The sequence below is a fragment of the Streptomyces sp. NPDC058653 genome, from assembly GCF_042716895.1.
In the GTDB taxonomy this organism is placed as follows: Bacteria; Actinomycetota; Actinomycetes; order Streptomycetales; family Streptomycetaceae; genus Streptomyces.
In genome coordinates, this window is record NZ_JBHXRM010000040.1 from 1 (window position 1) to 83,814 (window position 83,814).

Sequence of the window (83,814 nt, forward strand, 5' to 3'; positions counted from 1 at the left end):
CCCCCCCCCCCCCCACACCTCTGTCGTCGTGGTGCCGTTCCGCCGTCTAGAGCGGGCCGAAGCCCACCCGTCGTGTCGTCGGCTCGCCGATCTCCACGTACGCGATCCGTTCGGCCGGTACGAGCACCTTCCGCCCCTTCTCGTCCGTGAGGCTGAGCAGCTTCGCCTTGCCGGCGAGTGCGTCGCCCACGGCGCTCTCGACGTCCTCGGCGGACTGCGAGCTCTCCAGAACGATCTCGCGGGGCGTGTGCTGCACGCCGATCTTGACCTCCACCGCTATGTCCCTCCGAACGGTCGGTGCGTTGCGCGGTCAACCGCGCGGTACGCAGCACACATTAGCCCGGGGAGAAGGTGCTCCGGACGGTGGCGGGACACGCCCGCAGCGAACACGGACCGCGCCGCGCGGCCGTCGGTCGGTGGACCGCGCCAGGGTCCGCGCCGGGCGCCGGAGGCCCGGTCAGGCGCCGGGGTGCTGCTCGCTGCCGTACAGCGGGAAGCCCGCGATACCGCGCCAGGCGAGCGAGGTGAGAAGTTCCACGGCCTTGTCGCGCGGGATGACCGACTCGCTGGAGAGCCAGTAGCGCGCCACCACCTGGGAGACGCCGCCGAGTCCGACGGCCAGCATCATGGACTCCTCCTTGGAGAGGCCCGTGTCCGACGCGATCACGTCGGAGATCGCCTCCGCGCACTGGAGCGCCACCCGGTCGACGCGCTCACGCACGGCCGGCTCGTTCGTCAGGTCGGACTCGAAGACCAGACGGAAGGCGCCGCCCTCGTCCTCGACGTAGGCGAAGTACGCGTCCATCGTCGCCGCGACCCGGAGTTTGTTGTCCGTCGTGGAGGCCAGGGCCGTCCGTACGGCCTGGAGCAGCGCCTCGCAGTGCTGGTCGAGAAGCGCCAGGTAGAGGTCCAGCTTCCCGGGGAAGTGCTGATAGAGGACGGGCTTGCTGACGCCCGCCCGCTCCGCGATGTCGTCCATCGCGGCGGCGTGGTACCCCTGTGCGACGAAGACTTCCTGAGCCGCGCCCAGAAGCTGATTGCGTCGAGCGCGGCGGGGCAGGCGCGTGCCTCGCGGGCGCGCCGCCTCGGTCTGCTCTATGGCTGTCACGCCGCCTCCCAGAATCGTTCCGTGCGCGCTGTGCGCCGCCTTGCCATCGTACTTTTGGGTAACCCGGCTGTGCGTGGTCAGGTCGCAGAATTTCACGGACCGGACACTCGGTGGTGCCGGATATCCGTCCGGCCGTGAGAACGGCGACGGAGAAAAGTATCCAATGCTGACAAAAGGCGAACCCGGTCCTGAGTACGTACTCAGCGGTAGTCGTCCTCGTCCTCGGAGACGATACGCGCCTGCTCAGCGGCGTCGGCCTCGTCGGCCTCCTCCGTACCGAGGGGGGCCGGGGGATCGTCGTCCGACGGGCGCACGTCCGTGTGCTGCTCGGCGGCGTCGGCCTCCGGCGTCTCCTCGTCGAGTTCTTCGAGTTCGCCGGAATCCGCCCCGGCCGCCCGCTCTTCCTTGTCGAAGCCGTTGTCGATGTCGTTCGGGAATGTGTCCGGGTCGTTCGGGTCCGCCGGCATGGGGCGCCCTTTCTTCTCCGGTCGTCTTCCGTCTTCCATTCGCGAAATGAGGCGAATACCCACGCGAACGCGTACTTACGAGGGTAGGAGGTCCCCACCCGCGACGCCATGCGTTCCTGTGAGGGTGAACACCAGGACCCGCGCGTGATCGTCTCGTAACATTGCCGCATGTCCTCGACCGAGCTGCCGGAAACACTCGCCGCCGCCGTTCCGCGCGTGAGTGCCGTCAGGGTCGCCGACGGCGAGCGGCTCCGTTCGGTCGCGCTGCCGGGGCTGGACCTGAACGTGCGCTCACGGCCGCCGACCCGCCCAGGGCTGCCCTACGCGCTCTACGTGCACGGTCTCGGCGGCTCCTCGCAGAACTGGTCCGACCTGATGCCGCTGCTGGCCGACGTGGTCGACGGCGAGGCGGTCGACCTGCCCGGCTTCGGGGACTCACCGCCACCGGGGGACCGCAACTACTCGATCACCGCGCACGCGCGGGCCGTTGTCCGGCTGCTCGACGCGGGCGGCCACCGGGCGGTGCATCTCTTCGGCAACTCCATGGGCGGCGCGGTCGCGACGCGGGTCGCCGCCGCCCGGCCCGACCTGGTGCGCACCCTCACCCTCGTCTCGCCGGCGCTGCCCGAGATCCGGGTGCAGCGCAACGCCGTGCCGACCGCACTGCTGGCACTGCCCGGTGTCGCCACCATGTTCGGGCGCATGACCCGTGAGTGGTCGGCCGAGCAGCGCACACGCGGGGTGATGGCCCTCTGTTACGGCGACCCGAGCCGGGTCTCCGAGGAAGGGCTGCGCAACGCGGTGGCGGAGATGGAGCGGCGGCAGCGTCTTCCGTACTTCTGGGAGGCGATGACACGTTCCGCGCGGGGCCTCGTGGACGCCTACACTCTCGGCGGACAGCAAGGGCTGTGGCGGCAGGCGGAGCGCGTGCTCGCGCCGACGCTGCTGGTCTACGGAGGGCGGGATCAACTCGTTTCGTACCGAATGGCACGAAAGGCGTCGGACGCTTTCCGGGATTCCCGCCTCCTGACGCTTCCGGACGCGGGGCATGTTGCCATGATGGAGTACCCCGAAGTGGTCGCGGAGGCCGCGCGGAGCCTGATCGAGGAGTCGGAACGGGCGACGGATGAGACGAACGGACGTCCCGCCCGTAATGACGGTGGGGAAGGCGGCGTCTTCGGCGCCGTGGGCGACAACGGCGGTCATGACGACGCTCATCACGAAGGCGACAACGACAGTGGCGGGAGCTGATCCTGGGCGTGGGACGACACAGCCGTAAAGGCCCCGCGCCCAAGGCGTCCGACAGCAAGAAGCGCGCCTCCACCGTGAGCGGCCCGCCCGCCGGTGAACGGGAGGCGCGCCCCGCGCCGCCCCTCGGCGGGCGCGAACGCCCCGCACCCGCGTACGGCACCCCCGCGCACGGCGTGCCCCAGGTACGGGGCGGCCATCCCGAGCACCGCGAGCCGGGCGGCGGCTGGGGCGGACAGCAGCGGTACGGCGACTGGCAGAACGACCCGTCCGGCCGCGGCGGGCAGCAGCGCCCCCCGTACCCGGCGGGCCCCGGAGGGCCTGCCCGGTACCCGCAGAACCCCCAGGGGCCGCGCGGGCAGACGCGTTCGGCGCCCGCCGGGCAGCGCCCGGTCCAGGTCCCGGGACCGCGCCGTGAGTTCGTCGACGCCTTCGACGCGCCGCCCTCTCCTTACGGAGGCGGCGCCGGCGCCGGTACGGGCCTCGGCACCGACTCCGCGCAGTGGCGGCCCGATCCGTACGCCTCCGTCACCGACTGGGACGACGAGAGCAGCCGCCCCCGCGCGGCCTTCGCGGCCGACTCCGGCCGCGGCTCCGACCGGGACGACCCCGACGCGGCGGACGCCGACGGTGACAGGGAACGGCCGGAGAAGGGCAGCCTGGGGCGCACCTTCACCGGAATCGCGGCGGCCGCCGTGACCACGGTGCTCGCCGTCGTGGTGGCCGGCCAGGTCACCGACGGCAGCGGCCCCCGCGCCGACGCGCTGCCCTCCGGCGGGCTCGCCCGTGAGGGTGACGGACCCGCCTCGCGCTCCGACGGCAGGACGATCCCCTCGAAGGGGCCCGCGGCCGGGGCCCCGGCGCTGCCGCTGACGTACTCCCAGCTGATGGCCAAGCAGTTCCCGCTGGCCGCCGATCTGAAGGGTCCCGGCGAGTTCGAGGCCGTGCCCGGACTGGCGAAGGCGCCCGGCGAGGGCCGCAAGGTCCGCTATCGGATCGATGTCGAGAAGGGCCTCGGGCTCGACGCGAAGCTGTTCGCCGACGCCGTGCAGAGAACGCTGAACGACGACCGGAGTTGGGCCCACGACGGCGCCATGACCTTCGAACGGGTCTCCGGAGAGTCGCCCGACTTCGTGATAACGCTGGCCAGCCCCGGGACCACGGCCGAGTGGTGCGCCAAGTCCGGGCTCGACACCACCGTCGACAACGTGTCCTGCGACTCCGCCGCGACCGATCGCGTGATGATCAACGCGTACCGCTGGGCGCGGGGGGCCAAGACGTACGGCTCCAAGGCGATGTTCACCTACCGGCAGATGCTGATCAACCATGAGGTCGGGCACCGGCTCGGACACGGCCACGTGAGCTGCCAGACACCCGGCACGCTCGCCCCGGTGATGCAGCAGCAGACCAAGACGCTCGATCTCGACGGCGTGAAGTGCAGGCCCAACCCGTGGGCGTTCCCCGGTAATTGAGACGTCGGCCCGCACCTGACGCGCCGTCACCGAATGGCTCCTTACCGCGACGGAACGCTACCGCGGTGGGAAAGTTACGTGCATTCACCCCTTCTGGTGGTGTGACGGACAACCGTCCGTCGTTCCCCCGTCATGTCCGCTTACGGTCGTCCCGCTGTGAGTCGCCGATCCAACGGCGGCTTCCCACAAGGGAGATCGGGGTGTGCTCGTGCGGATCGGACTGCTCACGGACGGTGGCTACCCGTACGCCACGGGTGAGTCCAGGCTCTGGTGCGACCGGCTCGTACGCGGGCTCGCGCAGCACGAGTTCGACATCTACGCGCTCAGCCGCAGCGCCCTCCAGGAGGGCGACGGCTGGATCCAGCTGCCGTCCTCCGTACTGAGGGTGCGCACCGCGTCCCTGTGGTCGGCGGAGGGCGACGGGAGGGCGTACGGACGGCGCGAACGACGGCGCTTCGTGAGGCACTTCCGGGATCTGCTGACCGCCGTCTGCGACCCCGACCCCGACCCCGACCCCGGCGCGGGTGAGGGCGAGGGTGAGGGCGGAACCGGCGACCGCGAGACCGCCTTCGCCGAAGGGCTGTACGGGCTCGCCGAACTGGCGCGCGACCACGGCGGGCTGCCCACCGCGCTGCGCTCGGAGGCCGCCGTACGCGTCCTGGAGTCCGTCTGCCACGCCCCTCGCGCACGCCGGAGCGTGCGCGGTGCCACCGTCCCCGACCACCTGGTCTTCGCCGACCACTTGGAGCGGGCGCTGCGCCCGCTCTCCCTCGACTGGTACGACGACGACGGCATCGGCGCCGTCGATCTGTGCCACGCGACGACGGGCGGATCCGCGGCGCTGCCCGGACTTCTGGGCAAACGCTTCTTCGGCGCGCCGCTGCTGGTCACCGAGTACGGGAGCCAGCTCCGCGCCCACTACCTGGCCGCCGGACCCGGGGGAGAGGCGCCCCTGCGCGCGCCGGTGCGCGCCCTGCTCGGGGCCTTCCAGGGCCGGCTCGCCGCCGAGGTCTACCGAGGGGCCACCGTCATCACTTCCGGGAACACCCACGCCAGACGCTGGCAGGAGCGCTGCGGCGCCGACCGCGCCAAACTGCGCACCGTCTATCCCGGCATGGAGACCGAGCGCTTCTCGGCGCTCGGCGAGGGCCTCGAACGCGGTCGCGGCAGCCAGGGCGGTGAGGGCAGTGGCGGTGGTGGCGGCGGTGATCCCCGCACCCTCGTATGGGTCGGGCGGATCGAGCCCGCCAAGGACCTCATCTCCCTGCTGCACGCCTTCGCCGACATCCGTAAGGAGGAGCCCGAGGCCCGGCTGCGGATCATCGGCGCCGCCGCGCAGGGCGCGGAGGCGACGGCGTATCTCGCCCACTGCCGGGCGCTGGCCGCCCAGTTGTTCCCCGACGAGGCGGCGGACGCGCACGCGGCGGGCGACAACCCCGTTTTGTTCGAGCAGGTCGGCGGGCCCGGCGCCCCCGAACTGGTGGACGCCTACGCGGCGGGCGCGGTGGTCGTCCTGTCCAGCATCGTCGAGGGCTTCCCGGTCAGCCTGGTCGAGGCGATGTTCTGCGGACGCGCGACGGTCTCCACCGACGTCGGAGCGGTCGTCGAAGTCATCGGTGGTACGGGGCTCGTCGTGCCCCCGCGCAATCCGCGGGCGCTCGCCGACGCCTGCCTCGCGCTGTTGCGCGACCCGGAGCGGCGCGCACGGCTCGGCGCCGCCGCCCGCGCGCGCGCCCTCGAACTCTTCACCGTCGAGCAGAACCTGGCGGCGTTCCGCTCCATCTATCTGGAGCTGATCTCGCACGACCCGGTCCGGCGCCCGGCCGAGACGGTGGACGCGCACGGCGAGCCGCTGCCGTTCGCCAACCCGGCGGAGGCGTACGTACCGGGGCACTGGACCACCGGACAGGCGAGGACCCTGCCGAGGCCAGAGCCCGTGCCCTCCGTACCGCTGACCCTGCCGCCGCTTCCCCTCTCCTTACCCGCCGCTCCTCGGGCCTCGCGTCCTACGGAGGCGGTCGGCGTGGGCGCCGGACCGGCCCTGGGGGAGAGCGATGTCTGACCCGGGCACCACACCCGAGGGGGCCACCGTCCCCCTGCTCAGCACGAGACCCGCGCGGCGTCCGGGCCCGGCCGACCCTGTCAGGACACTGCTGCACAGCCACCGCGAACTGTGCGAACGCGCCGTCGACCCGCTGGAGATCGCGGCGGGCCTGGAGGCGCACGGTGTCACCGACAGGGCCGCCGCCCGCTTCCGGCACCGGGACGTCTTCTCGCTCGCCGAGGAGCTGTACGCGCGCGTGCCGCGCGCCACGGACAGTCCCGCGGACACCTCCGGGTCGGCCACGCCACACCCCGCGCGCTCCGCCGATCCGCGCGCCCGATGGGCGCTGCGCACCCTGCTCCCGGGCGCCGTGTGCGCCGCGGCCGTCGTCGCCCTGCGGTACGCCGACGGCGCCCCCGGCGGGGTACGGCTCGCGATAGGCGTGGCGGGGGCCGTCGCCCTCGCCACCGCGCTCGCCGTCGCCCTCCGCCGCGGCCCGCTGCGCGTCGAGGACCACAAGGCACACGTCTCCTGCCTGTGGGTGTGCTGGCTGCTCGCGTACGTGCTGTACGGCGACGGACCGACCCACGCGACGGCCGGCGGCACGCCGCACGCGACGGAGCCACTGGCCCACGCGGCGGCACCGCTGCTCGCCCTGGCGCTCGCCGTGGCCCCCGCCGCCTGGTGCGCCCATCTGCTGGCCGTACGGGCCCGGCGCGGGCTCGGCGAGAGCCGGGTACTGGCCGAGTTCGCCTCCCGCACCCGGCCCGTGCTGCTCGGGCTGCTCGCCCTCTACGCCGTCGTGCTGACCGCCCTCGCGCTCCTCGCCGAACTCGTCGTCGGCGGTGGCCGGGGCGCGGGCCAGGGCCACCCCGCCGCGACGGTCGCCCTCGGCTCCCTGCTGCTCCTCGCCCGGCTGCTCACCGTCCACGGCTTCCCCAGGGCGGCGGCGGCCGGCCTCGCCACCGCCTGCGCCGCCGAGGCGCTGGCCCTCGTCCTCGCGTCGCTGGGCCGCGTGCCCGGCTTCGAGTCCCTCTCCGTCCCCGTCCGGGCCCTCGTCGAGGCGTGGGGCGCCGGAGCCGTACCGGCCGTCGCCTGCGGCGCCGCCGCGCTCGGGCTGCTGATCCCCACCACCGTCGCACTGTCCCGGGCCTCGGCCCACACCTGACCGGAGGCCACCGACCTCCGGCGCACACCCCCGTCCGGGCCGCACCTCCGGACCCACAGACCTCCCGCGGAGCCGACGCCGCGGGCGTAACCCGAAGCACACGGCAACACCTCTAAGGAGACGACAGAACATGACCCCTCAACCCCCAGCACCGGCGCGTCGGAACCAAGGGGCAGCGCGATGAGGGTCCTGCTGCTCGGTGCCAACGGTTTCCTCGGGCGCTTCGTCGCCGACCGGCTGCTCGCCGACCCGGCCGTGCATCTGACCGCGCTCGGCCGGGGCGACGACGCCGACGTACGGTTCGACCTCGCCGGCGGCAGTCCCGGAGCCCTCACCCGCTTCCTGGACGCCGTCCATCCGGGAGTCGTCATCAACTGCGCGGGCGCCACCCGGGGCGGCGCCCGCGACCTGACCCGGCACAACACCGTCGCCGTCGCGACCGTCTGCGAGGCGCTGCGGCGCAGCGGCTGCGGCGCCCGGCTCGTCCAGCTCGGCTGCTCCTCCGAGTACGGGCCCTCCCAGCCCGGCTCGTCCACCGCCGAGGACGCGGTGCCACGGCCCGGCGGCCCGTACGGCGTGAGCAAGCTGGCCGCCAGCGAGCTGGTCCTCGGCGCCGGACTCGACGCCGTCGTGCTCCGGGTCTTCTCGCCCGTCGGACCCGGCACGCCCGCAGGCTCCCCCCTCGGTCGGCTCGCCGAGGCGATGCGCCGCGCCATCCAGTCCGGCGACGGCGAGCTGAAGCTCAGCGGGCTCGGCGTGCAGCGCGACTTCGTGGACGTACGCGACGTGGCGCGGGCCGTGCACGCCGCCTCGCTCTCCGCCGCACAGGGCGTCGTCAACATCGGTACGGGGCGCGCGGTCAGGCTCAGGGACGCCGCGGCCGTCCTCGCGAGGGTCGCAGGGTACGGCGGCGCGCTCCACGAACTGGACGCGCCCCCCGGCCCGCAGCGCCCCGCGCACGGACACGCCACCCTCGGCCCGCAGCGCGGTGAGCACCCCTCCGAGCAGTTGGGCGGCGGCGGCCCGTTCCCGTACCCCGACGGCTGCGGCGGCTGGCAGCAGGCCGATGTGCGCACCGCGCGCGACCGGCTCGGCTGGCGGCCCCGGATCAATCTGGAGGAGTCCCTCGCCGACATCTGGATGGAGGCGGCGTGTCGCATCTGAGAACCGCCGGAAGCAGCCGGTCGGCCACCGGCTCCGCCAGGCTCGGCTTCGGAGTCCCCGGTTACGCGCATCCTCTGCTCGCCCCGGTCGAGTGGGCCGAACTGACCCGCCCCGGAACGCCGTTGCACTGGGCCGTGCTCAACGTCGCCGACGGGCCCGGGAGCATGCCGGACCCGCACTGTCTGGAGGCCGCGGGCCGGCTCAGGAACGCGGGCGTGCGCGTGCTCGGGCATCTCGATCTCGCGTACGGGGCGCGGAGCTTCGGCGAGATCGTCAGCGAGGCGCACGACTTCCACGACTGGTACCGCGTGGACGGTTTCTATCTGGACCGGTGTCCCGCGGACGCCTCGTACCTCTCCGACGTCGGACGCACGGCGGCGACGCTGGACACGGTCGCGCCCGGCGGGCATCTGGTCCTCGGTCACGGCACGCATCCGTACGACGGATACGCCGACATCGCCGACCAGTTGGTCACCTTCTACGGACCGTGGACCGACTATCGCTGGTCACAGGTGGCCGAGTGGACGGCGGACCATCCGCCGGAGCGTTTCGTCCACCTTGTGCACGGGGTGCCCCGGGTCCATCTGGAGGAGGCGGTGCGGATCGCCCGCTGGCAGGGCGCGGGCACGATCTTCTTCACCGACCGGAGCGATCACGACGAGCGAACAGGACAGAACAGTCCATTCGCGGCACTGCCCGGCTACTGGGACGAAATCGTCTCGCACATCGGACCGGGTGTCTCGGAATGAGAAGGTGCGTGGCAGTGTTACTGGAGGAACAAACGTACTGACCAATCGACCAATCCCCTGTTGAGGTCCCTGTGTCGCTGCCACCCCTGGTCGAGCCCGCTGCCGAGCTCACCGTCGACGAGGTCCGCAGGTACTCCCGTCATCTGATCATCCCGGACGTCGGGATGGACGGGCAGAAGCGGCTGAAGAACGCGAAGGTGCTCGTCGTGGGCGCCGGCGGGCTCGGCTCGCCCGCGCTCATGTATCTGGCCGCGGCCGGTGTCGGAACGCTCGGCATCGTGGAGTTCGACGAGGTCGACGAGTCGAATCTCCAGCGGCAGATCATCCACAGCCAGGCGGACATCGGCCGCTCGAAGGCCGCGTCCGCACGTGACTCCGTCCTCGGTATCAACCCGCTGGTGAAGGTCGTCCTTCACGAGGAGCGGCTCGAGTCCGAGAACGTCATGGAGATCTTCTCCCAGTACGACCTGATCGTGGACGGCACGGACAACTTCGCCACCCGCTATCTGGTCAACGACGCGTGTGTGCTGCTGGGCAAGCCGTACGTCTGGGGCTCGATCTACCGCTTCGACGGTCAGGCGAGCGTCTTCTGGTCCGAGCACGGTCCCTGCTACCGCTGCCTCTACCCGGAGCCGCCGCCGCCCGGCATGGTGCCGAGCTGCGCCGAGGGCGGCGTCCTCGGCGTGCTGTGCGCGTCGATCGGGTCCATCCAGGTCAACGAGGCGATCAAGCTCCTCGCGGGCATCGGCGAGCCGCTGCTCGGCCGTCTGATGATCTACGACGCGCTGGAGATGCAGTACCGCCAGGTCAAGGTCCGCAAGGACCCCGACTGCGCGGTCTGCGGCGAGAACCCGACCGTCACCGAACTCATCGACTACGAGGCCTTCTGCGGCGTCGTGTCCGAGGAGGCGCAGGTGGCGGCGGCCGGTTCGACGATCACTCCGAAGCAGCTCAAGGAGTGGATCGACGACGGCGAGAACATCGAGCTCATCGATGTGCGGGAGCCGAACGAGTTCGAGATCGTCTCCATCCCGGGCGCCAGGCTGATCCCGAAGAACGAGTTCCTGATGGGGAACGCGCTCCAGGACCTGCCGCAGGACAAGAAGATCGTCTTGAACTGCAAGACGGGTGTCCGCAGTGCGGAAGTGCTGGCGGTGCTGAAGTCGGCGGGCTTCGCCGACGCCGTGCACGTCGGCGGCGGAGTGGTGGGCTGGGTCAACCAGATCGAGCCGGAGAAGCCGATCTACTGATCCACCCGAACGAGGCGCATCCGTAGGAGGAGGCCGGTCCACGCAACCCGTGGACCGGCCTCCTACGTACGGCGCGCCCGTGCCGCCGCCTCCTCCGTATGCGGGCGGCGTACGGCCGCCTCAGCTCCGGCAGACCGTCCCGGCCTTCGGCACCTTGTTGTCCAGCAGATAGCCGTTGACGGCGTCCTGTACGCACCGGTTGCCGCTGTTGTACGCGCCGTGCCCCTGGCCCTCGAACGTCAGCTCCACGCCGACGCCCTTGCCGAGCGCCTTCGCCATCGCCTGCGCGCCCTCGAACGGTGTGGCCGGGTCACCGGTGTTGCCGATGACCAGGATCGGTGCCGAACCCGGCGCGCTGACGTCGGGCCTCTCCTGCTGGCCCGGCACCGGCCACTCGGAGCAGCCCAGCAGGCTCCAGCCCAGGAAGTCGCCGAAGACCGGCGACGCCTCGCGGAATTCGGGAAGCTTGGCCTTCGTCTGCGCGAGGGTGAAGCGCTCCTTGGAGTCCACGCAGTTGACCGCCGCGTTGGCCGCCTGGATGTTGCTGTACTGGCCCTTCTCGTTGCGGCCGTTCATCGCGTCCGACAGGACGAGCAGCAGTGCGCCGTTACCGCCGTCGGCCTCGTCCAGGCCCTGTTCGAGCAGCGGCCAGAACTCCTTCGAATAGAGCGCCTGGGCGATGCCGTTGGTGGCCTGGGTCTCGGTGAGCTTCCGCCCGCCCAGGCCGGTGATCGGCTTCTTGTCGAGCCGGTCGAGCAGCGCGACGACGAAGTCCTCGATCTCCTGCGGCGTGCTGCCCGGCAACTGGCACGCGTCGCCGCGGCTCACACAGTCCTTCGCGAAGTTGGTGAGGGCGAGCTGGAAGCCCTCGGCCTGGCCGAGCGAGCCCTGTTCGGTGGTGGCGCTCGGGTCCACGACGGCGTCGAAGACGGCGTGGCCCACGGTCTTCGGGAACAGATGGGCGTAGACGCCGCCCAGTTCGGTGCCGTACGAGATCCCGAAGTAGTTGAACTTGTCGTCGCCGAGGACCTGGCGCATCAGGTCCATGTCGCGCGCGGCGTTGACGGTGCCGACGTGCGGGAGTTCCTTGCCCGAATCCCGCTCGCAGCCGCTCGCGTACCACTTGAGGCCGTCGATGTACGCCTTCTGCTCGGCGCTGTCGTCGGGGGTCATGTCCCTCGCGTAGTACGCGTCGAGCTGCTTGTCGTTCCTGCACTCCACGGGGTCGCTGCGGCCGACCCCGCGCGGGTCGAAGCTGACCAGGTCGTAGCGGGTGCGCAGCTTCTCGTAGTCCTTGCCGAAGGACGGCAGTCCGGTCACACCGGAGCCGCCGGGGCCGCCGAAGTTGAAGACGAGGGAGCCGATGCGCTTGTCCGGGTCGCTCGTCCGGGCCCGGATCAGCGCCAGGTCGATCGTGTCGCCCTTGGGCTTCGCGTAGTCCAGCGGGGCGGCCATGGAGGCGCACTCCCACTTGGTGCCGCCGGGCAGCGGCGACGGGGCCGTACCGCCGCCCTCCGCCGCCGACGGGGCCGGGCAGGGCTTCCAGTCCAGCTTCTGGGAGGTCAGGTCCGAGGGCGGGGCGGTCTGGTCGGTCGTGTTCTGACCGTCCTGCTCGTTCTGGCTGCTCCGCTCCGTCCGGCCGCCGCTGCCGGAGTCGGAGCCGGAGTCCGAGCATCCGGCGGCCACCAGCGTGAGGAGGGTGACGGCCGTGACGGCGGTCAGTGTCCGGCGGCGGTGCCTGGCGGGTTCTGCGGAGGCGGAGAGGGAGGGCATCGGCATCCCCCCATGGTGCGTCGTGCGGGGGAGCGGCGCGCGGCCCGGGGTCCAGGCGGGTGGTGGCGCCGCTCCGAGAGCCCTCCCGGGGACGGGCCGGGCGGACGGGTCCGAGGGCCCCGGAGAGGGCGTCAGAGAGCTCCCTTGCGCGTGAGGTGGTTGAAGCAGATCCAGCCGGGCAGCACCGGCAGCCACAGCGTCATCATCCGGTACAGCAGTACGGCGGGGGCCGCGACCTCCTTGGGCACCCCCGTCGCGATCAGACCGATCGTCAGCGCGCCCTCGACGGCGCCCACACCGCCCGGCGTCGGCGCGGCCGACCCCAGCGCGTTGCCGGCCAGGAACACCACGGCGAGGCTCGCGTAACTGAGCTGCTGATTCCCGTTGTCGAAGGCCCGGATCGACGCGTCCAGGCACATCACGAACAGCCCGGTCAGCAGCAGCATCCCGCCGATGCCGGTGACGAGCTTCATCGGCCGCTGGAGCACGTCCAGCATGCGCGGCACCACACCCGCGAACAGCGAGCGCAGCCGCGTCACCACGAACTTCCTGAGGAAGGGGATCGCGGTGACGACCAGCACCAGTACGGCGACGGTCAGCAGCCCCGCGATGACCGTCCTCGACGGGGTGAGCGAGGTGGTCTTCTCCGTACCGGTGAGATAGCCGAAGGCCAGCAGCAGCAGGATGTGCGCCCCGAGCCCGAAGAGCTGCGAGGCGCCGACGCTGGCCACGGCGAGCCCCGGGCGCACACCCGCGCGTTGCAGGAAGCGGGTGTTGAGCGCCACCCCGCCGACCGCCGCCGGTGCGACGATCTTGACGAAGGACCCGGCGACCTGTGCGACGACCGTCCGTAGGAAGCTCACCCGTTCCGGTACGAAGCCGAGCAGGCTCATCGCGGCGGCGAGATAGCTGAGGCTGGAGAACAGGACGGCGGCGGCCACCCAGCCCCAGTGCGTATGGCCGAACACATTGCCGAAGTCGATCCCGGCGAGCTGGGAGAGCAGGAAGTACGCGGCGATCGCGCCCGCGATGAGGCTGACGAGCGTGCGCGGCCGGATGCGCTCCAGCCGGACCGGTTCGACCGGCGCCTGCGGTCTGATCAGCAGCACCTGGCCCCGGATCTGGGAGAGCAGATCCTCCTCGCGCACCTCGTCGAGCGCGTCGTCCATGGCCTTCTTCTCGGCCTGCTTCTCCGCGCGCAGCGACCGGCGGGCGGCCTTGCGCTCCGCGTCGGTGCTCGCCTCCGTCACATCCCCCGTACGGGCGCGTTTGGCCGCCTCCGACGCGCGCAGCACCGCGTCGCGCTCCCGCTGGGACCGCTCACGGGCGAGCCGGCGCAGTGTCGTGCGGGTGGACCGGCTGAGCGCGATCGGCTGGAGCAGCGGCAGACAGTCGGCGACGGTGTCGGGGCCGAGGACGTCCACCGCGGTGGCCACCGCGCGTTCGGCGCCGATGCGCAGCCCGACGGTGGTGAGGAGCTGCGCGATGTCCATCCGCAGCACCACGTCGCCCGCGGCGATCTCGCCGCCCCGCAGATCGGTGACGATCACCTTGCCGTCCCGGTCGACCAGCAGCGCGTCACCGGTGAGCCTGCGATGGGCGATACGGCGCGACTGGAGGGCCCTGACCTGCTCCCAGGCGCCGCGCACCAGCTCGTCGGTGATCTCGTCGTCCGCGAGCGAGTCCAGGGAACGGCCGCCCATGTGCTCGTACACCAGGATGACGGCGTCGGGGCCGAGTTCGGAGGTGGCGATCAGCTTGGGGGCGTTGGCGCCGGCGGCGATCGCGGCGTACGCGAGGAGCGCTTCCTGTTCCAGCGCCTGGCGCAGGGAGGGGATGGAGCGGCGGGTGGTGATCGAGCGCAGGGTGAGCTGGCGCCAGACCCGGTAGAAGAAGCCCTGGGCCTGCTGTTCGCGGTCGACGACCGTGACGTCCAGCGGTGGGCCCTCGTCGAGGGTCACCAGATAGCGGCGGCCCCGTTCGCCCTGTTCGGAGGTGTCGCCGCCCTCCTCCGGCTCGGCGCGCATCGCGCTGACGGGCCGGAAACCCACATGGCGAAGACCCGCCATCAGTGTCTGGCCCGTGGGCCGTACGTTGGGCGAGCCGACCGTGTAGAGCGTGCCGTACGCGACGGTCCAGCCGATCAGCACGGTGAGGATGATCGAGAACGGGGTGGTGTAGCCCGCGACCAGCATCGCGAACGCGTCGAGCAGCAGCACCACCCACAGCACGACGCGCCAGCGGGGTCTGCGGGCCATCCCGACGGCGGTCATATAGGCGATGACGGGGGCGAGATAGCCGTGGACGGGGTCGGTGAGCCCTTCACCCGGCTGTGCGCGGGTGAGCGCGTCCTGGATGGATCCGGGTGCCGCGCGGGCCACCCAGAGATCGGTGGCGAGCGTGACGCCGTGCGCGAGGACGGCGGCGAGGACGCCGTCCGCGATGCGCAGGCCGTCGCGTTTGATCAGCCGTTCGATCGCGAAGGCGACCGGGACGAGCAGCACGGCGATGCTGGAGATCAGGCCGGCGACCTTGACGAGCAGGTCGGGGGCCTGGCCGGTGCCCTTGCTGATGTCCTGTTCCAGCCCGGACGTGGTGCCGTGGGCGAACGCGGAGAGGGCGATGACGACGGCGATGGCGAGGACGCCGATGAGCAGGCGCAGCAGATCGGACGGGCGGTGCACGCGGGCGGCGAGCAGCGGTTCGTCCCCGGAGAGCGGGTCGGCGTGGCTCCCCGGGGGGACGTTCCCGCCGTCCGTCCCCTCCGTCCCCTTGCCGGCGTCGGTGCCGGTCTCGGCGTTGGCGCGGGAGCGCGGCTTCTGGGCATGGCTGCCGGGCATGGTCCGCGTACCGCCGTCGGGGGCCTCTTCCGGCTGCGGTTCCGGGCGCGGTTCGGCGTCAGGGGTGCCCGCCACCGTCGGTGGTTGCACGCCCTGCTCCTTCGTCGAATCCGTGTCTTCTTGATCTCGTATCACCAGTCACCGCCCGGATGATGGTGGCACGCCAGGGTGACAGAGGGGGGTATCAGGGTGCATTGGGGAACGCCGCGTCGGCCCTGCCACGGCCCCCGCGCATGTCGTCCGGCCGGGGCCGTCGACCGGGCCGACTGTCGGTGCCGTGGGGCAGTATGGGGCGGATGAGGAGCGACGAGCCCGACAAGCCAGACAAGTCCGACGGGACGCGCGGAGAGCCGCCCGAAGAGGGGACAGGAGCACTGCCCGAGTACGCGGAGCGGGTGCTCGACGTCGCCGACCTGATCCCGCCCGGCCGGGTGATGGCGTACGGCGATGTCGCCGAGTGGCTCGGCGAGGGCGGCCCCCGGCAGGTCGGCCGCGCGATGGCGCTGTACGGCGGGGCAGTGCCCTGGTGGCGCGTGGTCCGCTCGGACGGTGTGCTGCTGGCCGGTCATGAGCTGCGGGCACTGGCCCACTACCGCGAGGAGGGCACCCCGTTGCGGGAGGCCTCGCGCGCCTCCGAAGGCCATCTGCCGCGCCTGGACATGAAACGGGCGCGATGGGACGGCCGGCCGCCGGAAACGGACGCTGGTACGGGCGATGCTGCTCACACCTGACAGCTTCTGACATTCCGCCGCGCGGCGGGAGGTCCCGCGAGTGGGCCGAGGACCGTACGGATGACGAGACCCGCTCGGCGCGCGACCCATGGCGCCCGCGACGTCCGTCAGATCATCGGCCGGACCCGCCGCATTCACGCCGCCGCTCCACGTAGCCTCTTCAGCTCGCGGCACACACACCCCAGAAAGCCCCGTCACCACCAGCACCCCCTCCAGGACCGGCGATCCACGTGAGCTCCTCCTCTTCCACCGGGCGAATCCCGCACCGTCGGGTACCGCAGCGGACCTCCGCCGCGTACCGACTCGTGCGTACGCCGCCGGTCCCGGTGGACCCTCCTGTGCTGGACGCAGCACAGCGCCCGGTGGTTGACCACGACCGCGGACCGCTGCTCGTCCTCGCAGGTCCGGGCACGGGCAAGACGACCACGCTCGTCGAGAGTGTCGCCGCGCGGGTCGCCCGGGGCGTCGATCCGGAACGGATGCTCGTCCTCACCTTCAGCCGCAAGGCGGCGGTCGAACTGCGCGACCGTACGGCGGTCAGGCTGGGCGGTGCGCAGGGGCCGCAAGCGACCACGTTCCACTCATTCTGTTACGCCCTGATCCGCGCCCACCAGGAGGCCGACCTCTTCACCGAACCGCTACGACTGCTCTCGGGACCCGAGCAGGACGTCGCCGTACGGGAACTGCTCGCCGGCCAGCTCGACCTGGAGCGCGCGGGGCAGGCGCACATCCGCTGGCCGGACGAGCTGCGGGCCTGCCTCACCACGCGCGGGTTCGCCGACGAGGTACGCGCGGTGCTCGCCCGCAGCCGGGAGCTGGGGCTCGGTCCGGACACGCTGGACGTCTTCGCCCGGCGTGGGGGCCGGCCCGACTGGACGGCCGCCGCCTCCTTCCTCGCCGAATACCTCGACGTCCTGGACATGAGGGGCGTCCTCGACTACGCCGAACTGGTCCACCGGGCCGTCCTGCTCGCGGAACGGCCCGAGGTCGCCGGGCGGCTGGCCGACCAGTACGACGCGGTGTTCGTCGACGAGTACCAGGACACCGACCCCGCGCAGGTCAGACTGTTGAGGGCGCTCGCCGGGAACGGCCGTACGCTCGTCGCGTTCGGCGACCCGGACCAGTCGATCTACGCGTTCCGGGGCGCCGACGTGAACGGCATCCTCGACTTCCCGGACGCCTTCCCGCGCGCCGACGGCCGCCCGGCCCCGGTGCGGGTCCTGACGACCTCCCGGCGCTCGGGTGCGGGACTGCTCGCGGCGACCCGGCTGCTGACGCGCAGGATGCCGCTCAACCGGCTGCCGGCGGAGAAGGTACGGGCACACCGTGAGCCCGCGGCGGTCCGCGAGGGCGGCCGGGTGGAGACGTACACCTATCCGACCGCCTCGACCGAGCTGGAGAACGTCGCGGACATCCTGCGGCGCGCCCATCTTGAAGAGGGCGTGCCGTGGCGCGAGATGGCGGTGCTGGTACGGGCCGGAGGCCGGACCATACCGTCTGTACGGAGGGCCCTGACCTCGGCCGGCGTGCCGCTGGAGATCGACGGCGACGACATGCCGCTGCGTCATGAACCCGCGGTGGCGCCGCTGCTCACGGCGCTGCGCGCGGTCGCCACGGCGGCGGTCCGGCCGGCGCTGGGGGAGGCGGGGACGGAGGGCGGCGGGGACGACGAGCCGCTCGCGGACGCCGGCACCGGGGCCGAGGGCGAGTGGCTCGACGTCGAGACCGCGCTCGCGCTGCTCACCTCACCCCTCGGCGGCATGGACGCCGCCGATCTCCGCCGCCTCGGCCGCTCCCTGCGCGACGAGGAGCGGGCCGCCGGCACCCGCGTACCGCCCCCCTCCGACACCCTGCTGGCCCGCGCCCTCGCCGAACCGCAGCGGCTCGTCACGCACGACCCCGCACACGCGCGCGGCGCGCAGCGGCTCGGCGCGCTGCTCGCCAAGGCCCGCGACCTGCTGGCGGGCGGCGGCACCGCCGAGGAGGCGCTGTGGGAGCTGTGGGACGGCACGCCCTGGCCGGGCAGGCTCGAACGCTCGGCCCTGCGCGGCGGCGCCGGAGGCCGTAACGCCGACCGGGACCTGGACGCCGTCTGCGCCCTGTTCGACGCCGCGGCCCGGGCCGAGGAACGGACCGGCGGGCGCGGCGCCCTCAACTTCCTTGAGGAGATCGACGCGCAGGACATCGCCGCCGACACCCTCGGCGGCAGAGCCGTACGCCCCGACGCCGTCCGTCTCATGACCGCGCACCGCTCCAAGGGTCTGGAATGGCGGCTCGTCGTCGTCGCGGGAGTGCAGGAGGGGCTGTGGCCCGACCTCCGGCGGCGCGGCTCTCTTCTGGAGGCGGACAGGATCGGCCGCGACGGGCTGGCCGAGCCCCTCACTCCCGGCGCCCTCCTTACGGAGGAGCGACGCCTCTTCTACGTGGCGGCCACCCGTGCCCGCGAACGGCTCGTCGTCACCGCCGTCAAGGCGCCCGCCGACGACGGCGACCAGCCCTCCCGCTTCCTCACCGAACTGGGCGTCGAGCCCAAGGACGTCACCGGCCGGCCCCGCCGTCCGCTCGCCGTCGCCGCGCTCGTGGCCGAACTGCGCGCCACGACCGTCGACCCGCACGCGACCCCCGTGCTGCGCGACGCGGCGGCCCGCCGGCTCGCCCGGCTCGCCGCGCTCTGCGACGAGGAGGGGCAGGCGCTGGTCCCCGCCGCGCACCCGCACCGCTGGTGGGGTTTGTACGAGCCGACCCACAGCGCCGTCCCCCTGCGCGACAGGGACCAGCCCGTCGCGCTCTCCGGCAGCGCGCTGGAACAGCTCGCCAACACCTGTTCGCTCCAGTGGTTCCTGGGGCGCGAGGTCAAGGCGGACGAACTGTCCACCGCCGCACAGGGCTTCGGCAACGTCGTCCATGTCCTGGCCGACGAGGTCGCCTCCGGCCGTACCCCCGCCGACCTCGCCGTCCTCATGGAGCGTCTCGACTCCGTCTGGGACGCGCTCGCCTTCGACGCGCCCTGGAAGTCCCAGCAGGAGAAGAAGCACGCGCGCGTCGCACTGGAGCGTTTCCTGCGCTGGCATGTGATGGACCGCGCCGGGCGCACACCGGCGGCCACCGAGCACGCCTTCGACGTCACCCTTGAGGCGGGCGCGTACGAGGTACGGATCCGGGGCTCCATGGACCGCGTGGAGCGGGACGCCCAAGGGCGCGCCTACGTCGTCGACTTCAAGACCGGCAAAGCGGCTCCTACCAAGGAGGAGGTCGCGCACCACCCCCAGCTCGCCGTGTACCAGCTGGCTGTGGGGGAGGGCGCGGTGGACGACGTCTTCGACGGACGCCGCCCGGAGCCGGGCGGCGCGGAGCTCGTACAACTGCGGCAGGCGGCCACCAAGAAGGAGGGCGGTGAGGAGCTGCCCAAGATCCAGGCGCAGGAGCCGCTCGCGGGGGAGTGGGTCGGCGACCTGCTGGCCACGGCGGCCGGGCGGGTGCTGGACGAGCGCTTCACACCGAGCACCGGCCGGCAGTGCGAGCACTGCTCCTTCCGCGCGGCGTGCAGCGCGCGCCCGGAGGGGCAGCAGATCGTCGAGTGAGTGCCTCTCCCGGATGAATCCCCTCGTGCACATGCACCCTTCGCGACTCCTCGCCCGGTCGGAAGGGGAACGGCACCCGGGCACGGAGTACCAGACGTGCCAGATGTGCGAGGAGACAGCAGATGACCGCGATCAAGCGGAAGTTCATGATGCCGGCGCTGGTGAGCGCGATCACGGTGGCAGGTGTGGTGGGTTGTTCCACCGGCGGTGCCACCAAGGTGGCCGAGGGCGCGGCCGAGAAGGAGGCGGGGGGCGGCGCGAAGCAGGTGGCCGCGTCGTCGACAGGAGCCACGCCGGGCGATCCCTTCGCGGGGATGAGCCCCGAACAGATCGCCCGCAAGGCGGTGAAGGCGACCGAGGGCGCGAAGTCCCTGCGGCTGACGGCGGAGGGCACGGAGGACGGCAAACGCCTCAAGGTCGACTTCTCGCTGGACAACAAGGGCACCTGCGCGGGAGGGCTGCGCCGCGACGACAGCGAGGCGGAGTTCGCCGTGGTGGACGGCGTCACGTACCTCAAGGGCGACGACGAGTTCTGGCGGTCGGTCACCTCGCGCGGGAACGACGGGAACGACCCGAACTCCCAGAGCGCCGACCCCGGCCGGCAGGACCAACTGGTCGAGCTGCTCAGGGGCAAGTGGCTCAAGATCCCCGCGGGCGGGAACGCCCCCGCGCGGGCGCTGGGCGGCGCGTGCGACCTGGACGCCATGCTCGGCAATCTGAACACCGCCGACGCCAAGGGCGTGACCAGGGGCGACGCCGCCGAGGTCGACGGCCGAAAGGCGGTCACGCTCGTGAAGCGCGAGTCCGGCAGGGTCCAGACGACATTCGTCGCGGCCGAGGGGGCGCCGTATCTGCTGAAGGCTGTCAGTGAGGGCGGCAGAGCCCCGGGCACGGTCCTCTTCAGGGACTTCGGAGTGCCCGTCAAGGCCACGGCGCCGCCCGCCGACGAGGTGGTCGACCTCCAGGAGCTGCGGCGGTCGGGTGACCCCTCGTCCGCCTTCTGAGGCCGCGGGGACCACCGACGACCTCCCCGGCGCGCGGTCGCGACGTCCCGGTCCGTCCGATCCGTCCGCCGTACCGGTGTCAGTGGTCCCCGATAGCCTCTCTGAAGTGTCCGCACGTATCACCGACCCCGCGCAGCTCAACGAACTCCTCGGCATCCCGTTCACCCCGGAGCAGACGGCGTGCATCATCGCCCCGCCCGCACCGCAGGTGATTGTCGCGGGGGCGGGCTCGGGCAAGACGACGGTGATGGCGGCGCGCGTGGTGTGGCTCGTGGGCTCCGGCCAGGTCGCCCCCGAGCAGGTCCTCGGCCTCACCTTCACCAACAAGGCGGCGGGGGAGCTGGCCGAGCGGGTCCGCAAGGCGCTCGTACGGGCCGGGGTGACCGATCCCGATCTGCTCGACCCGGACAACCCCCCGGGCGAGCCGCGCATCTCCACGTACCACGCGTTCGCCGGACAGCTCCTGACCGACCACGGCCTGCGGATAGGGCTTGAGCCGACCGCCCGGCTGCTGGCCGACGCCACGCGCTACCAGCTCGCCGCGCGGGTCCTCAAGGAGGCCCCGGGCCCGTATCCCATGCTGACGCGATCCTTCCCCGCCCTGGTCGGCGATCTGCTGGCCCTCGACGCCGAGCTGGCGGAGCACCTCGTCCCGACCGGCGAACTCGCCGCGTACGACACCGAACTGCTGCGCACCCTCGAAGGCGTCCGGCTCACCAACGCCGACCTGCGCAAGGTGCCCGAGACCGCCTCGGCCCGCCGCGAACTGCTCGATCTGGTGGGGCGCTACCGCGCGGCCAAGGCCGCCCGCGACCTGCTCGACTTCGGCGACCAGATCGCGCTCTCGGCCGAACTGGCCCTCACCCGTCCCGAGGTCGGCCGCATCCTGCGCGAGGAGTTCCGCGTGGTGCTGCTCGACGAGTACCAGGACACATCGGTCGCCCAACGCCTCCTCCTTTCAGGGCTCTTCGGCGCCGGCACCGGGCACGCGGTGACGGCCGTCGGCGACCCCTGCCAGGCGATCTACGGCTGGCGCGGCGCCTCCGTCGCCAACCTGGACGACTTCCCCTCCCACTTCCCGGCCGCCGACGGCACCCCGGCCGCCCGCTTCTCGCTCAGCGAGAACCGACGCAGCGGCGGCCGTCTGCTCGACCTGGCCAACGGACTCGCGGCCCCCCTGCGCGCCATGCACGAGGGGGTGGAGGCCCTGCGGCCCGCACCCGGCGCCGAACGCGACGGCATCGTGCGGTGCGCCCTCCTCCCCACCCATGCCGAGGAGTTGGAGTGGCTCGCCGACTCCCTCGCCCATCTGGTGCGTACGGGCAAGGAGCCCGGCGAGATCGCGGTGCTCTGCCGCACGGCGGGCGACTTCCCCGAGATCCAGCGGGCGCTCGTCGCCCGCGATGTGCCCGTCGAGGTCGTCGGCCTCTCCGGGCTGCTCCATCTTCCGGAGGTCGCCGACCTCGTGGCGATGTGCGAGGTCCTCCAGGACCCGGGCGCCAACGCCTCCTTGGTACGGCTGCTCACCGGACCGCGCTGGCGGATCGGCCCCCGCGATCTGGCGCTCCTCGGCCGCCGCGCCCGGCTGCTCGTGCACCGCGCGAACGGCGCGGACACGGACGACGCCGACGAACGGCTCGCGGCGGCGGTCGAGGGCACCGACCCCGCCGAGGTGATATCGCTCGCCGACGCGCTCGACACCTTCCTGGAGTCGGCGGGCGGCAAGGACGACGGCCTGCCCTTCTCCGCCGCCGCGCGCGTCCGCTTCGCCCGGCTCGCGGCCGAACTGCGTGATCTGCGCCGCTCGCTGGCCGATCCGCTGATGGACGTCCTGCACCGCGTCCTCGCCACCACCGGCCTGGAGGTCGAACTCGCCGCGTCGCCGCACGCCCTGGCCGCGCGCCGGCGAGAGACCCTGAACAACTTCCTCGACACGGCGGCCTCGTTCGCCGCGCTCGACGGGGACGCCACACTCCTCGCCTTCCTCGCCTTCCTCAGGACGGCGGCGCAGTACGAGAAGGGGCTCGACAACGCGCTGCCCGGCGGCGAGAACACGGTGAAGGTCCTCACCGCCCACAAGTCCAAGGGACTTGAGTGGGACGTCGTGGCCGTCCCCGGCCTGGTCACCGGGCAGTTCCCCAACAGCAGGGCGCGCGAGGCCTGGACGTCCCAGTCGAAGGTGCTGCCGCACGCGCTGCGCGGCGACGCCGCGACTCTTCCGGACGTGGACGAGTGGGACGCCGGGGGCGTGAAGGCGTTCAAGGAGGAGATGCGCACGCACCAGCACACGGAGGAACTGCGCCTCGGATACGTGACGTTCACCCGTCCGCGCTCGCTGCTGCTGGGCTCGGGCCACTGGTGGGGGCCGGCCCAGAAGCGCGCCCGGGGTCCCTCGGACTTCCTCAACGCCCTGTACGAGCACTGTGCGGCGGGCTTCGGCGAGATCGAGGTGTGGGCCGACGAGCCGCCCGAGGACGAGGAGAACCCCGCGCTGCTCGCGGCGGACAAGGAGCAGGCGTGGCCGCTCCCGCTGGACCCCGACTCCCTCGCCCGCCGCCGCGCGGCGGCGGACACGGTCCTCGCGCACCTGGACACGCTGACGGCCACGCCCTGGGCGGGCGGGACGCTGCCCGACGAGCCGCTGCCGCACGAGGCACTGCCCGAGGAGCCGCTGTCCGACGAGGAGATGCCCTTCGAGGACGTGCCGCCGCCGGAGGACGCGTACGACGACCTGGGCGAGCCCTACGGCCCTGACGAGTGGGACCACGACGATCTCGGGGACTGGGACACCTGGGAGCCGGGACGCGACCACCCGGAGCCCTCGGCTCCCACGGCTCCCACGGCTCCTACGGAGCCCACGGAGTCCACGGAGCCCACGGAGTCCACGGAGCCCTCGGCTCCCACGGAGCCCACGGAGCCCTCGGCTCCCACAGAGTCCACAGAGTCCATGGAGTCCATGGAGCACTCGGGGCGGCCCGAGGCCCCTGAGCCCGTCGACCACCCGGACGCTCCGGAGCGTCCGGCCGACGCCGCGCGCCCGGCGCGCCTTCCCGCGCCGCGCCCCCCGACGACCGACGGACCTGCGATGCCCGGCGGCGACCGGCCCCCTGAGCGCCTCACCCCGGAGGAGATCCGCACCCTCGCCTCCTGGGACCGGGACCTCGACGCCCTCTCCGGAGAGCTGCTGCGCGCCCGCGCACGCGTCCGCGACGTCCCCGTACCGCCGTCGCTCTCCGCCTCCCAACTCCTGCGCCTCGCCGCCGACCCCGACGGCTTCGCCCAGGAGCTGGCCCGCCCCATGCCCCGTCCGCCGCACCGGGCCGCCCGCCGCGGCACCCGCTTCCACGCCTGGGTGGAGTCGCGCTTCGACGAGCTGCCGCTCCCGATGCTCGGCCCCGACGAACTGCCCGGCGGCGCCGACGACGAGCCGGAGATCGCCGACGAACGCGATCTGGCCGCCCTCAAGGACGCCTTCGACCGCACCTCGTACGCCCGGCGCACGCCGTACCGCGTGGAGGTGCCCTTCCAGCTCACCCTCGCCGGCCGCGTCGTACGGGGCCGTATCGACGCGGTGTACCGGGACGTCGACCCTCGGACGGGCACCGTCACCTACGAGATCGTCGACTGGAAGACGGGCCGGGGCCGTACGGCGGACCCGCTCCAGCTCGCGATCTACCGCCTGGCCTGGGCCGAGCAGCACCACCTCCCGCCGGAGGCGGTCGTGGCCACCTTCCTCTACGTACGGAGCGGCGAGGCGGTACGGCCCGAAGGGCTGCCCGGCCGGACCGAACTGGAACGCCTCCTCGTCGAGGGAGACGATCACCCGCCCCGAGCGCGTCTTGAACGGCGAACGCCAGACGAGACCACCCCCGGAGCCGGATAGGCTCGACGTATGAGCGAGACCCCGGACAGCGCCGTCCGTACGTACACCCGTGACTTCATCCGGTCCCACCGGGCGGCCTTCCTCGACGACCTCGCCGAGTGGCTGCGCATCCCGTCCGTCTCGGCGCAGCCGGACCACGACGCGGACGTACGGCGCAGTGCCGACTGGCTCGCGGCGAAACTGCACGGGACCGGCTTCCCGGTCGCCGAGGTCTGGGACACCCCCGGCGCCCCCGCCGTCTTCGCGGAGTGGCCCTCCGACGACCCGGGAGCGCCGGTCGTCCTGGTCTACGGCCACCACGACGTACAGCCCGCCGCCCGTGAGGACGGCTGGCGCACCGACCCCTTCGAGCCGGTGGTCCGGGACGGCCGGCTGTACGGGCGTGGCGCGGCCGACGACAAGGGGCAGGTGTTCTTCCACACACTCGGCGTCCGCGCGCATCTCGCGGCCACGGGCCGCACCGCCCCGGCCGTACATCTGAAGCTGCTCGTGGAGGGTGAGGAGGAGTCCGGTTCACCGCACTTCCGCGCGCTCGTGGAACAGCGGGCGGCGCGCCTCGCGGCCGACGTCGTGATCGTCTCCGACACCGGCATGTGGTCCGAGGACACCCCCACGGTCTGCACCGGGATGCGCGGCCTCGCCGAGTGCGAGATCGAGCTCTACGGCCCCGACCAGGACATCCACTCCGGTTCCTTCGGAGGCGCCGTACCCAACCCGGTCACCGTCGCCGCCCGCCTCGTGGCAGCGCTGCACGACGAAGACGAGCGGGTGACCGTGCCCGGCTTCTACGACGGCATCACGCCGCTCACCGACGCCGAACGCGCCCTCATCGCCGAGCTGCCCTTCGACGAGGCCGCGTGGCTGCGTACGGCCAAGTCCCACGGCACGCTCGGCGAGGCCGGCTACTCCACCCTGGAGCGCGTCTGGGCCCGCCCCACCGCAGAGGTCAACGGCATGGGCGGCGGCTACCAGGGCCCCGGCGGCAAGACGATCATCCCGTCGACCGCGCGGCTGAAGCTCTCGTTCCGGCTGGTCGCGGGCCAGGACCCCGACCGGATCGAGCGGGCCGTGACCGAGTGGATCGACGCCGGGGTCCCGGCGGGCATCCGCCACAAGACCACCTTCGGCGCGGCCACCCGCCCCTGTCTGACCCCGCTGGACCACCCCGCGCTCCGGTCGGTCGTACGGGCCATGGGCGCGGCCTTCGAACAGAAGATCCGGTTCACCCGCGAGGGCGGCTCGGGACCCGCCGCCGACCTGCGGGACGTGCTCGGCGCTCCCGTCCTCTTCCTCGGCATCTCCGTACCGTCCGACGGCTGGCACGCGCCCGACGAGAAGGTCGAGATCGACCTCCTACTGAAGGGCGTGGAGACGACCGCCTACCTCTGGAGCGATCTCGCCGACGCCCTGCGCTGAACAGACACCCATCCATCCGGGGGAGTTGGAAGTACCAGTGAGCACCACCACCAGCGGCGGAGAAACCGCCGCAGACCGGCCGATCGTCCTCGCCGCCGACAGCGGCATCGACCGCGCGGCCCACCACCGCCTCGACGAGGCGTGGCTGGCCGCCGCCTGGAGCCACCCCACCACGCGGGTCTTCGTCGTCTCCGGGGGCCAGGTGCTGATAGACGACACCCCGGACGGCCGCACCGAGCTCGTCATGACCCCCTCCTTCGAAGCGCCCCTCACCGAGACCCACCGCTACTTCCTCGGTACCGACCAGGACGGAGTCAGCTACTTCGCCCTCCAGAAGGACTCGCTGCCGGGCCGCATGGACCAGTCCGCGCGCGCGGCGGGGCTGCGCGAGGCAGGGCTCCTGCTCTCCCCGCGCGACGCGGGCCTGATGGTCCACGCGGTGGCCCTGGAGAACTGGCAGCGGCTGCACCGCTTCTGCTCACGCTGCGGCGAGCGCACGGTGATCGCGGCGGCGGGCCACATCCGCCGCTGCCCGGCGTGCGGCGCCGAGCACTACCCGCGTACCGACCCCGCCGTGATCATGCTCGTCACGGACGGACAGGACCGCGCGCTCCTCGGCCGCCAGGTGCACTGGCCGGAGGGCCGGTTCTCGACGCTCGCGGGCTTCGTCGAGCCCGGCGAGTCGATCGAACAGTCCGTGGCGCGCGAGGTGTTCGAGGAGGCGGGCGTCACGGTCGGCGAGGTCGAGTACATCGCCAGCCAGCCCTGGCCGTTCCCCTCCAGCCTGATGCTCGGCTTCATGGCCCGCGCCACCTCGTCCGAGATCACCGTGGACGGCGACGAGATCCAGGAGGCGCGCTGGTTCTCCCGCGAGGACCTGCGGGTCGCGATCGAGTCGGGTGATGTCCTGCCGCCGTCGGGCATCTCCATCGCGGCACGGCTGACGGAGCTCTGGTACGGAAAGCCGCTGCCGAGGCCGCTGAACTAGACACCACGCGCGGCACCACGCGTGGGAGCCCCCGCCGGTCGGCGGGGGCTCCCACGGTGTGCGGTCCGGTCCGGTGCCCGTGGGCTCAGACGCCGACCTTCTGCTTGACCTGCGCGAGGGACGGGTTCGTCAGCGTCGAACCGTCGTCGAAGAGCAAGGTCGGGACCGTCTGATTGCCGCCGTTCGCCTTCTCGACGAACGCCGCCGAATCCGGGTCCTGCTCGATGTTGATCTCGGTGTACGCGATGCCTTCGCGGTCCATCTGGCCCTTGAGCCGACGGCAGTATCCGCACCAAGTGGTGCTGTACATCGTCACGGTCCCCGGCATGTCTTCTCGCGCTCCTCTGGCAGGCTCGAATGTCTTCGCTGAGGGATGAACGTACGTGACCTGGTCACCATTCCCGCACTTGTACGACCAACGTGACTCCCCTGTGGACAACTGCGTCACCAGCCTCACGGGACCTGGCAGCATGGCGGGGTGACAGCAGCAACGCACTCCTCACTCTTCCCGCAGGATTCCGACGGCAGCCAGTACGTGGCCCCGCCTCGCGACGCCGACGCGGTGCTCGAAGGGCTCGACCCCGAGCAGCGCGAGGTCGCGACGGCACTGCACGGACCGGTCTGCGTGCTGGCCGGTGCCGGTACGGGCAAGACGCGCGCGATCACCCACCGGATCGCGTACGGCGTCCGGGCCGGGATCCTCCAGCCCGCCAGCGTCCTCGCCGTGACCTTCACCAACCGGGCGGCGGGGGAGATGCGGGGGAGACTGCGTCAGCTGGGCGCCGGGGGTGTCCAGGCGCGCACGTTCCACTCGGCGGCCCTGCGCCAGCTCCAGTACTTCTGGCCGAAGGTGGTCGGTGGCGAGATGCCCCGGCTGCTGGAGCGCAAGGTCCAGCTGGTCGCGGAGTCGGCGGCGCGCTGCCGGGTGCGCCTCGACCGCAACGAGTTGCGGGATGTCACCGGCGAGATCGAGTGGGCCAAGGTCACCCAGACCGTGCCCGGGGACTATCCGGCGGCCGTCGCCAAGTCGCACCGCGACGCCCCGCGCGATCCGGCCGAGATCGGCCAGATCTACGCGATGTACGAGCAGCTGAAACGAGACAGGTCGGTGATCGACTTCGAGGACGTCCTGCTGCTCACGGTCGGCATCCTCCAGGACCGGCACGACATCGCCGACCAGATCCGCGGTCAGTACCAGCACTTCGTGGTGGACGAGTACCAGGACGTCAGCCCGCTCCAGCAACGCCTCCTCGAACTGTGGATGGGCGACCGGGAGAGTCTGTGCGTCGTCGGCGACGCCAGCCAGACGATCTACTCCTTCACCGGCGCGACTCCGGACCATCTGCTGAACTTCCGCACCCGCCATCCGAACGCGACGATGGTGAAGCTGGTCCGTGACTACCGCTCCACCCCCCAGGTCGTCCACCTCGCCAACGGCCTGCTGAATCAGGCCAAGGGCCGCGCCGCCGAGCACCGGCTGGAACTGATCTCGCAGCGCGAGGCGGGCCCCGAACCTCTTTACACGGAGTACGCGGACGAGCCGGCCGAGGCCGAGGGCACCGCCCGCCGTATCCGCGACCTCATCGCCGCGGGCGTCCCGGCGGGCGAGATCGCCGTGCTCTACCGGATCAACGCCCAGTCGGAGGTCTACGAACAGGCACTCGCCGATGCCGGTGTGCCCTACCAACTCCGGGGCGCCGAGCGGTTCTTCGAACGCCAGGAGGTACGGGAGGCGGGAGCCGCGCTGCGTGGCGCGGCCCGCTTCGGGGGCAACGACTCCCTGCTGGACGACGTCGTCGATCTGCCGTCCCAGGTCCGGGCCGTGCTCTCCACCAAGGGCTGGACCACGGAACCGCCCACGGGCTCGGGCGCCGTCCGTGACCGCTGGGAGTCGCTGGCCGCCCTCGTGCGTCTCGCCGAGGACTTCGCGCGGGCCAGGCCGGAGGCGACGCTCGGCGACCTGGTCACCGAGCTGGACGAGCGCGCCGCCGCCCAGCACGCCCCGACCGTCCAGGGCGTCACCCTCGCCTCCCTCCACTCGGCCAAGGGCCTGGAGTGGGACGCGGTGTTCCTGGTCGGGCTGACCGAGGGCATGATGCCGATCACCTACGCCAAGACCGACGAACAGGTCGAGGAGGAGCGCAGGCTCCTCTATGTCGGGGTCACCCGTGCCCGTCTGCACATCTCCCTGTCGTGGGCGCTCTCCAGGGCGCCGGGCGGCAGGGCCTCCCGCCGCCCCACCCGCTTCCTGAGCGGGCTTCGGCCGGGCACGTCGGCCCCGGGGACGCGGGGCGCCGGGGCGGCGGCGGGCGCCGCGGGGGAGCGCGGCGGGCGGCGCAAGCGGCGCGGCCCGGTCCTGTGCCGGGTCTGCGGCACGACGCTCACGGACGCCGGCGAGATGAAGCTGATGCGCTGTGAGGGCTGCCCCTCCGACATGGACGAGGCGCTGTACGAGCGGCTGCGCGAGTGGCGCTCCGACCAGGCGAAGCAGCTGGGCCAGCCCGCCTACTGCGTGTTCACCGACAAGACCTTGATGGCGATCGCCGAGGCGGTGCCGGGCGACGACGGCGAGCTGGCCAGGATCTCCGGCGTCGGCGGCCGCAAGCTGGAGCGGTTCGGGGCCGATGTTCTCGCCATCTGCGCAGGTGAGGAGCTTGTTGGGGAGGACGAGGAGAGCTGATGCAAACTCGTCGAAAAAATAGTTTGCGCGCGCCCCGCGAATCACCATAGGTTCTTAACCACGGAACGGCGGGCTTCTCCGAAGCCCGGTCCCCGTGCTCTACTTGTCCGAAGTGGTATCCGGATTTCGATACGCCGAGAGGAGGCGATTCCAGTGATCAGCATCAACAGCGACTTCGTCAGCACCGCCAAAATGACCGATCTCTCGGTCGTCTCCGCATGCTCTCTCGACGTTCCGCGTCCCGGACTGCTCGCCACTGATGGATCTTCGTTCGCCGCCACCGGTCTGTCCGGCTTCGGTGCCGTCCGGACCAACCCCGTGGCGATCCCTGTCATCGGCGGCAATGAGCGACCGAACAAGGCACTGGCGGCAGAAGTAGCGGCAGCAGAGGCAGCGGCCTATGCGCTCGCGGCAGCCGGTGCCGAATCGAAGAAGCAGACGAAGCAGCACCACACGATGTGGGCCATCCGTGGGCCTGAACCCTGGAGTGATCCAGCCTGATCCAAGATCAGGCCGGCGCCTTCAGGGCCGCGGAACCCCACCCGGGATCCGCGGCCCTTCTGTTTGTCCCGAACGGGACGGGCGGAGCGAAGGGGCCTCGGGAGAAGAACCACCCGGTACCAGCCGACACCTGGCCAACAGGCCGGACCGACCAGACGAGGAAGACACCACCGTGCAACTCGAAGCGCACGCCCCGTCCGTACCGCCTTCCGAAACGATCACCCCGCCCGGCATCACGGAGGACTCCACCTTGACCCCGCTGACCGCGCTCACCGCGCTCGACGACGCCATCGAGAACCTCGGCGTACCCGTTCCCTGCCGTGCCTACGACCCCGAGGTCTTCTTCGCGGAGTCCCCGGCCGACGTCGAGTACGCCAAGTCCTTCTGCCGCACCTGCCCGCTGGTCGAGGCCTGCCTCGCCGGCGCCAAGGAGCGGCGTGAGCCGTGGGGTGTCTGGGGCGGCGAGCTCTTCATCCAGGGTGTGGTCGTTGCCCGCAAGCGGCCCCGTGGCCGCCCGCGCAAGAACCCGGTCGCGGCATGAACGCCACCGGCACCATCGACCGTCCCCTCACGCACGATCCCAAGAAGCAGGCCCCGATGACCTCTTCCCTGCGAGAGCCGTCCGGCTCCGCCACTTCAGCTGTCAGTACCACCGGCGCGAGCGACTCGCGTCAGAACAGGACCCGCGAGATGCAACTCATTCCAGAAGCCCTGGCTCGTGCGCATATGGCCGAGCGCCTGCGTGAAGCCGACGCGGAACGCCAGGCCGTGCGCCTGGTCGCCGCTCGGCGGATGCAGCGCCGCGCGGAGCGCGTATCGATGCGTGCCCGCCGTGCGCTGGCCATGGCGATCATGGACTGACCGCCACCGGCCGGGCGCGACAACGCCATCAGCCCCAAGTGCCTCTGACGCGGGGGCCGGTCCTCAGGGACCGGCCCCCGCTTTCCTTTTCCCGAAGGGGAGTTGGGCCCCACCCCGCCGACGAACGGCTCCGCTCGTAGGACAGAACTCAGGCGCTTGTGCCCGCGCCGGCCTCGGGCTCCTGCTCCTCCTCGTAGACGAACTCCTCCTCCGGGAGGAAGCCCGGCAGCCACTCCTCCAACTCCTCGCGGAGCCGGACCGTGGCGTTCAGCTGGCAGAGCACCCCGATCGTGCTGAGCGTGACGCGATGTATCAGCAGATAGGAGGGCGGCAGGTTCAACTGCTTCCCCAACTGGTGCGCCGGAGAACGCGGATCGGCGATCCGGGCCGCCTGGGTGCGCATCCAGCTCCGGGTGAAGGTGAACTGCTCCGCCTCCGCCGGCTCGATGATCGGCACCAGATACTCCAGCACCGCGTCCGGGTCGAGATCGATCGACTCCTTGACGAACCCCTCCGTGCGCAGGAGCTCGTACACCGTCTCGGCGTCGCCCTCCAGCGTCAGCCGCAGCGACTCACCTATCGTCTCGGGCAGTCCGCCGGGCAGCCGGTCCACCGTGCCGAAGTCCAGCACACCGAGCCGGTGTTCACCCCCGTCCACGGCCGGCGGCAGCAGCCGGAAGTTGCCCGGATGCGGGTCCGCGTGCAGCAGTCCCGTGCGGGCGGGGCCCGAGAAGAGGAAACGCGCCAGCAACTGGCCCGCGCGGTCGCGCTGTTCCTCGGTGCCCTCGGCGATCACCTCGGCCATCGGAGTGCCGTCCATCCACTCCGTGACCAGCACCTGGTCGCCCTGGTGCACCACATCGGGCACGACCACATCAGGATCGTCCGCGAACTCCTCCGCGTGCTCCCGCTGGGCCCCGGCCTCCAGCTCGTAGTCCAGCTCCTCCGACACCCGGTCCCGCAACTCGGTGATCAGGGGCTTGACGTCCATGCCCGGGATCAGCGGACCCAGCAGCCGTGCGAACCGGCTCAGCTGAGACAGGTCCGACAGCAGCGCCTCACCGGCCCCCGGGTACTGGACCTTGACGGCCACCTTCCGCCCGTCGTGCCAGACCGCCCGGTGCACCTGCCCGATCGAGGCCGCGGCCGCCGGCTTCTCCTCGAACTCCAGGAACAGCTCCCGCCACTCCTCACCCAGCCGCTCCGCCAGCACCTTGTGCACCGTGCTGGTCGGCATCGGAGGGGCCGCCTCCTGGAGCTTGGTGAGCGCCGCCCGGTAGGGCCCCGCCACCTCCTCGGGGAGCGCGGACTCGAAGACGGACAGGGCCTGCCCGAACTTCATGGCCCCGCCCTTGAGCTCGCCGAGCACCTTGAAGAGCTGGTCGGCCGTCCGCTGCTGGAGCTCGCGGCCCACCACCTCCGCGGACTTGCCGCCGATCCGCTTGCCCAGCCCCCAGGTGGCCCGCCCGGCGAAGCCCAGTGGCAGCGCGGCCAGCTTGGCGGTTCTGGTCACGGCCTTACGGGGAAGATCAGACATGCGCCCCTCCAAATCCCAGACGGCCGAGCCGCGTGCGGCGGTTACCGGTTACCGCACCATTGTGTCGTGCGGCGCGCCGGGCGCGGCCATGCCCTCTCCCTCCTGTTCTCCGGCGGCCCCGCAGGGGCAGCGGGGATGCGGCGCGATCCGCTCCGAACGCCAGTCGAGCAGCGGCAGGGTGATCTCCCAGCGCGCACCCGTGCTGGCCGGCAGCTCACCGTCCAGGAACGACAGCGCGTGAGCGGCGGTGAGACCGGCCACGGTGGTGGCGAGCCCCAGGTCACAGGCCGGTGTGACCGACGCCCTACGCCCCGAGCGCCACTGCGCCAGCATCAGCGGCCACCCCGGCTCCCGGGCGGTCCGCTCCTCGGTCAGACAACCCGCGCACGCCGTGCCGCCCGGCAGTACCAGCGGGCCCACCACCCCGGTGGCCTCCACAACTCCCGCGTAGAGATGCGGGGTCCCGGTGGCGATCCAGCGCTCGGCGGAGGCCGGGTCCGGGACATAGGCCGCCAGACCGTCCCGTGGGGCGACGATCACCAGCGACAGCCCCGCCCCGCCCCCGCCGACAGCAGCCGCCCGCTCGTCGGCGCGCTCCGGCCGCTCGGCCGCCCATCCGCCCGGGGCGTCGTCGGCGGCGCCCTCCTCCGCCCCGTCCGGATCGGCCGCCGTCCGCGTCCCGGACCCCGCCGCCCGGACGGATCTGCCGGGGGCCGAGCGCCGCACGAGCAGCCGGGCCGCCACGTCCCTGCGCTCACCGACCGACTCTGCGGGCAGCCCGCCCGGAGCCACGTCCCACGGCTCCGTACACCCGCTGTCCAGCACATCCACCCGGCCCACCCCCGAGGCCGAGAGAGCCGAGGCGACGGCCGCGCCGACCCGGCCGGCGCCGCGGACCTGGACCCGTGCGGTGCGCCGCGCCGCCAGCCGCTCCATCGCCGCACCCGGGTCACGGTGGGTGATGGACAGTGACGCCAGATCCGCCCGCAGGCGGTCGAGCTCGACCTTTCGATTCCGTAACGCTTCGGCGGCCCGTCCGCCCGCCGTGCTGTCGTCCAGCAGCCCGGCCGCCCAGAGACGGTCCACGAGGGCATCCGCCCTGCCGTCCGGCAGCCCCAGGCTCCGGGCCTCCTCCCGCAGCAGCGCCAGCCCCCGCGTGCCGTCGAGCAGGTCGAGAAAGCTTCCCGTGGCCGTATCGACGGGCCCCACCACCACCGCGTGCGCGGGTGTGATTCCGAACTGAACCGTCTGCCGCTCCCGCCAGGCCCGGCGCAGCGCGGGCTTCACCATTGGATGCATATTCATCTCCCCCGTGATGCCTGTCCGGCGATCGGATTCCAGAATGCAAGGAACTGGTGAGAGGTGCGAAGAGTTATCCACAGGCGTGGGGAATTAGACGATCAAATGATGGGTGCATGGAGTGGATCAAGATCGAAAGTCCCCCGCGGCGGGACGCTTCTCACTGACAGCGGGTAACGTCGAAGCGTGTCCGCCGACCCTTCCCCTCGCGTTGCGGGGGAATCCCCACCCCACAGCGCCGGAAGCGAAGAGCGCAGCGTGACCGGCCGCCCGCACCACGGAACGGCGACAAGCGCCGTCGAGGTCCGGCGCAGCGCCCGGCGCAGCAGGACCGTCTCGGCGTACCGCGAGGGCGACCGCACCATCGTGCTCATCCCGGCCCGGATGTCGGAGGCCGAGGAGCGTCGCTGGGTGACCGTGATGCTCGACAAGCTCGCGGCCCAGGAGAGCAAGCGCCTCCTCGGCGACAGCGATCTCACCCAGCGCGCCAAGCGCCTCTCCGAGCAGTATTTCGACGGCAGGGCCCGCCCCGCCTCCGTCCGCTGGGTCACGAACCAGAACACCCGCTGGGGCTCCTGCACCCCCGCCGAGGGCAGCATCCGCCTCTCGCACCGGTTGCAGGGCATGCCCGAGTACGTCGTCGACTACGTGCTCGTGCACGAGCTGGCCCATCTGCTCGTGCCCGGCCACGGCCCGCGCTTCTGGGAGTTGCTGGAGGCGTATCCGCGCACCGAACGCGCCCGTGGATATCTCGAAGGTGTCGTCGCCGCCGAGCGGCTCCCGCACCTGCCCGCCGCCCCCGGAGAGTGACGGCGGCCCCTTGCCGATCCTGTACCGAATGTGTACCGGTTGGACTCGATGTCGGACTCAACGGTTAGCCTGACGCGACGTGTTCAGCTCGGGATGGGGGACGGTCGTTACGCATGGCGAGGGAATTCCAACGCGGCCACAAGGCCAAGATCAGTGACCTCACGCCGGGGACCGATCTGTACGTAGGTGTGCAGATCGCGGCGCCCGGCCTGACGTTCGACATCAGCTGTTTCGGCCTCGACGCCAATGAGCAGCTCTCGGACGACCGGTATTTCATCTTCTTCAATCAGCCGAAGTCCCCTGAGGAATCAATCCAGTTGCTGGGCGCGCAGGCTGGCGACACCGAATCGTTCCGGGTCACGCTCGACCGCATTCCGGCGAGCGTCCAGCGACTGTCGTTCACCGCCACCGTCGACGGCGCCGGACAGATGTCCCAGGTGGGTCCCGGATACATCCGGATAGTCGCGGGCGGCGAAGAAGTCGTCCGGTACGCGTTCACCGGCTCGGAGTTCAGCACCGAACGCGCGGTGATGCTCGGAGACTTCTACCTCAAGGACGTCTGGCGGTTCGCCGCCGTCGGCCAGGGCTTCGACGGCGGTCTCGACGCGCTGCTCAAGAACTTCGGCGGCGAGGTCGCCGAGGAGGAGCCGGCCGCGCCCCAGCCTCCCGCCCAGGGAGCCGTCCCGTCGTTCGCCCCGCCGGCCGGCCCCGCGGCGCCCCCTCCGGCCTTCGGAGCCCCGCCCGCCCCGCCCGCGCCGCAGGCCCCCGCGCCCCCGCCGTCGTTCGGCGCGCCCCCTCAGGCTCCGGCTCCCGCGCCCCACCCCGTGCACGGCGCGCCGACCGTCGCCGCCCCGATGCCTCCGGCGCCCGCGCCGTCGCCCTACGCGCAGCCGCCCGGTCAGCCAGGGGCCCCGCAGCAGCCGCAGTTCGGCCAGGTCCCCGGCCAGCCCCCAGGACAGATCCCCGGCCAGGCCCAGGGCCAGTTTCCCGGTCAGGCTCCCGGCCAGTTCCCCGGCCAGGGACAGCCGCCCGGCGCCCCCTCGCCGTACGGGCAGCCGACACCGCCTCCGTACGGAGGCCAGCCCCAGGGCGCACCGCCCCCGGGCATGCCGCAGGCGGGCCAGCAGGCCGGCGCCGGTCTCCAGGAGGCCCTCCAGCCCTACCGCGAGGCGGCCACCGGGCAGCGCTGGACCCCGCAGAACCAGCAGCTGATGCGCGTCGACCTCGCCATGGGCGGCGCGCCCGTCCTGGCCCGCCAGGGCAGCATGGTCATGTACCAGGGCAAGGTCGACTTCGGCTACAAGGGCGCCGGCTTCACCGGCCGTATCGTCGGCAACGCCACCGGCCAGGAGATGCAGCTCATGCGCTGCTCCGGCCGCGGCCAGGTGTTCCTCGCCGAGGAAGCCTCACATCTGCACCCGATCGAGCTCCAGGGCGACGCCATCTGCGTCTCCGCGGAGAACGTGCTCGCCTTCGACGAGTCCCTTCAGTACGAGGTCCGCCGTATCGAGGGCCACGGCATCCCCGGTGGAGCCCTGTTCACCATGCAGTTCCAGGGCACCGGCACCCTCGTCGTGAAGACCCACGGTGTCCCGGTCGTCCTGCCGGTCACCCCCACGACCTTCGCCGACTGCAACGCGGTGGTCGCCTGGTCGGCCGCCTCCCAGGTGATCCTCTCCAGCCAGGTCCGGCTGCGCCGCAACGCGTATCCGGGACACAGCGGAGAGACCGTGAATCTCCAGTTCCGGGGAGCCCCCGGCAACTTCATCGTCGTCCAGCCGTACGAGGTCTGAGGGAGTCCGGCACATGAACCAGCAATTCGCGGGCTACGCCCCCACCCCCGTCACGGCGCGGATGGAGAACCACGGCCGCACCATGCTCAAGGTCGCCATGACCAGCGGACAGGACCTCTACGCGCGCACCGGCTCGATGGTCGCCTACGAGGGCTTCGTCCAGTACGAGCCCAACCCGCCCGCCGTGCGCCAGATCGCCGGCCAGTGGGTGACGGGCGAGGGCGCACCGATCATGAAGTGCGCCGGTGACGGCCTGCTCTATCTGGCCGACTACGGCGCCGACGTCGTCGTCATCAATCTGAACAACGACTCGCTCTCGGTCAACGGCACCAATCTGCTGGCCTTCGACGCGCACCTCCAGTGGGGCGTCGAGAAGGTCAAGGGTCTGGCGAAGTTCGCCGGACAGGGTCTGTGGAACGTGACGGTCGGCGGGACCGGCTGGGTCGCCCTGACCTCGCGCGGTACGCCGATCGTCGTGGACTGCGGCCGTGGCGAGGACGAGACCTATGTCGACCCCGACGCCCTCGTGGCCTGGTCACCCGGGCTCAAGGTGAAGGGCAAGCGCAGCTTCAAGGCCTCGTCCCTGATCGGGCGGGGCAGCGGGGAGGCCTATCAGATGGCCTTCTCGGGCCAGGGCCTCGTCGTCGTCCAACCGAGCGAGGACAGCACCGACCGCCTGCGGATCCGGGGCTGAGGGGGAGGGAGAACATCATGCAGAGCCCGCTTTTCGGACTCGCGGAAACGCAGTCCCAGGACCGCTACGTCGTACAGAACCCGCAGCTCCTGCGGGTGGCGCTCACCGGCCACGACGACGTCCTCGCCCGCAAGGGCGCGATGGTCGCCTACCAGGGACTCATCGACTTCGACGGTGAGTACCAGTCCCAGGGGCAGCGCCGCGCCAGGGCGAACACCGGCGAGGGCCTGGACCTGATGCGCTGCTCGGGCCAGGGGACGGTCTACTTCGCGAATCTCGCGCAGTACGTGCACGTGGTGGATGTCGACCAGGAGGGCATGACCGTCGACAGCGCCTATGTCCTGGCGCTCGACTCCACGCTGCACACCGAGGTCATCGCGGTGGACAGCCAGTACGGCATCTCCGGCTCCGGCAAGTACCAGCTCAACATCTCAGGCCGTGGCAAGGTCGCCCTGATGACGTCCGGGCAGCCGCTGATGATGCTCGTGACGCCCGACAAGTACGTGAACGTCGACGCCGACGCGATCGTGGCGTGGTCCTCCGCCCTGCGGGTGCAGATGCAGGCGCAGACGCACTCCTCGGGCGTACGGCGCCGGCGCGGCAACACCGGCGAGGGATGGGAGCTCAGCTTCCTCGGCCAGGGCTTCGCGCTCGTGCAGCCCAGTGAGGTCATGCCGCCGCAGAACGCGGAGATCGGGCAGGGCGCGCGTGCGCAGTTCGGCGTGGGGCAGCACGGCTCCCACGCGCAGAACCAGAACAACGTCTGGAACAACGCGCGCTGAGACCGCGGGGCGATCCGCCCCGCGGTCCCCTGGGGGGCGGTCTCCGCCGGAGGCCGCCCCTTCTCGCTCCTGTCGGCTGTTCAGCCGGGGACCTGCTCGGAGAGCGCGGCGCGGGTGCGCTCCAGCAGCCGTACGACCGACCTGTCGGCGACGCTCGCCACCTCGTCGTGGTCGAACCAGCGCAGAGCCAGTGACTCGTCGCTGATCTCCTCGACCGCGCCGGCCGGCGCCAGGGCCGCGTACTGGACATCCAGATGCCAGTGGCAGGGCGCCGGGAGCGCGTGCCGGTCGAGCCGGACGGGCCCGCCCGGCAGCAGGGTCAGCCCCTGGATCCCCGACTCCTCCGTGGCCTCGCGCAGCGCCGCCGCCGCGAGCGAGGCGTCCTCGGGCTCGCAGTGGCCGCCCATCTGGAGCCACATACCGAGCTTCTTGTGGAGGGTGAGCAGCACACGCTCCCGCGACGGGTCGATCACCAGCGCGCTCGCCGTGACATGCCCCACCTCACAGGATTTCCACATCCCGTCCGGACGGGCCGCGAGATGCTCCAGATAGGAATCGCGCAGCTCGTCCTGGCCGTCGTACGTCTCCAGTACGCGGACGGCGTCCTCGTGCAGACTCACTTGCCGCTGTCGCCCTTGTCCTCGTCGCCGCCCCTGCCCTCGTCGTCGGGCCGGTCACCGTCCTGCTCGGAAGGCGTCCCCGGGTCCTTGTCCAGCTTGTCCAGCTTCGGCCTGCCGCCCGCCGCCTCGCCCAGCATCGCGTCCAGCTCGGAGAAGTCCGCGTGCTCGTGGTGGACAAAACCGTCCGGATCGTCCAGGTCCGAGGCCGTCGGCAGCATGTCCGGGTGCTGCCAGAGCCCGTCGCGGCCGTCCACGCCCCGCGCGTCCGTGAGCGAGGCCCACAGCCGGGAGGCGTCCCGCAGCCGCCTGGGACGCAGCTGGAGGCCGATGAGGGTGGCGAAGGTCTGCTCCGCCGGTCCGCCGGAGGCGCGGCGCCTGCGCAGCGTCTCGCGCAGCGCGTCCGCCGACGACAGCCTGGTCCTGGCCGCCTCGTGCACCACCGCGTCCACCCAGCCCTCGACCAGCGCGAGCGCCGTCTCCAGACGGGCCAGGGCGGCCTTCTGCTCGACCGTGTCCTCCGGCTGGAACATGCCCTGCTGGAGCGCTTCCTGAAGCTGCTCGGGGTTCGACGGGTCGAGCTGGCTGACGGCGTCCTCCAGCTTGGAGGCGTCGACCTTGATGCCCCGGGCGTAGCCCTCGACGGCGCCGAACAGATGCCCTCGCAGCCACGGCACATGGGCGAAGAGCCGCTGATGGGCTGCCTCGCGCAGGGCCAGATAGAGCCGCACCTCGTCCTGGGGGATACCGAGGTCCTTGCCGAAGGCCTCGATGTTCAGCGGGAGCAGCGCGGCCTTCCCGGCCGGGCCCAGCGGCAGTCCGATGTCGGTGGAACCGACGACCTCGCCCGCGAGGACGCCCACCGCCTGCCCGATCTGCTGCCCGAACATGGCGCCTCCCATGGAGCGCATCATGCCGATCAGCGGCCCGGCCATGGCCTGCATCTCCTCGGGCAGCACATCGCCCATGGCGGCGCCCACGCGCTCGGCCACCGGGTCGACGAGCTGCTGCCAGGCGGGGAGGGTGGCCTCGACCCACTCGGCCCGGCTCCACGCCACGGTCGATCCCGCACCGGACGGCAGCGACGTCACGGCGTCCAGCCAGACGTCGGCCAGCCGAATCGCCTCCTCGACGGCGACGCGCTGGCCGGGGCCCACGCTGGAGTCCTTCGTGCCGTCGGGCGTGCCCTGCGAGACCGTCTGGCGGGCGATCTGCTTGGCCATGTCCCAGTTCACGGGACCGCCCTCGTAGCTGAGCATCTGGCCGAGCTGCTGGAAGGCCGCGCCCAGATCGTTGGGGTTCATCGACCCGAACATCGCCGCGAACGGGTTCTCCCCGCCCGGGCCGCCGGTGCCGCCCGGCAGGCCGAACCCCGAGAAGGGGCTGCCTCCGCGGCCTTGGCCGCCGCCACCCTGACCACCTCCGGCGGGGTCGTTCTTCTTGCCGTCGCCGTCTTCTGGCTCCTCCGGCGGAAGGCCGAATCCGAATGGGGTGTCACTCACGGGTTTCCTCGGCTCGTTGGGCCGCCGGCTTTTCCGCCGACAGCGACTGCCCGACACCACCCAGCGTAGACATCCGAGGCCGCATCCGGGCTCGGTGCTTCGCCGATGCTCGGCCTGCGGCAGGATGGACGCCACCTGGTACGTACGTGTTGTACACGTCCGTACTGAAGACAACCGCTGGAGACGCCCGGTGAGTTCCCCAGATCCGCAGGTTCGCGCAGCGCGAAACCGCTCAACCCCGACCCCGCCGCGCGGCCCCGTCGTCGCGGTCACCGGAGCCGCCTCCGGCGTCGGTGACCTGCTCACACGGCGCCTCGCCGCGTCCGACGAGATCAAGCAGGTCGTGGCGATCGACGAGCGGCGCGGCGAGGTGTCCGAGGCGCGGTGGCACATCCTCGACGTACGCGACCCGGCCATCGCCGAGAAACTGCGCGGCGCGGACGTCGTGGTGCACCTGGCGCTCGATCTGGACCTGGAGCGGGACGCGGCCGCCCGTACGGCCTACAACGTCCGCGGCACCCAGACCGTACTCACCGCCGCGGCCGCCGCCGGGGTGCACCGGGTCGTGCTGTGCACGTCGGCGATGGTCTACGGAGCGCTGCCCGACAACGACATCCCGCTGTCGGAGGACGCCGAGCTGCGCGCCACGGCGGAGGCCACGGGCGTCGGCGACCTGCTGGAGATCGAACGGCTCGGGCGCCGCGCGCCCCGCGCGCACCCCGGGCTGAACGTCACCGTCGTACGCCCCGCCGTCCTCGTCGGCGGCACGGACACCGCCCTGACCCGCTACTTCGAGTCGCCCCGGCTGCTGGTCGTCGCGGGCTCCCGCCCCACCTGGCAGTTCTGCCATGTCGAGGACCTGGTCAGCGCCCTGGAGTACGCCGCGCTGGAGAAGGTCGACGGAGAGTTCGCGGTCGGCTGCGACGGCTGGCTCGAACAGGAGGAGATCGAGGAGCTGAGCGGCATCCGCCGTATGGAGCTGCCGTCCGCCGTCGCCCTCGGCGCCGCCGCCCGGCTGCACCGGATCGGTCTCACGCCCTCCCCGGCGGGCGACCTCGCGTACACGATGCATCCCTGGGTCGTCAGCGTCAGCCGTCTCCACGACGCGGGCTGGCGTCCCCGCTGGACCAACGAGGAAGTCCTCGGCGCGCTCCTCGAAGAGGTCGAGGGCCGCCACACCGTCGCCGGCCGGCGACTCGGCCGCAAGGACGCCACGGCCGCCGGAGCCGCCGGTGCGACGGTCGCCCTGCTCGGCGCGGCAGCGGTGGTACGCCGCGCCCGCAAGGCCCGCCGGCGCCTCTGAGGCGTCCCCGGGGCGACCCCGCGCCACGAGTGCGACCATCTCGCCCGCAGCCGCCCACGCCCTTCCGACGTCCTCCGTAGGACGCCCGCACGGATGCTCCGAGGCAGGACTCTCCGGGCCGACAGGCTGACGGGCTGACGGGCTGACTGGCCTGGGGCCGTTCGAAGGCGCCATTACGCGATGCCCCTGCCGTACGGCACGATGGGCCGCATGGCAAGCAACGAGGCGCACCCGGGTGAGCAGGCGGCACAGGACCCCATCAAGCTGCTGGCGATCCGCGAGAGCCCGCTGTCCGTCGACGAGATCTTCCGGGCCGTCGGCGACGACGCGGCGGGAGGCACCGCCCTGTTCGTGGGAACTGTCCGGAACCACGACGGGGGCTCAGACGTCGACGCCCTCGGATACTCCTGTCACCCGACCGCCGAGGCCGAGCTGCGCCGGGTGGCCGAGAAGGTCGTCGCCGATCACCCCGTCCGCGCACTGGCGGCCGTCCACCGTGTGGGTGACCTCGCCGTCGGGGATCTGGCGGTCGTCGTGGCCGTCTCCTGCCCCCACCGCGCGGAGGCCTTCGAGGCCTGCCGCAAGCTGATCGACGACCTCAAGCACGAGGTGCCGATCTGGAAGCACCAGACATTCTCCGACGGCACGGAGGAATGGGTCGGGGCCTGCTGAGCCCCTTTCCCACAGCGATTTCAAGCCGCCTTTCCCACCCCGCCCGCAATGCTTCCGTACGGAGAGCGGCACCCTCTCGTCGCCCTCTGTTCCCATGTGGCCCGATTTGCGTAACCGCACCCCTGCGAGCAGCGTTGGAGCAGCAGATGGCTAATCTGCTGATCACTCGGTTCGCACACACACATGGGTAAGGAGGTCGGGATGGCCGCGCTTGCCTGGTTGCTCATTCCGCTCTTCGCCGCCATCGGCGCGGCGATATGGGGAAGCTGGGTTTCACGAGACCGAACCACCGGAGACATAGCCGAACTCGCCGGCTACGCGCGCTTCCGTGACGCGATGGCGAAGTCCCACCCCGCCACGACGGACGCCACCTGACGCGAGACTCCCGCACCCGTTGCCGGTCCGGCCGGCGTCCCTGTCCGCCCGCCCGCCCGGCGACGCGCCGGGGCCAGGCCGCCCCCGTACGGACCGGCCCCGAGGGTGCACTGAGGGACCCTTCCCGTACTGTCGTTCCATGCCACGCCGCACCGCGACGATGCTCGCCTCCACCCTCGTCCTCATCGCGCTGCTCTGCGCGGGAGTGTTCATCCCCGTTCCGTACGCGGAGATGAGTCCCGGTCCGACCGTGAACACACTCGGCGACGCGAATGGTGAGCCGGTGCTCCATATTTCCGGCCGCAAGACATATCCCACGTCGGGCCATCTCAATATGACGACGGTCAGGGTCACCGGCGCGGATTACAAGATGAATGTGGTCGAGGCGGTCTACGGCTGGCTGTCGCACGACAACATCGTCGTCCCGCACAACACGCTCTATCCGGACGGCAAGACGGAAGAGCAGTCGACGCAGGAGAACGCCGAGGAGTTCAGCCAGTCCCAGGAGAGCGCGAAGGTCGCCGCCCTGAAGGAGGAGAACATCCCCGTCACCTCGCGCGTCGTCGTCTCCGCGGTCGTCAAGGACAGCCCCTCCGACGGCACGCTGCACGCCGGTGACGTCATCAAGGAGGTGGACGGCGAGACCGTCCAGGCACCGCCGGACGTCGCCGAGATCGTCACCAAGCACCAGCCGGGCGAGGACGTGGTGTTCACCATCGTCCCGGCCAAGGTCGCCCAGGCCGCGGAGAAGGCCGGCAAGGAGCCCGAGGGTGCCGAGAAGGTGACGATCAAGACGGTGAAGTCGGACGAGGGCGACCGGGCCATCGTCGGCATCCAGGCCGGGACGGACCACACGTTCCCGTTCGAGATCGACATCAAGCTGGCCGACGTGGGCGGCCCGAGCGCCGGTCTGATGTTCGCGCTCGGGATCGTCGACAAGATCACGCCGGGCGATCTCACCGGCGGCAAGTTCGTCGCGGGCACCGGCACGATAGACGACAACGGCAAGGTCGGGCCCATCGGCGGGATCGGGATGAAGCTCGTCGGCGCGCGGGACGCGGGCGCGCGGTACTTCCTCACGCCGGACGAGAACTGTTCGGCCGCCGCATCGGACATCCCGAAGGGCCTCACGCTGGTGCGCGTGAAGAACATCAAGGACGCGACGGCGTCCCTGGAGAGGATCAAGAGCGGTGACACGGACGCTCTGCCGAGCTGCTCGACGAAGTAGCCGCACAGCGGGTCGGCCGGCGGCGGGTTCATCGGTGGGAGTCGCCGGGGCCGGGTCGGTCACAGCGGGCGCGGGCGAGCAGGGCATTCCCCGGACGGGGCCGCGTGCGCGGCCCCGTCCGGCGGTGGAGGGCGGGCTGCCGTTACGCCTCGAAGGTGGCGGCCAGGGCCTCCGCGAGGCCGGGCACCAGGCCGGCGCCGGTCAGTACCTGCGTCGGTGAGTCCTTCTCGCGCAGCCGCAGCGCCGAGTCCCGGGTCCCGTCACGCAGTACGGCGACCGTCATCCGTACCTCCTGGCGGTCCGGGTGGGCGGCGACCCAGTCCACGAGCCCGGACTCGTCGAGCCCTTCGGGCACCGACGCCTCGGCGGACGGTGGCAGCATCAGGCGCTCCACCGTGATCGCGCAGCCCGCCACGGCCCCGGGCCAGGCGATCGTGGCGAGGAACTCGTCGAGCGGGGTGCCCGCGGGGATCTCGTCCTGCTCGACGGGCGTGAGAAGGGCGGACGACGAGCCGTCGTTGAGACCGAGCTGGGTGGCCAGTTCCGGTTCGTCGGCCCGCAGCCGGGCCGTGTCGACGAGGGCGAAGAGCCTCGCCGGCTGGTCCCAGCCCAGGCCGGAGGCGTATTCGTCGATCTCCAGCACCGCGCGGGTGATGGGGGCCGAGGCGACCGGGCCCGACGCCGAAGGCGGCTCGTCGGACGAGGACGCGGAGGAAGAGTTGGAGGAAACGTTGGACATGGCGAACATCCTGCCTCCTTCCCACCCCCCTGCGGGAACTAGGTAAAGCCTCAGTAAGTTGCATGAGTGGGCCCTACGATCGCTTGGGCCCGCTTACACAGGCTGATTCAGCCGCTTCACACGACCGCGAACTTCGAGGTGCGCACGTTGGCTTTCCAGATGCCGGACCGCGGCGGAGGCCCGACCGGGCCACGGATCAGAGTGGGCCGGCCGTCCAGACGTGCCCGGACCCTGCTCATGACACTGGGCATTTTGGCCGTTCTGGCCATGATGTTCGTCATGTTCGCGGGGTTCTGGACCGACTGGCTCTGGTATCGCTCGGTGAAATACTCGTCCGTTTTCACCACCACCCTCTGGACCAAGATCGGCCTGTTCGCTGTCTTCGGTCTGCTGATGGCGGCCGCCGTCGGCGTGAACATCTGGCTGGCGCACCGGCTGCGACCGCCGCTGAGCGCGATGTCGCTGGAGCAACAGAGCCTCGACCGTTACCGGATGGGAATCGCCCCGTACAAGAAGTGGGTGCTGCTCGGGATCACCGCCCTGGTCGGGCTGATCGCGGGCGCCTCCGCCTCCGGGCAGTGGCGGACCTGGCTGATGTGGGTCAACGGTGTCTCCTTCGGTCAGAAGGACCCGCAGTTCCACATGGACGTGAAGTTCTACGCGTTCGATCTTCCCTGGTACCGCTTCATGCTCGGCTTCGGGTTCGCCGCCGTCGTACTGGCACTGATCGCCGCCGCGTTGACCCACTATCTGTACGGAGGGCTGCGCGTCACCAGCCCCGGCGCGCGGGCGACGGGCGCGGCCACCGGCCATCTCTCGGTGCTGCTCGGTGTCTTCGTCTCGCTCAAGGCCGTGGCGTACTGGCTGGACCGGTACGGGCTGGCGGTCAAGGCGAGCGACTTCAAGGCCACGGGCAACTGGACGGGCCTGCGGTACGTCGACGCCAACGCCTACCTTCCGGCGAAGACGATCCTGTTCTGCATCGCCGCGATCTGCGCCGTGCTGTTCTTCGCGACGCTCTGGCGCCGCACCTGGCAGCTGCCGGTGATCGGCTTCGGTCTGATGGTCCTGTCCGCCATCCTCATCGGCGGTCTCTACCCGGCGATCGTCCAGAAGTTCCAGGTCCAGCCGAACGAGCAGGCCAAGGAAGCCCCGTACATCGAGAAGAACATCGATGCCACACGCGCCGCGTACGGCATCGACGACGCGGACGTGACGGACTACTCCGGCAAGGGCGACCCCGCCAAGAAGTCGCAGCAGCGTGAGGCGGCGGACTCCGCCGCCAGCTACCGGCTGGTCGACCCGAACGTCGTCTCGCCCGCCTTCCAGCAGCTCCAGCAGGAACGCAAGTACTACCAGTTCCCGGACACGCTGGACGTCGACCGCTACCTCGGCCCGGACAAGAAGCCGCAGGACACGGTCATCGGTCTGCGCGAGCTGAACATCACCGGTATCCCCAAGCGCAACTGGATCAACGACCACTTCACCTACACCCATGGGTACGGAGCGATCGCGTCCAAGGGCACCGGCACGGTCACCAACGAGAACGACGGCACGATCGGCGCGCCCGACTTCACGGAGTCCGGCCTGCCGACCACCGGCCAGCTCGGCACGTACGAGCAGCGGATCTACTACGGCGAGAAGACACAGCAGTACTCGATCGTGGGCGGCCCGCAGAAGGAGCTCGACTACGAGAAGAACGGGGAGAAGACCACCAGCTATCAGGGCAAGAGCGGGGTCGATCTCTCCAACCCGGTCAACCGCGCGGCGTACGCGGTCGCGTTCAGCGAGCCCCAGATGGTCTACTCGGGCGCCATCGGCGAGGGTTCGCGGATCCTGTACAACCGCACACCGAAGGAGCGCGTCGAGGCGGTCGCTCCCTGGCTGACCATCGACGGCGACGCCTATCCCGCCGTGGTCGACGGCCGGATCAAGTGGATCGTCGACGCCTACACCACGACGAACGGCTATCCGTACGCGTCCCGTACGACGCTCGGCGACACCACGGCCGACTCGCTGACCAACAACCAGCGCGCGGTCGTCGCACAGCAGAACCAGGTCAACTACATCCGCAACTCGGTGAAGGCCACCGTCGACGCGTACGACGGTTCGGTCAACCTGTACCAGTGGGACACCGAGGACCCGGTCCTCAAGACCTGGATGAAGGCCTTCCCCAACACGGTGAAGCCGAAGTCGGACATCAACCCGGAGCTGCTGGCCCACCTGCGCTACCCGCAGGACATGTTCAAGGTCCAGCGTGAGCTGCTCACCCGCTACCACGTCACGGACGCCGCCCAGTTCTACAGCGGCTCCGACGCCTGGCAGGTGCCGGACGACCCGACGAACAAGGACAGCAGTGCGGTCCCGCCGTACTACCTGAGTCTGAAGATGCCCGGGCAGTCGGCCCAGAAGTTCTCGCTGACGACGACGTTCACACCCAACGGACGTCCCAATCTCGGGGCGTTCATGGCGGTCGACGCCGACGCCACCAGCGACGACTACGGCACCATCAGAGTCCTGAGAGTGACGTCCACGGTCCAGGGACCCCAACAGGTGCAGAGCGAGTTGAACGGCGTGCCCGAAGTCGCCGAGTTCGTACGGAACCTGAGAGGTACCGACTCGGACATCGAGTACGGCAACCTGCTCACCGTGCCGCTCAGCGGCGGCTTCCTGTACATCGAGCCGGTGTACGCCAGGGGTGGCAGCGCGAACTATCCGCTGCTGAAGAAGATCGCCGTCTCCTACGGAGGCAAACCGGTCTTCAAGGACAGCCTCTCCGAGGCGCTGAACGCGGTGTTCGGTGTCGACGGCGCCGAGCCGCCACCGGAGACGGAGCCACCGGGCGACGGCACGACGACGCCGCCCGCCACCGGTGACGCCGCGCTCAAGAAGGCCATCGCCGACGCCCAGAAGGCGTACTCGGACGGTGAGGCCGCCCTGGCGAAGCAGGACTGGGTGGCGTACGGGAAGGCCCAGGAGGCCCTCCAGGACGCCCTGGCGCGCGCCGCCGAGGCGGAGACGTCCGGCGGGACGCCGGCCAAGCCCCCGGCCGGCGGGAGCGACGACAGCAGCTGATCAGTAACCACCCCGCGTCGTGGTACGGTTGGGACACAACGACGCGGGGTGGAGCAGCTCGGTAGCTCGCTGGGCTCATAACCCAGAGGTCGCAGGTTCAAATCCTGTCCCCGCTACTGACGAGGCGAAGGCCCGGATCCGATCAGGATCCGGGCCTTCGCTCTGTGTTGTGATGCCGTCGTACCTGTTCGTGGCCGGTCCGTGACCCCCTGTGGGGTGAAGTGCGTGGCGATGGAGGGGAGTTGGCCCGAGAGGCGTTTGACTTGTCTCTCTGTGGGCATGTCGACAAAACGCTGAAGTGACCTTGCTGGCCGCGATATACCAGGTGTACGCGGGTAACAGGTGGTGCAACGATGGATTTTATGGGGGACAGGGCAACTCTGTTGGAGACAGGGCGGTTTGTACAGGGACAGGTGGACAAGTCCGCGGAGGGCGAGAACTCCCGGGGCGTGACCGGTGCCACACCCGCCGGCGGCCCCACGGAGAGCGCCGACGCCGAGACCGAGGCGCGCCACCGGCGTGCCGCCGACGGCGGCGACGTCGCGTCGATGAGCGTCCTCGGCGCCCTGCTGCTGCGCCGCGGTGACCTGGACGCCGCCGAGAACTACCTGCGCTCCGCCACCGCCGGGGGCGACCGCGCCGCCGCCAACAACCTGGGTGTCCTCCTCCACCAGCGTGGCTACACCGAAGAGGCGTCCGGCTGGTGGCGGGTCGCCGCCGTCGCCGGTTCGGCCGCGGCGGCGCACGCGCTCGGCAGGCACTACCGCGAGCAGGGCGACGAGCCCGCCGCCGAGTACTGGCTGCGGCAGTCCGCCGAGCAGGGGCACGCGCTGGGCGCCTACGCGCTCGCCGACCTGCTGGAGCACCGCAGCGACGTCGGTTCGGAGCGGTGGCTGCGGGCCGCCGCCGAGCAGGGGCACCGGGAGGCCTCGTACCGTCTCGCGCGCGCACTGGAGCGCCGGGCGCGCCAGGCCGCGCGTACGGGCAACTCCGTCCGCGCCGTCATCACCGGCAACGGCCCCCGTGACCGTACGGGCGACGGCGCGGACTCCGGTGTGCGCAGGGCGCCCGTCGGCATCGGGGGCGGCGGTCCCGGTACGGGCCCCGGCGCCGAGGCCGACGCCGGGCAGTCCCTCCTGGCCGAGGCCGCCCAGTGGTACCGGCAGTCGGCCACGCGCGGGCACCGCCGCGCCGCGCTGCACCTCGGCGCGATCCTGGAGGGCCGCGGAGAGCTGAAGGAGGCCGGCCGCTGGTATCTGACGGCCGCCGAGGACGGCGAGGCGCGGGCCGCCTGCGCCCTCGGCTTCCTGCTGCGCGACGCCGGTGACGAGGAGAGCGCCGCCGTCTGGTGGCTGCGCGCCGCGCAGGACGGCGACGGGAACGCCGCCAACGCGCTCGGCGCGCTCCACGCCGCGCGCGGCGAGCAGCAGACCGCCGAGCGCTGGTACCGCGCGGCGATGGACGCGGGCGACGTCAACGGCGCCTACAACCTCGGGCTGCTCTGCACCGCCCAGGACCGTACGGCGCAGGCCGAGCAGTGGTACCGGCGCGCCGCGTACGCGGGCCACCGCGAGGCGGCGAACGCCCTGGCCGTACTGCTTCTCCAGGCCGGTGACCCGACCGGCGCCGAGCCGTGGTTCTCCAAGGCCGCCGAGGCGGGCAGCGTCGACGCCGCGTTCAACCTGGGCATCCTCTACGCGGGCCGTGACGACGACCGTGCGGCCCTGCTCTGGTACGAGCGGGCGGCGGCGGCCGGGCACACGGAAGCGGCCCTCCAGGTGGGCATCGCGTGCCTCAGGGACGGTGACGAGCAGGCGGCGGAGCGGCATCTGCGGTGCGCGGCCGGCGGCGGCAGTACGGAGGCGGCCTTCCGGCTCGCGACCGTCCTGGACGCGCGGCAGCCGCCCCAGGGCGCGCCGGCGCTCGGTGAGACGCAGCCGGAGAAGACCGAGTGCGAGCAGTGGTACGAGCGCGCGGCCGAGCACGGTCACCGCCGTGCCCAGGTGCGGGTCGGGATGCTGGCCGCGGGCCGCGGCGACATGACGGACGCGGCGCGCTGGTATCGGGAGGCGGCCGAGGCGGGCAGCCGCAACGGCGCCTTCAACCTCGGGCTGCTGCTGGCCCGTGAGGGCAGCGAGCGGGAGGCCGCGCTCTGGTGGTCCCGGGCCGCGCAGGCCGGCCATGGCCGCGCGGCGCTTCGGCTCGCGCTGCTCGCGGCCCGGCGCGGGGAGCTGACCGAGGGGCAGCACTGGTGCGCCCGCGCGGTGGAGCTGGGCCCTTCCGAGGTCACGGAGCGTGCGGCGCGCCTGCGCGAGGCGCTGCACCAGGAGCTGACCGCCTGAGCGGCGGCCCGTCCGTCCCCCTCTCCGTCCCTTCGCCCGACCGGCGCCGAAACAGGGATTTGCGCTGGTCGACGGGGTGACGTAATGTCGAGTTCACCGACGCGGGGTGGAGCAGCTCGGTAGCTCGCTGGGCTCATAACCCAGAGGTCGCAGGTTCAAATCCTGTCCCCGCTACTCAGAAGGACGAAGGCCCGGATCCTGCTCAGGATCCGGGCCTTCGTCGTGTTCGGTCATCGTTTCGCGCTGCTCGGTGTGGTGCGGGGCCGGCCGTGCGCGGTGGGTTCAGGCCTGTGCGCAGTTCGGGCAGGTGCCCCGGTACGTCACTTCTACGTCCGAGATCGCGAAGCCGAAACGCTCCGCCGCCGGCAGGTCGGCCAGCAGATCGCCCGTCGGGTGCACGTCGCGGATCGTGCCGCAGTGCGCGCAGACCAGGTGGTGGTGGGGCCGGTGGGCGTTCGGGTCGTACCGCTTGGCGCGGCGGTCCGTCGAGACTTCGAGAACCTCGCCGAGAGTCACCATCTCGCCCAGCGTGTTGTAGACGGTCGCCCGGGAGATCTCCGGGAGTCTGGCGACGGCACGTGCGTGCACCTCGTCGGCGGTGAGGTGGACGTGCTCCCCGTCGAGGACCTCGGCCACCACGCGCCGCTGTGCGGTCATCCGCCAGCCACGTTCGCGAAGTCGTTCCAACAGGTCACTCATGAGGGTCAGCTTAACAGTGAGGGTCCCCAGATCCTGAATGAGTGTGAAGTTGGATCCTTACTTGACTTAGACAAAGTCCATCGTAGGATCGCTACTGGCAATCGCCGAGCGACAGGTTCGGCGGGTATGACGCAGGAGGCGTACGTGACGCAGGGACCGCTCACCACGGAGGCCGGCGCGCCGGTGGCCGACAATCAGAACAGCGAGACGGCGGGTGTCGGCGGTCCCGTTCTGGTGCAGGACCAGGCTCTTCTGGAGAAGCTCGCCCACTTCAACCGGGAGCGCATCCCGGAGCGGATCGTCCACGCGCGCGGCGCCGGCGCGTACGGCACCTTCACGCTCACCCGTGAAGTCTCGCAGTGGACGCGTGCCAGGTTCCTCTCGGAGGTCGGCAAGCAGACGGAGACCTTCCTGCGTTTCTCCACCGTCGCGGGCAACCTCGGCTCCGCCGACGCCGTGCGCGACCCGCGCGGCTTCGCGCTGAAGTTCTACACCGAGGACGGCAACTACGACCTCGTCGGCAACAACACCCCGGTGTTCTTCATCAAGGACGCCATCAAGTTCCCCGACTTCATCCACACCCAGAAGCGCGACCCGTACACCGGCAGCCAGGAGGCCGACAACGTATGGGACTTCTGGGGTCTGAGCCCCGAGTCGACGCACCAGGTGACCTGGCTCTTCGGCGACCGCGGCATCCCGGCCACGCTGCGCCACATGAACGGGTACGGCTCGCACACGTACCAGTGGAACAACGAGGCCGGCGAGGTCTTCTGGGTCAAGTACCACTTCAAGACCGACCAGGGCATCAAGAACCTCACCACCGACGAGGCCAACCAGCTCTCGGGCATGGACCCGGACAGCCACCAGCGCGACCTGCGCGAGTCCATCGAGCGCGGTGAATTCCCGTCCTGGACCGTCCAGATCCAGGTCATGCCGGCGGCGGAGGCGGCCAACTACCGCTTCAACCCGTTCGATCTGACCAAGGTCTGGCCGCACGAGGACTACCCGCCGGTCGAGATCGGCAAGCTGGAGCTCAACCGCAACCCGGAGAACATCTTCGCCGAGGTCGAGCAGTCGATCTTCAGCCCGGCGCACTTCGTGCCCGGCATCGGCCCCTCGCCCGACAAGATGCTCCAGGGCCGTCTCTTCGCGTACGGCGACGCCCACCGCTACCGCGTCGGCATCAACGCCGACCATCTGCCGGTGAACCGTCCGCACGCCACCGAGGCGCGGACGAACAGCCGTGACGGCTTCCTGTACGACGGCCGCCACAAGGGTGCCAAGAACTACGAGCCGAACAGCTTCGGCGGCCCCTTCCAGACGGACAGGCCGCTCTGGCAGCCGACCCCGGTCACCGGCGCCACCGGTAACACCGAGGCCCCCAGCCATGCCGAGGACAACGACTTCGTGCAGGCGGGGAACCTCTACCGGCTGATGTCGGAGGAGGAGAAGACGCGGCTGATCGAGAACCTCGCGGGGTTCATCTCGAAGGTCTCGCGCGACGACATCGCCGAGCGTGCGATCAACAACTTCCGTCAGGCTGACGGAGACTTCGGCAAGCGGCTCGACACCGCGGTCCAGGCCCTGCGCGGCTGACGGCCCTCGCCGATGAAGGGGTGGAGGCCGGGTTCCGGGACGGATCCGGCCTCCACCGTTTTCCGCACACGTCCGCGTTTCCACACACGTCCGCTCGGCCCGGCGCCCGGCCGCGTTCTCCCCGGCCGGGCCGCGTGGCCGCGGCTCCGGTTCAGCCGGTCAGCGCCGTCGGGCGGCGCCTCGCAGGTGCCCAGCAGCGGATGATGTCGCGCACGGACACGATGCCGACCGGCCCCCGGTCGTCGCAGACGATCAGATGACGGAAGCCGCCGTGGGTCATCGCCTCGGCCGCCTCCTCCAGCGTCCAGACCGGTGAGGCGTACACGACCTCCGTGGTGGTGTGCGTGCCGGCCAGCTCGGCCTCGGGATTCTGTCCGGCGCCGATCGAGATCAGGATGTCGCGCTCGGTGAGAATCCCGAGCCCGCTGGTCTCGGTGTCGAGCACCACTGCGGCGCCGACCCGGCGCTCCGCCATCAGCTGCGCGGACTGGCGGAGTGTATGGGTGGGCCCGATGGTGAGGACCACCGTGCTCATGGCGTCACGGACGAGCATGGATGGAGCCACCTCCTCGGTGAACCGGTCCCTCTGCTGGAGAACGGATTCACAAGTTCACAAGTGGGGGGACTTTCAGAGTGACACCGGCACGGTCTGTCAACAAGGGGGCGGACGGAGCGATCTACCGGCGTGCGGCGATCGGAGTCCCACGCCCCTGACGCCCCAAGGGCTCTCGTTCCCTCGAATGGCCCATCGCCCACCGAATTAATTTTTCCGGACGGCCGCGGGGACGGGGGAACGACGGGTCGCCGTCAGTAGCGCTGGTTCAGGTAGCCGAGCAGCTCCTCGTGCAGCACCCCGTTCGACGCCGCCGCGTTTCCGCTGTGCGGCCCCGGGCGCCCGTCCAGACCCGTGAACCGGCCGCCCGCCTCCTGGACGATGATCGCCGGCGCCGCCATGTCCCAGAGCGACAGCTCCGGCTCCGCGCACATGTCCACCGACCCCTCGGCGACCATCATGTACGGCCAGAAATCGCCGTACCCGCGCGTACGCCAGCAGGCCCGCGTCAGATCGAGGAACCCGTCGAGACGGCCCTGTTCCTCCCAGCCCTGCAGCGACGCGTACGCGAAGGAGGCGTCGCCCACCCGCGAGACCTTCGAGACGCGCAGTCGGGTCGCCGAGGAGAGGCTGCGGCCCGAGTAGGCGCCGCCGCCCTTGGCCGCCCACCAGCGGCGCGCCAGCGCGGGCGCGGACACCACGCCGACCACCGGCTCGTAACCGCCCTCGCCCGCCACCATCAGAGAGATCAGCGTCGCCCAGACGGGCACACCGCGTACGTAGTTCTTGGTGCCGTCGATCGGGTCGATCACCCAGCGGCGCGGGCCGGTGCCCTCGATCCCGTACTCCTCGCCCAGTACGGCGTCCCGGGGGCGGGCGCGCTGGAGATTGCCGCGGATCAGCTCCTCGGCCGACTTGTCGGCCTCACTCACCGGGGTCATGTCCGGTTTGGTCTCGACCTTCAGATCGAGGGCCTTGAACCGGTCCATCGTCGCGGCGTCGGCCGCGTCCGCGAGGACATGGGCGAGTCGCAGATCATCGTGGTAGTCGGGCATGGTCGTCACAGTATCGACAGCGTCCAAGATCGGGCTACGGCCCAGGGGCCGCCGGGACCTGCTCACGGTCCTCTTGACAGCGCGCGAGGCTGCGTCAACTCTGAGTGCGGAGCCGAACGGCCCGGGAGGCAACGATGCCTACAGCGCGTGAAGCCCTACTCAACGCCGCTCTTTCGGCGCTCACGGACCAATCCTGGTCCGCCGTCAGGATGGTCGACGTCGCGTCGGCCGCCGGGGTCTCGCGGCAGACCCTGTACAACGAGTTCGGCAGCAAGGACGGTCTCGCCCGCGCGCTGGTACGGCGGGAGGCGGACCTGTATCTGCACGGCGTCGAGCGGCTGCTGACCGAGCCGGCGGACCCCGTGGACCGGCTGGTGTCGGTGGCCGAGTGGACGGTGGCCGAGGCGCGCTCCAGGCCGCTGCTGCGCGCCCTGCTCACGGACTGCTGGACCGACCGCCACCCCGCGCCCCGGCCCGTGCGCGCCGAGGCCCCTCCGGGCGGCGCGCCCGCCCAGCGCCGCGCGGACGCCGGGCCGCCCGCGCCGGCGGATCTGGTGGCGGCGGTACGGAACCGGGCCATGGCCGCGCTGGACCCGGGGCGGCCGGACCGCCGGGGCCGTACGGAGCCGGGTGGGCCGCCGCGTACCGAACCGCTGCGCGTACAGGCGGGACGGGTGCAGCGGGCGCGCGTCGAGCAGGCACGGGCGGATCAGGCGCGTGCGGAGCAGGCTCGGGCCGAGCGGGGACGTACTCCCCAGCACCGCAGACCGGAGCGCGCCCGGCCCGATCAGCCCGGCGCCGTCCCGTTCCGTGCCGCCGAGCCCCTCCTCCGTACGAAGGACGACTCCGCCGAGCTCGCCTTCCGCTGCGAACTGGCCGTACGGCTCGCTCTCGCCCATGTCGTCGCGCCCGACGGCGAGTCCGTCGGGCGGCTGGTGCGCGCGGCCGTCGCCGGCTCCGTCGCGGGGGTCAGTGCTGGGACGAGCCCGAGAGCTGGAGGCCGATGACACCGATGATGACCAGCGAGATCGAGACAATCTTCAGCGTGGAGACCAGGTCGTCGAGGAAGACCATCCCGTAGATCGCCGTACCGGCCGCGCCGATGCCCGTCCACACCGCGTACGCCGGTCCGACGTCGAGCTTCTTGAGGGAGAGGGTCAGCAGGCCGAAGCTGGCGAGTGCGAAGACCGCGAAGGCGATCGTCGGCCAGAGCCGGGTGAATCCGTGGGAGAGCTTGAGACAGACGGCGAAGCCCGTCTCCAGCAGCCCTGCGACCACGACCAGCAGCCACGCCATCGTTAGTGCCTCCCGCATCGGTGACCGCGTCGTCGTCGGGCCTCGGTAATCCCTGCTAGACCTTGCCAGGACTTGGTGAGTTTATGCACTCGCCAAGGCGCGCGACGGGCAAACGTGACGTGATCAGTCGCCCTCGCGTCGTTCCCTGGTCGAGAGCAGACGGCGCAGTGAGTCCAGCCTCGACGGGTCCGCGTGCCCCTCGGCCACCCACGCGTCCAGCGCGCAGTCCGGTTCGTCGTGGCTGCATCCGCGCGGGCAGTTCTCCGTTCCCGGCACAAGGTCCGGGAAGGCCAGGATGACGCGCGAGGGGTCGACGTGGTTCAGGCCGAAGGAACGGATGCCGGGGGTGTCGATCACCCAGCCGTCCGCCTTCTCCAGCGGCAGCGCGAGCGCGGAGGTGGTGGTGTGCCTGCCGCGCCCCGTGACCGCGTTGACCTGGCCGGTCGTCCGGCGGCGCTCGTCCGGCACGAGCGCGTTGACCAGCGTCGTCTTGCCGACGCCGGAGTGTCCGACGAAAGCGGTCATCCGGTCCGCCAAATACTCCCGTACGCGGTCGGCCGCCTCGCCGGTCTCCAGTTCGTCCCGCCGGGTGACGACGTATCGGATGCCCAACGGACGGTAGGTCTCAAGGAGTTCGTCCGCCGACGCGAGGTCGGACTTGGTCAGGATCAGCAGCGGTTCGAGGCCGGCGTCGAACGCGGCGACCAGACAGCGGTCGATCAGACGGGGCCGCGGCTCGGGGTCGGCGAGCGCGGTCACCACGGCGAGCTGGTCGGCGTTGGCGACGATCACGCGCTCGTACGGGTCGTCGTCGTCCGCCGTGCGCCTCAGTACGGAGCGGCGCTTCTCGATCCGTACGATGCGCGCCAGGGTGTCCTTCCTGCCGCTGAGGTCCCCGACGAGCCACACCTGGTCGCCGACCACGGCCGCCTTCCGGCCCAGCTCACGCGCCTTCATCGCCAGTACGACGGTGTCGCCCACCAGACAGGTCAGCCGGCCGCGGTCGACGGTCAGCACCATCCCCTCGGCCGCGTCCTCGTGCTTGGGGCGGATGTTGGTGCGCGGTCGGTTGCCCTTGGGGTTGGGGCGGGAGCGGATGTCGTCCTCGTCCGGATTCTTGCCGTAGCGGCGCATCGCGTCAGGCTCCCGCTCCCGCGAGCATCTCGGTCCACATCCGCGGGAAATCGGGCAGGGTCTTGGAGGTCGTCGCGACGTTCTCGATCTCCACACCGGGGACGACAAGGCCGATGATCGAGCCCGCCGTGGCCATGCGGTGGTCGTCGTAGGTGTGGAAGACACCGCTGTGCAGGGGGCGCGGACGGATGTGGAGGCCGTCGGCGGTCTCGGTGACGTCGCCGCCGAGTTCGTTGATCTCCTTGGTGAGGGCGGCCAGCCGGTCCGTCTCGTGGAGCCGCAGATGGGCGACGCCGCTCAGGGTGGACGGGCCGTCGGCGAGTGCCGCGACGGCGGCGATGCCGGGGGTCAGTTCGCCGACCTCGCCGAGGTCGATGTCGATGCCGTGGATCCGGCCCGAGCCGCTGAACGTCAGCCCCTGCTCGGTCAGTTCACAGGAACCGCCCATTTCGGTGAAGATCCTGCGCAGCGCGTCACCGGGCTGTGTGGTGCGGGTCGGCCAGTCGCGTACGGTCACCCGGCCGCCGGTCACGAGGGCGGCGGCGAGGAACGGCTGGGCGTTGGAGAGGTCGGGCTCGACCGTCAGGTCGCGGCCGAGCACCGCGCTGGGGGAGACCCGCCAGACGTTGGGCTCGCCGCCCGTCTCCGGCTCGTCGACCTGGGCGCCGACACCACGCAGCATGTCGACGGTCATCCGGATGTGCGGCAGCGAGGGGAGCGTGGCGCCCACGTGCCGTACCTCGACGCCCTGGTTGAAACGGGGGGCGGAGAGCAGCAGCGCGGAGACGAACTGCGACGACGCGGAGGCGTCGATCTCGACGGTGCCGCCGTCCAGCGCACCGCCTCCGTGCACGGTCAGCGGGAGCGATCCACGGCCCTCGTCGTCGATCCGGGCGCCGAGGGTCCGCAGCGCGTCGATGACACCGTGGAGCGGGCGTACGTAGGAGCGGGGGTCGCCGTCGAAGTGGATGGGGCCGTCGGCGAGGGTCGCGACGGGCGGCAGGAAACGCATGACCGTGCCCGCGTTGCCGACGTCGACCGTCGCGGGGCCGTGCAGACCGTTGGGGAAGATCCGCCAGGCCTCTCCGGTGAACGACGGGCTGCCCGCGCCGCGTACGGGCGTCATGGAGCCCGCGGCGACCGAACTGGAGGAGACCGTCTCCTCGATGCCGACGCCCATCGAGCGCAGGGCGTCCGCCATCAGCAGGGTGTCGCGGGAGCGCAGGGGGCGGCGCAGCCAGCCTGGTTCGGCGGCGAGCGCGGCGAGGACGAGGGCGCGGTTCGTGACCGATTTCGAACCGGGCACGGTGACCGTCGCTTCGACGGCCCCGCTCGCGTGAGGGGCGGGCCAGAGGGCAGGGTGCACGGCGCTTTCGGTCATGGTCTTTACTTTAATGGCTGCACAACGGCCGCGATCCCGATCAAATACGTTGAAATCGGGGCGTAATACGAAGGTGATATGGGAGCGTCGGGCCGACGCGGCGCGGCTCCGCGCCCGTCCTACAGGCCCAGCAGCCAGGTGCCTCCGCCGATCAGCGAGCACAGCGAGACGGCATGGAAGAGGAACAGCCACATCGCGGGCGGCACATGTGTCAGACGTGCGAGCTGGTCGGCGTCGGAGTCGGGGGCGCCGCCGTGCCGGCGCTTGGCCTGAAGCTCGAAGGCCGGCCGTACGCCACCGAGGAGCAGGAACCAGACAGCGGCGTACGCGAACGCGGCCTGCACGTCGGGATTGGTCAGCCAGGAGATCAGCAGGAAGGCCGCACCCGTCACGATGACGGTGAGCGCCCCGTACGCGTTGCGGATCATGACCAGCATCACCAGCAGCAGGGCCGTCGCCAGCCAGAGCAGCAGCGTGATGTGGTGCGCCGCCAGCAGCCAGGCCCCGCCGAGGCCGAGCAGGGACGGGGCCGTGTAGCCGGCCGCCGCCGTGAGGATCATGCCGATGCCGGTGGGCTTGCCGCGGCTGACGGTGAGGCCCGAGGTGTCGGAGTGCAGCCGGATGCCGTCGAGCTTGCGGCCGGTGAGGAGGGCGACCAGGCCGTGCCCGCCCTCGTGGGCGATGGTGACGGCGTTGCGCGACAGCCGCCAGAGGGGGCGCGGGCCGACGGCGGCGAGTGCGACGACGGCGGTGGCGATCACCAGCCAGTCCTCGGGGACGGGCTGGGTGCCGAAGACGCGATCCCACAGGTCGGTTATCGAAGCGGCCGCGAGGGCGCTGGAGTCGGTGCTGATCATCTCTCGGGCGGCTCCTTAGGAGGTTCTGCGTCGTCGCAGTGTGGCACTTGTGCGTGCGGCCGGGGCGCCCGGACGACGACCAGGGCTTTCAAGCCACGTGCGGTCAAGGGCAGTTCAAGTCTTGACGACACCCGAGAGCGGCTGCCATGGTCTAGACCTAGTAGAACATTCGAGTACTGGTAAGCACCGCGACAGCGTGTCAGTGGACCGTCACCCGGACCTCTCCCGCTGTTGATGCAACTGTTCGTGCACCTTCGCGAGTTCCCCACACGCAGTGAGTCCGCCTCGGGTCGGCCACGTCCTCGTACCGGTCCCGTCGGGCGTCACCACGAAGGAGTTGTCATGCACAAGAAAACTCGCCTCGCCCTTGTCCTGAGTGCGGCGGTCGCGCCGATCATCGCCGTCACTCTCCCCGCCCCGGCCGCGTCCGCACACGGCTGGATCAACTCGCCCGCCAGCCGCCAGGACCAGTGCAAGACCGGCGTCGTCTCCTGTGGCGAGATCAAGTGGGAGCCGCAGAGCGTCGAAGGCCCGAAGGGCCTGAAGAGCTGCAACGGCGGTCTCGCGAGGTTCTCCGACCTCAACGACGACGGCAAGGGCTGGCGTCGCTCCAACGTCGGCGTCAACCAGACGTTCAACTGGACGCTGACGGCGCGGCACCGCACGACGACCTGGCAGTACTTCGTCGGTAACACCAAGGTCGCCGAGTTCAACGACGGCGGTGCCACCCCCGGCGCCACCGTGAGCCACAACGTCAACTTCGGCAGCATCCGCGGCAACCAGAAGGTCCTGGCCGTCTGGAACATCGCTGACACCCCGATGGCGTTCTACTCCTGCATCGACGTCAAGATCGGTTGATCGAGGCAGGGTTGAGCTGACGTTCTGTCCCTGTCGGGGCCGGGTTCTCCCCGGCTCCGACAGGGCTTCGTGCTGTTTCTGTCCCGGCGGGCGCGGTGATCCGCGCCCGGCGCCCCGCTCATGGACATCCCCCGCTCGACTGTGACTGCGACTGCGACCACGGCGGCCCGTCCGAGCTGCCGGAGCGACCCCCTCGGACGGCCTGCGATCTGCGAGGCTTGGTGGCGTGTCGGTAGCGTGATCCGGCGCGAGTGCGTCGGTGGGTCGAGGGGTTGGTTGAGCATGTGCGGTCGGTACGCGGCGAGCCGGAGGCCGGAGGATCTCGTCGGTCTCTTCGAGGTCGAGAAGTGGGAGCCGGAGGAGACCCTCGCCGCCGACTGGAACGTGGCACCTACCAAAGAGGTGTACGTCGTCCTGGAGCGTCCGGTGAAGGGCGCCGACGATCCCGCCCCCGTACGGCAACTCCGCACGCTCAAGTGGGGGCTCGTGCCCTCCTGGTCCAAGACGCCCGAGGGCGGCGCCCGGATGATCAACGCCCGCGCGGAGACCGTGCACGAGAAGCCCTCCTTCCGGCGCCCCTTCACCGCGAGGCGCTGTCTGATACCGGCCGACGGCTACTACGAGTGGGTCACCGCCCCCGAGGAGCGTCAGCTGGAGGAGAAGGGCAAGAAGAAGCGGCCCCGCAAGCAGCCGTACTTCGTCACCCCCGCCGACGGGTCGGTCATGGCCATGGCCGGTCTGTACGAGTTCTGGCGCGACAAGACCCTGCCCGACGACCACCCGAACGCCTGGTGGGTGACCTGCTCGGTCATCACCACCGAGGCCGAGACCGGCCCGCTCGGAGTGGCCCCGGCCGAGGGGCCCTCCTCGCTCGCCGACATCCACCCCCGGATGCCGCTGATGCTGACGCCGGACCGGTGGGACGCCTGGCTGGACCCGGCCCGCACCGACCTGGACGACCTGCGCAAGCTGCTGGCTCCGCCGCCGGAGGGGCTGATGCGCGCCTATCCGGTGGCGACGGCCGTCAGCAACGTACGGAACAACGGTCCGGAGCTGCTGGAGGAGCTGGCGGCGCCCGAGGAGAGCACCCTCTTCTGAGCACCGTCTGCCAGGACCTCTTTCTGAAGAGGACGCGCCGCCCGGGCCCGGCGGCGCGTACGGGCGGGAAGCACGGTCCGGGCCGCCCCCGATGTGATCCTGGTGCCATGAAGAGCGAGATCGTCGACACCCCCGCGGGCGACGCCCGTATCACCTGGCACCCTCCCAAGAAGGGGACGCCGGCGCGGATCGTCCTCGCCGTCGGCCATGGCGCGGGCGGCGGAGTCGAGGCGCGCGACCTCCAGGCGCTCACCGCCGCGCTGCCCCCGCTCGGGGTGACCGTGGCCCTGGTGGAGCAGCCGTGGCGGGTGGCAGGGAAGAAGCTGGCGCCCGCGCCGAAGACCCTCGACACCGGCTGGCGGGCGCTCTGGCCGGCGCTGGCGAAGCCCGGCCTGCCCGTCGTCGCGGGCGGACGCAGCGCGGGGGCGCGGGTGGCCTGCCGTACGGCACGGGAGCTGGGCGCCCACGCCGTACTGGCGCTGAGCTTCCCGCTCCACCCACCGGGCCGGCCGGAGAAGAGCCGCGCCGACGAACTGCTCGGTGCCGGGGTGCCGACGCTCGTCGTCCAGGGCGGCAACGACCCCTTCGGGAAGCCCGAGGAGTTCCCCGCGCCCTTCTCGGCCCCGGCCCCGGGTCCGGCCGGTGGTCAAGAGCTGATCGAGGTGCCCTACGGTGACCACTCCTTCACCGTCCCCAAGCGGGCCAAGCTCACCCAGGACGAGGCCCTGACCGTGATCACCGACGGCGTCGGGAAGTGGATCCGGTCACAGTCCGCCCGCTGACGCGGCGGGGCCGCGCACCCGGGAATGTGCGGAGGGCGACGGCTGTTGTGCCGAGTGTCGGTACACAGATCCTGGAAAGGGAGTCCGTCGCATGGGTTCGACCATCTGCCCCGCCCGGTCGCACGCCACCGAAGTGGAGTGGACGGTGCTCTCCGCACCCAGGACCGCGCCTGTTCGGTCGTCGGCCGAGGCGACCACGAAGCCCGCCCCGGCACAAGGTCGACTATTCTCCGATTCGAGTGGGTCCGCCTACGGGCCCGCCACAGCGTTGGAGGAGGTGGGTCCGGTCACTGGGACCGACACAGGGACCGACGACGGCCACAGGGAAGAGTCAGCCGCCGAGCGCAACGCCCGTTTCGAGCGGGACGCACTCGGCTATCTCGACCAGATGTACTCGGCGGCGCTGCGCATGACGCGCAACCCGGCCGATGCCGAGGATCTCGTGCAGGAGACGTATGCCAAGGCGTACGGCTCCTTCCACCAATTCCGTGAGGGCACCAACCTCAAGGCGTGGATGTACCGCATCCTCACCAACACCTTCATCAACTCGTACCGCAAGAAGCAGCGGGAGCCCCAGCGCAGCGCCGCCGAGGAGATCGAGGACTGGCAGCTGGCGCGCGCCGAGTCGCACATGTCGACCGGTCTGCGCTCCGCGGAGTCCCAGGCGCTCGACCACCTTCCCGACTCCGACGTGAAGGAAGCGCTCCAGGCGATTCCCGAGGAGTTCCGCATCGCGGTGTATCTCGCCGATGTAGAGGGCTTTGCGTACAAGGAGATCGCGGACATCATGGGGACACCCATCGGTACGGTGATGTCGCGACTGCACCGTGGGCGCCGGCAACTGCGCGGCATGCTTGAGGACTACGCCCGCGAGCGCGGGCTTGCCCCGGCCGGTGCCGGAGAGTCGTCGGATGATCGGAAAGGCTCGGGCTCATGAGTTGCGGAGAGCCGCACGAGACGGACTGCACAGAGGTCCTTGACCATCTCTACGAGTATCTCGACCGGGAGATGCCGGACAAGGACTGCACGAAGTTCGAGGAGCACTTCGACGAGTGCTCTCCGTGTCTGGAGAAGTACGGACTCGAACAGGCCGTGAAGAAGCTGGTCAAGCGGTGCTGCGGCCATGACGACGTACCGACCGACCTGCGTGCCAAGGTCATGGGACGGATCGACCTCATCCGCGCGGGCCATGTGGTGCCCGAGCGCGACGTGACGGACGTCGGTACCGACCGCACCGCCACCGCCGGGGAGTAGAGGGGCCTCATGGCTCCCCGTACCGCGTCTTGAGCGGTACGCGTGCCCAACCACTGTCACCAGCACGAACGCGTCTACGGGGCGCGCCGCGCACATCGCGGCGCGCCCCGCGTGTGTTTGCCCGCTTATCACCCGAAGGTGCTAATCCCCGCCGTCGGCCCGTGGGCCCGTACCCAACTCGCTAGCCTGGCCATTTGTTTCGAACCGGTGGCACATGGTGAGAGCGGGGTGAAGGCCCGGTGAAGGCCATTCCGGGAGCGGCACGCGCGTACATCTGTTGCGCCGTGCTCGCCGCGCTGGCGTGCGTGCTTCCCGCGTTCGCCCTGCCGGCGTTACGGCCCGGCTCCGCCGGGGGGCCGGGCAGCCTGTGGCCCGCCGTCCTGCTGCTGGGCACGCTGTACGCGCTCTGCGAGACGCCCGCCCGCCGCCCCTTCCCGGGGAAGGAGAAGTCGGGGCGCGGCGCCGTGCCGGTCGTCGCCGGATCGTTCTTCCCCGTCCTGCTCGCCGCCGCGTTCCTGCTGCCGCCCGCCGCCGCCGCGCTCGTGGCCGTTCCCGGCGGGCTCTGCGGCCGGGTCGCGCGGCGGCCTGTCGGCGTCCGCCGGGTATGGCGCGCGGCCCAGCTCGCCCTCGCGACCTGGGCCGCCTCCCTGGCCCACCGGCTCCTCCACGGACCGGCCGCGCTCGGCGGCACCGCGCACCCCGGTCAGGACGGCCCCGGTGTCCCGGACTTCCCGTACGCCCTGCTGCCCGCCGGGGCCGGGGCGCTCGCCTTCTGCCTGGTCCTGAGCGCCCTCGACATCGGCATCCTCGTGACCGCCGAACGGCAGCCCGTCCGTACGGCCCGGCGCGCCCTGCTGCCGCGCGCGCTCGCGCCGTACGGCGCCCACGCCCTGGCCGCACTGATGATGGCGGTGCTCTGGCGCAGCCCGTACGGTCCGCTCTCCGCGCTCTTCGTACTGCTGCCGATGTACATCTCCTGCTGGGTCTTCGCCCAGTATCACCGTGAGCGCGCCGCGCACCAGGCGACCATCCGGGCACTCGTGCAGGCCGTCGACATCAAGGACCGGTACACCCGCGGCCACAGCGAACGCGTCGGCCGGGCGTCGGCGATGATCGCCGCCGAGCTGGGGATGGACCGCGAGCGCCTGGAGGTCCTGCGGTTCGCCGGAATCCTGCACGACGTGGGCAAGCTCGGCGTCCCCACGCGCGTGCTGCGCAAGGACGGTCCGCTGACCGCCGAGGAGCGGCGCGTCATCGAGCTGCATCCCGAGTACGGCCACGAGATCGTGCGGGGCATCGGGTTCCTCGGGGAGGCCAGGCTGGCGATCCTGCACCACCACGAGCGGCTCGACGGCAGCGGTTATCCCTACGGGCTGGCGGGCGCGGAGATTCCCGAGTTCGCCCGGGTCGTCGCCGTCGCGGACGCCTTCGACGCGATGACGTCCACCCGTTCCTACCGGCGGGCGCGGCCCGTGGCGACGGCGGTGGAGGAGCTGCGGCGGTGCGCGGGCAGCCAGTTCGACCCGCGGATGGTGGGGGCGCTCGTCAGCGCGCTGGACCGGTACGGCTGGCAGACGGTCGTCACAGCGGACGAGGCGCACGGCGTGCCGGCCGGTGAGCCGGAGCCGGACCTCGCTCCCTTCCCGGACCCGCTCCCGGAACCGTTCGCGGACGGCCTTCCGGAACCGTTCGCGGACGCCCTCCCGGACGCCTTCCCGGATCTGAGGGCGCCCGCCGTGGCCGGGGCCGCGCTGCTTCCCACGCGGCCCGTGAAGGCCCCCGCCGACCTGCGGAAAAACGTCTCGCCACCGCGCGGGTACGACCCCACGCGTACGGCTCCGGCACCCGGCCGCCCCGGCCGCACCGGCACCTCCGGCGGCCCCGGATGACCGCCCCGCAGGGGCCCGCCGAGACCCGTCCCCGGCACCCCCGCCGCTCCCTCACCCTCCTCGCCGTCCACGGCGCCGCGCTCGCGCTCACCGCGCTCGGCCTCTGGTCCACCCTCTGGCACGGAATCACCGGACCCCGCGACGCCCTCGCCTTCGGCCTCCTCGTCGCCGTCGGAGAGCTCGTCCGCCGGGGCACCCTCGTCGGCGAGCGCGAGCCCGCCCCCCTCGGAGCCGCCGGAGCCCTCGCGTACGCCATGCTCGGCCAGAGCGCGGGCCGGCCCGCCGAGCACGGAGTCCTCCAGACCGTCGCCGTGGTCGTCGCGGCGGTCCTCGTCGGAGCCGTACCCCACCTCGCGCGGGGCCGCGGCCCCGCGCTCGACCATGTCACCCGCCGCGTGCTCACCGTCGCGTTCGCCGCCGTCTGCTTCCAACCGCTCATCACCTCGGGCGAGTTGGGCAAGAGGGTCGGCGAAGGCCCGTACTACGCGCTCCTGCTCCTCGTCCTGCTGATCCTGACCGCGCTGTGCGACGCGGTCCTCGCCGCGCTGATCCTTCGCGCCCGGACCCGCCATCCGTACGGACCGCTGCTCCGCGACGAACTGCGCTCCCTCGCCGGGATCGGCTCCGCCGTCTGCGCCACCGGTGCGGTGATGGCGCTCGGCGTCGCCGTCGCCGGGCTCTGGGCGCTGCCGGTCTTCTGTGTGCCGCTGCTGCTGACACAGCTGTCCTTCCGGCGGTACGCGGCGGTCCGCACGACCTACCGGCAGACCATCGCCTCGCTCGCCCGCGCCACCGAGATCGCCGGATACACCCGCCACGGCCATGCCCACAGGGTCGCCGAGCTGAGCCGCGCGGTCGGGCGAGAGCTGGGGCTCTCCGGGGCCGAGCTGACCGTGCTGGAGTACGCGGCCCTGATGCACGACATCGGCCAGCTCTCGCTCGTCGACCCCGTGCCCGACGGCGCGACCGCCCTGCTGCCGGTCGCCGAGCAGCGCCGGATCGCGCTGCTCGGCGGGGCCGTGGTGCGCCAGACCGGGGTCCCGCCGGCGGTCGCCGTCGTCGTGGAGCGGCAGGCCGACCCGTACCGCGAACAGCCCCTCCCGGCCCGGATCGTCCGCGCCGTCAACGCGTACGACGATCTTGCCGGCGCGGGACCCGGGAGCCCCGGAGGGGCGACAGGGCCGCTCAGCGCCCTGGAGCGGCTGCGCCTCGGCACCGGCCACGACTACCAGCCCGAGGTGGTCGAATCTCTGGCGCGTGTCCTGTCACGTGGTGGTCTGACCCCTGGTCGTGCTGGGTAACCCATGGGTAAGGAGCGAGCGTCCGACCGGGCATGGTTGGATGCGAAGAGGAGTCCAAGAGGGTGTCCGGGGGCACAGACCCGAGCGACCGGCAGGCGGGAATCGTGAAGATCTTCGGGAAGGTACGGCATCGGCCCTCCGCCTCGTGGCGGCAGGCCACCGACCGCGCGTTCACGCTGATCGGCGACGGACGGTACGAGGACGCGGGCGCGCTGCTCACCAGGGCGGCGGATCTGGAGCCCTGGCTCTCCGAGTCCTGGTTCAACCTGGCCCTTCTGCACAAGTTCCGGCACGACTGGGAGCAGGCGCGGGCCGCCGGTCTGCGCGCCGTCGCGCTGCTCGACAAGGAGGCCGGGGCACCCGACTGGTGGAACGTGGGCATCGCGGCCACCGCGCTCCAGGACTGGCCGCTGGCCCGGCGGGCCTGGCAGGCGTACGGCCTCAAGGTCCCCGGCAATCAGTACGCGGCCGCGGCGACCGGTGAGCCCGTCGGTATGGAGCTGGGCAGCGCGGCCGTCCGGCTCTCGCCGGAGGGCGAGGCCGAGGTCGTCTGGGGCCGCAGGCTCGACCCGGCCAGGATCGAGATCCTCTCCATCCCGCTGCCGTCCTCGGGGCGCCGCTGGGGCGAGGTCGTCCTGCACGACGGCGTGCCGAACGGTGAACGCACGACCGCCGCCGGGTCGAACGGCGCGGCGCGGGCCTTCCCCGTCTTCGACGAGATCGAGCTCTGGGCCCCGTCCCCCGTGCCGACCTGGGTGGTGCTGCTCGAAGCGGCGACCGAGTCCGACCGGGACGCCCTGGAGCGGCTCGCGGCCGACGCGGGCTTCGCCGCCGAGGACTGGTCGTCCTCCGTACGGCTGCTCTGCCGGGCCTGCTCGGAGAGCCGGATGCCCAGCGCCGAGGGCGACGGCGAGCACCTGGACCCGCACGACCACAGCGAGCCGGGACATCCCGGGCCGCTCGGCCACCGCACGGAGGGCGAGCTGTGGGTGCCCGAGCGCGAGTGCGGGATAGCCGCGCCCCCCGGACTGGTCCGCGGCCTGCTCGACGGCTGGGTCGCCGACAGCCCGGACACACGTGAGTGGCGGGACCTCGAAGAGGTCTGCTGACGTCGCGACGGCGCCGGGAGGACGGCGCGAGGGCGCCGGGAGAGCGCCCGCAGGGGTGTGGACCGCGAGGGGCGGCGGGGGACCGGTTCCCGGGCATCGAGCCGACGACGCGGCCTTGGGCCGTAGGCTGTACGGGCACATCGCGCAGGCAGGCGGTGTACAGGCAGCAGCGGGTACCGAGGAAGGCGTACTGCGGACATGGCGCAGCAGGAGACGGACCAGAAGACCGAGGGCGGGACCTCCCAGGCGGAGCGGGGGGACGGGTTCGTCGCGGGCGGCGAGGGGATTGTCGACGACGAGGGTTTTCTCGTCGACTCCGAGGACGCCGAGGCGCGTGAGCTGGCCTTCCGCGAGCGCGGCACGTCGCGGCCGATCACCGTGGTGGGCAATCCGGTCCTGCACAAGGAGTGCGCGGACGTCACCGAGTTCGACGACAAGCTGGCCGCGCTCGTCGACGACATGTTCGCCAGCCAGCGGACGGCGGAGGGCGTGGGCCTGGCCGCCAACCAGATCGGTGTGAACCTGAAGGTCTTCGTCTACGACTGCCCGGACGACGACGGGGTGCGCCATGTGGGCGTCGTGTGCAACCCGGTGCTGGAGGAACTCCCGCCCGAGAAGCGCAATCTGGAGGACGGCAACGAGGGCTGCCTCTCCGTGCCGACGGCCTACGCGGAGCTGGCCCGGCCCGACTACGCGGTGGTGCGGGGCCTGGATCTCCAGGGCAAGCCGATCAAGGTGCGCGGCACCGGCTACTTCGCGCGCTGCCTTCAGCACGAGACGGATCATCTGTACGGCTACCTGTACATCGACCGGCTCTCGAAGCGCGACCGCAAGGACGCGCTGCGGCAGATGGAAGAGGGCACGCCACGCTACGAGGTCGTGCCCAACGACTGAGTCCCGTCGACCATTCGCGGCCCCGTTCCCGGTCTCCGGGGGCGGGGCCCGTCGCCGTCGCGGTGGACAGCGGGTGAAGGACGGTCCCCGGCGCCATTGGTCCGACAAATAACCCTGGTCGGCACCCGGTTGACGCGCGTCGACCCTTCCGCCAGTCTCTGCCGTACATCTCGCCTTGAATCTGGAGACCCGATGTTGCGACGTACCGCAAGACTTCTGCTCAGCCTTGTCATGACCCTGTCGTTCGCGGTGGCCGGGGCGGTCATCACCGCCGGGCCCGCGCAGGCCGACGGCTGCTACACCTGGTCCGGCACCCTCTCCCAGGGGGCGAGCGGCGCCGCCGTGACCCAGCTCCAGATCCGGGTGGCCGGCCACGCGGGCAACGGCGCCGTGCTCGGCATCGACGGCGACTACGGACCGGCGACCGCCGCCGCGGTCAAGCGCTTCCAGTCCGCGTACGGGCTGGCCGCCGACGGTGTCGCGGGTCCCGCCACCTTCAACAAGATCTACGAGCTCCAGGACGACGACTGCACCCCGATCCACTTCACCTACGCGGAGCTCAACACCTGCAACTCCACCTGGGCCGGTGGCGCGGTGAGCGCCGCGACCGCCAAGTCCAACGCCCTGCGCACCATGTGGAAGCTGGAGGCCATGCGGCACGCGATGGGCGACCAGCCGCTCCGGGTCACCAGCGGTTTCCGCTCGCAGGCCTGCAACGCGGCGGTCGGCGGTGCGAGCAGCAGCCGCCATCTGTACGGTGACGCCGCCGACATCGGGGCGGGCCCGCACAGCCTGTGCAGCCTGGCCCAGAACGCGCGCAACCACGGCTTCAACGGGATCCTCGGCCCGGGCTACCCCGGCCACGACGACCACGCCCACGTCGACCACCGCTCCGGCCGCTTCTGGTCCGCGCCGAGCTGCGGCATCTGACGGTTCTCTCCGTAACGCCCCGGGGGCCTCACGCGACGCGCGTGGGGCCCCTGAACGTACGCCGGTACGCGTTCGGGGTCGTCCCGAGCGTGCGCATGAAGTGGTGACGCAGACCCGCCGCGTTCCCGAAGCCGGCCCGGCCGGCTATCGCGTCCACCGTCTCGGCCGTCCCCTCCAGCAACTCCTGCGCCAGCAGGACGCGTTGGCGCAGCAGCCAGCGGTAGGGGGTGGTCCCCGTCTCCTGCTGGAAACGGCGCGCGAAGGTGCGGGGCGACATATGGGCGCGCTCGGCGAGCTGTTCGACCGTCATCTCGCGGTCCAGGTGCCGCTCCATCCACGCGAGCACCCCGCCCACCGTGTCGCACGCGGTGGGCAGCGGGCGCTCGACGAACTGCGCCTGCCCGCCGTCGCGGTGCGGCGGCACCACCATGCGCCGGGCGACCGCGTTGGCGACCTCGGGGCCGTGCTCCTGGCGCAGGACATGGAGGCAGGCGTCGATGCCCGCGGCCGTACCGGCGGAGGTGACCACCGGGCCGTCGTCCACGTACAGCACGTCGGGCTGCACGTCGGCCAGGGGGAAGGCCTTCGCGAGCTCGTCGGAGTGCATCCAGTGGGTGGCGCAGCGGCGCCCGTCGAGCAGCCCGGCGGCGCCCAGGACGAACACGCCCGCGCAGACGCTGAGCATCCGCGCGCCCCGGTCCACGGCCCGGCGCAGCGCGTCCAGCAGCTCGGGCGGGTAGGCCCGTACGAGATAGGTGTCCCCGGCCGGCACACAGATCAGATCGGCCTCCTCCAGCCGGTCGAGCCCGTACAGGTCGGAGATCGTGAACCCGGCGTGGGAGCGGAGGACGGGGCCTTCGGCCGAGACGACCCCGAAGTCGTAGACCGGCAGACCCTGCGCGCTCCGGTCGAGGCCGAAGACCTCGCAGAGCACGCCGAGTTCGAAGGGATGTACGCCGTCGAGCAGGACGACCGCCACATTCTTGAGCATGGAACCAGTGTGGCAGTAATTCGATGGTTCATGACAGTCCTGCCACTGCCCTTTGTTCCTCGGAACGACGACAGTGGAGGCATGAACGCAATCGGTGGTTACCTCGTCGTACTCGCTCTTTTCGGCCTTCTCGCCCTTCCCGGGCTTGTCGGACACATCAGGGACCGTGCCATCGACCGCCAGCTGCGCCGCGCGGAGCACCCGGAGGAACCCGAGCCGCCGTCGGGCCGCTCACCCACGTATGCACCAGAACGGCGGCCGTCGCCCCGACCGCGTACCACAGCAGATCAGGCCCGTTGAAGGTCGAGCCGAGCGCAAGCCGTACGACGGCACTGCGCTCGGCCGGCCCGGCCGTCACCCCGGTGAGCTGAAGGAGCTCGACGGCGCAGCTGAACCCGGCCGCCACGAATCCGGCGACACCGGGCCGCACCTGGGGAGCGACGAGCACGACGAGGACGTACACGAGCACGGTGTAAAGGGCGACGCCCCCGTACTTGGCGACGTCACCCCCGGCCACGCCCCTGATCCCAAGCCCGGCCCCCACGATCCCGACGGCAACCCCACAGGCCACGAGGCGCGTCCGCGCGAGAACACCCATGTCATCCATGCCGGGGAGCCTATGCGCCGGGGCGACCTCCGGCTCAGCCGCCACGGGAGCGGTTGAGCCGGAGCCACGGGGCGTGCGCCGTTCATGCTTCGCGTGCGCAGTTTGTCCCGGCGCAGTCCGAGGGTGCTGACCTTGCCGGTTGTCCTCCGGGGGACCGTTGCCGCCTCTGGCGGCTCGTGGGTCGGCCCACGCCCCCGTATCGCCGTACCCGTACCCCTCAGAAGTCGTCGTCGAAGCCGACCGTGCCCTCCACTGCCACCTGGTAGGCCGAGGGGCGGCGTTCGAAGAAGTTCGTCAGTTCCTGGACTCCTTGCAGTTCCATGAACGAGAACGGATTCTCGGAGCCGTACACCGGTGCGAAGCCCAGGCGTTGGAGGCGCTGGTCCGCGACGCACTGGAGGTACTCGCGCATCGACTCCGTGTTCATGCCCGGCAGTCCCTCGCCGCACAGGTCGCGGCCGAACTGGAGCTCCGCCTCGACCGCCTCCTTCAGCATGTCGGTGACCTGCCGCTGGAGCGCGTCGTCGAAGAGGTCCGGCTCCTCCTTACGGACGGTGTCGACGACCTCGAAGGCGAAGTTCATGTGCATCGTCTCGTCGCGGAACACCCAGTTGGTGCCGGTGGCCAGGCCGTGCAGCAGGCCGCGCGAGCGGAACCAGTAGACGTACGCGAACGCTCCGTAGAAGAACAGCCCCTCGATACAGGCCGCGAAGCAGATCAGGTTCAGCAGGAAGCGGCGGCGGTCCGCCTTCGACTCCAGGCGGTCGATCTTCTCGACCGAGTCCATCCACCTGAAACAGAACCGCGCCTTCTCCCGGATGGACGGGATCTCCTCGACCGCGTCGAACGCCGCCGCCCGGTCCGCCGGATCGGGGAGATACGTGTCGAGCAGCGTCAGATAGAACTGGACGTGCACGGCCTCCTCGAAGAGCTGGCGGGAGAGATAGAGACGCGCCTCGGGGGAGTTGATGTGCTTGTAGAGCGTCAGCACCAGATTGTTCGACACGATCGAGTCGCCCGTGGCGAAGAACGCGACCAGCCGCCCGATCATGTGCTGTTCGCCGGGAGAGAGCTTGGCGAGATCGGCGACGTCGGAGTGCAGGTCGACCTCCTCCACCGTCCAGGTGTTCTTGATGGCGTCGCGGTAGCGCTCGTAGAAGTCGGGGTAGCGCATGGGGCGCAGGGTCAGTTCGAAGCCCGGGTCGAGCAGGTTCTTCTCTACGGCAGGGGTGGTCATTACTGGCAGGCCTCGCAGGACTCGGGGTTTTCCAGGGAACAGGCGATCGTGTCGGCGTCCGGCGTCGTCCGAGGAGGTACGACCGGGGCGGCCGACCTCGCCGCGCGGGCGATCCGCGTCGCCGGGCGCGAGCGCAGGTAGTACGTCGTCTTCAGCCCCTTCTTCCAGGCGTACGCGTACATCGAGCTGAGCTTCCCGATGGTCGGCGTCTCCAGGAACAGGTTCAGCGACTGGCTCTGGTCGAGGAACGGCGTACGCGCCGCCGCCATGTCGATCAGACCGCGCTGCGGGATCTCCCACGCCGTGCGGTACAGCTCCCGCACCTCGGCCGGGATCCAACTGAAGCCCGCCACCGAGCCGTTGGACTCGCGCAGCGCTTCCCGGGACTGCGCGTCCCAGACGCCGAGCCGCTTCAGCTCCGCCACCAGATAGGCGTTGACCTGGAGGAACTCGCCCGACAGGGTCTCGCGCTTGAAGAGGTTGGAGACCTGCGGCTCGATGCACTCGTACACGCCCGCGATGGAGGCGATCGTCGCGGTGGGCGCGATGGCCAGCAGCAGCGAGTTGCGCATGCCGCTCGTCGCCACGCGCGTCCTCAGCGTGTCCCACCGCTCGGGCCAGTTGAGCGCCACGTCGTAGTGGTCCGGGTGCAGCACCCCGCGCGCGGCGCGGGTCCGCTCCCAGGCGGGCAGCGGGCCCTCGCGCTCGGCGAGGTCGCAGGACGCCTCGTACGCCGCGAGCATGATCCGCTCGGCGATCCGGGTGGAGAGCGCGGCGGCCTCGGGGGAGTCGAACGGCAGCCGCCTCTTGAAGAAGACGTCCTGGAGGCCCATCACACCGAGGCCCACGGGGCGCCACTTGGCGTTGGAGCGGCCGGCCTGTTCGGTCGGGTAGAAGTTGATGTCCACGACCCGGTCGAGGAAGGTCACGGCCGTACGGACGCTCTCGTCCAGCCGCTCCCAGTCCAGCTCCGCGCCCGGCTCGCCCGACTCCGTCACGAAGGCGCCGACGTTGACGGAGCCGAGGTTGCAGACCGCCGTCTCGCCGTCGTCCGTGACCTCCAGGATCTCGGTGCAGAGGTTCGAGGAGTGCACGACGGTGCCGGGCTCGGCGGTCTGGTTCGCCGTACGGTTCGAGGCGTCCTTGAAGGTCATCCAGCCGTTGCCGGTCTGCGCGAGGGTGCGCATCATGCGGCCGTACAGCTCGCGCGCCGGGATGGTTCTGCGGGCCTTGCCCGCCGCCTCGGCCGCGCGGTACGCGGCGTCGAAGTCGTCGCCCCACAGGTCGACCAGTTCGGGCACGTCCGACGGGGAGAAGAGCGACCAGACACCGTCCGCGTCGACCCGGCGCATGAACTCGTCGGGGATCCAGTGCGCGAGGTTCAGATTGTGCGTACGGCGGGCGTCCTCGCCGGTGTTGTCGCGCAGCTCCAGGAACTCCTCGATGTCCGCGTGCCACGTCTCCAGATAGACGCAGGCCGCGCCCTTGCGCCGGCCGCCCTGGTTGACGGCGGCGACGGAGGAGTCCAGCGTCCGCAGGAACGGCACGATGCCGTTGGAGTGCCCGTTGGTGCCCCGGATCAGTGAACCGCGCGCGCGGATACGGGAGTACGAGAGGCCGATGCCGCCCGCGTGCTTCGAGAGCCGGGCCACCTGGTGGTAGCGGTCGTAGATCGAGTCGAGCTCGTCCAGCGGGGAGTCCAGCAGATAGCAGGACGACATCTGGGGGTGGCGGGTGCCGGAGTTGAAGAGCGTGGGGGAGGAGGGCAGATAGTCGAGCCGGCTCATCAGACCGTAGAGCGCGGCGACCTCGTCCACGGCGGCCGGGGAGTCGTCCTTGGCCAGCCCGGAGGCGACACGCAGCATGAAGTACTGCGGCGTCTCGATGACATCGCGGGTGATCGGGTGGCGCAGCAGATAGCGGCTGAAGAGCGTGCGCAGGCCGAAGTAGCCGAACCGGTCGTCGGCGGCGGGGTCGATCAGCGCGTCGAGGCGGGCGGCGTGGCGCGTGACGAACGCGGCCGTACGGTCGGCGATCAGGCCCTCCGTGTGGCCCACGGCGACCGAGGAGGAGAACGAGACGGCGCCCTGCCCGGCGGCCTCCTCCGCGATGGTGCGGGTGAGGAGACGGGCGGCGAGGCGGGAGTACGCGGGGTCCTCGGAGATCAGCCCGGCCGCGGCCTCGGTGGCGAGCGCGCGCAACTCGGCGTCGTCGGAGGCGGCGTTACGGCCTCGGAGAGCGGCGGCGGCGACCTTGCCGGGGTCGGTGTCGGCCAGATCCGCGGTGAGGTCGGTGAGGACCCGCAGAAGGGCCGTCCCGGGGGTCCCGGGGTCGTCGGCCGGCCCGGCGGTTTCCCGGTCCCGCGCGGTTTCCCGGTCGGCGATCGCTGAGGCCGGATCGGCTGGCGCGATGGTCACGTGGTGCTCTCCCTCGCTCGGCTCCGGGCCAGGGGGAGGGCATGGCGGCGCACGCCCGCGTACGCCGTCCCGGAACCGGGCGGTGAGCGGTGCGGCGTCCACCGGCCCTGCCTCGGAGCCCGGACGTCTCGGCACCCGGACCGGTCGGTCCGGGCGCGCCGTCGGCAGGTGCTCGGACTCGCGGGCACGACAAAGCGCACCACAGCACACCGTTGCGGGACAGTTCCGGATTCGCACCGGATTCTCCTGCGGCGACAGCAGACTTGAGCATACATCTGGGGTTGGTTGGCAGCACCACCCCCCACATGTTGTGTCGGGGATGGCTCGTCCTAGATCTCCAGGCAGTACGTGAGCAGTACAAGCTCCGTATACGGCGCCCAGTCCCGCTCCGGCGTCCGTACGAAGCCCAGGCGCTCGTAGATCCGGTGGGCGGACAGCATCGCCTTCTGCGTGGAGAGCCGCACCCGTACGCATCCGTCGGCCCGCGCGCGCTCCACGCACGCCCGCACGAGCGCCCCACCGACCCCGCGCCCCCGGCCGCCGGGCGCGACGGCCAGCATGCGGAACTCGGCCTCACCGTCCCCGGCGAGATCGGCCCAGGCCGACCCGGCACCGACGTACGCCACCCCACCGAGCACCGCCCCCGCCCGGTCGACGGCCACGAGCACCTCACTCCCCTCGGCCCGCCCGGCGACGTCGCGCAGGGTCTTCAGATAGGGATCCCCCGCCCCGAAGTCCAACAGCCCGTCGTCCAGATAGGCCCGGGCGGTTATCTCCCCGAGCACCTCGTACTCGGCGGGCTCGGCCGCTCTGATCCTGAAGTCGCTCTCCGACTCTTTCCTCTGCTCCATGACAGCAGTGTGCGACACGGGTACGACAGCGCCTTGTCGGAGGTCGCGGCTATCGTTGAGCAGGAGCGAGGAGGGTTCATGACCGTGACCACTGACCGGAACCATCTGGAGACGAGCGTCTTCGACGAGCTCACTCCGATAGTGGCCCGCACGGACGAGCGCGTGCGCATGGAACTGATCGACGGGAAGCTCAGGAGCAAGGCAGTGCCGGACGGGGACCACGGTCGCATCATTCAATGGCTGCTTCGCATCTGTATGCAGTCCCGGCCGGAACTGTTTCTGCATCCGGACCAAGGACTGAAAGCGCAGGCTTATCGCCAAGGGCGCGCAAGGCCGGACGCCTCGTTGGCACCGGCCGACGCATTCGTCGGCCAGGGCGAGTGGGGGGACCCCCGTCCCGTCCTGATGGCCGTCGAGGTCACCTTCTACGACTCCGACACCGACGCGCGCGACCGTGTCGAGAAGCCCCGCGCCTACGCCGAGACCGGTATTCCCGTCTATCTCCTCATCGACCGCGACTCCTGCGAGGTCACGGTCTACAGCGAGCCGGACGGAGTCCGCTACGAAAGCGCCCGCACCGTGCCGTTCGGGAAGACCGTCGCGCTGCCCGACCCCGTCGGCATCACGCTGGAGACCGAGCGGCTCAAGGACTGGGTGCGCTGACCCCCTCCCAAACGCCGAAGGGCCCGCCCCTCCCCCACGGGAGCGGCGGGCCCCATTCGCTCAGCAGCAGCGGAAGCCCTCCCGTGGGTCCGCCTCCCTCGCGTCCATTCGGGCGCGTTCGAAGGCGCGGCGTGTCATCGGCTCCGTCGTCGGGTCGCAGGCGCGTGTGTGGGTCACGTAGTGGTCGTACGCCGACTCGCCCGTCAACTCCCTGACGTACCAGCGGATCCGGCCCACCGCGTGGCGCACCTTCGACGCCGGCGCCGGCGTCATGACGTACCCGCCCCGCTGGGCGTGGACGTGGGCGCCTCCGTCTTGGCCGCCGCCGCCAGTTCCAGTTCCGCCTTCTCCTCCTTCGTGGGGATCAGTCCCGCCGGTGCGACGATCTCCGACTTCACGTACGGCGTCTCCGACAGCTTCACGCTCTCCGGGTCGCGGATCGCCTTGTAGCAGACCCGTGCCGCGTCGGCGATGACCACGATGATCAGGATCGCGAAGAGCGCCGAGAGGACGCCGTCCACGGTCGAGTTGGTGACGACCGTGTGCATGTCGTCCATCGTCTTCGCCGGCGGGATCACCTCGCCGTTGTCGATGCCCGACTGGTAGACCTCGCGCTGCTTGAAGAAGCCGACCTTCGGGTCCTCGGAGAAGATCTTCTGCCAGCTCGCGGTGAGCGTGACCGCCGCGTCCCAGGCGAGCGGAACCGCCGTCACCCAGGCCCATTTGAGCCGCCCGGACTTCACCAGCAGCGTCGTGCACACCGCGAGCGCCACCGCCGCCAGGAGCTGGTTCGCGATGCCGAACAGCGGGAAGAGCTGGTTGATGCCGCCCAGCGGGTCGTGCACGCCGACCCAGAGGAAGTAGCCCCACGCGCCGACGACCACGGCGCTGGCGAACCAGACACCGGGCTTCCAGCTGACCTGGCGCATCGGCTTGTACACGTTGCCGAGCATGTCCTGGAGCATGAAGCGCCCGACCCGGGTCCCCGCGTCCACCGTCGTCAGGATGAACAGCGCCTCGAACATGATGGCGAAGTGGTACCAGAACGCCTTCAGGCTCGCCCCGCCGACGACCGACGAGAAGATGTCCGACATCCCGAGCGCGAAGGTCGGCGCGCCGCCCGTACGGGAGAGCAGGCTCGACTCCTCGACGTCCTTGGCCGCCTGGGTGAGTTGGTCCGGCGAGATCGTGAAGCCGAGGTTGGCGACGGCCTGCGAGGCGGACTCGACCGTGCCCCCGATGACACCGGCGGGGGAGTTGACCGCGAAGTAGAGCCCCGGGTCGATGATGCACGCGGTGATCATCGCCATGATGGCGACGAACGACTCGGTGAGCATCGCCCCGTAACCGATCATCCGGATCTGGGTCTCCTTCTGCACCATCTTCGGCGTGGTGCCCGAGGAGATCAGTGAGTGGAAACCGGACAGCGCGCCGCACGCGATGGTGATGAAGACGAACGGGAACATCGAACCGGCGAAGACCGGCCCGTCCCCGCGGCTCGCGAACTCGGTGACCGCGTCCATCTTCATCGTCGGCAGCGCGACGACGACCCCGACCGCCAGCAGCGCGATCGTGCCGACCTTCATGAAGGTCGACAGATAGTCGCGCGGCGCCAGCAGCATCCAGACCGGCAGTACGGACGCGAGGAAGCCGTACACGATCATCCAGATGACCAGCGTGCCGGCCTCCAGCGTGAACGTGTCCGCCAGCGAGGACTCGGCCACCCAGCCGCCCGCCACGATCGCGAGCAGCAGCAGCGCCACGCCGATGAGGGAGACCTCGCTGACCTTGCCCGGCCGCAACACCCGTAGATACACGCCCATGAAGAGCGCGATCGGGATGGTCATCGCGATGGAGAAGACACCCCACGGCGAGTCGGCCAGCGCGTTGACGATGACCAGCGCCAGCACCGCCAGCAGGATGATCATGATGAGGAAGACCGCGATCAGCGCGGCGGCACCGCCGAGAGGCCCGATCTCGTCACGGGCGATCTGGCCGAGCGAACGGCCGTCGCGGCGCGTGGAGAAGAACAGCGTGACCATGTCCTGGACCGCGCCCGCGAAGATGACGCCCGCCACGATCCAGATGGTGCCCGGCAGATAGCCCATCTGCGCGGCCAGCACCGGGCCGACGAGCGGTCCCGCGCCCGCGACGGCCGCGAAGTGGTGGCCGAAGAGCACGCGCCGGTCGGTCGGGTGGAAGTCGACACCGTTGTCGAGCCGTTCGGCGGGCGTGGCCCGCGTCTTGTCGACCTTCAGCACCCGCCGCGCGATGAATCTCGAGTAGAACCGGTAGGCGATCGCGTACGAACCGAGCGCCGCCGCCAGCATCCAGGCGGCGGAGATCTCCTCTCCGCGCGACAGCGCGAGGACACCCCAGCCGACCGCGCCCACCAGGGCGACCAGCGCCCATGTCGCGATCGACCTCGGCGTGAGACGCCCGGACGAGTTCTGCGCGGAACTTGCTGGTGCCGGCTCTGGCATGGCGAGTCGTCCCCTCACTGGTCACCTGCTGAAACTCGCAGGAAATCTAAGGGACCGTCTCCGCGGGCGTCACCCCCCGTCCGCGTATCGGTAAGGAAACGGTGCGCCTGCCCCACATGTCGACGGGCGCCCGCCGTCTCAGTCGGTGGGCCGGCGCAGCCGCGCCACGAACTTGTACCGGTCGCCCCGGTACACGGAGCGCACCCACTCCACCGGCTCCCCGGCGGTGTCGATCGAGTGCCGGGAGAGCATCAGCATCGGCAGGCCCACATCCGTACCGAGGAGTCCCGCCTCGCGCGGTGTCGCCAGCGACGTCTCGATCGTCTCCTCGGCCTCCGCCAGATGGACTCCGTACACCTCCGCCAACGCCGTGTAGAGCGAGGTGTACTTGACGAGCGAGCGGCGCAGCGCGGGGAAACGTTTGGCCGAAAGATGTGTGGTCTCGATGGCCATCGGCTCACCGCTCGCCAGCCGCAGCCGCTCGATCCGCAGCACGCGTCCGCCGGCCGTGATGTCGAGCAGTCCGGCCAGCGTGTCGTCGGCGGTGACATAGCCGATGTCGAGCAGCTGGGACGTCGGCTCCAGACCCTGTGCGCGCATGTCCTCGGTGTACGAGGTGAGCTGGAGCGCCTGCGAGACCTTGGGCTTGGCGACGAACGTGCCCTTGCCCTGGATGCGTTCGAGCCGGCCCTCGACGACCAGTTCCTGGAGCGCCTGGCGCACCGTGGTGCGCGAGGTGTCGAACTCCGCCGCCAGCGTGCGCTCCGGTGGTACGGGCGTGCCGGGGGGAAGTGTTTCCGTCATATCGAGCAAGTGCCGCTTCAGACGGTAGTACTTGGGTACGCGTGCGGTACGGGTAGCTGCCCCGTTCTCGGTCTCGGTGCCGCCCCCGTCCGTGGCCATGGTCTGCCTTCCCGAGTCCTGCGCTGCTGCCGTCACCGGCTCCTCCGTCTGTTGCGGCTCACATGGTGGCACGGTCCGGTCGCGGGTCGTCTCCCCGATCCAGGTGTCGGTCCGATAACGGACACGACAGCCCTCTTATACACCCTTGACACCCCTAAAGGTCTAGGCCAAGCTCCCCGTACTGGTCTAAACCATTAAAGACCAGGTCCCAGCCCCGGTGGTACTCGTCGTAAGTCTTCGCGGTGGGGAGGGGGTTGCAGGAATCCCTGAGGAGGGTGGCGTGAAGCGCAAGCTCATCGCGGCGATCGGCGTCGCGGGCATGATGTTCTCGGTCGCGGCGTGTGGATCCGACGACAGTGACTCGGCGAAGGACCCGAAGGACCGCAAGGACACAGTCACCGTCTGGCTGATGGTGGACGCGCAGAGCACCTGGCCGGAACTGGTCAAGGACGTCAACGCGCAGTTCAAGGAGAAGTACCCGAACGTCAAGGTCGACGTCCAGTACCAGCAGTGGGCGGACAAGGCCAAGAAGCTCGACACCGCGCTCGGTGGTGACAAGTTCCCGGACGTGGTCGAGCTCGGCAACACCGAGACGATGCAGTACATCCTCAACGGCGCCGTCGCCGAGGTCGACCCCAAGAAGTACGACAACTCGGACACCTGGATCCAGGGCCTCAAGGACACCTGCACCTTCGAGGGCAAGCAGTACTGCGTGCCGTACTACGCCGGGGCGCGCGTGGCCATCTACAACACGGACATGCTCAAGAAGGGCGCCGGCCTCGACACGCTGCCGGAGACCGAGGACGAGATGCTCGCGGCCATGGACAAGGTCGCGAAGGAGAACGGCAAGAAGGACAAGCGCGCCTCCAGCCTCTATCTGCCGGGCCGTTACTGGTACGCCGCCATGTCCTACGTCGCCGCGTACGACGGCAAGATCGCCGAGTACGACGAGGGCGCCAAGGAGTGGAAGGGCACCCTCTCCTCTCCCGAGTCGCAGAAGGGCATCCAGCACTTCATCGACCTGGTCAAGAAGTACAACAAGGCCGACCAGACGAAGGACGAGCAGGACCACGCCAATGTGATGGCCAACGAGAAGGCGGCCCTCATCTACGGCAACGGCTGGGAGTCGGGCTCCGTCGTCGACGGCAAGAACAACGGCAACCCGAAGCTCGAGGGCAAGATCCTCACCGCCGGAATGCCCGGCCCGAACGGCAAGGCGCTGCCCTCCTTCATCGGCGGCTCCGACCTCGCCATCACCAGCAAGTCCAAGGTGCAGGACCTGGCCGAGGACTGGGTCTCGATGTTCACCAGCGAGAAGTCCATGGAGGTCCTCGCCGGCAAGAACATCCTCCCGAACAACGAGAAGCAGCTCGAACCGCTGAAGGCGAAGCCGGAGACGGCGCCGATCGCCAACGCCGTGCCCGACGCGTGGTTCACCCCGATCGCGCCCGGCTGGACCTCCATCGAGAAGGAGGAGGTCCTGGAGAACCTGCTCCTGTCGATCCTCAAGGGCGACTCCGTGGCCGACGCCACGAAGGAAGCGGACTCGAAGATCAACGAACTGATCAACGAAGAGTCCTGACCCCAGGGCTCACTCTCGGCCGGGGGCCCCGACCCAGGGGCCCCGGCCCGGGAACCTGAGCGCCAGGGCCTCCGGTGCCCCCCGCCCCCGGAGGCCCGTCGGCTCACCGGCGGGCGGGCGGGGGCCACGTCACCACCGGCCCCCGCTCCCCGCCCTTTCGGGCGCGGAATCGGTGCAGAGAATGAAACGGAAGGTCAGTCACGTGACTGCTGCCGACACGCAGGAGGCCGCCGGACCGCCGGCGCCCCCGGTACCGCGTGACCCGAAAGGGACAGACGGCCGCCCGGGCCCGGAGAAGGGGACGGCCCCGGCCACCGGGAAGAGACGCCGCAAGAAGGGCGAGCTCCTTCCGTTCCTGCTGATCCTCCCGGCGATCGTCGCCATCGCCGCCGTCTACGCCTTCCCGCTCACCAAGACCGTGATCATGTCCTTCCAGGACATGGGCCGGCGCGAACTGTGGACCGGGGAGTCGCCGCCCTGGGTCGGCTTCGAGCAGTTCACCAACATCCTCGGGGACTCCGAGTTCTGGTCCGTCACCGGCCGCACCGTCCTCTTCATGGTCGTCTGCGTCGGTCTCACCATGGCGATCGGCCTGCTGGTCGCGATGATGATGACGCGGCTCACCAACTGGGTGCGCCTGACACTGACCGCGGCGCTGATCGCCGCCTGGTCGATGCCCCTGATGGTCGCCGCCTCGATCTTCCGCTGGCTGTCGGACTCCGACTACGGCCTGCTGAACACCCTGATCGCCAAGGTCGCCGGCGACGACTTCCTCGGCCACAACTGGTTCCTCGACCCCTGGCAGGGCTTCGCGATCATCACCCTGCTGGTCGTCTGGGGCGCCGTCCCGTTCGTCGTGATCACGCTGTACGCGGCCCTCACCCAGGTCCCCCGTGAGCTGGAGGAGGCGGCGGCCCTCGACGGCGCCAACGTCCGCGGCGTGTTCCGCTTCGTGACCTGGCCCGTCATCCGCCCGGTCTTCGTCATGGTGACCACGCTCTCGGTCATCTGGGACTTCAACGTATTCGGCCAGATCTGGCTGTTGCGCGGCAACAAGCCCGAACCCGAGTACGAGACCCTCGGCCTCTACTCCTTCTCCAAGGCCTTCGAGTCCACCTCCTTCAGCCAGGGCACCGCGATCGCCCTGATCACCGTCCTTCTGCTGTCCGGCGTGGCCGTGTTCTACCTGCGTCAGCTGATGAAGACAGGAGAGGTCGAATGAGCACCTCCACCGCCACCGCTCCCGCGCCCGTCCCGGCCACGCCCCCGGCCGCCGAGCAGAAGCTGCGCCCGGACCGCAAGAAGTCCCGCGGCGTCTACGACGTGCTCGGCCTTCTCTTCGCCGTCGTCATGGCGTTCCCGGTGTACTGGCTGGTCATCAGCTCGCTGCGGCCCAACCACGAGATCCGGTCCTACGACCAGACGCTGTGGCCGTCGTCGATCACCTTCGACAACTTCGCCCGCGCCGTCGACCAGCCCAACTTCTCCACCGCCGTCCAGTCCAGCCTGATCGTCTCGGTCACCGCGGTCGTCGGCGGCATGATCATCGCGACCCTCGCGGCCCTCGCCATCGGCCGGTTCAGATTCTTCGGCCGCCGCGCGCTGCTGATGGTGCTGATCCTCGTACAGATGCTGCCGCCGACGGCGATGCTGATTCCGATCTACGCCCAGCTCAACGCGATCGGGGGCCTGGACGAGTACTGGGGCCTGATCATCGTCTATCTGGTGTCGACCCTGCCGTTCGCGATCATCATGATCCGCGGCTTCGTCGTGAACATCCCGGTGGAGCTGGAGGAGTCGGCCATGGTCGACGGCTGTACGCGGATGGGCGCCTTCCGGCGGGTGATCTTCCCGCTGCTGGCCCCGGGTCTCGCGGCGGCGTCGATCTTCGCGCTGGTCAACGCGTGGAACGAGTACCTCTTCGCGTACATCCTGATCAACGACAACTCCAAGTACACGCTCAATGTGTGGCTCATGACCTTCACCACCGAGCGCGGCACCGACTACGGGGCGCTGATGGCGTCCTCGACCCTGATCGCGCTGCCCGTGGTGGTGTTCTTCATGATCATTCAGAAGAAGATGGCGACCGGTCTGACGTCCGGCGCAGTAAAGGGATAGCGCCGGATGACCACTCTCACGCACAGCTCGGACACGCTGACCCGCGACGCCCTCGCAGTCCTCCAGCCCGGCTTCCACGGCACCACCGCCCCGGACTGGCTGCTGCGGCGCATCGGTGAAGGTCTCGCGTCCGTCGGTCTCTTCGGCCGCAACATCGGCTCACCGGCCCAACTGGCCGCGCTCACCGCCCAGCTGCGGGTCGAGCGGGACGACATCCTCGTCGCCATCGACGAGGAGGGCGGCGATGTCACCCGTCTCGAAGTACGGGACGGGTCGTCCTTCCCCGGCAACTACGCGCTCGGCTCCGTCGACGACGTCGACCTCACCCGGGCCGTCGCGCACGAGCTGGGCAGCCGGCTCGCCGCGTGCGGCGTCAACCTCAACTGGGCGCCGTCCGCCGACGTCAACTCCGACGTCAACAACCCGGTCATCGGCGTCCGCTCCTTCGGCGCCGACCCGGCGCTCGTCTCGCGCCACACCGCCGCCTATGTGGAAGGGCTCCAGTCCGCCGGGGTCGCCGCCTGCACCAAGCACTTCCCCGGACACGGCGACACGGCGGTCGACTCGCACCACGCGCTGCCGCGCATCGACGTCGGCTCCGACACGCTCCACGCCCGTGAGCTGGCACCTTTCCGGTCGGCGATCACGGCGGGTTCCAAATCGGTGATGAGTGCGCATATCCTGCTGCCCGCGCTCGACCCGAACAGCCCCGCCACACTCAGCCCGCGGATCCTCACCGGTCTGCTCCGAGAGGAACTGGGCTTCGAGGGTCTGATCGTCACCGACGGCATCGAGATGCAGGCCATCGCGTCGACGTACGGGATCGAGCGTGGCTCCGTCCTCGCGGTCGCCGCGGGCGTCGACGCGATCTGTGTCGGCGGCGGTCTGGCCGACGAGGAGACCGTCCTGCGACTGCGTGACGCGTTGGTCACCGCGGTGCGGGAAGGCGAACTGCCCGAGGAGCGGCTGGCCGACGCGGCGGCGCGGGTGCGCGCCCTCGCCGACTGGACGCTGCGGGTGAGGGGGTCTTCGGGGCCGGGCGCGGCAGCACAGGAGGGGACCGCGCCCGGCATCGGCGGGGCCGCCGGTGGCAGCGACATCGGGCTGGTCGCGGCGCGCCGCGCCGTACGGGTGACAGGCCCGCTCGCGCCTCTCGAGGAGGCGCCGTACGTCGCCTCCTTCGCGCCCGTCGCGAACATCGCCGTCGGCGACGAGACACCCTGGGGCGTCGCCGCCGAACTCGCCGAGCTGCTGCCGGGCACCGACGGCGCCACCTACGGCAGCGGGAACGGGCCGGCCGAGGTGCTGGCCGCCGCCGGCGAGCGCAGGATCGTCGCCGTCGTACGCGACGTGCACCGGCACTCCTGGATGGCGGACGTGCTGGACGGCATCCTCGCGGCCCGCCCGGACACCGCCGTCGTCGAGATGGGTGTCAACCACGCCCGGCCGACCGGGAGCCCGCACATCGCCACGTACGGCGCCGCACGCGTCTGCGGGCGCGCGGCGGCGGAGACGCTGACGGGCCGTCCCTGAGCAACGCCCACGCACCCACGACGGAGGCCGGGGACCTGATGGTCCCT

Annotated in this window: 69 protein-coding genes, 2 tRNA genes, 1 pseudogene and 1 riboswitch; of the genes and pseudogenes, 46 read left to right on the top strand and 26 right to left on the bottom strand. The window is 71.0% G+C overall.

Annotation, left to right across the window (positions count from 1 at the left end):
* Positions 1-46 precede the first annotated feature (46 nt).
* The 3 genes from ACFWU9_RS27915 to ACFWU9_RS27925 all read right to left on the bottom strand — a co-directional run bounded on the left by ACFWU9_RS27915 (position 47) and on the right by ACFWU9_RS27925 (position 1,575).
* On the bottom strand, positions 47-274 hold the full coding sequence (locus tag ACFWU9_RS27915; RefSeq protein WP_329381979.1) for a DUF3107 domain-containing protein: 228 nt from the start codon (positions 272-274) through the stop codon (positions 47-49).
* Positions 275-457: 183 nt separating this feature from the next.
* On the bottom strand, positions 458-1,108 hold the full coding sequence (locus tag ACFWU9_RS27920; protein WP_384323166.1) for a TetR/AcrR family transcriptional regulator: 651 nt from the start codon (positions 1,106-1,108) through the stop codon (positions 458-460).
* A 200-nt stretch (positions 1,109-1,308) separates the two neighbouring features.
* Complete coding sequence (locus tag ACFWU9_RS27925) at positions 1,309-1,575, bottom strand: hypothetical protein (protein WP_384323168.1); 267 nt, start codon at positions 1,573-1,575, stop codon at positions 1,309-1,311.
* A gap of 168 nt (positions 1,576-1,743) precedes the next feature.
* Between ACFWU9_RS27925 and ACFWU9_RS27930 the strand changes: the two genes are divergently transcribed.
* The 7 genes from ACFWU9_RS27930 to moeZ all read left to right on the top strand — a co-directional run bounded on the left by ACFWU9_RS27930 (position 1,744) and on the right by moeZ (position 10,670).
* Entirely contained in the window at positions 1,744-2,826 is a 1,083-nt protein-coding gene (locus ACFWU9_RS27930) for an alpha/beta fold hydrolase (protein ID WP_384323170.1), read from the top strand.
* Between the two features lie 8 nt (positions 2,827-2,834).
* Positions 2,835-4,295, top strand: coding sequence for a DUF3152 domain-containing protein (locus ACFWU9_RS27935; RefSeq protein ID WP_384323172.1), 1,461 nt, complete (start codon positions 2,835-2,837; stop codon positions 4,293-4,295).
* Between the two features lie 208 nt (positions 4,296-4,503).
* Positions 4,504-6,357, top strand: a complete 1,854-nt coding sequence (locus ACFWU9_RS27940; protein ID WP_384323292.1) for a glycosyltransferase — start codon at positions 4,504-4,506, stop codon at positions 6,355-6,357.
* The gene (locus ACFWU9_RS27945; RefSeq protein WP_384323174.1) at positions 6,350-7,507 is read left to right on the top strand and encodes a hypothetical protein; all 1,158 of its coding nucleotides are present in this window, start codon (positions 6,350-6,352) and stop codon (positions 7,505-7,507) included. The genes ACFWU9_RS27940 and ACFWU9_RS27945 overlap by 8 nt, the downstream gene beginning before the upstream one ends.
* Positions 7,508-7,687: 180 nt before the next feature.
* Positions 7,688-8,671 carry an NAD-dependent epimerase/dehydratase family protein gene (locus tag ACFWU9_RS27950; protein WP_384323175.1) on the top strand — a complete coding sequence of 328 codons (984 nt, stop codon included), beginning with the start codon at positions 7,688-7,690 and terminating at the stop codon, positions 8,669-8,671.
* Positions 8,659-9,420, top strand: a complete 762-nt coding sequence (locus ACFWU9_RS27955) for a spherulation-specific family 4 protein (RefSeq protein ID WP_384323177.1) — start codon at positions 8,659-8,661, stop codon at positions 9,418-9,420. Before ACFWU9_RS27950 ends, ACFWU9_RS27955 begins: the two co-directional genes overlap by 13 nt.
* Before the next feature lie 71 nt (positions 9,421-9,491).
* Positions 9,492-10,670, top strand: coding sequence for an adenylyltransferase/sulfurtransferase MoeZ (gene moeZ / locus ACFWU9_RS27960; RefSeq protein WP_384323179.1), 1,179 nt, complete (start codon positions 9,492-9,494; stop codon positions 10,668-10,670).
* 120 nt (positions 10,671-10,790) lie between these two features.
* Here the strand turns inward: moeZ and ACFWU9_RS27965 are convergent, their stop codons facing one another.
* Both ACFWU9_RS27965 and ACFWU9_RS27970 read right to left on the bottom strand, forming a co-directional pair.
* Positions 10,791-12,443 carry an alpha/beta hydrolase gene (locus tag ACFWU9_RS27965; protein ID WP_384323294.1) on the bottom strand — a complete coding sequence of 551 codons (1,653 nt, stop codon included), beginning with the start codon at positions 12,441-12,443 and terminating at the stop codon, positions 10,791-10,793.
* Between the two features lie 131 nt (positions 12,444-12,574).
* Positions 12,575-15,373 carry a lysylphosphatidylglycerol synthase domain-containing protein gene (locus ACFWU9_RS27970; RefSeq protein ID WP_384323182.1) on the bottom strand — a complete coding sequence of 933 codons (2,799 nt, stop codon included), beginning with the start codon at positions 15,371-15,373 and terminating at the stop codon, positions 12,575-12,577.
* 197 nt (positions 15,374-15,570) lie between these two features.
* Here ACFWU9_RS27970 and ACFWU9_RS27975 point away from each other — a divergent pair, with 197 nt between their 5' ends.
* The 6 genes from ACFWU9_RS27975 (at position 15,571) to nudC (ending at position 26,886) form a co-directional block, all read left to right on the top strand.
* The gene (locus tag ACFWU9_RS27975; RefSeq protein WP_384323184.1) at positions 15,571-16,014 is read left to right on the top strand and encodes an MGMT family protein; all 444 of its coding nucleotides are present in this window, start codon (positions 15,571-15,573) and stop codon (positions 16,012-16,014) included.
* Between the two features lie 230 nt (positions 16,015-16,244).
* Positions 16,245-19,595, top strand: coding sequence for an ATP-dependent helicase (locus tag ACFWU9_RS27980; RefSeq protein ID WP_384323187.1), 3,351 nt, complete (start codon positions 16,245-16,247; stop codon positions 19,593-19,595).
* A 122-nt stretch (positions 19,596-19,717) separates the two neighbouring features.
* Entirely contained in the window at positions 19,718-20,599 is an 882-nt protein-coding gene (locus tag ACFWU9_RS27985; protein WP_384323189.1) for a hypothetical protein, read from the top strand.
* Between the two features lie 106 nt (positions 20,600-20,705).
* The gene (locus ACFWU9_RS27990; protein WP_384323191.1) at positions 20,706-24,482 is read left to right on the top strand and encodes a UvrD-helicase domain-containing protein; all 3,777 of its coding nucleotides are present in this window, start codon (positions 20,706-20,708) and stop codon (positions 24,480-24,482) included.
* A 9-nt stretch (positions 24,483-24,491) separates the two neighbouring features.
* Complete coding sequence (locus ACFWU9_RS27995; RefSeq protein WP_384323193.1) at positions 24,492-25,898, top strand: dipeptidase; 1,407 nt, start codon at positions 24,492-24,494, stop codon at positions 25,896-25,898.
* A 37-nt stretch (positions 25,899-25,935) separates the two neighbouring features.
* Entirely contained in the window at positions 25,936-26,886 is a 951-nt protein-coding gene (gene nudC / locus ACFWU9_RS28000; RefSeq protein ID WP_384323195.1) for an NAD(+) diphosphatase, read from the top strand.
* A gap of 85 nt (positions 26,887-26,971) precedes the next feature.
* Here nudC and ACFWU9_RS28005 read toward each other — a convergent pair whose 3' ends face one another.
* Positions 26,972-27,214, bottom strand: coding sequence for a mycoredoxin (locus ACFWU9_RS28005; RefSeq protein ID WP_384323197.1), 243 nt, complete (start codon positions 27,212-27,214; stop codon positions 26,972-26,974).
* A gap of 150 nt (positions 27,215-27,364) precedes the next feature.
* On the opposite strand from ACFWU9_RS28005, the gene ACFWU9_RS28010 reads away from it, so the two are divergent.
* The 4 genes from ACFWU9_RS28010 (at position 27,365) to ACFWU9_RS28025 (ending at position 30,928) form a co-directional block, all read left to right on the top strand.
* Positions 27,365-29,566 carry an ATP-dependent DNA helicase UvrD2 gene (locus ACFWU9_RS28010; RefSeq protein ID WP_384323199.1) on the top strand — a complete coding sequence of 734 codons (2,202 nt, stop codon included), beginning with the start codon at positions 27,365-27,367 and terminating at the stop codon, positions 29,564-29,566.
* A gap of 153 nt (positions 29,567-29,719) precedes the next feature.
* Positions 29,720-30,067 (top strand): hypothetical protein, encoded by a 348-nt coding sequence (locus tag ACFWU9_RS28015; protein ID WP_384323201.1) that lies wholly within the window; start codon positions 29,720-29,722, stop codon positions 30,065-30,067.
* Between the two features lie 172 nt (positions 30,068-30,239).
* Complete coding sequence (locus ACFWU9_RS28020; RefSeq protein WP_384323203.1) at positions 30,240-30,608, top strand: WhiB family transcriptional regulator; 369 nt, start codon at positions 30,240-30,242, stop codon at positions 30,606-30,608.
* The gene (locus ACFWU9_RS28025; RefSeq protein WP_384323205.1) at positions 30,605-30,928 is read left to right on the top strand and encodes a hypothetical protein; all 324 of its coding nucleotides are present in this window, start codon (positions 30,605-30,607) and stop codon (positions 30,926-30,928) included. The genes ACFWU9_RS28020 and ACFWU9_RS28025 overlap by 4 nt, the downstream gene beginning before the upstream one ends.
* A gap of 148 nt (positions 30,929-31,076) precedes the next feature.
* On the opposite strand, the gene ACFWU9_RS28030 is transcribed toward ACFWU9_RS28025, so the two are convergent.
* A complete protein-coding gene (locus ACFWU9_RS28030; RefSeq protein WP_384323207.1) occupies positions 31,077-32,465 on the bottom strand; it encodes an ABC1 kinase family protein in 1,389 nt (462 codons plus the stop codon).
* Between the two features lie 48 nt (positions 32,466-32,513).
* Complete coding sequence (locus tag ACFWU9_RS28035) at positions 32,514-33,764, bottom strand: TOMM precursor leader peptide-binding protein (protein WP_384323209.1); 1,251 nt, start codon at positions 33,762-33,764, stop codon at positions 32,514-32,516.
* 186 nt (positions 33,765-33,950) lie between these two features.
* On the opposite strand from ACFWU9_RS28035, the gene ACFWU9_RS28040 reads away from it, so the two are divergent.
* The 4 genes from ACFWU9_RS28040 to ACFWU9_RS28055 all read left to right on the top strand — a co-directional run bounded on the left by ACFWU9_RS28040 (position 33,951) and on the right by ACFWU9_RS28055 (position 37,843).
* Positions 33,951-34,574 carry a M48 family metallopeptidase gene (locus tag ACFWU9_RS28040; RefSeq protein WP_384323211.1) on the top strand — a complete coding sequence of 208 codons (624 nt, stop codon included), beginning with the start codon at positions 33,951-33,953 and terminating at the stop codon, positions 34,572-34,574.
* 113 nt (positions 34,575-34,687) lie between these two features.
* Complete coding sequence (locus tag ACFWU9_RS28045; RefSeq protein WP_384323213.1) at positions 34,688-36,367, top strand: TerD family protein; 1,680 nt, start codon at positions 34,688-34,690, stop codon at positions 36,365-36,367.
* A gap of 13 nt (positions 36,368-36,380) precedes the next feature.
* A complete protein-coding gene (locus tag ACFWU9_RS28050) occupies positions 36,381-37,061 on the top strand; it encodes an AIM24 family protein (protein ID WP_384323215.1) in 681 nt (226 codons plus the stop codon).
* 17 nt (positions 37,062-37,078) lie between these two features.
* Entirely contained in the window at positions 37,079-37,843 is a 765-nt protein-coding gene (locus ACFWU9_RS28055) for an AIM24 family protein (protein ID WP_384323217.1), read from the top strand.
* 80 nt (positions 37,844-37,923) lie between these two features.
* Here ACFWU9_RS28055 and ACFWU9_RS28060 read toward each other — a convergent pair whose 3' ends face one another.
* Both ACFWU9_RS28060 and ACFWU9_RS28065 read right to left on the bottom strand, forming a co-directional pair.
* Positions 37,924-38,463: an NUDIX hydrolase gene (locus tag ACFWU9_RS28060; RefSeq protein WP_384323219.1), complete on the bottom strand. Its 540-nt coding sequence runs from the start codon at positions 38,461-38,463 to the stop codon at positions 37,924-37,926.
* Entirely contained in the window at positions 38,460-39,962 is a 1,503-nt protein-coding gene (locus tag ACFWU9_RS28065; RefSeq protein WP_384323221.1) for a zinc-dependent metalloprotease, read from the bottom strand. The genes ACFWU9_RS28060 and ACFWU9_RS28065 overlap by 4 nt, the downstream gene beginning before the upstream one ends.
* A 190-nt stretch (positions 39,963-40,152) precedes the next feature.
* On the opposite strand from ACFWU9_RS28065, the gene ACFWU9_RS28070 reads away from it, so the two are divergent.
* The 4 genes from ACFWU9_RS28070 to ACFWU9_RS28085 all read left to right on the top strand — a co-directional run bounded on the left by ACFWU9_RS28070 (position 40,153) and on the right by ACFWU9_RS28085 (position 43,540).
* Positions 40,153-41,265: an SDR family oxidoreductase gene (locus tag ACFWU9_RS28070; RefSeq protein ID WP_384323224.1), complete on the top strand. Its 1,113-nt coding sequence runs from the start codon at positions 40,153-40,155 to the stop codon at positions 41,263-41,265.
* A 210-nt stretch (positions 41,266-41,475) separates the two neighbouring features.
* The gene (locus ACFWU9_RS28075; protein ID WP_384323226.1) at positions 41,476-41,937 is read left to right on the top strand and encodes a molybdenum cofactor biosynthesis protein MoaE; all 462 of its coding nucleotides are present in this window, start codon (positions 41,476-41,478) and stop codon (positions 41,935-41,937) included.
* Positions 41,938-42,138: 201 nt separating this feature from the next.
* The gene (locus tag ACFWU9_RS28080; protein WP_384323228.1) at positions 42,139-42,312 is read left to right on the top strand and encodes a hypothetical protein; all 174 of its coding nucleotides are present in this window, start codon (positions 42,139-42,141) and stop codon (positions 42,310-42,312) included.
* A 139-nt stretch (positions 42,313-42,451) separates the two neighbouring features.
* Entirely contained in the window at positions 42,452-43,540 is a 1,089-nt protein-coding gene (locus ACFWU9_RS28085; protein WP_384323230.1) for a PDZ domain-containing protein, read from the top strand.
* A gap of 142 nt (positions 43,541-43,682) precedes the next feature.
* On the opposite strand, the gene ACFWU9_RS28090 is transcribed toward ACFWU9_RS28085, so the two are convergent.
* Positions 43,683-44,279: a PPA1309 family protein gene (locus ACFWU9_RS28090; protein ID WP_384323232.1), complete on the bottom strand. Its 597-nt coding sequence runs from the start codon at positions 44,277-44,279 to the stop codon at positions 43,683-43,685.
* Between the two features lie 159 nt (positions 44,280-44,438).
* On the opposite strand from ACFWU9_RS28090, the gene ACFWU9_RS28095 reads away from it, so the two are divergent.
* The 4 genes from ACFWU9_RS28095 to ACFWU9_RS28110 all read left to right on the top strand — a co-directional run bounded on the left by ACFWU9_RS28095 (position 44,439) and on the right by ACFWU9_RS28110 (position 49,870).
* Positions 44,439-47,354, top strand: coding sequence for a UPF0182 family protein (locus tag ACFWU9_RS28095; RefSeq protein ID WP_384323296.1), 2,916 nt, complete (start codon positions 44,439-44,441; stop codon positions 47,352-47,354).
* Between the two features lie 42 nt (positions 47,355-47,396).
* Positions 47,397-47,470, top strand: a tRNA-Met gene (locus ACFWU9_RS28100).
* Positions 47,471-47,707: 237 nt separating this feature from the next.
* The gene (locus ACFWU9_RS28105) at positions 47,708-49,696 is read left to right on the top strand and encodes a tetratricopeptide repeat protein (protein ID WP_384323234.1); all 1,989 of its coding nucleotides are present in this window, start codon (positions 47,708-47,710) and stop codon (positions 49,694-49,696) included.
* A 100-nt stretch (positions 49,697-49,796) separates the two neighbouring features.
* Positions 49,797-49,870: transfer RNA gene (locus ACFWU9_RS28110), tRNA-Met, on the top strand.
* 108 nt (positions 49,871-49,978) lie between these two features.
* On the opposite strand, the gene ACFWU9_RS28115 is transcribed toward ACFWU9_RS28110, so the two are convergent.
* Positions 49,979-50,395 (bottom strand): Fur family transcriptional regulator, encoded by a 417-nt coding sequence (locus tag ACFWU9_RS28115; protein ID WP_384323236.1) that lies wholly within the window; start codon positions 50,393-50,395, stop codon positions 49,979-49,981.
* A gap of 126 nt (positions 50,396-50,521) precedes the next feature.
* On the opposite strand from ACFWU9_RS28115, the gene ACFWU9_RS28120 reads away from it, so the two are divergent.
* Positions 50,522-51,991 carry a catalase gene (locus ACFWU9_RS28120; RefSeq protein WP_384323238.1) on the top strand — a complete coding sequence of 490 codons (1,470 nt, stop codon included), beginning with the start codon at positions 50,522-50,524 and terminating at the stop codon, positions 51,989-51,991.
* Positions 51,992-52,142: 151 nt separating this feature from the next.
* On the opposite strand, the gene ACFWU9_RS28125 is transcribed toward ACFWU9_RS28120, so the two are convergent.
* Entirely contained in the window at positions 52,143-52,544 is a 402-nt protein-coding gene (locus ACFWU9_RS28125; protein WP_384323241.1) for a cyclic nucleotide-binding/CBS domain-containing protein, read from the bottom strand.
* A gap of 254 nt (positions 52,545-52,798) precedes the next feature.
* Entirely contained in the window at positions 52,799-53,599 is an 801-nt protein-coding gene (hisN, locus tag ACFWU9_RS28130) for a histidinol-phosphatase (RefSeq protein WP_384323243.1), read from the bottom strand.
* 134 nt (positions 53,600-53,733) lie between these two features.
* On the opposite strand from hisN, the pseudogene ACFWU9_RS28135 reads away from it, so the two are divergent.
* Positions 53,734-54,189: pseudogene (locus tag ACFWU9_RS28135) on the top strand (TetR/AcrR family transcriptional regulator); the annotation flags it as partial.
* 379 nt (positions 54,190-54,568) lie between these two features.
* Here ACFWU9_RS28135 and ACFWU9_RS28140 read toward each other — a convergent pair.
* The 4 genes from ACFWU9_RS28140 to ACFWU9_RS28155 all read right to left on the bottom strand — a co-directional run bounded on the left by ACFWU9_RS28140 (position 54,569) and on the right by ACFWU9_RS28155 (position 58,267).
* Complete coding sequence (locus ACFWU9_RS28140; RefSeq protein ID WP_189105567.1) at positions 54,569-54,895, bottom strand: multidrug efflux SMR transporter; 327 nt, start codon at positions 54,893-54,895, stop codon at positions 54,569-54,571.
* 123 nt (positions 54,896-55,018) lie between these two features.
* Positions 55,019-56,029 (bottom strand): ribosome small subunit-dependent GTPase A, encoded by a 1,011-nt coding sequence (gene rsgA, locus ACFWU9_RS28145; RefSeq protein WP_384323245.1) that lies wholly within the window; start codon positions 56,027-56,029, stop codon positions 55,019-55,021.
* A 4-nt stretch (positions 56,030-56,033) separates the two neighbouring features.
* A complete protein-coding gene (aroA, locus tag ACFWU9_RS28150) occupies positions 56,034-57,410 on the bottom strand; it encodes a 3-phosphoshikimate 1-carboxyvinyltransferase (RefSeq protein WP_384323247.1) in 1,377 nt (458 codons plus the stop codon).
* A 119-nt stretch (positions 57,411-57,529) separates the two neighbouring features.
* Positions 57,530-58,267, bottom strand: a complete 738-nt coding sequence (locus tag ACFWU9_RS28155) for a M50 family metallopeptidase (protein WP_384323249.1) — start codon at positions 58,265-58,267, stop codon at positions 57,530-57,532.
* Positions 58,268-58,609: 342 nt separating this feature from the next.
* Between ACFWU9_RS28155 and ACFWU9_RS28160 the strand changes: the two genes are divergently transcribed.
* The 10 genes from ACFWU9_RS28160 to ACFWU9_RS28205 all read left to right on the top strand — a co-directional run bounded on the left by ACFWU9_RS28160 (position 58,610) and on the right by ACFWU9_RS28205 (position 68,382).
* Positions 58,610-59,125: a lytic polysaccharide monooxygenase auxiliary activity family 9 protein gene (locus ACFWU9_RS28160; protein WP_384323251.1), complete on the top strand. Its 516-nt coding sequence runs from the start codon at positions 58,610-58,612 to the stop codon at positions 59,123-59,125.
* Between the two features lie 282 nt (positions 59,126-59,407).
* Positions 59,408-60,223 carry an SOS response-associated peptidase gene (locus ACFWU9_RS28165; RefSeq protein WP_384323299.1) on the top strand — a complete coding sequence of 272 codons (816 nt, stop codon included), beginning with the start codon at positions 59,408-59,410 and terminating at the stop codon, positions 60,221-60,223.
* A 107-nt stretch (positions 60,224-60,330) separates the two neighbouring features.
* Positions 60,331-61,005 (top strand): alpha/beta family hydrolase, encoded by a 675-nt coding sequence (locus tag ACFWU9_RS28170; RefSeq protein ID WP_384323253.1) that lies wholly within the window; start codon positions 60,331-60,333, stop codon positions 61,003-61,005.
* A gap of 277 nt (positions 61,006-61,282) precedes the next feature.
* Positions 61,283-61,942, top strand: coding sequence for a sigma-70 family RNA polymerase sigma factor (locus ACFWU9_RS28175; RefSeq protein ID WP_069627276.1), 660 nt, complete (start codon positions 61,283-61,285; stop codon positions 61,940-61,942).
* Positions 61,939-62,259 (top strand): mycothiol system anti-sigma-R factor, encoded by a 321-nt coding sequence (gene rsrA, locus ACFWU9_RS28180; RefSeq protein WP_384323255.1) that lies wholly within the window; start codon positions 61,939-61,941, stop codon positions 62,257-62,259. The genes ACFWU9_RS28175 and rsrA overlap by 4 nt, the downstream gene beginning before the upstream one ends.
* 239 nt (positions 62,260-62,498) lie before the next feature.
* On the top strand, positions 62,499-64,148 hold the full coding sequence (locus tag ACFWU9_RS28185) for an HD-GYP domain-containing protein (RefSeq protein ID WP_384323257.1): 1,650 nt from the start codon (positions 62,499-62,501) through the stop codon (positions 64,146-64,148).
* Positions 64,145-65,449: an HD-GYP domain-containing protein gene (locus tag ACFWU9_RS28190; RefSeq protein ID WP_384323259.1), complete on the top strand. Its 1,305-nt coding sequence runs from the start codon at positions 64,145-64,147 to the stop codon at positions 65,447-65,449. The genes ACFWU9_RS28185 and ACFWU9_RS28190 overlap by 4 nt, the downstream gene beginning before the upstream one ends.
* A 104-nt stretch (positions 65,450-65,553) precedes the next feature.
* Positions 65,554-66,558, top strand: coding sequence for a tetratricopeptide repeat protein (locus ACFWU9_RS28195; RefSeq protein ID WP_384323301.1), 1,005 nt, complete (start codon positions 65,554-65,556; stop codon positions 66,556-66,558).
* A 198-nt stretch (positions 66,559-66,756) separates the two neighbouring features.
* Complete coding sequence (gene def / locus ACFWU9_RS28200) at positions 66,757-67,452, top strand: peptide deformylase (RefSeq protein WP_384323261.1); 696 nt, start codon at positions 66,757-66,759, stop codon at positions 67,450-67,452.
* Between the two features lie 192 nt (positions 67,453-67,644).
* On the top strand, positions 67,645-68,382 hold the full coding sequence (locus ACFWU9_RS28205; RefSeq protein ID WP_384323264.1) for a D-Ala-D-Ala carboxypeptidase family metallohydrolase: 738 nt from the start codon (positions 67,645-67,647) through the stop codon (positions 68,380-68,382).
* Positions 68,383-68,410: 28 nt separating this feature from the next.
* On the opposite strand, the gene ACFWU9_RS28210 is transcribed toward ACFWU9_RS28205, so the two are convergent.
* The 5 genes from ACFWU9_RS28210 to ACFWU9_RS28230 form a co-directional block, all read right to left on the bottom strand.
* Positions 68,411-69,373 (bottom strand): GlxA family transcriptional regulator, encoded by a 963-nt coding sequence (locus ACFWU9_RS28210; RefSeq protein WP_384323266.1) that lies wholly within the window; start codon positions 69,371-69,373, stop codon positions 68,411-68,413.
* A 157-nt stretch (positions 69,374-69,530) separates the two neighbouring features.
* A complete protein-coding gene (locus tag ACFWU9_RS28215) occupies positions 69,531-69,980 on the bottom strand; it encodes a DUF2809 domain-containing protein (protein WP_384323268.1) in 450 nt (149 codons plus the stop codon).
* Positions 69,981-70,197: 217 nt separating this feature from the next.
* Positions 70,198-71,217 carry a ribonucleotide-diphosphate reductase subunit beta gene (locus ACFWU9_RS28220; RefSeq protein ID WP_384323270.1) on the bottom strand — a complete coding sequence of 340 codons (1,020 nt, stop codon included), beginning with the start codon at positions 71,215-71,217 and terminating at the stop codon, positions 70,198-70,200.
* On the bottom strand, positions 71,217-73,634 hold the full coding sequence (locus ACFWU9_RS28225) for a ribonucleoside-diphosphate reductase subunit alpha (protein WP_384323272.1): 2,418 nt from the start codon (positions 73,632-73,634) through the stop codon (positions 71,217-71,219). The genes ACFWU9_RS28220 and ACFWU9_RS28225 overlap by 1 nt, the downstream gene beginning before the upstream one ends.
* 145 nt (positions 73,635-73,779) lie before the next feature.
* Positions 73,780-73,948: riboswitch (cobalamin riboswitch) on the bottom strand.
* A 15-nt stretch (positions 73,949-73,963) separates the two neighbouring features.
* Positions 73,964-74,485 carry a GNAT family N-acetyltransferase gene (locus ACFWU9_RS28230; RefSeq protein ID WP_384323274.1) on the bottom strand — a complete coding sequence of 174 codons (522 nt, stop codon included), beginning with the start codon at positions 74,483-74,485 and terminating at the stop codon, positions 73,964-73,966.
* A 78-nt stretch (positions 74,486-74,563) separates the two neighbouring features.
* On the opposite strand from ACFWU9_RS28230, the gene ACFWU9_RS28235 reads away from it, so the two are divergent.
* Positions 74,564-75,148, top strand: coding sequence for a Uma2 family endonuclease (locus ACFWU9_RS28235; protein WP_384323276.1), 585 nt, complete (start codon positions 74,564-74,566; stop codon positions 75,146-75,148).
* A 60-nt stretch (positions 75,149-75,208) separates the two neighbouring features.
* Here the strand turns inward: ACFWU9_RS28235 and ACFWU9_RS28240 are convergent, their stop codons facing one another.
* From ACFWU9_RS28240 to ACFWU9_RS28250, 3 genes are all read right to left on the bottom strand, one after another.
* Positions 75,209-75,421, bottom strand: coding sequence for a YbdD/YjiX family protein (locus tag ACFWU9_RS28240; RefSeq protein WP_384323278.1), 213 nt, complete (start codon positions 75,419-75,421; stop codon positions 75,209-75,211).
* Positions 75,418-77,631 carry a carbon starvation CstA family protein gene (locus ACFWU9_RS28245; RefSeq protein ID WP_384323280.1) on the bottom strand — a complete coding sequence of 738 codons (2,214 nt, stop codon included), beginning with the start codon at positions 77,629-77,631 and terminating at the stop codon, positions 75,418-75,420. The genes ACFWU9_RS28240 and ACFWU9_RS28245 overlap by 4 nt, the downstream gene beginning before the upstream one ends.
* 138 nt (positions 77,632-77,769) lie before the next feature.
* Positions 77,770-78,534, bottom strand: coding sequence for a GntR family transcriptional regulator (locus ACFWU9_RS28250; RefSeq protein WP_078075156.1), 765 nt, complete (start codon positions 78,532-78,534; stop codon positions 77,770-77,772).
* 280 nt (positions 78,535-78,814) lie between these two features.
* Here ACFWU9_RS28250 and ACFWU9_RS28255 point away from each other — a divergent pair, with 280 nt between their 5' ends.
* The 4 genes from ACFWU9_RS28255 (at position 78,815) to ACFWU9_RS28270 (ending at position 83,767) form a co-directional block, all read left to right on the top strand.
* A complete protein-coding gene (locus ACFWU9_RS28255) occupies positions 78,815-80,116 on the top strand; it encodes a sugar ABC transporter substrate-binding protein (protein ID WP_384323283.1) in 1,302 nt (433 codons plus the stop codon).
* A 202-nt stretch (positions 80,117-80,318) separates the two neighbouring features.
* Positions 80,319-81,338: a carbohydrate ABC transporter permease gene (locus ACFWU9_RS28260; protein WP_384323285.1), complete on the top strand. Its 1,020-nt coding sequence runs from the start codon at positions 80,319-80,321 to the stop codon at positions 81,336-81,338.
* Positions 81,335-82,234: a carbohydrate ABC transporter permease gene (locus ACFWU9_RS28265; protein WP_384323287.1), complete on the top strand. Its 900-nt coding sequence runs from the start codon at positions 81,335-81,337 to the stop codon at positions 82,232-82,234. The genes ACFWU9_RS28260 and ACFWU9_RS28265 overlap by 4 nt, the downstream gene beginning before the upstream one ends.
* A 6-nt stretch (positions 82,235-82,240) precedes the next feature.
* The gene (locus tag ACFWU9_RS28270) at positions 82,241-83,767 is read left to right on the top strand and encodes a glycoside hydrolase family 3 protein (protein ID WP_384323289.1); all 1,527 of its coding nucleotides are present in this window, start codon (positions 82,241-82,243) and stop codon (positions 83,765-83,767) included.
* Positions 83,768-83,814: the final 47 nt, after the last annotated feature.

What these genes read in the sequence shown, in the direction of transcription:
- ACFWU9_RS27925 (WP_384323168.1), bottom strand. Translation starts at nt 1,575, where the DNA reads ATGCCGGCGGACCCGAACGACCCGGACACATTCCCGAACGACATCGAC.
- ACFWU9_RS27930 (WP_384323170.1), top strand. Translation starts at nt 1,744, where the DNA reads ATGTCCTCGACCGAGCTGCCGGAAACACTCGCCGCCGCCGTTCCGCGC.
- ACFWU9_RS27945 (WP_384323174.1), top strand. Translation starts at nt 6,350, where the DNA reads ATGTCTGACCCGGGCACCACACCCGAGGGGGCCACCGTCCCCCTGCTC.
- ACFWU9_RS27950 (WP_384323175.1), top strand. Translation starts at nt 7,688, where the DNA reads ATGAGGGTCCTGCTGCTCGGTGCCAACGGTTTCCTCGGGCGCTTCGTC.
- ACFWU9_RS27965 (WP_384323294.1), bottom strand. Translation starts at nt 12,443, where the DNA reads ATGCCCTCCCTCTCCGCCTCCGCAGAACCCGCCAGGCACCGCCGCCGG.
- ACFWU9_RS27975 (WP_384323184.1), top strand. Translation starts at nt 15,571, where the DNA reads ATGGGGCGGATGAGGAGCGACGAGCCCGACAAGCCAGACAAGTCCGAC.
- ACFWU9_RS27985 (WP_384323189.1), top strand. Translation starts at nt 19,718, where the DNA reads ATGACCGCGATCAAGCGGAAGTTCATGATGCCGGCGCTGGTGAGCGCG.
- ACFWU9_RS27995 (WP_384323193.1), top strand. Translation starts at nt 24,492, where the DNA reads ATGAGCGAGACCCCGGACAGCGCCGTCCGTACGTACACCCGTGACTTC.
- ACFWU9_RS28005 (WP_384323197.1), bottom strand. Translation starts at nt 27,214, where the DNA reads ATGCCGGGGACCGTGACGATGTACAGCACCACTTGGTGCGGATACTGC.
- ACFWU9_RS28025 (WP_384323205.1), top strand. Translation starts at nt 30,605, where the DNA reads ATGAACGCCACCGGCACCATCGACCGTCCCCTCACGCACGATCCCAAG.
- ACFWU9_RS28030 (WP_384323207.1), bottom strand. Translation starts at nt 32,465, where the DNA reads ATGTCTGATCTTCCCCGTAAGGCCGTGACCAGAACCGCCAAGCTGGCC.
- ACFWU9_RS28035 (WP_384323209.1), bottom strand. Translation starts at nt 33,764, where the DNA reads ATGCATCCAATGGTGAAGCCCGCGCTGCGCCGGGCCTGGCGGGAGCGG.
- ACFWU9_RS28045 (WP_384323213.1), top strand. Translation starts at nt 34,688, where the DNA reads ATGGCGAGGGAATTCCAACGCGGCCACAAGGCCAAGATCAGTGACCTC.
- ACFWU9_RS28050 (WP_384323215.1), top strand. Translation starts at nt 36,381, where the DNA reads ATGAACCAGCAATTCGCGGGCTACGCCCCCACCCCCGTCACGGCGCGG.
- ACFWU9_RS28055 (WP_384323217.1), top strand. Translation starts at nt 37,079, where the DNA reads ATGCAGAGCCCGCTTTTCGGACTCGCGGAAACGCAGTCCCAGGACCGC.
- ACFWU9_RS28075 (WP_384323226.1), top strand. Translation starts at nt 41,476, where the DNA reads ATGGCAAGCAACGAGGCGCACCCGGGTGAGCAGGCGGCACAGGACCCC.
- ACFWU9_RS28080 (WP_384323228.1), top strand. Translation starts at nt 42,139, where the DNA reads ATGGCCGCGCTTGCCTGGTTGCTCATTCCGCTCTTCGCCGCCATCGGC.
- ACFWU9_RS28085 (WP_384323230.1), top strand. Translation starts at nt 42,452, where the DNA reads ATGCCACGCCGCACCGCGACGATGCTCGCCTCCACCCTCGTCCTCATC.
- ACFWU9_RS28090 (WP_384323232.1), bottom strand. Translation starts at nt 44,279, where the DNA reads ATGTCCAACGTTTCCTCCAACTCTTCCTCCGCGTCCTCGTCCGACGAG.
- ACFWU9_RS28095 (WP_384323296.1), top strand. Translation starts at nt 44,439, where the DNA reads ATGCCGGACCGCGGCGGAGGCCCGACCGGGCCACGGATCAGAGTGGGC.
- ACFWU9_RS28105 (WP_384323234.1), top strand. Translation starts at nt 47,708, where the DNA reads ATGGATTTTATGGGGGACAGGGCAACTCTGTTGGAGACAGGGCGGTTT.
- ACFWU9_RS28115 (WP_384323236.1), bottom strand. Translation starts at nt 50,395, where the DNA reads ATGAGTGACCTGTTGGAACGACTTCGCGAACGTGGCTGGCGGATGACC.
- ACFWU9_RS28120 (WP_384323238.1), top strand. Translation starts at nt 50,522, where the DNA reads ATGACGCAGGAGGCGTACGTGACGCAGGGACCGCTCACCACGGAGGCC.
- ACFWU9_RS28125 (WP_384323241.1), bottom strand. Translation starts at nt 52,544, where the DNA reads ATGCTCGTCCGTGACGCCATGAGCACGGTGGTCCTCACCATCGGGCCC.
- hisN (WP_384323243.1), bottom strand. Translation starts at nt 53,599, where the DNA reads ATGCCCGACTACCACGATGATCTGCGACTCGCCCATGTCCTCGCGGAC.
- ACFWU9_RS28140 (WP_189105567.1), bottom strand. Translation starts at nt 54,895, where the DNA reads ATGGCGTGGCTGCTGGTCGTGGTCGCAGGGCTGCTGGAGACGGGCTTC.
- rsgA (WP_384323245.1), bottom strand. Translation starts at nt 56,029, where the DNA reads ATGCGCCGCTACGGCAAGAATCCGGACGAGGACGACATCCGCTCCCGC.
- aroA (WP_384323247.1), bottom strand. Translation starts at nt 57,410, where the DNA reads ATGACCGAAAGCGCCGTGCACCCTGCCCTCTGGCCCGCCCCTCACGCG.
- ACFWU9_RS28155 (WP_384323249.1), bottom strand. Translation starts at nt 58,267, where the DNA reads ATGATCAGCACCGACTCCAGCGCCCTCGCGGCCGCTTCGATAACCGAC.
- ACFWU9_RS28160 (WP_384323251.1), top strand. Translation starts at nt 58,610, where the DNA reads ATGCACAAGAAAACTCGCCTCGCCCTTGTCCTGAGTGCGGCGGTCGCG.
- ACFWU9_RS28165 (WP_384323299.1), top strand. Translation starts at nt 59,408, where the DNA reads ATGTGCGGTCGGTACGCGGCGAGCCGGAGGCCGGAGGATCTCGTCGGT.
- ACFWU9_RS28170 (WP_384323253.1), top strand. Translation starts at nt 60,331, where the DNA reads ATGAAGAGCGAGATCGTCGACACCCCCGCGGGCGACGCCCGTATCACC.
- rsrA (WP_384323255.1), top strand. Translation starts at nt 61,939, where the DNA reads ATGAGTTGCGGAGAGCCGCACGAGACGGACTGCACAGAGGTCCTTGAC.
- ACFWU9_RS28190 (WP_384323259.1), top strand. Translation starts at nt 64,145, where the DNA reads ATGACCGCCCCGCAGGGGCCCGCCGAGACCCGTCCCCGGCACCCCCGC.
- def (WP_384323261.1), top strand. Translation starts at nt 66,757, where the DNA reads ATGGCGCAGCAGGAGACGGACCAGAAGACCGAGGGCGGGACCTCCCAG.
- ACFWU9_RS28205 (WP_384323264.1), top strand. Translation starts at nt 67,645, where the DNA reads ATGTTGCGACGTACCGCAAGACTTCTGCTCAGCCTTGTCATGACCCTG.
- ACFWU9_RS28210 (WP_384323266.1), bottom strand. Translation starts at nt 69,373, where the DNA reads ATGCTCAAGAATGTGGCGGTCGTCCTGCTCGACGGCGTACATCCCTTC.
- ACFWU9_RS28215 (WP_384323268.1), bottom strand. Translation starts at nt 69,980, where the DNA reads ATGGATGACATGGGTGTTCTCGCGCGGACGCGCCTCGTGGCCTGTGGG.
- ACFWU9_RS28220 (WP_384323270.1), bottom strand. Translation starts at nt 71,217, where the DNA reads ATGACCACCCCTGCCGTAGAGAAGAACCTGCTCGACCCGGGCTTCGAA.
- ACFWU9_RS28230 (WP_384323274.1), bottom strand. Translation starts at nt 74,485, where the DNA reads ATGGAGCAGAGGAAAGAGTCGGAGAGCGACTTCAGGATCAGAGCGGCC.
- ACFWU9_RS28235 (WP_384323276.1), top strand. Translation starts at nt 74,564, where the DNA reads ATGACCGTGACCACTGACCGGAACCATCTGGAGACGAGCGTCTTCGAC.
- ACFWU9_RS28240 (WP_384323278.1), bottom strand. Translation starts at nt 75,421, where the DNA reads ATGACGCCGGCGCCGGCGTCGAAGGTGCGCCACGCGGTGGGCCGGATC.
- ACFWU9_RS28245 (WP_384323280.1), bottom strand. Translation starts at nt 77,631, where the DNA reads ATGCCAGAGCCGGCACCAGCAAGTTCCGCGCAGAACTCGTCCGGGCGT.
- ACFWU9_RS28250 (WP_078075156.1), bottom strand. Translation starts at nt 78,534, where the DNA reads ATGGCCACGGACGGGGGCGGCACCGAGACCGAGAACGGGGCAGCTACC.
- ACFWU9_RS28265 (WP_384323287.1), top strand. Translation starts at nt 81,335, where the DNA reads ATGAGCACCTCCACCGCCACCGCTCCCGCGCCCGTCCCGGCCACGCCC.
- ACFWU9_RS28270 (WP_384323289.1), top strand. Translation starts at nt 82,241, where the DNA reads ATGACCACTCTCACGCACAGCTCGGACACGCTGACCCGCGACGCCCTC.